The following is a 115,343-nucleotide window of genomic DNA, read 5'->3' on the forward strand; positions in this document are numbered from 1 at the left end:
CATTTGTTATTTCGGCGTACTCATTTGTTATTTCGGCGTACTCATTTGTTATTTCGGCGTACTCATTTGTTATTTCGGCATACTCATTTGTTATTTCGGCATACTCATTTGTTATTTCGGCATACTCATTTGTTATTTCGGCATACTCATTTGTTATTTCGGCATACTCATTTGTTATTTCGGCGTCTCCATAACGCAATACACTTGGGATAAGCCTTTTTCTCTCCCCCTGCCTCCCCTGCTTCCCCTGCTCAAGAACAGCCTACCTAGACAGATAAATTTCCTTAACTGAACCGTATTGCTCCATAACGCACCCTACAAAACTACTAGAATTGAAACCTATGCTGGTTATACTTGTGTGTACACCGTAGCCTCATAAAGGGGGGAAACTTAAAATCTTGCCCCCTCCCCAATACATCAGGGAGGGTTGGGGAGGGGTGATTCAAGGATTTTTGCAAGAGGTTTAATACCGTTCAATGTCCCTACTTTTAATTCTTGATGCACGGGTACAACACAGCCAGTTGTCCCTTCCGGCGTTTGCTTCTTCATTACAACATGGCTACCGGTTTGTCGAATTTGCTCAAAACCCAAACGCTCCAGTGCGCGAATTGCCTCCCTACTGGAGATTCGTGGCAACTTAGGCATAGGTAATTTCAATGCTGGTCATATATCTTGGAGATGTTTCAGGTAGAGAAAATTCCTCTAAGTAAAGCTGCGTTGCCTCTCTCAAGCTAGCAATTGCCTGTTCGATTGTTTCTCCTTGATCGACCGTACCAACTTCGGGACACTCAGCTATATACATATCTTCCTCTTTATAAATGAGGACTGCAAAGCTGCGAGTTTTCATCGTACTGTATCCTCAATCTTTTTTATAGCAAGCATAGCATCACCCTTTCTTTATAAAGATTGCTGCCATGAACACCCATCAGTGGAGCGATCGCGTCCAAAAAAACAGTTTATAACCCTGCCATAAGTGTTAAATGAGAGCATTTTTTAAGTCCCCAATCGCTGACTTCGACCACCCACTCAATTCGGAAATGTCTAAGACTCATTCGCTTCGAGGTTTTGTTTCATCTCTACACCGACGGCACGAGCAGCAGGATCTGAACTTTGTAGCAGTGTACTTGACACATTATGCTGCTCAATTTGGCTTCGGTTTTGACTAAGTTTGTACTTACCTGACAAACGTGTAACAGTTATTTCAAATCCCACAATGCCATTCATCAGACCTTCACGAAATCCGTCAGATAAACTGTGCCAATGCGATTTGTAGTCAGCTTCGTAGGTATCTATCATCTCGTTTATCATTTGGTTCATTGATTCTGGGGACTGATTGAGCATGATGACTTTGGGAATACCATAGGCGTGAACAGCAATATAGTTCCACGTTGGTACGCTCTCATGCTTTTCATATAAGGTAGGGGAAATGTAAGCGTGTGCCCCGGTGAAAATAACAAGTAACTCAGTGTCAAGGGCTTGCGATTGAGGATTTTGCTTTGCCAGATGACCAATTAATTTAACAGTATCCCCTTCCATTGCAATCACAAGAGGAACGTGTGAAGCATAAGGTACACCGTCTATGATCGATACCAACGTAGCGAAACTATTCGCTTTCATAAAGGCGATCAATTTATCAACATTATCTTCTTGAAAAACAGTTGGTCTATACATGGCGATTTAACCTTACTATCAACTATAAAAAAGTCTCGTTAACTCTCATGTGTATAGCAAATGGAGAATGCCTAATTATCATTGCTTCTCCTCTCAATTTGGCAAGCCCTCAACTCGCATCAAATCTAATTCGCGTTCAAATATTTCATCAATTGGCAACATTTGACCATCAACAGTCATAAATTTATGGTCTTTTGTTGCCCGAATTATTGAACCATCTTCCAAGCAATACTCAAATACCTCTTGTTGTCCGCGATCGTGCCACTGTGCCACAGGTTGCGTGTAAATATTTCCATTATCATCAATGCTGTACACAGTACATTCAATGCCTTTTTCTACAATTTCTCCAATCGGCATCAATCCATATTCTACTGTCAATATTTCCGTGTCATAGCTTAAACAATATTCAGCAAACTTCAACATTTGCTCAAATAATTCATCCGCAACTTTTTTCTGAACGCCATTTTTCGCTGCGCCATCCACGAATTTTTCTCGCTGCTTTTGCATCTCAGAAACTTTCTTTTTACCCATCGCCCGACGCAGTAAGTCAGCTTGTCCTAAAGAATATCCCGCCATATCCTGAGCAATTTTCATGATTTGCTCTTGATAGACCATAATTCCATAAGTTTCGTCTAATACTGATTCTAGAATTTGGTGTTGATAATCAATCTGTTCTCGACCATGTTTGCGGTTAATAAATTTAGGAATCAGTCCCGCATCTAGTGGCCCAGGTCGATAAAGCGCCAAAATAGAAGAAATATCTTCTATATTAGAAGGCTTCAAATCTCGCACTATCTGACGCATCCCAGAAGATTCTAACTGAAATATCCCTTCTAACTCACCTGCTTCTAATAATTCATAAGTTTTTTGTACATCTTTTGGCAAAGTGCTATGTTCGCCTTTAGCTAATATCCTCTGGGCTTTTCTTTCATCGCGAGGAATTTCATCAGGATCGACCCGATATCCTCTCGTTTCTTGAATTAAATCAACGGTCTTTTGAATCAGCGTCAGGTTCCGCAAACCCAGAAAATCCATTTTCAGTAAACCCATTGATTCCAGGTCTTCCATGAAATACTGGGTAATTACGGAACCGTCATTATTCTTCTGTAACGGCACAATTTCATCAAGTGGATCGGCAGAAATTACCACACCTGCGGCATGAACACCAAAAGTTTTGTTAGTTCCTTCAATTCGCATCGCCATATCAAGCCAATGGCGAACGTGCGGTTCTTTATCATATTTCTCTTTAAACTCTGGTTCTGGAGTTTGATCGGAAATCATCACCTTGAGTTTAGTTGGTTTCCCCCGTACCACAGGAATTAATTTCGCCATTTTATCAGCTTCCCCGTAAGGAATATTTAATACTCTGGCGACATCTTTCAAAACTGCTTTAGAAGTCAGACGGTTAAAAGTAATAATTTGGGCAACTCTATCCGCACCATATTTCTCAGTTACATAATCAATCACTTTATCCCGTTGTTCAATACAGAAATCCGTATCAATATCAGGCATGGATTTCCGTTCTGGATTCAAGAAACGCTCGAATAGTAACCCATGATGTACAGGGTCAATATTAGTAATTCGCATTGCATAAGCAACTAATGAACCAGCCGCAGAACCACGACCTGGCCCCACAGGAATATTATTATCTCTAGCAAATTTGATGTAATCCCATACAACTAAAAAGTATTTGGAAAAACCCATCTGCTGAATCATTTTCAGTTCGTATTCCAATCTTTCTTTATAGACGGAATCAACTTCTTGGCGAGATTTGCGATTTAACCGTTCTAAAAGTCCGCTCCATGCAACATCTTCGGCGTAAGTGTCAGCAGTATGACCGGAGGGAATGGGGGGTGTAGGAATCTGAGGCTCACCCATAATATGGTAAGGCTCGACTTTATCAGCGACTTCTCCAGTAGTGGCTACAGCTTCTGCAATTACATCATCCGGCAAATGGTCGCGAAATAGCTGCTGCATCTCCTCACCAGATTTGAGATATTCTGTGCCGCTATAACGCATCCGCTTATCTTCAATAATTAACTTGCCAGTTTGAATGCATAGCAAAGCATCGTGAGCTTCAACGTCAAAACAAGAAATAAAATGTGAATCATTAGTGGCAACAATTTTAATCCCTAATTCCCGCGCTATTTTGACAATTTCAACATTCACAATTCGGTCTTCTTGAGAGCCGTGATCTTGAATTTCTAAATAATAATCATCACCAAATACATCTTGATACCACTGAGCAACTTTCCGGGCTGCATCTGGTCTATTACTGAGAATTGCTTGGGGAATTTCTCCACCCAAACAAGCGCTGGTGACAATCAAGCCTTCATGATATTCTTTTAATAAATCTTTATTAATACAAGGTCGAGAAAAAATTCCTTTACCTTGAACACCTTTAAGGTGAGAAATTGTGGTTAATTTAACTAAATTTTTGTAACCTTTAGTATTTTTAGCTAAAACAACTTGATGATATTTGGGGCGGCGTTCTTGTTTTTCAATATCGCCGTTAATTACATACATTTCATTGCCGATAATCGGCTTAATATTTTGACTACGGCAGATTTTGATCAGTTCAACAGCTCCATACATGACACCATGATCGGTAAGGGCGATCGCTTTCATTCCCAGTGCGATCGCTCGATCCACCAACTCTGGAAGCTGACTTGCCCCATCAAGCAAACTATAGTCACTGTGAATATGTAGAGGAACAAAGGACATAAGCATCTCCAAGCACAAGCCAAGATATCTCTAGGGGCCTACCTTGTGGTATACCCTTTCGAGCCAGATTTTGCAAAGCAACGGAATCTTAGATTAACAGTTTTTAACCAAAATTAAAGCTGTTCTTTTTCGGGAATTATCACTATCATTAGTGTTGTTTTAATAGTTACAGCAATTAACCAGTATCTAGCCAATGAGTCAAACAGAGAGAACAACTTCGCCTGAAACCAAAGCTAGCCCTTGGTGGCAGCGTATCCCTCTCACGTTGCAAATTCTCATCGCCTTAGTAGTGGCAGTCAGTGTCGGAATTGCCCTTGGTGCGGGGAATCCCAATCCCAGCAACGCTGCTTTAATCAACAATTTAGCAATTCCGGCAGAATTGGTGCTAAAGGCTCTCCGCGCCTTGGCTACACCCCTGATTCTGGTAGCAGTGCTGCATACTTTGATGACTACCAATATCCCTGGAACAGCCGGACGGCGGCTGGCTGTGCTACTTTTAACCAACACTACTGTAGCTATTTTGGTGGGACTTTTGGTAGCCAATGTACTGCGTCCGGGGACTTGGGGCAATGTTAGCACCTCAACAAGTACGGCAATAACTCCTCAGAGTCTCGATCCTTGGGGAATACTCAAAGATGCTGTACCAGAAGCTGTCCTCAAGCCATTGGTTGATAATAATGTCATCCAGCTGATTGTGATTGCCCTGAGTTTTGGCATCGTCCTGCGGGGATTAAAATCTGAACAAATCGCCCAAGGCAAAAATGGATTCCAGCCGATAGAGGATGTCATCGGAATTTTATTTGAAGCGGTAGTCCGCATCCTCAACTGGGTAATTGCCTTAGTGCCGTTCGCAGTCTTTGGGATTGTAGCTAAAACTATTGCGATGCAGGGCTTTGCACCGTTTAAATCTTTGGGTGCATTTATCGTAGCCGTATTGTTAGCACTGGTATTACAAGCGTGCTACTACCTCACCAGAGTAAAATTTGGTTCTTGGGTACACCCGCTAAAATTCCTAGCTGGCGGTTCTGATGCCTTTTTGACAGCTTTCTCAACTTCTTCCTCAGCGGCGGCAATGCCCGTAACCTTTGAGGTTTTGCAAACAAAAGTCGGTTTAAGGGAATCTTCTGCTGCCTTGGGGTCATTAGTCGGGGCAAATTTCAATAATGATGGCACTGCCCTCTACGAAGCAATGTCTGCGTTGTATATTTCCCAACTGATTGGACAACATCTGAGTCTGACACAGCAGTTAGTTGTCATCCTTACCTCGATTTTTGCATCTGTTGGTGCGGCAAATATTCCCAATGCGGGGCTGGTAACAATGACACTAGTGTTCACTTCTGTCGGCTTACCTACCCAGTACATTGCTTTGCTAGTTACTGTAGACTGGTTTCTGGATCGCTGCCGCACCGCAATTAATGTTATGGGAGATATGACTGTCAGTGCTTTACTTGACGGCAAAAAGCCACGTTCTGTGGACGAGGCTTAATTTGCCAGCTTTTAGTTGAGTTCAGCAGTTTTTCAAATATCTAATGCTGTTGAGGCCCCTTGGCGTCACATTCTTTAGTCCAGCAACGTTCTAAAAGTTGCAGACGCCAGATCAATACAAAGCGTTGGGGATTCAATACTAATTTAGTGTCGCGACTAAATAAGGGCTGGTTCAGATACTGCCAAATAGGAAATTTAATTTTGGTGTGTTTTGGAGTCATAAAAACAACAAAAATAATATAAAAGTTTTGTCTAACAATTCCCTGATACTGTTTTTCTAGTTAAAGGCTACCCTGCGTTTTTGCAATTGTCTTTGTGGCAATTGCGGAATTTTGGCAAGTGAATTTATGTTATTTCCGCTTTAATACTGAAATTGCACGCACCATTTTTCTGATTCCCAGGACTTACGCACAGGTCACGGAAAATCAAACCACAGAGAACGCAGAGAACACAGAGGAATAAGAGTTAGAGAGGTTTTTTGCGTAAGTCCTAATTCCATAAAATTTCGCATTTCTAGGTAGGTTGATGCTGGATTAATTGTTTTAGCCTAACTAAATTGAAACAGGACTGACGCTTTCATTGCGTAAGTCCTGTTTCATAAGATTTGCGATTTTTGTCACCAAAGAGCTAGTTATACAGTAATTATTGTTTTTTAGCGTCACAAGACCTTCGATTTTGATACTAGACGATAGTGAAATTAGCGACAGTCAGCGTGGTAGTGTTAATGCCAGTCAAGGTTGCCAAAATTTCATCAGTAGCAGTTACTATAATCTTGTTACCAGCGAAACTTAGTTGATTGAAAGTCAGACCACCAGACAAGCCAATCAAGTCAGCACCTTTGCAGAAGTCGGTAATAGTATCACTGATATCACTCAAGCTTTGGTAAATAAATTGGTCATTACCGCTACCGCCAGTCAAAGTATCGTTACCTGTACCACCAACGAGAATGTCATCACCAGTACCACCGATGAGGTTATCGTTACCAGCACCACCGCGTAGCAGGTCATTGCCACTCTTGCCATTGATGCGGTCATCACCTCCCTGACCATTAATGACATCACTTGAATTGTCAAAACCATTGACATGATTGTTCAAGTCATTGAGAAAGGTGACTGTGTTTTTGTTGAAAATAGTGCTTTGAGTAGAGTTGGCATTGAAGACATCAAAGCTATCACTAATTTTGCTTTGCCCATTAAACAAGATATTGCCCACTGCTGATAGGTTATCTACTTTTTCCAGGGCAAAGTTTTGCAGGATAATTTTTTCACCAGTCACCCCTTCAAAAGCGATTTCCAGATTGTTACTATTTTCAGTGAGTAGGAGATTTCGGGCAGTTAAGCCTGAACCTTGGAATTTTAAGGTATCAACTTCGGCAACGATCGCTGCTGATAACTTTGAGCCTTTACCTATCCCACTAAAATCGGTAATGGTATCAACACCGTCACCTAAATTATAAACAAATTCATCTTTGCCTTTACCACCTGTGAGGATATCGCTACCAAGACCACCAGATAACAGATCGTTGCCATTACCGCCATCGATGTAGTCATCACCAGGAGTGCCATGAAGTACATCGTTGCCATTGCCACCAAATAGGCGATCGCCTATTTGGATAGTAACACTAGCAGCATCAGTGAGTTGGCGATCGCTGATGGTGTAGTCGAAACTAGCCGCACCAATAAAACCGGTAGTTGGGGTAAACAAGATAAAGTCATCTGCCGAGTTATTGGGAGTTCCATTATTTTTGAGTACGGCAGTACCGTTGGTAATACCACTGATACCAGTGATGCTTAAAGTATCACCATCAATATCTATATCATTAACTAGAATGGTGCTGGTAAGAATTTTGATGCTGGTGTTTTTCTTGGTAGTAGCTGTGTCTGCAACTGCAACTGGAGGATGATTAGGAGCCTTAGTCGTTGCAAAGCCAAAGATGACGTAGCTTTGACCCTTGCCAAATAAGCTCTGGTCATTTTTCCTGTTGGCATTTGGCGCTCCGATAATTAAGTCGTCAAAGCCGTCGCCGTTGATGTCTCCGGCATAGCTAACGGAGCTACCTGATTTGTCTAACTCTTTGATCCCATTGATCGCGAAGCCGTTGCTGCCGTTTAGATCGGAGAGGTTCAGTCTGACACCAAAGCCACTGCTATTGCCAAACACTATATAGCTCTCCCCGGCAGTAAAATGACCATTGGGGTCGGCAAATATTGCCCCGATAATCAGATCGTCGAAGCCATCACCGTTGAAGTCTCCTGCACTGCTGACTGAGCCGCCTGCTCCGTCATATTCATCGATGCCATCGATCGCAAAACCATTGCTGCCGTCCAAAGACGAGAGGTTAAAGTTGGCTGCAAAATTGCTCTTGCCAAACAGTACGTAACTCTCCCCAGCCTCGAACTTGCTTTCAGTGCTGTCGGGGGAGGCACTAGATGCTCCAAGAATTAGGTCATCAAAGCCATCACCGTTGACATCTCCTGCATTGCTGACAGATATGACTGGGCCGTTGATTACAAAACCGTTGCTGCCGTTGAGGGTGGAGAGGTTAAGGCTGGCTCCAAAACCACCGCTCTTGCCAAACACCACATAGCTCTTGGCAGTTTGTGTGTTGATAATCAGGTCGTCGAAGCCGTCGCAGTTGACGTCTCCAGCATTGCTGACGGAATAGCCTAAGAATTCACCCATCTTCATGCCGTTGATTACAAAGCCGTTGCTGCCGTTGAGAGTGGAGAGGTTAAGGCTGGCTCCAAAGCCACTGCTCTTGCCAAACACTACGTAGCTCTCCCCAGCAAGAACTTGACCGTTGGGATCGGTATAAGGTTTCCCAATAATCAGGTCGTCGAAGCCGTCACCATTGATGTCTCCTGCACTGCTAACGAAGTCGTTCAAGTAGCCAGATCCAACAATGCTGTTGATAATGCCGTTGATTACAAAGCCGTTGCTGCCGTTGAGGGAAGAGAGGTTAAGGCTGGCTCCAAAGCCACTGTTGCTGCCAAACACCACATAGTTCTCCCCGTGAGTCGTTTCCCCGATAATCAGGTCATCGAAGCCATCACCATTGACGTCTCCTGCATTGCTGACGGAGAAACCTGAACGGCTATACTTATCAGTGCCATTGAGCGCAAAGCCATTGCTGCCATTGAGAGTGGAGAGGTTGAGGTTGGCTTCAAAGCCACTGCTTTTACCAAACACCACGTAGCTCTGCCCAGCATTGTACAGTCCGTTGGGGTCGGCTAAAAGTGCTCCGATAATCACGTCGTCGAAGCCGTCGCCGTTGACATCTCCTGCATTGCTGACGGAGGAGCCTGATGTGTCTTCTTCATCGATACCGTTGATTACAAAGCCGTTTTTGCCGTTGAGGTCAGATAGGTTAAAAACTGCTGAATTAGGTGCCATTGATGTTGTTTTAATTTTTAAATTTTGAATTGCTTCTCATCCTACCGTTACCACCCGCCGAATTTCGTCGCTGCGAAATCCGATCGCCATTGGACGACGTACCCCCAAAAGTGCTACCACGTCGTACAATTCCAGTACCACCCCTTCTATTCGCAGGGAATGGACAATATCACCGCTTTTCAGGTCAATCACTAGTAACCCACAGCGAGGCTCAACGTTTTTCTGATATAATTTCTCGTCCAAAGCCAAGCCGCTAAAGGTCTTGTTATGCCTGGGTTGAGAAATTCCTACTACTGCAAAGTTGCCATAAAATGCACAACCGCGCAGATATCCCGGACAGAAGGCGACTGGTTCAAACACTCTGCGCTTTAAGTCGGCAAAGCCAAACTCTCCTGTGCCTGAGTTGAGTAGCCAGAGTTTTTCCTGATGCCAGCGTGGGGAGTGGGGCATAGAAAGCCCCCGCAAGACGATTTCATTGCTTTCTACATCAATGACACAGCCCCCACTGAACCGATGCTCTCGCCAGCCTTCGGCTACGTCCGATTGGCTAACAGCAGTAACGTATTTGGGTTTTTCTTGCTGCATTGCTAACCCATTCAGGTGACATCTATCCTCTGCCGCTAGTTTGCTAATAAAATTTGGTTGCCATAGAGGAACGAAACTGTGGGTTTCGCTGACTGTTCCCAAACAACTAAATAAAGTATTGATAAATAATAGCTTTTGTGAGTTTAAATCCTTCTCTTCTGCTTTACTCAAAGCGATATCGTGAATATCTAAATCTCCTGTCACATAACTCATCTGGGGCAAATAGAGAGCATCGTAGCCTTGGTGGTTTTCTCCAGGTTGGATAATGTTTTCAAATCGCCACAGTTGGTACAGGGAACTCATGTAGAGGCTGTTACCATTGGCATACAACCCCATGCACCGCTCAAAGCTACGTTCAAATACAGACAATTTGCCGTTTGGTTGCAAGCCGATGAAAAATAACTTCCCCGCTTGATAGGTAGTGAAGGACAAACTAAGGTTTTGCTCATATAGCCAAGCGGTAAACTGGCGAGAAGCGTTGATTTCTAAAGATGGTTTGTCAACGTTGCTGTCACTGGAATTCACTTGGTTTAGACTCCTTGATAACTCTGGGGTTTAGGCGATGAAAATTTCGTTGTAGGGCAGAAAAAACCTTTGACTCGATGCTCTTACTATTGGACATAAGCTGCGTCAGCTGCACTGAGCGATCGCTGTTGATACAGTTGTTATACCGATTCTGTATGAAGATGCGCTAAACCATAAGTACAAGAAAGAAAAACGAACCGCATTCGCGTTAGCGTCTCCCCTTGGGAGAAGGACGCATTCGCGTAGCGTCTCGTTAGAGAAGGACACAAAGAAAGAAGTTAAAATTTGGCGCAGCCTCACAAAGAAATGGTATTAGTACAGTTTTGTGTAAAAGCGTAGCGTTTTTAATATAGAAGAACCCATTGGTATTGTAAGGAAACACATTAACAATGCAAGGGAAAACATTCGCATTGTCAAAGGACGCATTAACAATGCAAGGGGAAGCATTCGCATTGCAAAGTATTGCCAATGCTTGAATCTACTCTGCATATAGACAAAAAAATGGGATAGGCATCTTGCCTATCCCACAAAAAAAGATAATTTTTGTCAAAAGCGGTTTCGTTAGGTTAAACTTCTCATTATTTAATAATGAGTGCCCGTTTTCCGATGGTTGATGGCAGTAACAGCATCAGGCTTAAGTAATTTCCCTTCGTCCACAGTTGCATACACAACCCAATGATCGCCACATTCCAGGCGTTGGTTGACTGAGCATTCCAAATATGCTAAAGCATCGGTAAAGACGGTACAGCCGTTATCTGCAACTGCTGTACTAAAGTTGGCAAATCGATCTTCCCCAGGCGCGAAAGATTTACGGAAATGCTTCATGTAGTCTTGATGATTGCCTTCAGGTAGAATATTTAAGGCAAACTTACCGCCTGGATACATCAAAGATTCGATCGCTCGGTCTTTAGCGATCGCCACAGTTAGTCCGGGTGGGTTAAAAGTGGCTTGAGATACCCAAGCGCCTAACATTGCGGTAGACACTTCTCCTTGTCTAGCTGTCACCACACAGACGGAACCAACAATCCGACCAACTGCCTGTTCCACTGGGGTAGCAGCTTGTTGTGGTACGCGTACCTTTTTAGCCTTTTTCAGTGCTTGGGCAAAGTCTGTACCTAGTTCTTCACAGTATTTGAGAGTGACATCATCAGGTTTAAACTTCACCTTCAGGGTGTCAAAACCGAAGCGATATCCAGAATCTCGAAGTTTACCTTCGATTAAGTCAAAGGCTTCGCCACTCCAGCCATAAGAACCAAAGACCCCAGCTAGTTTGCTGTTGTCACCGCTTGAGATCACAATCCCTAAAGCAGTATGAATGGGAGTTGGCGCATGACCACCGATGGTAGGAGAACCAATGATAAAACCCTCTGACTGTGCTAGGTTGATGCGAATTTCATCAGGGGTAGCAAATTCGCAGTTAATCGATTTGACTGCGACTCCACCTTTAGTCAATCCGAGAGCGATCGCTTGTGCTAAAGTCGCTGTATTTCCGTAAGCTGAAGCGTAAAGTAGGGCAACGGAAATCTCGCGATCGTTGTGAGAACGGCTCCACTCTCCATAAGCTTTGGTAAGTTCAATTAAGCCGGTGCGTACTAAAGGCCCATGACCCACAGCATACATTCTTACCTGCAAATCTGATATTTTCTCCAAAGCTGCTTGCACATGAGGAGTTTGGGGAGCCATCAGGCAGTTAAAGTAGTAACGCTGGTCTTCTTTGAGCGCTTCCCAGTTATCATCAAACACTTCATCACCACAGAGATGAGTTGCAAATAACTTATCTGTGTAGAGAATTTGGGTTTGCTGATCGTAGGTACAAAGTCCTTCCGGCCAACGTGGACTAGGAATGGGGAAGAATTTTAAAACATGACCCTTGCCTAAATCGAGAGTTTCTTTCCCCCGCATCACCAAGACGTTCAAATCTTGCTCTAGGAAAGCTGCACGCAAATTGTTCGCACCGGGAAGAGAACAGACAAAAGTTACCTGTGGTGCCAGTTCTAAAATTGCTTTGAGGGTTGCAACTCGATTAGGACTAAAATGACCCAGGATGATATAATCCAAACTTTGTAAATCTAAAGTCTGCCGTAATGCCTCTAAATAAATTTCGGTAAAGCTTTCTGGCGGTGGATCAATAAGTGCGGTTTTATCAGCTTCAATTAAATAGCAATTGGAGGTAGTACCTCTTTCAAGTGCGTATTCAATTTCAAACCGCAGACGTGACCAACTACGTGCTCTGATAGCTTTAGTATTTGTAGCAATTGGTAAAACTTGTACGTCGCGTGGCTTGGAATTGGTCATAGCTGTTAAAAGTTGGGGAACAGAGACTAGGGACTGGGGACTGGGGAATGGGGAATGGGGAATGGGGAATGGGGAATGGGGAATGGGGAATGGGGAATGGGGAATGGGGAATGGGGAATGGGGAATGGGGAATGGGGAATGGGGACTGGGACAAGAAGAACAACTTCTATTTTCTACCTACTGTTTTTTCCCAATCCCTAATCCCCAATACCCAATCCCTAGTACCCAATCTTTAGTAGTAATTACCTACTTTGCGATGGCGAACGGCTGTCAATCCATCGTTTTTGGAAACACGACCTTCTTGGACGGTGCAGTATAAAATCCAGTGGTCGCTGCATTCCATGCTGGTCTGTATTTCACATTCCATGTATGCCAAAGCATCAGTTAGAATCGGCGAACCGTTTTTCGCGGTTTGAGTTTTTACTCCCGCAAAGCGGTCAGCACCAGGATGCAAGCGCTTGAGGAAGTGTTTCTTGAGTTCTTGATAATTGCCTTCTTCCAAAACGTTGAGGACGAAGCGATCGCCTATTTGCATTAAGGAATCAATGGCGCGGTCTTTAGCAACGGCTATTGTTAATCCTAAGGGTTGCAAACTCGCTTGCGTTACCCAGGATGCCAGCATGGCACTTGAGGCATTATCTTTTTTAGCGGTGACTATATACAGTCCACTACTAATCCGACCCAGCGCCTTTTCCATGTCGACGTCGAGGGACTTGATTTGCTTGATGTTGCGATCGCGCACCAGCAATTGTCCGATGTCTTTACCCGCTTCTTCACACAACTGGAATGTAGATGCAGTGGGAGCCTCTTTAATCCGAATGGGTGGGAAAGCTTCTTTGATGCCAGAGTCGAGAAATTTTCTGCGGAGTGTATCAATGGGTTCATCATCCCCACCGTAACATTCAAACAGCCCAACAAGTTGTTTGTTCTTAGCGACAGCTAGCACCGAACTGATACTAGCTTGGGCAGCGGCGGAAGTAGTTGGCGGCATACCAATAATGATGCCTGCTGCTCTCCCAGCTAGTTCTTGAATTTCTTGGCTCTGGGCAGTACTCAGATCCAGAACTTCTACCCCAACCCCAGTTTTCAGTATACCTTCGGCAATTGCGTGACCAAGGCGCTCACCATACCCATATTCTGAGACAAAAAACAAGCCAACTGTGGTTTCTGCTTTAGCTTGTCTTTGGCTCCAATTTTCGTAGCACCCAGTTAGAACATCTAGATGGTGGTGTAATAATGGGCCGTGACCATTGGCGATAATATTAATCTTTCCGAGATCGCCCATCCGCTTCATGGCATTTACCAAAGAACGAGCGTTAGGGCCCATCAAACAGTCGTAGTAAAATCTAAAGTCAGCTTCGATCGCTTCTAAATCTTCGTCAAAGGTGCGATCGTCACAAAAGTGCATCCCAAAAGCATCACAGGTGTAAAGAATTTGGGTTTTGCGGTCAAAGCTAAAGATTGTATCCGGCCAGTGCAGGTTAGGCGCACTCACGAATTCCATTTCGTGTCCTTTGCCGATATCGATGCGATCGCCAGTTTTCACAACCCGCTTCGAGAAAGGATCGTGCACTAAGCCTTCCAAAAACTGAAGCGCAACTTTTGAGGCTAAAACGGTGGCTCTAGGAGCTAACTGGAGGACATCTTCTACTAAACCGCTATGGTCTGGCTCTGTGTGGCTGACAATTATGTAATCAATTGTTTTGGGGTTGACAAGACCTTTAAGAGTCTCTAAATACAGATCGCGAAACTTCTGGTGAGAAGTATCAATTAAAACTGTTTGTTCGCCCCTAATTAGATATGAATTGTAGGTTGTACCGTTTTGCAGTCCGAATTCGATATCAAAGCGATCGCGATCCCAATCAAGAGAGCGAATCGCCGTTGTGTTAGGGGCAATTTCTACAGTTTGTATAGTTAACCGATGTTGAACGTTCTCTGCGTGGGCGTAGCCGGTCGTAGACATCGCTACCATTATTCGTCTCCGAGCGCAAATTAACAGGTTTTTATTCTGCCCCCATTGTCTCTATTATTTTTATTTGAAGTTGTAATGAATATCAGTTTTTGAGAATTTTGACTTGTATCAATTATTGCTGTTTTTTAGCAAAAAATATGACTCAAAAATATACTAAATATTAATTAATTTCTAAGTTTCACTGAGTACTTATTTTTGCTATTTATCTGGTTTTATCTTAATTCAAAAATATCATAGCAATTATATTTTTTAACTAGATAAGCATAATTCAAATAATATTAAGTTACTGGCCGATCTACCAAATTTAAGTTAATTTTAATATTTAATGCTGCCAAATAATATACTTAGGAAATAGAAAAAATTATGTTTTTTAGGTACTTCCTTAAGTAGGAAAGGTAGGAAAAGTAGGAAAAGTAGGAAAGGTAGGAAAAGTAGGAAAAGTAGGAAAGGTAGGAAAAACCTTGTCAAGCTTACAAAAAGCATCCAATAAGCTGTTAACATTAGCTTATTCAATGGATATTGAATATATTCTTGTCTTAATCAAAAATCTGGTGGTATAGAATATAAAGTTTATGTAAAGTTGACAAAACAGATATTTTTTTGGAGATAGTCAAGGCAAATTTCCAGAGACTAGTTGAATAAAAAGGAACTAGGCTTGTATATATTTTTCCGCTCATCTAAATGGAAACTAGCATCAAAAGAATTTTTAAAGTTTCGATAAACCTCTGTAAGCATAGGAATAATTTCAGGAATTTAATGATACAGTCCTTTATTATCGACTTTAAACATTAATCAAGACAACGCTAACAAATTCTTCTGGTCATAGCTATAAGCTACAGCTTCAGGCTATTGGATAAATTTGCCTATATAGGTTAATGGTGTCATATCGATGTGCCTAACTTTTTATAAAAATCAATTCTTGATGAGAAATTGCAAACTTTGATAGTGTTCTCAAGCAAATATTTATCGCGTAGTAGCTTTATAGACGCTGACATCCTTAATACTTATAGTTCAGCTTTTTAGAATGTATTATGAAATACCTAAATAATTCAGTATACAGACGTAAATAGATACAAAAATTGATTGTGTAAAAGGTTATTGTTTATGGGATGCCGATTAAAAGTGTTTCTCACAGAAGAAGAAAAGCTGACTTTAGAAGAATTAAGAAAAGCTAAAGATGTTCCTCAACGTACTAAGGATCGTGCTCAAGTTTTACTGCTGAATACTCGCGGCTTAAAAAATGAGCAAATTGCAAAAGGCTTGAACTGGGCGACTTCAACAGTGCGCCAAACCCTTCATCGCTGGGAAAAGATGGGTTTAGCAGGTTTATGGGATGCTCCTGGTCGAGGAGGAAAACCCCGATATTCAGAATCAGATTTGGTTTATCTCGAAAATTGTTTAGCTCAAGAGTCAGAGACTTATAACTCTAAACAATTAGCAAAAAAACTCGCATCTGAGCGTCAAGTAAACTTGAGTGCAGACCGACTACGACGGGTATTGAAAAAAAGGGGAAGGAGGTTTGGAAGCGCACGCACCCAAACCCAGAAACAGCATAAGTAGGTGGGCGTAAATAATTATCGTTAGGATAAGGCAGGGAGCAGGGAGCAGGGAGCAGGGAGCAGGGAGCAGGGAGCAGGGGGCAGGGGGCAGGGGGCAGGGGGGAAAAGGGTTTGAGCCTTATTTACTTTTCTTCACACAGTTCGGTTTTATTCTGCCCATTTACTTAATTAGCTGATTAAATCATCTTGGACTCGAATCACTTGTTTCGTTTGGGCAGCGATCGCTAGATTGTAGTTGATAATCAAGATTATCTTCTTGACAAGTTCTGCTTTGTGCAGAGATAGTACTTGTTGCGTTTCTTTTTGTTACTTGGGCTTGGGCGCTGTTGAGGTCTACACGCTTTTAGTTTAAGGTTTGCCGAGAAACTTGTAGAGACACTTTAGCACAGCAAAGTAACAGTCCAGTTTCGCCTTTTTACCAAAAATTTTGGGCTTAACTCAACGGTATTGCTATATTAGTCGTTGAACTCAAGTTAGCTGTGCATTATAGAAAATTCTGATGAGAGTTTCCCAAAAAACAAAGCCCACTTACACATCACAGTATCAAGTGGACTTGTTAACTATTTTTAGTGGATCCGAGCAGAGTCGAACTGCTGTCCAAATTGGGTATTGACCCCCCGCTCATTCACAGGTTTAGCCTTTCTAACCCTCAAGGCGGGAATCGTTCATTATCCCGAACGTAGGATGCTCTGATTTGATCTTAGCCAGCAAGCCAACCAGAGAACGCTTGCTAGAGCATCCGTTGGGGTTTGGTCTTCAGTCCTTAACGGAGTCAAACTAAAGACGCTCGAACCTATAAGAGGTGTTTAGGCTGCTACTAGAGCATCCTTCCGAGCAAAGTTAACGATGTTATTCGCATTTACTTTTTGTTTGAGCCTTTGATTTCCGAGAGGAGACTCACTCTCGACCTGAATCACAGAGCAGCGTTCGCCAACCTGTCGAAACCGTGACGGACCCATGCGCTATACATATTATAGTTTATTATTAGGGAAATGTGTCACAGGATGACAAAGAAATATGGATGGCGTTGCTGATTCATAGGATGATTTTTGGCTCACGCAAAGGCGCAAAACCTCAAAGAATATACTTTTAGCATTGGTCAAAAATCTCAATTCATCCCGCAAATATGCAACGCCAGAAATATTAAACTCTCATTACCCAAGCTTAACTGTCATGAGTCAGACTACAAGCAGAGTTCGCTGGACAATTCAAGATGTTGCAGCATTACCCGATAACGAATGGATTCGTTATGAGATTATCGATGGAGAATTGTTTGTGACGCGATCGCCCCACCATAAACATCAGCACGTGATTGGATGTATCTTTTCAATGCTAAACACTTGGTCTATAGATAGTGGTTTGGGAGAACCCTCCATTATGCCAGGACTGATTTTTTCGGACTCTGATAATGTAGCTCCCGATGTGGTGTGGGTAAGTTATGAACGCTTGGCTCAAATTCAAGACGAAGCGGGGCATTTTCACGGAGCGCCGGAACTGGTAGTGGAAGTGCTGTCCCAAGGAAAAGCCAATGAAGACCGCGATCGATTAGCTAAGTTGAAATTGTATTCGGTTCAGGGAGTCAAGGAGTATTGGATTGTCGATCGCATCGCTCAAAGAATTGAAGTTTATCGACGGGACAATGCTCAGTTAAAACTGGTTACGACATTGCTAGTAGATGATGTGATTACATGGCCATTGCTGCCTAACTTTGCCTGTAAAGTAGCACGTCTTTTTGTGTCACGAGGTTAGGGGCGGTCGTCATTACGTAGGCGCAAGTTTTTCCATAGGATAAGCAGCGATCGCTACTATTACAGTTCATTGAAAGCGACGGGAAACTCCATCCCAAGAGTGGGTGGAGAGGGATAGCCGCCCCACCGCTTGGGGCATAGGGCATAGACCCTCTACCTAGACAATAATAATTTTAGTTTTCTACTTTTTCTAAAATCCCTTGTGCATTAGAGTAAGTAGCTTTGTAGGCAAGTTTGCCGTCTGGGAGCAGATGAAAACGCTCTCCATCTCCAGGTGTGCAAATTTTTAAATTGCTCCTACGATCAAAATTACTAACGTCAAACTCGTAATCATCACTGCTGACTTGTTGTAGAGAAATTTCGCCATAACAGGGAACGTCAGGAACGCTGATATAACCACATTTCTCCTTTAAGCTACAATTTCGCTGAATCTCAAGATTAATGCGAAACGACTTTCCTGAAGGCTCTTTGGCTACACCCGACCATTTCCCCAAAAACGCATTCGATACTCGTAGCGGTGAGGGCGAAGGAAATGTTGGAACGGGAGTAGATCCAGAGGATGGAGGTACTGAAGGAGAAGATGATGGACTAGATGATGTTTTGTTTGATCCTGTATTAGTTACTATCGTATTAGTTATAGTAAATATGCCGCTAATTACCGCTACTGCAATAGTAGCGATCGCAGCCCACGCTTCTTTGCTAATACCTTGCTGTTTCTCAGATTCTTTTTCTGGATCGGTCATATAGGATTTGTTGTTTTTGGAAGAACTACTAGAACCAGCTGCCAATAAGCAAACGCCTTGAACAGTGGGTAGGTTGAGTTAAACACACGAGAAATCTTTGATACTAAATGGAAAATTTTATTTAAAGCGACAACTATGTATTACAATCATTTTTTAAATGAGATTTTGGGAGAGTTTTCGCTCTCTGCGATGCTGTAACCACCAACTGGAGGCGATCGCATTCTCGCACAACCAGTATTTGACCCTAAAGTCGCTCAGTCCTTAAGTTTGGCAATCTTTTACTTTAAATTAAAAATTTCTTTATACATTCATGTCTATGTAGTTAAATTTTTGCATCAAATCACCAAAATTTTCAGAGAACTCAATAATCTACTCATCGTCCACGTCTGCGAATATAGATTCTAAATCATGATAACCACTAACTAGGCGCACAATCACAACGCTATCTTCAAAAACTCGATAAAAAATAATGTAGCCATCCAACGGTATTCCTCTCAACCTGGGGTCAAACTTGGCGTAACTTCGTCCTATATTTGGGAATTGAGCTATATTTTGACATTTCTTATTAAATTTTCGAATGAAAAACTCCATCCCCTTGTGGGTGGAGTTTTTGGGCATGGGGAATGAAGAATGGGGCATAGGGAAGAATTACCTGTTTGGCCAATGCCCAATGCCCAAAGTTGGCGGGCGGCTATCCCTCTCCACCCACTCTTGGGTGGAGTTTCCCGCCAACTTCCTAAGTTAGGGCTTCAGCACCACCCACAACCTCAAGGAGTTCTTGAGTAATTGCTGCTTGTCGGGCTTTGTTGTAAGACAGTGTGAGGTTATTAATCAATTCACCCGCATTTTCACTGGCATTACTCATGGCTGTCATCCGTGCAGCTAGTTCACTAGCTGCAGATTCTTGCAGCGCCCGCAATAGCTGGTTACTCAGATACAGGGGCAACAGAGAATCAAGAATCTGCACTGGATCTTGCTCGAAAATCATGTCAGGAGCCAACGTGCGGACTTCTTTAGTCACTTTCTCCCGTTCGACTTCAAATTTACCGCCACGGGTTGTCAAGCGGAAAACTTCATCATCGGCTGCTTCTAGTCCTTGCGGATCGAGTGGCAGTAGGGTTTGTATCACAGGACGGGAGCTAACCAAGGAAAGGAATCTGGTATAGATTAATTCAATACGGTCTACTTCTTCCGAAAGGAACAAGGAAAGTAGTTGATCGGCAATCTGATTGGCTTCAGCTGCGGTGGGAATTTGCTCTAAGCCGCTGTAGGTAGCATCGATGGGCTGATTGCGGCGTTGAAAGTACTGTGTAGCTTTGCGTCCGACGAGTACAAATTGATAGTCTAAACCTTCTGCCTTGATTTCTTTGGCGCGGTTTTCTGCACGACGGATAACGTTATTGTTGTAGCCGCCGCATAAACCGCGATCGCCTGAAATTACCAACAGCCCGACTGACTTAACTTGCCGTTTTTTCAGCAGTGGCAGGTTTGCTTCTTCAAAGCGCAGACGGCTTTGTAAACCATATAATACTTGTGCCAAGCGATCGGCAAAGGGGCGAGTTGCTAGCACTTGTTCTTGCGCCCGACGTACTCTAGCAGCAGCTACGAGACGCATGGCTTCTGTGATTTTTTTGGTGTTTTTGACCGACTGAATGCGATCGCGTATTGCTTTTAAATTGGCCATATTTTTTTCCTTAGTAGTTAGTCATTTGTCCTTTGTTATTAGTCAGTAGTCATTAGTTCTGTACCAATGACCCTTCGGGTTCGCCAGTTGCTTATGGGGGAAACCCCCAAGACCGCACTGGCTCACCAATGACCAATGACTAATGACTAATTACGCTGTAGCTTTGAAGGTCTTCTTGTATTCGGTAAGCGCTTCCTTCAAGGCAGTTTCTTCTGCGTCACCTAGTGCTTTAGATGCTTGTACTCCTTGGGCATACTGGGTTTTCCCAGTCTTTAAGAATTCACGTAGACCAGCGGTGAAGGTAGTTACTTGATTTACAGGTACATCATCTAAATAACCATTAATCCCAGCATACAAAATTGCCACTTGCTCGTATACCGAGAGTGGGGAATTTTGTGGCTGCTTGAGGAGTTCGCGCAACCGTTGACCCCGTGCCAACTGGTCTTGAGTGGCTTTATCTAAGTCAGAAGCAAATTGTGCGAAGGCTTGCAGGTCGTCAAATTGGGCTAGTTCCAATTTAATCTTACCGGCAACTTTTTTCATTGCTTTAGTTTGAGCCGCAGAACCCACGCGGGATACTGAAATACCGGGGTTTACAGCCGGACGGATACCAGCGTTAAACAAGTCAGAAGACAAGAATATCTGACCATCGGTAATAGAAATTACGTTGGTGGGGATGTATGCTGAAACGTCACCAGCTTGGGTTTCGATAATTGGTAGGGCAGTCATACTGCCTTTACCTAATTCGTCACTCAGCTTTGCGGCTCTTTCTAACAAACGGGAGTGGATGTAGAATACATCTCCGGGGTACGCTTCGCGTCCGGGTGGACGACGTAGCAGTAGGGACATTTGGCGATAAGCTTGGGCTTGCTTGGAGAGGTCATCATAAATTACCAGGGTAGCTTTGCCTTTGTACATGAAGTACTCAGCAATAGTTGCGCCTGTGTAGGGAGCGAGGTATTGCAGGGTAGCTGGTTCACTGGCACTAGCGGCGACGACGATGGTGTAATCCATCGCGCCTTTTTCTTGCAATGTTTGCACCACGTTAGCAACTGTGGAAGCCTTTTGACCGATCGCAACGTAGACACAAATTACATCTTCTTCTTTCTGGTTGATGATGGTGTCGATCGCGATCGCAGTTTTACCAGTTTGGCGATCGCCAATAATCAATTCCCGTTGACCGCGACCAATAGGAATCATTGAGTCAATAGCTGTGATACCCGTTTGCATGGGTTCGTGTACAGACCGACGGGCAATGATACCGGGTGCTGGAGATTCAATCAAACGGCTTTCTGAGGACTTGATGTCTCCCTTACCATCGATAGGACGACCCAAGGAATCTACAACTCGTCCAATTAAGGCTTCTCCTACTGGTATCTGGGCAATTCTACCAGTGGCAGTTACAGAACTACCTTCTTGAATTTCCAGCCCTTCACCCATCAGCACCGCACCCACGTTGTCTTCTTCTAAGTTTTGGGCGATGCCAATTGTGCCATCTTCAAATTCCAAAAGTTCCCCAGACATAGCCTTTTCCAGACCATAAATCCGGGCAATACCATCACCAACTTGGAGAACAGTACCAACGTTAGCAACTTTGACCTCTTGATCGTATTGCTCGATTTGTTGTTGGATAATGCTGCTAATTTCGTCAGGTCTAATTGATATACTCATGTGTCTATCTTTTTTGCTTTCGAGACGGAAGTAAAAGGGACTGTGGATTAGGGACTGGGGATTAGGGATTGGGGATTAGGGATGGAAAGAATTTATGACTATAATCTTTTTCCTAGTCCCCAGTACCCAGCCCCCAGTCCCCAGTCCCAATTTTCTAGCTATTAGTTAAGCGCAATGAAAGGCGGCGCAACTGACCCCGGATACTAGCGTCAATTACCTGCGAACCTACTTTAATGATTACACCGCCAATTAACTCGCTGTCTACCCTGGTTTCTAGTTCTACCTGACGAGCATTCGAGATGGCGATGACCTTTTGGATGATTGCTTGCTGTTGAGCTTCTGTGAGGGGAACGGCTGAAATTACTTCCGCTAATACGGTTTGATTCAGCTGCCGCAACAGCGCCAGATACTGTTGAAAAATCTCTTCCAAAAATGCAATCCGCCGTTTATCTACCAGTACCAGCAAAAAATTGCGTAAGTAGGGATTAGAGCCTTCACCGAGTATTTGTTTGATGAGAGCTTTTTTGTTCTCAGACTGAATAAACGGGTTGCTGAAGAAGTTGTGTAGCTGTTTGTCTGCTTTGAGCAGTCCCAGGAAAGTACGCGCATCTTCCCCGAATTCTTCTGTCAAATTTTTGGATTGAGCTATTGACAAAAGTGCCTGTGCGTAAGGTTGGGCTACTTCGACTGCCGCTACCTGACTTGTCATACATTGCCTCCCAGTTGTGCGATGCTGCGGTCAATTAAACCTTGTTGAGCATCGTCGGCAATCCCGCTTTTGAGTTGCGATTCGACTTTTTGCAATGCTAGTGTAGCTACCCGTTGCCGCAGTTGAGCGATCGCTCGATCAGTTTCGGTGTTTAAATCTGCTGCTGCTGTTTGTTTCAAGCGTTCTACGTCTTGCACTGCCTTCGCTAACAAGGCTTCTTTCGTCTTTTGGGCGTTTTCTGTGGCAGATTGGCGGATGCGTTCTGCTTCTGCCTGAGATTGCTTCAACTGCTCTTGCGCTTGGGAAAGGGCAGTCTTTGCCTCTTTTAAGCGCCCTTCTGCTTCCTGAATTGCGGTGGCAATATTAGATTGTCGCTCGTTCAGGATATTGCTTAAAACTTTACGTCCGAAGTAGAATAGTATGCCAATCAGAATCGCTAGATTAATCAGATTGGTTTCAAAAATGTCTAGGTTTAGACCGAAACCACCTTCTGCTGCGCCTTCTGCCAATTCAGAGTGAACAGCGTTCGCTTCTGCGGCAAGTAATAAGAATGTCCCCATGATACCCATTTACAAGTGCGCTGTTCGCTTGCTAATACGTTGTATTTTCCCGAAGGTAAATTAAGTATCTTTCCCGAAGGAAATTTAAGTATCTTTCCCGAAGGAAATTTAAGTATCTTTTCCCAGAAGGGGAAAAAGTGCCTTTTTCGACACTTAATTAAGCGCTCTGGACAAGGGGCCAGTTGCGCGTATGCTTTCACGGAACCAGTCTAGTTAGTTTATCTAACTGGAGTTGGCCCCAATAGTTTTTCTAGAATCTGCCTGCTTAAAGCATCAACTTGTTGCTCTAAGGTGCGAAAAGCTTCCTGCTTTTGTTGTTCTATTTCAACAGCAGCTTGTTCTCGTTGAGTCTGAGCTTCCTTTTGGGCCTCAGCTATTTTCTCGGCAGTAATTTTCTTAGCTTCGAGTTGAGCTGCTTCTACAGTCGCTTGCGATTGTTTGCGAGCGTCTGCGAGTTGCTGCTCATATTCGGTAGCCAAGCGCTCGGCTTTAGCCAAGCTCTCCCGCGCTTCCAAGGTATTCGTTCGGATATAATTATCGCGATCGTCTAGTACCTTGGTCAGTGGCTTATAGAAAATTGCATTTAACAAAGCTGCTAGTAGCAGGAATTGCAATGCCATGAAGGGCAAGGTAGCATCGAAATCAAACATTTGTCTCCTCTTTGGCTGGAGTAGCAGTTTTCGTGGCTAGCAACATCATCCAACCTTTCATATTTTAGAGACCCATAGCCAATAAGGGTCAACTGAACATTAGAACTTATTAAGATACCCAAAACATTTCGATTGTAGAGGCGTGATAATTCACGTCTCCACACTCACAAAAACTTTAAGGTATTAACCGAAGGGATTAGCAAACAGCAATACCAGGGCAATTACTAGACCATAGATAGTCAAGGATTCCATGAATGCCAAGGTTAATAGCAGAGTGCCGCGAATTTTTCCTTCTGCTTCAGGTTGACGAGCAATACCTTCTACTGCTTGTCCAGCAGCGTTTCCTTGACCGATACCAGGGCCAATTGCAGCTAAACCAATCGCTAAAGCAGCAGCGAGAACTGAAGCAGCCTGAACTAATGGATCCATGTTGATTTTCCTTGCTTTGATTACAAAACTAACAGACATTACGTTAACAATTAGAAACGTGGTTTTCACGCTGCACATGAGTTCTTTCGATCGCGCTTTGCGATGTTTTGAGCGAAAATGCTCTGGGAACTGTGCTATCAACTGAGAAGTTTAATGCTCCTCATGTTCTTCTCCACCATGTCCCTCCATTGCCTCATGAATGTATGCTCCGGCTAGGGTGGCAAAAACTAGGGCTTGAATGGCACTGGTAAATAAACCCAAGGCCATTACAGGCAGAGGTACAAATAGAGGAACTAGCAGCACCAATACCGCTACTACCAATTCATCCGCCAAAATATTACCAAATAGACGGAAGCTTAGGGAGAGGGGCTTGGTGAAATCTTCTAAAATTGCGATCGGCAACAAAACAGGTGTTGGCTCTATATATTTCTTAAAGTAGCCTAAACCCCGTTTGCTAAAACCTGCGTAAAAGTACGCTAAGGAAGTTAGTAGTGCCAATGCAACAGTCGTATTGATGTCATTGGTGGGAGCTGCCAATTCGCCCGAAGGTAGCTTGATGAGCTTCCAGGGAATTAGCGCACCTGACCAGTTCGACACGAAAATAAACAAGAACAATGTGCCAATAAATGGCACCCAAGGGCGGTACTCTTTCTCACCAAGTTGGTTTTTGGCTAAATCGCGAATAAATTCTAGGGCGTATTCCATCAAATTTTGGATGCCCTTGGGAATTCTTTGTGCGTTGCGAGTAGCAGCTATTGAAGCCACTACTAGAATACTAATCACAAACCATGAGGTGAGAAAAACTTGCCCATGAATTTTAAGATTGCCCAACTGCCAGTAGAAATGATGACCTACTTCTAATTCGGCGAGGGGAAAAGAATTAAAGGCGTTTAAGACACTAAGCATTTGCATTCTTCAAGCATTTTCCCCAACGAGCGAGGATGGGATTACTATCTTTGTGAGCCTGACTTTTTAAGAATCAGGAATGAACGCAATTTGCACCATATAGACGAGGAGCGTAGCTTTGTAAGTTAGAAATCCCAGAAAAATGGGGAGAATCTGTAGCTCACGCCATTGACTTGCTACAATCATCACTCCCATAAACAGAGCAAAACGAGTTTTGCTCAGACTGGTTTTTTCACTACCAAGCTGCTCAACATCTCTAGCCAACATTTTTAAGTAAACCACACCTGTACACGCCCCAATTAAATAATTTAGGGCAATGTTTAAGGAATAAAAAATCCACACAGAGATAAAAATAACCCCCGTCAAGACAAGCGTGATTACCAACAATCGCTGGAAGAGTTGATAGAACTCTTGCATGGAGTTACCTGATTCTGTGTCTTCAGAACCAGTTTTAGCATCTTGTTGCGTTGTCGGAGTGGGCGCAATTGATTCGTCAGACAAGCTCACGGGACTTGAAACCAGTACAGTTAAATATGATGACTGCACATTCAGTCAGCTGAATCATATCACGATGCGGTAACAATACTTTAGGAAAAAACAATTAACTTCTTGTCAACATTCAGAGAGTAAGTACCGACAGACTAAAGCCTACAGCACTTTTACCAAGTTCGCCAAGGTGTACTTGGTGAAAAAGTAAGGGTTTTATCGAATATTCATAAGTAGAGGGCAGGCAAGATGCCCGCCCCACAAGAGTCTTGGGTTGAATATACCTCTCGATTAAATTATCTTGGCAGTCCGCAGACCGAACAGCAAACCTACAGATAAGCCAAAGAATAAACCCAAGAAGACGACATAAGATACAATTGCAAACATTTATTGCTCTCCAGAATACTTCCTAAATCTATTGAATCATTAGTTGTTGGGTATTGGGCATGGGGCATTAGGCATGGGGGTAGAGGAGAAATACTTACTGCAACTTCTCCCCCTGCTTCCCTGGTTCTTACCAATTCCCAATCCCCAATTCCCTATGCCCATTTCCTAGATTGCGATACAATACAGCCCACGGGCGCTTGTTTGGGGTTGGGCAATGACTTCTGTAATTAATGTAAATCTACCAGAGCAGTCTTATGAGATTGCGATCGCACCTTCAAGTTTAGATCAACTGGGTCAACAGATGGACAGTCTGAAACTGGGCAAGAAGGTATTGCTGGTTTCTAATCCGACGATTTTTAAGCATTTTGGGGAAAGAGCAATTACATCCCTGACATCTGCTGGATTTGAAGTTGCTAGCTGCACTCTACCACCTGGTGAACGCTACAAAACCCTCAATTCCATCCAAAAACTCTACGATATCGCCTTGGAAAACCGCCTAGAACGTTCTTCTACTATGGTAGCTTTAGGCGGAGGTGTAATTGGCGATATGACTGGCTTTGCGGCTGCAACTTGGCTACGCGGTATTAATGTTGTCCAAGTACCTACCTCTTTGTTGGCGATGGTAGATTCGGCAATTGGCGGTAAAACTGGCGTGAATCATCCCCACGGTAAAAACTTAATTGGGGCATTCCATCAACCGCGCTTGGTTTTGATTGACCCAGATGTGTTAAAAACTCTACCTATGCGTGAGTTTCGGGCAGGGATGGCAGAAGTGATTAAGTACGGTGTGATTTGGGATGCCGAATTGTTTACCCAGTTGGAAGCAAGTAAACGCCTTGACCAACTCCGCTATGTCAAACCGGATCTAGTATCTAACATATTAACACGCTCTTGTCAAGCTAAAGCTGATGTTGTTGGCAAAGATGAAAAAGAAGGCGGATTACGCGCAATTCTTAACTATGGTCATACCATCGGTCACGCAGTGGAAAGTTTGACTGGTTATCGTTTAGTGAATCACGGTGAAGCGGTGGCTATTGGTATGGTAGCAGCCGGTCAAATTGCTGTGGATTTGGGACTGTGGCAAAAGGAAGACACAGAACGTCAAAATGCTTTAATTCAAAAAGCGGGTTTACCTACTCAGTTACCAGATGGGGTAGATATTGAAGCAATTATTGAGGCGTTGCAGTTAGATAAAAAAGTCCAAGCCGGGAAGGTGCGGTTTGTTTTACCAACAGAGATTGGTGTAGTAACAATTACCGATGAAGTGCTATCGGATATTATTCGGCAAGTGTTGCGAGGAATTTAAACAATTTGAAAAAGAATTCAGGAGTCAGAATAAAAGTTAGTTGCTCCGTCCTTCAATTACGAATTAATGAGCCATGATACTCCAAGCCATGAACAAGTTGCTTGAGAACTTATGTGGTTAATTCAGATGGTAACTGGTTTTACACTGCGCTATACTAATAATAGTTTAATTGCTTAATTCATCCATTTTTAGGAGGTAATTACCAAGCGAATAAGTATGCTTTGTTTATAATCAGACCAACACAATATGGTTTGAGCCTGCATTTACGCAACAGATGTATTAATCATGTTAAATCTAATATTTACTAGATGTATAAAAATAAAACCATTGGTGGTTTCAACAGCTTTTTTAATAGCTGTACAGACTTCTGCCAATGCGGAACAAGCAGTTCCTAGTTTGACGCCAGCACAAGCTCAACATTTATCCCGTGACTTGGTTCCATATAATTCTCAAGACTTTTTTAGACAAGGAAAAAATTCAATTGAGAGAGAAATTCAAATTCTTAATCAAAGGCAACAGCGCCCAATTAAACCTATTCTTAAGATGGATTTAGTACCGCAAAGCAAAAAACCACATACTCAGCAAAAATCTCAACGTTTTATCTAAGTAAGAATCATCACCCTTTTACGGCTCTTTCTTGTCCTGTTAATTCTTAAGCTGTAGCACATAACCTACATCTCCAGGCATCAGAATTACTATGTTCTGTTTTTGGATAACAGAGGTTTTGTATTGCCAATAAACTTTGCAATATAAATTTACAATTTCAATCGTCTAGCAAACTCATCAACGCTTGAATTTCAAGGTCTTGCTCTTGCGGCTCTGATAATTGAGACTGTAGCTTTAATAATTGACTCTGCAATTCTTCTGCTACATGAAGCATCTCAGACTCTTGTGCAATTTTTAGCTGATTTTCTTTAATTTTGATTTGTTTAAGCAAGTTATTTTCAACATGAATTGAGTTGTAATGTTGAGCAATCATAGCTTTACATTTATTATCAATCTATTGAGTGCAATTAAATTTTCCACCTATGTATTATTCCATACTTTTGTCATTTTTTAAATATGTCGATAATTTAATCTTGATGTTTATAGTTTTTAGCCCGTTCTATTCTTCTCAAAATTTTGGGAATATTGAATTACAGCAGTTTTCATGTATTTGAACCACATCTGTCGTAAGGGCACAGCATTGCTGTGCCCCTATCGCGTGGTCTATTTACCTGAAAATAGCTGTAAGGACTTCCAGTGAAAAAACATCCCATGTAGGGGCGTACATCTGTGCATTGGTGTTAACTTAAGCTGAAATCTCCTGAATGCATGAGTTTTGCCCTTATACCATTTCACTTTAAGGTTGATACATTTAGGTAAGCAGAGGGGGAGAGGAGAAAAAAAACGGAGGTGAATTCATGGGGCGATCGCACTTGGAGAGGTCTGTTGTCTCCATAATATAAATACAGGGCGTGTGATAATTAGAGGTTTTATGTCCCTAACTCTTGAAGACTTGGAAAAAATGCAGCAACAACATCCTGACTTTCGTATGGAACTAGTCAAGGGTAATATTATTGTTTCAAGCCCATCAGGATACGAATCAGATGAAGTTGCAGCTGAAATGGTAGCCCAGTTACGTAACTGGGTTAGACCGCGCAAACTGGGACGAACAGCAGCTTCTAGCGCCAGTTTCAGATTGCCCAATTCAGATTTGCGCGCACCAGATGCCTCATTTGTTTTAGCCGAACGCTTGCGTCGCAGTCCCAAGTCTTTTGCTCAATTGGCTCCCGATTTGACTGTAGAGGTGAAGTCTCCTAGCGACAATTTAGAGGATCTGAGAGCCAAAATTCAAGAATTTCTGAGTTTGGGAACTAAGGTAGGAATTTTGCTCAATCCAGATGAGCGGATTGTTGAAGTTTACAACTTTGGACAAGAGGCAATAATACTTCGTGATGGGGATATTTTAACAGTTCCCGAACTGCTCCCAGGATGGGAAGTACCAATTGCAGATTTGTGGCCTTTAGAGTTTGACTAGGATAGTGGTAAAAGACCCTACAGACATAGATGGATGGAACTAGAAGTTTATGCGATCGCTTTCAGTACAGATGGCAAAACTTTGATTAGTGGCGGTAAGGATAAAATTATCAATATTTGGCAACTACCATAGTGATTTAGTCTCTCATCAACTGAGGGACGGTAGAATATACCTAATTTTCGTAGCTTCAAAAGCCAAACTATGACGATGTATTCCACACTTCAACGTGCATTTACTAACCGCCGCGTCCTGAAAGTGATTAGCGGTTTGAATAACTTCGACGCCGCTAGCGTTGCTGCTACTGTCAAAGCTGCTGAATTTGGCGGTGCTACTTTTGTCGATATTGCCGCCGATCCAGCTTTAGTCCAGCTAGCTAAAAGTTTGACAAATCTACCAATTTGTGTGTCAGCAGTAGAGCCAGATAAATTTGTGCAAGCAGTGGCAGCTGGTGCTAATTTAATTGAAATCGGGAATTTCGATTCCTTCTATGCTCAAGGACGCCGTTTTGAAGCTCTAAAAGTGCTAGCACTGACTAAGCAAACTCGCGCTCTCCTCCCAGAAATCACCCTATCTGTCACCGTTCCTCACATCCTGGAACTAGATCGACAGGTACAGCTAGCAGAAGAACTGGTGAAAGCTGGAGCAGATATTATCCAAACTGAAGGCGGTACTAGCAGTAACCCAGTTCACCCCGGAACTTTAGGATTAATTGAAAAAGCTGCTCCCACCTTGGCAGCAGCTTTTGAGATTTCGCGTGTGGTGTCAGTGCCAGTATTGTGTGCATCAGGCATTTCTAGCGTTACTGCACCGTTAGCGATCGCGGCTGGTGCTGCTGGTGTTGGTGTTGGTTCCGCCATCAACCAACTCAATAGCGAAGTCGCAATGATTGCCGCTGTGCGTGGCTTAGTAGAAGCCTTAGCGACTGCAAGAGTGCTGACTGAGAAGTAAGAAATAGGGAGTGAAGGAGGGAAGAGGACAAGGGGAAAGACTTGTTGTAAGTTCTAACTTTTGTCACTTTGTCCCCTTGTCTCCCCTGCTCCCTGCTCCCTGCTCCCTGCTCCCTTTGCCCCTCTGCCCCTCCACTTCCCTCACCCCAAACAATCCTTCAACGCATAAATCACCTGGTCTTGCTGCTGTTGTGTTAGTTCTGGGAACATAGGCAAGGATATAACCTCATGGCAAGCTTGCTCTGCTATTGGTAAGTCCCCAATTTCATAGCCTAGACTTTGATAAACTGGCTGCAAATGTAAAGGGTGGGGGTAGTAAATCATTGAACTTACGCCCTGTTCTTGCAATTGACTACGCACCCAATCTCGGTATTTGGCGCTAGCACCATTGCGCCCTTCGCCGGATATGCGAATAGTGTATTGATTCCATACCCCCATACCCCCAGGTAATTCTTGGGGTGGGACAATCCCCGGAACTTGGCTAAGGTACTGGTAGTAATAATTGGCGATATCTCGGCGGCGATCGTTCCAAATATCTAAATAACGGAGCTTAATCTGCAAAATGGCTGCTTGGAGAGCATCCAATCGGCTATTTACACCTATTTCTTCGTGTAAATATCGAATCTTACTACCATGATCTCGTAGGATTCGCAGTTTAGTGGCGATCGCTGGATCGTTAGTCGTTATTGCTCCGCCATCGCCGCAACCACCAAGATTTTTGGTAGGGTAGAAACTAAAGCAACCAATATGTCCAATGCTTCCTACTTTTTGATCGGCCCAAATCGCACCTGTAGACTGAGCGCAATCTTCAATTATTGACAAATTGTGAGACTGAGCGATCGCCATTAATGATGTCATATCCACGGGTTGTCCAAATAGGTGAACCGGGATAATCGCTTTAGTGTTGGGTGTAATCGCCGCTGCGACTTGCTCCACATCCAAATTAAACGTAGTTGCGTCAATATCAACGAAAACAGGCTTTGCACCCACGGCGCTAATTACTTCAGATGTCGCAATAAAGGTAAAAGGCGTTGTAATCACTTCATCGCCTGCACCAATGTCCAAGACTCGTAACGCTAAGTAGAGCGCATCAGTACCAGAATTACAAGCCACACATTCAGTAACAGTATTATAAGCGGCAAACTGTTGCTCAAAGCCTTCGACTAAGGGGCCGCCGATATAGCGACCAGAAGCTAAAACCTCTAAGACAGCTGCACTTACTTCTGCTTCGATGGCGGTGTATTGCTGCTTGATATCAAAGGCAGGGATGGGATTTACACTTTGGATCATGAGTTCTCATTTTATCGGGAGATACAAAGGATGCACTTCGACAGTCAATTTTTGCTGATTGAATTGTTAATCAAAGAGAAGCTACTAAAAGACTATCGCCCAAGATACGCATCTATTAGGGTTTTTACTTAAATTGTGGTGCGGCAAATTACCGCACATTTAATTTACAGATAGTAGGCATACTAGGTGTTTGCCATGTTAGTGTCATACCATTTGGAATTTTGAATTGATGAAAGTGATATATATCAACCAAGATCCAACACATCTGGTCAAAGTTCCAGGTGTGTGTGCTGCTTTGAGAAGAAAATACCAAGAGATAGAGAACCCATGCAGAATCTGATCGAGCTGGATTTCAGGGATTTAGCTATTGGTGTGGGATTGATGGCGATCGCCATTGGTTTATCTGCCTGGGAAAAATTAGGATTAGAGTTTAACCTAGCCCTTGCTACTGGGAGAACCATCTTACAACTTCTTGTATTGGGATACATTTTAGATTTCATCTTGGCTTTAGACAATGCTTGGGCAGTTTTGGCGCTATTAGCAATAATGCTGACAATTACGGCGATTGTCGCACGAAATCGCATCAGCCAAAAAATTCCTCATCTGTTGCCTTTGGTGTGGGGTGCAATTTTAATTAGTACCGCCGTGACAGTGTTTTACATCAACTTCTCGATCGTTCAACCAGAAAGATGGTACGAACCACAGTATATAATTCCCCTAGCAGGGATAGTCTTAGGTAATGCTACCAATGCAGCTGCGATCGCAGGCGATCGCCTTGTCAGCACCATTAATTCCAGCCATCTCGAAATAGAAACCCATTTAAGCTTAGGTGCAACTCCAGAGCAAGCAGTTAGCCAGTATCGTAAAGACGCCATCAAAGCCGGATTGATTCCTACTCTCAATCAAATGATACTCATAGGTATGGTCGCAATACCAGGAATTACCACCGGACAGTTATTAGCTGGTGTCAAACCTCTAGATGCTGTCTCCTACGAAATTTTAATTATGTTTATGGTTGCTTTTGCTAACTTGTTGACAACAGTTTTAGTCACGAAAGGGTTGTGTCGTCAATTTTTTAATTCTGCCGCGCAGTTGGTCAGGTGAAGAATGCTGTTAGCAGTATCGGGGCGTTGAGCCAGTGCTGAGTAGGGTAAAGGGATTAATCATTGGTGTCAACTTAACGCTAAACCCGCTTGGTGAAAACATTTTGCCCTCACCCCCAGCCCCTGTCCCAAGAGAGAGGGGAGCTAGACATTCAATTCCCCTTCTCCCAAGGGAGAAGGGGTTAGGGGATGAGGGCGTGAGGGATTTACAAAACGCCTGTCTGATATAGTTTTCGGCTGAAGTTGACACGTATGAGCATTGCTGTGCCCCTACCGCGTGGTCTATTTACCTGAAAATAGCTGTAAGTTGACACCAATGATAGCTAGCTGTGCGCCCCTACAAAGTCTTTACACAATTGAAATATGAAAATATTTTGGAAACGCATCTATCCTATGGAGTATTTTATGCAAAGCATAAATAAATATTTATATGGTTATTTAAAAATAATGTAATTTCAGTATTCAAATCTGACGCTGTAAAGCTGAGAACTCAACGCATTGCTGTCTATTGGAGGTAACAAAACCAAAAGAGGAATGTCATCATTAGTAGATGTACCTTTGGGTAGGGATGTCAAGTAGGTGAAATATTTATTAATATTATTAATAGATAGTAAATGTAAATTCAGGGTCAGGAATCCGAAAAAATTCCTAATGGCAGGTATTTAGCATCAATCACCAGATTCTTCACCAACGGAACAGAAGATTATGAAAGATCAAAAACGATCGGACTCTAAAGAATTCGTCGGAAATCTCAAGAATGGGATTTGGCTATTTGGCCTGTCATCCTGGGTATTTGGCATTACCGATCGCAGTATTGCTTCATTTGCAGATGGCTATCTATCTGCTTTGGATTTGACGCAACTATTTACAGCGGCTACATTCTTTGTGGCGTGGCTATTTTTGAAACCGACATCCAGAGTGTAAGTTAAGCAACTGATTAGTATCCAGTCACTCATGACGCTAGTCCGATCGAGATTTAGAAAGTTATCTATCAGATGCCATAAGGGGTGCGCCACAAAATGTATAAATTATTTTGCATCGATCGCAATCAAGGTAATTTGTAAAATCTCCGAATTACCCTGATTTCGAGTTCTTACGGGAAGATAATCAGGATCTATAGCAAGTTCGTGCAACCTCTGTGCCAGCATTTGGGCACGTTGTTCCGGCGTTAGTAATTTGATTTTGGTGTATCTAAAAAAATTTTTCTAATTTTCCGGAATTGATTATGCTCAGGTGGTAGTCTCTATTAGATTAGCGATTTATACTGAAACTCTATAACGAACCTCCGGGGAATATAACCCCATTACGGATTAAAAGCCCGGTCTTCATGGCCGGGCTTTTGCCAATAAATTAAAAAATTGGGGTAACTCTGGAAAATCCCAGAATTACCCCAATTTTTAAAAGTTACGAGCTAAAAATTGTTTTTCACTCATCACTTCTGATTAAATTAGGCAAATGCAGCGGTTGTCACATCGTTGTTCGAGAGAATTTCTTGCAACTCTTCAGCGTCTACTGTTTCTTTATCAACCAGCATTTGCGCTAGCTGATCTAGAATGTGGCGGTTGCCCACTAACACTTCTTTAGCGCGTGTATAGGCTACATCTACAAGTTTACGGACTTCTTCATCAATGGCAGCGGCTGTTTCTTCAGAGAAATCGCGCTCTGACATAATATCCCGTCCGAGGAACATATTACCTTGTTGACGACCAAGGGCAACAGGGCCTAAGCGATCGCTCATCCCAAATCGGGTAATCATCTGACGAGCAACACGGGCTACTTGTTGGAGGTCATTAGAAGCACCAGTGGTAACTTCTTCTTCACCAAAGATTAATTCTTCAGCAATTCGACCACCCAAAGCCACAGCCATCTGATTTTCCAGATAAGCGCGGCTGTATAAACCTGTGTCCATCCGGTCTTCGCTGGGGGTAAACCAAGTTAAACCACCTGCGCGACCGCGAGGAATGATACTAATCTTCTGCACTGGGTCATAATCTGGCATCAAAGCACCAACTAAAGCGTGACCAGCTTCGTGATATGCCACCAAGGTTTTGCGCTTTTCGCTCATTACCCGGTCTTTCTTCTCTGGCCCAGCTAATACGCGATCGATCGCGTCGTTGATTTCATCCATCGAAATTTCAGTCAAATTCCGGCGTGCTGCCAGAATTGCGGCTTCATTCAATAGGTTGGATAAATCAGCGCCAGTAAATCCAGGGGTACGGCGGGCAATTTTATCCAAATCCACATCTTTTGCCAAGGTCTTGCCACGGGCGTGTACCTTGAGGATTTCGCTGCGTCCGGCATAATCGGGACGGTCTACCACAACTTGACGGTCAAAGCGACCAGGACGCAATAGGGCTGCATCTAGAACATCAGGACGGTTGGTAGCGGCAATAATGATGATGCCAGTGTTACCTTCAAAGCCATCCATTTCTGTAAGCAACTGGTTGAGCGTTTGTTCCCGCTCATCGTTACCACCACCTAAACCTGCACCTCGTTGACGACCTACAGCGTCAATTTCATCGATGAAGACGATACAAGGAGCATTGGTCTTAGCTTGTTCAAATAAATCGCGGACGCGGGATGCACCCACACCTACGAACATTTCCACAAATTCTGAACCGGAGATCGAGAAGAAGGGTACACCGGCTTCACCAGCTACCGCACGAGCTAGGAGGGTTTTACCTGTACCAGGAGGGCCAACTAACAACACACCTTTAGGAATTTTTGCACCAACTGCAGTAAAGCGATCGGCGTTTTTCAGAAAGTCTACGACTTCATTTAATTCCAACTTGGCTTGGTCAATACCAGCGACATCGCCAAATGTCACCTGAGTTTGTGGTTCCATTTGCACTCTGGCTTTGGATTTGCCAAAGTTCATCGCTTGACTACCTGGGCCACTTTGAGCGCGACGTAGTAAGAAGAATAAGCCAACCAAAAGCAATACAGGGAAAAATAAGCTGCTCAGTGCCTTAAACCAAAATCCTTCGTCGGTTTGGGGCAAAACAGAAATATCAACGCCTTTAGAAGTCAGAGTATTGATCAAGTCTGGATCGTTGACTAAGGTAACAATCCGTTTAGCTGGGTCATATTTAGGTGTAACCAGTGCTGTAGAGCGATCTGCACTCAAACTGACTTTTTCTACTCTGCCTTGCTGAACTTCTTGAATAAAGCGACTGTATCGCCATGTCTCTCTGCTTTGGGGTTGTTTGTCAAAAAATGCTGTTCCCAGCGCAATTACGACAATAAACAGCAGCGCGTACAGCCCTGCATTTCTCCATCTTTTATTCACTAAGGTCTATCCTCCGGTATTTTTCGCACCATCGCCTAGCATCTGCGATCGCAAAGGTGATTATTAAGAATTATGTTAACTTATCTTAAGATATAACAAATTTGGCGTGGATGTCATGCTAAAAAAAGCTCCCTTATTAGCTGAAAACTATGATGGTAGGGATTACATTGTAGCGACCCTGAAGGCAGATGAACGGTATGAATGGGAATAATTTCTACCACACTATTAGTGTAGGCGATCGCTTCAAATCTCTGGACTAACTCAAGGCTCCAAGTTTCTTCTCGCACTGGCTGGTGGTGGTTTTGCAACCAGTTTACAAGTTGCGATCGCACAATTCCCGGCAAAATACCTGCCTTTATTGGCGGCGTCCACCAACTGCGATCGCACCATCCCCAAAGGTTGCCTGTACTGGTTTCTAGCCAATTTCCTTGAACATCGACTAATATTGCTTCTTGAGCATCTAAGCTAGTTTTTGCCAACCAAGCACTCAAATAGTTTCCAGTTTTATGAGAGGGGAGAGAGCGAGAAAATTTAGGACTAGCAACGGCACACACAACACCAGTATTTTGTTTTTCTGTCAAATCTTGCGGTAAGAATCTACCAGTTATCCATTCCCGTCCATCGGGAAAGATGGTAATTCTGAGAACCGGGAAGTGTAGGAGAAGAATTTGAGCGCCTTGACGTAGACGATTCCAATCAGGTTGCTGCCAACCAAAAGTTTGTAGTGAGAAAAGTAAGCGATTGCAGTGTGCTTGCCAATTAGTTAAATTACTATCTAGGGAGTTCTCATAAACCCGCAATGTTGTAAAAACAGTTGCCCCATAAAGTAAACCCGGATCGTTAATGTTTAATTCTAGGGTTTGAGAGTGAATTAATTTACCGTCATACCAAAAAATATTATTTGTCACAACCAAAGTGCTTATCGCTACAACTCCATTGAAAAGTGATGACTTGTAATACTCATACGCTGCATGAGATAAAACCTGTGGGCTGAAAATCGCTGAACACCAGAATCCAGACTCAGGTGTTTACAGTCATGATTTCTGGCATATTCAATTAGCTACTGAAATAACTGTTGGCCATAGCTATGCGTAGGCGTAGCCCGCCGTAGGCATCGCTGCAACTCATCAACAACTAAATCATCAATGTATAAAAACTTTCCCGACGCTAAACAATTATAAATACGAAATCCAGCGATCGCTACAGCTTGCTTTTCACTTCTAAAAATACAAGTTGATATCCTTCTTTCATTTGATATCGAACTTGTTCTACAAACTCAGTCTGCTCAAGGTGAGGGCGCAACTGAGAGATAACAGGAAAACACCCTAATATTTGAAAGCTAGATTCTGCCAATTGTATTGACATAAGTATTACTTTACTCAATCATACGTGATAAATTTGAAAAAATTGGGTGAATATAATTCTCTACAAAACTTGCAACAACCCGTTATGAATAATAATTTAATCTTTAGGAGGAAATATAATTTTATAAGTACCTTCAGGAGTTGTAACTATTTTTCCTCCCAAAGCTTCGATTTCCTTAATTGCGCGTTTCTGAGTTCTCTCATCGGCATGATTATTTAAAACCATTGACCATGTAGAAATCTGAGCGTATTTACTGTTAGGATTTCGACTCAGAAATTCAACGGTTCTTTGGGAAGTATTAGCTATAAGCTGACTCTCTGGATCTGAAAATTTACTTGCCCAGTTTGCCGCCGTTGCAAAAGACTGTTGGGCAGCTTGAGCGTTGCCTAAAAATAATAACTCATCAACTCCTTTATAACGCCATATATAATAAGACTTTTCGGGAACTGAGGGAGATAGTGATTTTAAGCCTTTCTCTGATAGTGCGATCGCACGTTCTGGCATACCAGCATACAATGAAGTACTGATCGAAAGACTGCGATACGCTGCTAAAAATCGCGGATCGCGTCCTAGAATAACTTCAAAATATTCTGGACTTAAACTGTAACCTGTTTTATCCCGAATTTCATTATCTCCAAAATATTGAAGAAAATTGAGATAAACCAAATCTGCGATGAAGTTATTATAACCAAAGCTAGGCGTTTTTTCGAGAAAATTCAGACGGATATTTTCAGATTTTATTTCTTTTTTTAGAGTTTTTAAAGAGGCAGATTCTTTTCTATTTATTAGTTTTTGCAATTGAGGGAATTGAATCAAGCCAACTCCTAAAATACACATACAAATTACAATAGGTGTAGCAAAAGCTTGACGAGATAACAACATATTTTCCTTGTCTTTATCATTATAGTCATATTATTATATACATAGTGTTATGAGAAAAGTCAGCCCTACTTGTGCGTCTACGCTTTGCTAGACAAAATAAAAAACAGGTTGACTAAAATAAGTTATTATCAGTATAAAATCATACCCAGTATTTGTTTTTTCTGAGATATACTTTATATTTTTTTGTTTATAAGTAATATCTAATTTCTATAGATTGGAACGAAACGCCCAAAAACTAATTAATTAAATAAATCTTTCAGAATCAAAGCCACTTAAAACAGCAAAGAAACCTTACCGCATTGGTAGACTCATTGCAAACCGTGGCTCCAAAATCTAACATGGTATTATTCTTTTCTAAGATAAATTGGACTTTAGGAAAGCCATAACTTTTTTTAGTAAAAATTTCTGAAATTATTAAGTTGTTTTGACTTTAGTTACTTTTTTTGAGTAAAAGCCTTAAAAATTTTGACATAACCTAAAATTGTATCTTGCTTTATATTTAAATCTGTCTGTAACCTCTAAAACGTCATGATGAATAACATTTTTAACGAAGCCACAGAAATTAATGGTCAAGCCATAGAAAATGGCGAAAGCAATAGTCAATCTAGCAAACCAAGTAGTGAATTTAAAATAAAAGTTAAGAAGCTGAATACTAAAGCAGAAGGATTCAATATTGATGACATTATTGATGCTATTCAAACAGCAATAGTTGAAGTTGTCGAGCTAGAAATTACCACTTGGGTTCCAGAATCATCTACTCAGTTAGAACAACCACAAGGGCAGCAAGTTGCTCAAGCAGGTAATCGAATGCACACTATAATTAATCTAATTGATGGTGATATAACTAATGAGATTGGTAGTCAATTTGTTGGTAGTGGTCCATATACAGAACTTCGCGGATTCCATCTAACTCAAATCAAAGAAAGTCGGGAAATTATGCAAAAAAACATTGAAAGTTTGCAGAAGTTGTATGGATTTTTTATAGAAATTATGAAATCTCGTAAAACTTCACAACAATCGCTATCCCGTCCCCAGTAGTTGAGATTTATTAATTGATATTAACCCAAAAATACCTACAGAATATGAGCTTGTCCCTACCTGTAGGTTAATTTGCTTTAGAGAAATCAAGGAAATTATTACTATGCCTAACAAAATTCAAGAGCAAGCCAAAGATTTGCTAGAGAAACTAGTCTCATCTGTACATGGATTAGTCGATGATATTACAGCTTTAGAAGTAAATACTATGGTTGTGGAGCAAATTACTGGCGCAAAGTTTAATGCTTGGCAAGCGTATGAAGAGATTTATTCAATAAATGACAAAGACTACTTTGATGCCAAAGGAATTCCAAATCCAGACAATTTCCTAGAACCAGAAAAAACTCAAGCTCAAGAGCTACGCAAGCGTTATACAAGTCTATTTTCGCAACTTGAAAGAGAATATTTTTACATTCTCCTTGAACAAAGTACTGATACTAGTGAGCCAGACTCCAGGATAATACAATATCAGGAGCGTCTAAAATATCAGGTGGAACATAAAGCAAATATTGTTCCAGACGATCCGGTATATATAAAGCTAGCTCGACCAATATTGCCTGCTCCAACCCCTGTTGCAGAGATAGAAGATAATAATCAAAAAAATTTGCAGCAAAGGTGGCAAGAGATTGAAGAACTTTTGAATAATGATAAATTTATTCGCACCCTGCGGAAAATGTCTGAACTTAAAGCTGCACTTAATGGTAGTAACATTACCAACGTAGATATTGATATTATTTATGCTCAAACTGTTATGCAGTTAGATGGAGATATTATCAGCCGTTACCATAAAAAGTTATTTCAATTATCTGAAGGAGATAGAGATTTAATCCTAAAAATACATAATGAAGGGGTAGTTGCTGGAGAGAAACAGTGGCGTGGCACACTAGATTTTCTGATTGGTATTGTACAAAATATCGCAAAATTATCCCGACAATGAACGCTGATAAAACACATACAGATAATGAAGGTGATGTTCAACTCTCTTTCTTTGTGCAAATGCCTCAAGGCACTCCTATTGAACTTGAAATTAAGGTTGAGCCAGGACAGTATGCTTTTTATCTAAATAAGACAGTTTTAAAACAAATTGAGGAAGCGCGAAAAATAGGCTGCTCTCTGTACATCCCGCCAAAATTAATAGCTTATCTTTTGTACTACAACTGCTTTAGTGATAATACTGTACAATACCAGAAACTAGTAGTTGCTCAAAAACATTTTAAAGTTTTTAAAATTTTTGACGACACTTTTATAGTAAGTTTTATCAAATTAGTTTGGAGTAAATCATTACAAAATAAATCAATCTTACAGTACGGACTTACTTTTAATTTGTATTATAGAGAAGATACATCAGCTTTATATTTGTGGAAAGAAAAAGATATTATTTTACAAAGTAATGTCTTATTTTATGGCGACATAATTCACAAAATCAGGAATGATTTTATCCAAAATCCTCGGTGTTTAAATATTGTTTATGTGCATTATTGGCTTATTGAACAAATACTAAGCTATCTTCGGACTAAATTAAATCTATTAGCTTGGGAGCTAGCTTCGCTGTTCCCTGCTGCTTTTTTCGCTTGGAAATTACATTTAGCACTTTCATTATCAGTACTTATTGGGCTAGTAGCATCTTTTGTTTTTGCTACTATTCGCTATTGGCTTGTTAATCAACTTCCCCAAAGGACTTCTATTAGTTATCAATATCGAAATTGGCTGGCGTGGGGACTAACTTGTGTCACTTCTAGTATTTTTATTTTTACTCCCGCTGATTTCTTATTTTTGCTGTTTTTGTCACTAATTGGACCGCTATTACAATGGTTTTTTAGTTTTATAGTAGGGCAAATTGGTAAACTCTTTATGCGTTGGTTACTAGCTTGATCGGGTGTGAGGCATTGAAAAAAATATTTTTTCGTGAAATACTGTTTTAAGAAAAAGATTAGGGTAGCTAAGATATTCAAACAATGTTACCCAAATTAAATCAGACTTTCTAATTACGTTTCAACAGCTGCCAACATTGTTGAGCGATCGCCCAATCTTCTTGAGTATGAATAACTAATATCCGTACTAATGAATCGGGTGTAGCAATATCCTCATCCACAGGTTGCTGTTGATTTTTCTCAAGGTCTATTTTCAGTCCGATAAATCCAAAAGCTTCACAGGCGGCTTGGCGAATTTGTGGAGAGTGTTCACCCACACCTGCTGTAAACACTAAAGTATCTAATCCCCCCAAACTAGTAAGCATTGCGCCGATACCAGAACGCAAGCGATGCACGTAGATATCCCATGCCAGTTGAGCGCGGGAATTACCTTGAGCAATCGCTTCTCTCACTTCACGCACATCGCTAGATACACCTGAAATTCCCTTTAACCCAGAAGCTTTATTTAACAACTCATCCAACTTTTCGATAGAGTAATTGCAGTGTCGCAACAGATAAATCAGAATCCCCGGATCGACTGAACCAGAACGACTACCCATCATCAATCCTTCTAAGGGGGTGAATCCCATAGTGGTATCAATACTGCGACCGTTTTTAATCGCCGCTAAAGAGCAACCATTACCCAGATGGCAGATAATTAACCGCTCAGATGCAACATCTCGACCGAGAATTTGGACGGCACGTTCAGAACAGTATTGATGACTGATACCATGAAACCCGTAGCGACGAATACCTTGCTCTACCCACTCGTAGGGGCCGGGATAGATTGCTGCTGCATCGGGTAAAGTGGCATGAAATCCGGTATCAAAGACTGCTACTTGGGTAACATCTTTTAAGATTTTTTCAATTGCTTCTATGCCTTCCAAAGCAACTGGATTATGTTCGGGAGCCAGGTTAGATAGACCAGCGATCGCCTTTTTGACATCCTCCGTAATTAGCACACTATCTCGATAATCCTCTCCACCATGTACTATTCGATGCCCCACCACATCGATTTCTGACAAGCGATCGATTACCTTGGTAGCATCACGATCGAGTTTATTGAGCATATAAGTGAGGTGCGCCTGTGGAGAATCACCAGAGATTGATTTTTGCAGCGTTCCACCCGTAGCAGTTTTCACCTCAATTTCTGCCACACCCCGATCTTGAGTCCAGTTGATTTTCCCGAACCAAAGGGGTTGGGGTGCTTGGGTGGGCAGAGCTTCATCTGCAATTTCATACAGACAACTCTTTTGGCTGCTCGATCCGGCATTCAGTACCAATATCTTCATAGTGACAACAGAAAAACATGACCTCTTTTGATCGTGTCACTAAATCTCACTTTATGCTTAGTACAGTTTTGCGTAAAAGCGTAGCGTTTTTAATGTAAGCCAACGCATTGGCATTGCAGGGTATTGCCTTTCTTTAATTCGCTATGAATTAATGAAATGCTGTACTTAGTTTTCTCAAAGACGGATAAGGGTTTTAAGAGTATGCAAGAAAAGAAACCCCCTATTGAAATCGTTATACTAACTGTGGGAGGCTGTTTATCTATCCAGCCAGATTCCATAATTGTGTTTTTTTATAGCTTGTTGCACTATGTCCTTCTTCAAAACCCCGCTAATTGGTTTAAAAGCTGACTCATTTCGTCATCCATTAGACCTGGAAGCTACCAGAGCGCTCAAGCAGATACCAGGCATAGATATGTTAGTGCGAAATTGGCTCGGCCCAATGGCAGAGCAGGTTTTCTATGTGGAAAATATTGCCTCCAGCATTCTGGTGGGTGAAAAGCAACTACCCGATTTATACAAGCTGTTGTTAGATGCTTGTAAAATCCTGGATATAGATCCTCCCCAGTTGTACGTCCGGCAACATCCGGCTCCCAACGCCTATACTTTTGCTGTGCGGGGTAAGCAACCTTTTGTTGTGCTACACACTTCCCTGATTGATATTCTTACACCAGAGGAAATACAGGCAGTAATCGCCCATGAGTTAGGGCATCTCAAGTGTGACCATAGCGTTTACTTAACACCTCTAAATTTATTAATATTAGCTGCAGCGATTGTGCCCAATGTCGGAACCTTCGTTGCTCAAGCCATACAAGCGCAACTTTTAGAATGGGTACGTTGTGCTGAGTTTACCTGCGATCGCGCCGCATTACTAGCAACCCAAGACCCGAAAGTTGTCATGTCCGTGTTGATGAAGTTGGCAGGTGGTTCTCCCTCCTTAGCCCCCCAACTGAATCTCGATGCCTTTGTTGCTCAAGCCCGCGCTTACGATGACATCAGCAAGACAGAATTGGGTGAAATGGTCAAAGCTGCCCGTACAGCTCAATTAACCCATCCAGTGCCAGTACTACGGGCGCGAGAAATTGACCGTTGGGCAAGCAGCACAGAATATCAAACTCTGTTGCAAAGTCATGGATTGAAGTCTACTAATAATGAAGTTGCACCTAAAGGTGGATGGCGCAATTGGTAGAGCTACTCTTCATAATTGCTTTTTCGCGACATTAGCACAAAAGTTTTAATAGATCGTTAGAAGCGATCGCACATTGGCGATCGCTTCCCCTGTTAATCGAAAAACGCAAACTTTCCCTACACTAAATATACCTTTTGTCAACTAGAAGCTTTTAAAGCTGCTTCTGCTTGGGAATGTAATAACAAACCGTATTCCAAGCCCTCCACCACCGCTTGATAGGAAGCCGCCAAAATATTAGTAGAAACTCCTACTGTCGTCCAGCGTTGACGACCATTGCCTGATTCTACCAACACACGGGTTTTTGCCGCAGTGCCCGTATGTCCATTGAGAATCCGTACTTTGTAATCTGTCAAATCAAAGGTTGCAATTTGGGGATAAAAGTTCACCAAAGCTTTGCGTAAAGCTGCATCCAAAGCGGCAACGGGCCCGTTACCTTCCGCCACTTCCAAAATGTTTTTCCCGTCAACAGCGACTTTGACTGTAGCTAAGGCATTGCTAGTTTCTTTCCCCTCAATCAAATCACAGTGGACTTGAAAACCTTTGACTTCAAAAAACTTCTGGCGATCTCCCAAAGCTTCGTGCATCAACAGTACAAAACTGGCCTCTGCGGCTTCAAATTGAAATCCTTCGCTCTCCAAATCTTTGAGGCGCTGGAGAATTTCCCTAGCCTCTGCCTTTTGCCGATCCAATTCAATGCCAAAACTGCGGGCTTTGGCTAAAACATTGCTCAGTCCAGACTGTTCCGAAATCACGATGCGGCGACGATTCCCGACTTGTTCCGGCTGAATGTGTTCGTAAGTTAGGGGATTACGTTCCACTGCTGATACATGAATACCGCCCTTGTGGGCAAAAGCCGAACGTCCCACAAAGGGAGCGTGTTCATCTGGCGCGAGGTTGACCACCTCACTCACAAAACGACTAGCTTCTGTAAGTTGTGTAAGCTGGTCTTCTGTGATACAACTGTAACCCGCCTTCAGTTGTAAATTGGGAATTAACGAACAGAGGTTAGCATTACCGCAACGTTCACCGTAACCATTAATTGTGCCCTGTACCATCTTTGCTCCTGCCATCACGGCGGCTATTGCGTTAGCAACCGCCATTTCCGAATCGTTATGAGTATGAATTCCAATTTGAGGGATTGTCCTTTGTCCTATGTCCTTTGTCATTGGTTCTTGACAAATGATTAATGACAAATGACTAATGACATCTTGAACAATTTGGCTAATTTCATGGGGTAAAGTGCCACCATTGGTATCACAGAGGACTAGCCATTCCGCACCAGATGCGATCGCAGCCTCTAATGTCTGTAAAGCATAATCTCGATTGTGCTTATAGCCATCAAACCAATGTTCGGCATCGTAGATAATCCGGCGACTCTGAGAACGGAGGTACTCAATTGTGTCGCGAATCATCGCCAAATTTTCTTCTAATGTTGTCTTGAGTCCTGTGGTCACGTGTAAATCCCAAGACTTGCCAAAAATTGTTACCCAGCGAGTTCCCGCAGCCAAAATATCCTGTAACATCGGTTCGGTCGCGGCAGTGGAGTTGGGGCGTCGAGTCGAACAAAAAGCCACAATTTCAGCCTGTTTAAGCGGATCTTCTTGGAGTTGCCAGAAAAATTGTACATCCTTGGGATTAGCACCAGGCCAACCGCCTTCAATAAAGGGAATTCCCAGTCGATCGAGTCTACGGGCAATGCGTAACTTATCTTCTATCGATACAGATAGACCCTCGCGCTGAGTGCCATCCCGTAATGTAGTGTCATAGAGCCAAAGTTGAGGTGAGGAATTTGTGGTCATAAAACTGGGACCGACGAGACAACTTTCGAGGCAATGTGTCAATATACAACAAAAAGCCAGTTTGGCAATTTAAAAATGCCTAAAGTACTAGCTGAAGGTAAAACAATTGATTGCGAGCATGGAAGCAATCTCCGCAAGATTTTGCTGCAAAATAGTATTCACCTCTACAATGACGGTGCTAAGGTGATAAACTGTCGGGGCATTGGCAGTTGTGGAACCTGCGCGGTTAAGGTAGAGGGCGAAGTATCAGCAGCGAATTGGCGCGATCGAGCACGGCGTTCGCTTCCTCCCCATTCTCCTACAACAGACTTACGTTTAGCTTGTCAAACTCAGGTTTTAGGCGATGTGAAAGTGACAAAGTTTGATGGATTTTGGGGACAAGGTTCTCGAATAGTGTGGACACCAAAAGGTTAAAAAGGAGTTAAGACAAGATGGGTAGATGGACACCCTTAATTTTAATGGCTGGAGGTTTAGCCATTCTGCTTGGTACATTACTAGGCATCAACTTTCCGATGGGCGTACAAACTGCTAACGCTCCCAGTGATAAGAAATCAGAAGTCCTGCCAGCTAATATCAATGTTAATAGCAGTGCTGGCAGCAAGAATGATGATGCAACACAAGGAAACGAAACAACTCAAACAAACGAAAATAGGCGCGGTATTGTAGCCCCAAGACCTGACAACAGGAGTAACGTTGCCCAGAATTCTGCCGATGACTCAACTGACAATACAACAGATGGCAATACAGATTCTTCAGAAACAAACACACCATCCAGCGATACAAATCAAGGCAACGAACCAATTCGCGCCTTGTGGTAACGAGCAGATCCGTCTTCAGACCCGTCTTTAGTTACAAGTTATAAGTTATAAGTTATGAGTTATTAGTTATGAGTTATTAGTTATGTACTAATGATAAATGGCTAATGATAGATGACTAATGACTAATGACTAATGATTAGTGAGACTGTGATTATTGGTGGCGGCGTTATTGGTTTAGCGATCGCCATTGAACTAAAATTGCGCGGGACAAACGTCACCGTGTTTTGTCGTGACTTCCAGGCTGCCGCTACCCACGCCGCCGCTGGGATGTTGGCACCAGATGCGGAAAACATCGCTAATGAGGCAATGCGTTCCTTGTGTTGGCGATCGCGTGCTTTATATCCTGATTGGACGCGCAAATTAGAAGAACTGACCGGCTTAAATACTGGCTACCGTCCCTGTGGTATTCTCGCACCCGTCTTTGAAGAGGCAGGGGGAGCAGGGGGAGCAGGGGAGCAGAGGAGCAGAGGGGAAAGTCTTTCCTCCTCTCCCTCATCCCCGGCTTACTGGTTAAACAAAGAGGCAATTCATCAATATCAGCCAGGATTGGGAGCAGAGGTAGTTGGTGGCTGGTGGTATCCTGAAGATGCACAAGTTGATAATAAAGCTCTAGCTCACGTATTGCGGACGGCAGCTGAGTCTGTTGGTGTTGAACTCAAAGACGGTATTATAGTAGAAGCATTTTTACAGCAGCAAGGACAAGTGGTTGGTGTGCAAACCAACGCTGGAATAATTCGCACCGCGCACTATGTTTTAGCTTCAGGTGCTTGGTCAAATGAATTGTTACCGCTACCTGTGCTACCCAGAAAAGGACAAATGCTGAGTGTGCGGATACCAGAAGTTTCGCCGGAATTGCCCTTAAAGCGGGTTTTGTTTGGGCAGGATATTTACATTGTACCAAGACGCGATCGCCTCGTTATTGGCGCAACAAGTGAAGACGTTGGCTTTATCCCCAACAACACCCCAGAAGGTATTCAAAAATTACTACAAGCTGCTATCCGGCTGTATCCCCAATTAAAGCATTATCCCATCCAGGAATTTTGGTGGGGATTTCGCCCAACTACCCCTGATGAATTGCCCATCCTGGGCACTAGCCACTGTCAAAATTTAACCTTTGCTACGGGTCATTACCGCAACGGAATTCTACTTGCGCCCGTAACAGCCGCTTTGATTGCCGATTTAATTTTAGAACAAAAGTCTGACCCCCTACTTGCTGATTTTCACTATTCGCGCTTCCAGTCCAAGTCATCTACCTCCACCCCCATGCTGACTCACTCTGCCAATTTCTCCAACGGGCATAATACCACCCCACTTCCTAACGCGATTAATCACGTCTCTACCGACTCCCCACTGATTATCGCTGGCAAAACCTTCCAATCTCGCTTGATGACGGGAACTGGAAAGTATCGCAGCATTGAGGAAATGCAGCAAAGCGTTGCCGCCAGCGATTGCCAAATTGTCACTGTAGCAGTACGACGGGTACAAACCAAGGCTCCTGGACATGAAGGTTTAGCTGAAGCCTTGGATTGGACGAAAATCTGGATGTTACCCAATACCGCAGGTTGTCAAACTGCTGAAGAGGCAATTCGGGTAGCGCGTTTAGGGCGAGAAATGGCGAAATTGTTAGGGCAGGAAGATAATAACTTTGTAAAGTTAGAAGTAATACCCGACCTTAAGTATTTACTCCCAGACCCGATTGGAACACTGCAAGCAGCAGAACAACTAGTTAAAGAAGGCTTTGCAGTATTGCCCTATATCAACGCTGACCCTATGTTAGCCAAGCGCTTAGAAGAGGTAGGTTGTGCTACAGTCATGCCTTTGGCATCGCCAATTGGTTCGGGACAAGGGCTGAAAACAACTGCCAATATCCAAATTATCATCGAAAATGCAGGTGTGCCAGTGGTGGTAGATGCTGGTATTGGTTCACCCTCAGAAGCCGCCCAGGCAATGGAATTGGGAGCAGATGCCTTGTTGATTAATAGTGCGATCGCTCTTTCTCCAAAACCAGCAGCAATGGCTCGTGCCATGAATTTAGCAACAGTCGCCGGTCGTCTAGCATACCTTGCTGGCAGAATGCCTATTAAAGATTACGCCAGTCCTAGTTCACCTCTAACTGGGACGATTACCAGTTAAGGAATAGGGCATAGGGCATAGAGCATAGGGAAATAAGCAATGCCCAATGCCCAATGACAAATGACAAATGACAAATGACAAATGTAACGATTTATCTAGCAGTTTAAGACCAGATTTAGCATTTATGTAACATTAAATTAACGATAAAGATAAAGGAATTCATTCATGCCCTATACCAATGAAGAAGGCGGTCTTCTGAATAATTTTGCCAGAGAACCAAAGGTTTATCAAGCAGAACCTCTAACGGAAGGGCAAAAGCGAACTTATATCCTACTAGGAATTGCCGCTACAGCTTTGGTTGCCGGCTTGATTTTAGTCGCCTTCTTTGTTTCTAAGAGCAGCTGATCGTAAAACATTTTAAGAAAACTTCATCTTATTTATAGTTTTTCAGGTTCCGATTTTAAGAGGGGCCTGCTTTTTTATTTTTTGTTAAAATTGAACTGGGAATGAAAGTATATAATTATACTTTATTATTCCTACTATAATTGAAGGCTCAATATATCCACAGCTGCACAACATCTACTTATTAAAATTCATTTTTATTATGAGTTTGGCCCACTTGAATGCACCCAGAAAGGTGATATCTACTATGTTTTGGCTCTTTAGCCGCTATGAGCGTGAATGATACTGCACACAACAATAATTCTACTTGGAATCGGCAAGTATACCACCGCCTGAAACTTGTCTTAAGTCTTGGCTTACGACGACAAATTCTTTTAGCAATATGTGATGATTTATACTTAAGAAATCAGGTAGCAGCCCGTTTGCATTCTACATTGGCTTATCCTGTTGGACAGGTGTTATATCAATCATCAAATGCTCAAGAAAATAGCACTCCAGCTTATCCGCGATTAGTCACGTTGCGTTTGAATTTAAACGATCCTAATCCCCTAATCCAGATTAATCAATGGCTGACTAATTATCCACCGCCAATTGTTGGGGCATCAAAAGATACTCCTGGAAGACCTTTTCCAGTACCAGCATTTCAGATTGTCGGCGTGGAGCATCTTACGAAGCAACCAGTTGCGACACAGCGTTTATTTTTGCACTATCTCCGCTTAAGCGAACAATATTTCTCTACACAAGAATCCAGCCGATTCCTAGAATCTAATTTGCTGTTGTGGATACCACGTCCTTGGTTATCGGCTATCAAGCAATCAGCACCACAGTTTTGGCGTTGTCGTACTGGCGTATTTATGTTTGCTGGAGAACCCACACCAGCAACTCAGAATTTGGGCTATCCAGAAAGTTTTTCTAGTTCTAGAAGCTTTGATTTAGGGAATATTGAGCAGTCGATTCTAGATGAATCAGTTAACCAAGCAGAACTCAGAACCGCAGCCACCGAGTTAAAGTTTGATAATAATTCTGATTTCCCAGTAGAGATACAAGGGAATCGCGTACACAAAACTGAGGAAGTTTTACCATCAACAGCGGATTTATTGAAGGCTACGCCACAACAACAGGAATCTACAAATCGGTCTGGTAGTGGAAGTAATAATCAATCGCTGTCGTCTTTATCTCATATTAGCAATGAGTTAACGGAGCTAGTAATAGCAACAATAAATACAAGTATTGCTCAAAATACAGAGGATTCCTTACAACCACAGCAGATTTTATTGGAGATTGAAGAATTACACGAAAAGCAAGTTTCAGAGGAGATACTGGCAGAGGCTTATCATCGCTTGGGTACTTTATACCGTCTTCGCATTGAGCAAGGAGAGGCAACTTTAGAAAACCTGATGGTAGCAATTATTGCCTATCAGGAGGCAATTAGTTATGACGAAAGCTCACCGCAACTCCCAGATATCTTGAATGATTTGGGTACACTTTACTGGATGCTATACCGCACACCACCCAATTCTGAAGAGGGACAAACTTATATAGAGCAGGCAATAGAATTTTATCAGTTGGCGTTAAAGATGATTTCGCCCCAGACACATTCGGAAACTTACGCTCGCGTACAAAATAATTTAGGGACAGCTTATGGTGATTTAGCTCGTTTCTCTCACCCATCTGAAAATTGGCAGCAAGCAATTTTCGCTTACAGTGAAGCACTCAGCCACCGTACAGCTGATATGGATTCATTAAAGTATGCGGCTTGCCAAAATAATTTGGGTACTGCCTACTGGCACTTAGGGCAATACAATCAACCAATTGTGCATTTAAAGAAAGCGATCGCAGCTTACAATGAAGCGCTTGCACACTACAACCCTGAAGAGGAACCGCTGAAGTATGGCATGATTCAAAACAATATCGGTACTGCGTGTTGGAATCTGGCACAATACGAACAACCTGCCCAAAATCTCCAGTTAGCGATAGATGTTTATAGCGAAGCTCTTAAGTATCGCACTCCAGCTAATGTTCCCAGTGCCTGCGCCGCTACACAAAATAATCTGGGTACTGCCTACTGGCATCTAGCAAACCTATCTGAAACTACTCAAGAGGCACGGCAAAAATATCTGCAACTATGTATCAGCGCTTACGAAGAAGCTATAGCTTTGGCTCACTCACTTAGCGGTACTTCTTTAAGTTTTGATTTGCTTGCCTCTCACAATAACCTGGGACTAGCACATTATCAGCTAGTAATAGATAAGTCTTTTAATGGCGACAAAGCGACACGCTCTCAACACTTAGAAGTAGCATTAGATAACCATTTGCAAGCCTTAAACGGATTAAGTAAACAATTAGAGGCTTATCAAACAACCTTCGCTTATGTGGTGAAAACTATTCGTACTTTTCATAATGAATTAGGCATACAGGGGCAAAATCTGGCTTTATCTAAAGTTCCTAGCCAGTTGTTGCCAGAGATTTTGTCAAAATTATGAATCACATTTCTCTCCATAGTGCGGGGAATGTCAAAAAACTGTAACTTGATATCAGCTTGACAATTTTTGACAAGTCAAGTAAGGTAGCGATGTCTACGACGGGCTACGCCTACGCAATTACTAGACTTCTTGCATAAATCAAAAAAAGAACCCCACTTTGCCTTTGACTTACGTCAAAGTCTCCACTCTTGCTAGGGATGGCGTGTTAGGGAACTTTTTGCAAAAGGTTTACTGTTTTACTCATTACAAAGTAATGAAATATTTTTACAATTCATAAATTTAACTTCATAAATATAAATTATTCATGAAATTATTCTGAAATACACATAAATTTTTTATACAAAAAACAATAAGATATTGGCGGATTTTGCGTAAATTTACTAAGGTAGACTGAAGACTTACTTGAAAGAAGCTCCAGAATGATAATTAAGACCTAAAATTATGAAACTAAGTTTTGTTTTGGCTACTGCTATATCTAGTTTTTTTGTTAGTTCGACCACAGGATTTGCTTTTTCTGGTCAAGCACAAGCTCTAACTTTTTCTGGCATTTCTAGTGCTACATGGGGAAATCCTACTCCAGGAAGCACCGATACTAATCCCATATATACAGGTGTGGGAAGTAACACATTTACTTGGGGTAAAGCTAATTCGTCGTCAGGACTTCCAAATAAACTAACCTCTTATGGAACTTCATTTTCTGCGGACATTAACTCTGTATTCAAAATAGCTGATTTAACTTACTTTAATGGAAAGATAGGCACCGATACAGGCATTGGATTTGTACCTTTAAATCTCAATGTATCTTTCAGCCCACCTGTGGAAACCAGCCAAGTTTTTGACTTCAACTTGCGTTTAGTAAATACACTTAACGACCCAAATGATCCTGAAAAGAGTGCAGACTTAGTATTTTTAGATACAAATTTGAGTAATCGCAGTTTCACTTTCGGAAGTAATAAATATACCCTTGAGTTAACCGGTTTTAATCTAGACGGTCGCCAGATAAGTATTAAGGCTCTTGAAGAAGCTACAACTACAACAGCTATTTATGCAAAAATCAAAACTATACCCGAACCCGCGCCACTGGCGGGTTTATCCTTGCTAGGGATATACCTGATATCTCGTAAAAATTCTTGGAAAAAAAATACTAAGAGCCTATAAATATGACTTATTCAGAACCGTAGCACTACTAGGTCTCCAGATTATTTTTCATCAGATGTCTAATTTATAGAAATAGGCAATAGAGAATAGGAAACAGAGAAAAAGATAGATAGGTACTGAGTCTTGTTCAAAAATTAAATAGGAGTCCTAATATAGTAATCCGATTTGATTTTTGAACTTATACCAATTCAAAAAAAATCAAAAATTTTGACGATAAAAATGTAGAGACACGACAAATCGCGTCTCTACAAAGGTTTACCCGTTTTTTGATAGACGCGATGAATTGCGTCTTTATGCAGGGTTAGGTTGGGTTCGGCTTTGAAGTAGCTGGATAATTGCAGCTTTTTCTAAGATTCCAATTAGGACGCCATTCTCACGAATCACGGGAAGCACAGATAGCTTTTGTTGTTCGAGTAGCTGCATGACTTCCAGCAGAGGTTGATCTGATTGGACTGTGGTAGATTCGGTAATTGGTCGCATGACTTCTTTGACTTGAGTTTCTGACCACAGTGCTGTTGGGATGGTTCGCAAATTATCAACAGCGATCGCACCTACTAATTGTCCATCATCATCAGTCACTAAGAACCGATGCCAGTTTTGTCCACTTATAACTCGTTCATCGGCAAACTCTCTCAGAGTAAGATTAGCAGATACAATCGGGCTGTCATGAGTTACAACATCTTCAGCTGTCAAACCTGTGAGTTTTTCTTGCACTCTGGCAAATTGAGCCGAATTACCAGCATTTTGCAACAAGAAGAAGCCGATTAACAAATTCCAGAAGTTACCTGAGTTGCCAAATAATAGTAGAGGAAGTACACCTGAAAGAATTGCTACCCAACCAAAGATTTGTCCAACTCGACTCGCAAAGGTTACACCTTTATAAGGATTACCTGTAACCTTCCAAACAATTGATTTCAGTATATTCCCTCCATCTAAGGGCAAGCCAGGAATCAGGTTAAATAGGGCTAATGCTAAATTAACAGAAGCTAGAACGCCAAGAATTGCAGCTAACGGCCCTGATGCAGCAGTAGTAACACCAATAGCTGTAACGATGCCACATAGTATTAAGCTTACTATTGGCCCAGCGATCGCTACCCAGAAAGCTTCACCTGGGGTTTTCGATTCTTTTTCTAAGCTTGCTAAACCGCCAAATATAAACAGCGTAATGGATTTGACATCAATTCCCTGACGAATCGCAACGAAACTGTGGCCTAATTCATGGGCGACGACAGAGGCAAATAACATTAGCGCTGTCATCAATCCTAGTAGCAAAGCTAATCCCGCAGACAATTGGGGAAATTGCACCGCCAGTCCACTGCTATAGCTCCAAGTTACTAAACCCAGAACTAAAAACCATGACGGATGGATATAGAAGGGAATTCCGAAGAGATTACCAACGCGAATTGTGCCATTCATGTCGCTCACCTTTGATTTCAGCTTCGAGAGGTTTGGTTTCGTCCTTCTCGATGTTTTTATTGTAACGAAAGGTTAAGAGATTTTAATCTTGATGGCGGTAGTGGTGTCCGTCTGTAAAGGTGCGGTTATTGGGAACATCTCAATTTAGGAGGCAAGAGGAACCTTGGATCGCGTCGATAATGAATAGTCCACCATGCAGGATCGTTGAACTAGGCAATCCCAATCTTTAATAACTGAGCAATCAAGCAGAGGTTAAAGACGATTTACAGCTATTTTCAGGTAAATAGACCACGTGGTAGGGGCACAGCAATGCTCATACGTGTCAACTTCAGCCGAAAACTATATCAGACAGGCGTTTTGTAAATCCCTCACGCCCTCATCCCCTAACCCCTTCTCCCAAGGGAGAAGGGGAATTGAATGTCTAGCTCCCCTCTCTCTTGGGAGAGGGGCTGGGGGTGAGGGCAAAATGTTTTCACCAAGCGGGTTTAGCGTTAAGTTGACACCAATGAGCAATGCTGTGCCCTTACGACAGATGTGGTTCAAATACATGAAAACTGCTGTAAGTCGTATAAAAACAGATTTGTATCCAACGTGTGGGAACACGTTCAATTTCCGAATCTGTGGTTATGTCAGACTGCCTATTTTACGTTTAAACCAAGTGTCCCCGCAGCATATAACATCGCTTTGTTGACTAACTCAGCCCCCGCTTTTTCGGGTGAACCGACATCGAATGGAGGGGCTGGATCGTACTCCATTAATAGTTGAGCGATCTTGGCGGCTTCCTCACCACACAGCACTTTAGCGATCGTTAGACCAAAATCAATGCCTGCCGTAACCCCCCCACCAGTCATGCGATTTCGGTCAATCACAACTCGCTCCGTTCCGACCTCAACGCCCAACGTTGCGAGTTGTTCGCGCATCATCCAGTGAGTCGCCGCTCGATAGCCTTGTAGCAGTCCTGCCTTCGCTAAAAACTCAGACCCGCCGCATACAGAGGTGATGAATTTTGCTGTGCTCCCCTGTTTTTGGAAAAACTCAAGCACTTCTGGATCGTTTACTACTGCACTCTGTCCTAAACCGCCGCCGACGCAGATCACGTCTAAGGGTGGGCAATTTTCAAAGGTGGTATCGGGCAAAATCATCATTCCGTCATCAGTTTTGATCGGGTCTAACGCTTTCCAGATGCGGTGGATCTGGACACCAGGAAGCGAATTAAAAACTGTCTGGGGTCCCACAATATCAAGTGCCGTCATGCCAGGATAAAGTACCAAGCCAATAATATGTTTTTGTGAGTAAGTCATGAATCAATCTCCTGATGACAGTTGCTATGAAATCTATCCTTATACCTAAAAGAATTGAAAGTTAAGGATTTAGTCTTAGTTGTGGTTGGGAAATACAATGCGAGATGTCCGATGCACTAAGGTTGTAGAAATAGAGAATAAGGAAAAGCCGATGAGTGGATGGAAGACTGCTAAAGGAAAAGAGGTCTTCAAGTGAATTGTGATAAATTGCAGTCCTAGCAGCACTGGCAAACTTACTGTAAGGTTTTGGACTCTTCGAGGAAAGGGAATCAAAAACACCCATATCAACAAAATTAGTGAGAGTCCGCCATATCCTCGCACGAGCCAAATATGGAGATTCCACCAATCAGAGTTGTAAAAGTAAGCCAGTCCAACACTGAATATTTGGATTATTAAACAGAGATTGAAAAGCACTGCTGCGATCAAAAAACTGATTTGAATCCAGCGCCCGGATATCTGTGTGTCATCAATGCCAGAATTTACAGTCATCTGAAGTAATTCCAAAAATCAAACAAATTAGTCATTGGTCATTGGTCATTGGTCATTGGTCATTGATAAAGAGTTTTTTGGTACATACCTCACAATAGAGTGGGCGAAAAAACTAAGGACTAAGGACTAATAACTAATGACTCCGCGAAGCGGTTTGGTGTGACTAAAGCTAAGATAGGTCTGGTTGCGATACTGCGCCTAGACCTCGAAAGGGTACAATTTGCCAATCATGATTGCCTTAAAAGCTCTATTTCATGCAATTGCTCAAGCTAAAGATGAACAGACTTTGCGATCGCACATATCCGCACAAATGAGTGAGTATTTTTCAGCTACACGATGCGGGCTATTTTTCTTTGCTCAAATTTCTCTAGTTGACAGCAAGCTCCAAAAAGCACTGCAAATTGCCTTATCACCTCAACACAATCCAGTTGCACGCTACTTGCTAGAACACCATGCCCCTGTTCATGAAGCTTTGTTAGTAGAACCGAAAACATGGAAATTGATTTGTCCTCGTGCCGATCACTGGCACGTCATGGCAGGGCCAATTGTCAGCAATGGCCAGTTAGTAGGCGTGGTAGGTTTTACCCGTCAGCAAGGAATGCCTGCATTTGATTCACAAAATCTTACAGATTTGAGTGCGCTTTGTCTGCATATTTCTACTTGGGTGGCAATGGCGAGATTACAACAACCACTATTACAGACAAAGCGTTTAACGCCTCGTGAAATGCAAATTGCTGACTTGGTGGCTCAAGGACAAACCAATGCAGAAATTAGTGCTGAACTTTGGATTACTGAAAATTCTGTTAAGCAAGCCTTAAAAAGGATGTTTCGCAAGCTTGAGGTTTCATCTCGTGCTCACATGGTTGCAAAGCTTTCTATAGTTTCAAAATAGGTATTGCTGAATCAAGAGATGATTTTTGTGGGGTGGGCATCCTGCCATTGATGTCAAGTATCGATATATTTCCTTGCGATGTAATACACGAACAAAGGTAATCATATTTTCGTCTTCGGCAAAACCAATTCGATAATCACCAACTCGGATACGGTAGTAATTTCCATCTGCCTTAAGTTTTTTGATGTTGCTGATATTCAAAAGACTTTCAGCAGTTTCCCCTTCTTGTATTACATTTTTAATTTTCAGGAGCAAGTCCTTATCTCGAATCTTACCAAGATCCTTTTCAAAGCTTTTTCTGAACTCAACTTTCACGATTTCGGCTCCAAAAGTTGAAAGATGGAGTCGCGGTTAACCAGGTCAGTTGTTTCACCTTCAGCGATCGCTCTTTCCATTGCTATGTCTTCAATGATTTCTGCAAAAAATTCAGAGACTTCTTCACGGTTATCACGAATCAATTCGACGATCGCGCTTTTCAAGATTTCTTTAAGTTGTTCTGGGTTTAGTGTAATCTCAGACATTATGCCTCCATTAAATTAAGTTGAATTTGATCAATTAATGCCAACCGCTTAAAGTTGCTGGTTTATCCAAATCGTCGCTTTCTCTTCATACTACTCAATCGCCTGTTCTACTCCTGTTTTAGCAATTCAACTCAAACGGTCGAAAAATCAATATTTTCGTAAAGTTCTGAAATTTGAATTTTAAACTCAAAGGTACTCAAAGAAAGGGTAACAGTTGGGTCGTCGTATTCTGAAAATAGCCACTGATGAGCGGCTGTTTTGACATGATGCTCAACGTGTGTACGGTATTGATCAATCAGCAGATATTCTCGGAAGGTGGAAATTGTACGATAGGCAACAAATTTCTCACCGCGATCATAGTTTTGGGTCGACTTAGACAACACTTCAGCGATAAAGCAGGGGTTCATCACAGTATCTTTGCGTCCAGTTTGAAGTTCTAAGGGTTTGGGCAGAACCATTACGTCGGGATAGGTATATAGGATGACACTTGGAATCCAAAGTCGTTGATCGGCATAGAAAGTCCGGTAGTCTTTGCCTTTTAGGGCAGATTTAAGCAAAATATACAAGTTTCCAGCAATATCGTTGTGGTTGGGTGTTCCACCAGTTATTGGAATAATTTCTCCATCGCAATATTCGCTGCGTATTTCTGAGGCGATTTCAAGTTCTAAATACTCATCAATGGTGTACTGTTTGATCTCAGGTTGAGCAATCATGTCAGTTCTACCTCCAAGGCTTCAAGTTGTTGGTTTATCCAAGTTGTGGCTGTCGCTTCATCGGTTGCGATCGCCCGTTCTACTCCTGTTTTAGCAATTTCCAGCAGTTGTTTGGATTTTAGTTCAGCTTGATGAAAATCCTCGACTTTTGATTTAATTAAAATTCCAAGTTCTTGCATTTTACTTTCAGCAAAAATTGGGATGCTCAACTTTCTCAAAGCTCCAAGGCTTAAAAATGGATTAATTTGTCCAGTAGATGCTTTTTCAATCAGTAGTTTTCCTAGCTGAGAATTGAGAAATCCTACTAAATAGTAAGGATTAAACCCAAATTTGGGGCGTAACAATGCTACATCTTGATTAATGTTGATGAATTGATTTAAGTTTTCAACAACTGCTGCATTTCCGACTTTCCCTTTGATTGTTATCAAAATATCTCCATTGTTAAAATGTGTTCGTTTTAATTCGGTTTGATGATGAGATATTAAAATACGTTTTTGCGTTTCATAATTTATTTTGAAATCATGAATATGTTCGGCAGTTAAAAACTTTACATCTCCAATACTCAAATCATGTCTTAAAGGAGTGTGACCATTGGTGATATCGATTAAAATATCTTCAAGATGAATAATTTCTATAGGATTCAGACTATTGATTTTTTCTACAGCTTGATCGTACTTCGGTTTATAGTGTTCAGAATCAAGACGACCGGAGGACAAGAACGACTTAGCAAAGCTCTTGACGGCAACGGTTTCTTCCGTGGGTTGCCAGTCTTTCAAGCCAAGCTCCGACAACAGCAAATCCTCAGCTTGTTGATAGAAATCAGATGATCTACTTTTTAGAGCATGAGCAGTTTCAATCAATTTCCTAATTCCTGCTTGAAACTTCTGATCTAAGTTGGGAATTAAAATCGATTTGACTTGAAGTAAGTTTAGTAAAGGCTGAACATTACCAGTAGAAAGCCGCTCAGTTTGAGATCTTCCATAGTATGAATTTAGGAAAGTAGATATAAAATAAGGAGAAAAATTATAGTCTATATCTTTGATAGTAGCCACATTTCTATCTGTGTTCCCAGTAAATTCTTCATAGATGACGCTGGCATTTCCAACTGTTCCAACTATTGACATCAAGATATTCCCAACTTTGACGGAAGACCTGAGATTCTTTTTGTGTAGCTTCTCTGAACAATATTGTATGTCGGATAAATCTAGGCAGTTGTCTTTAACATTCTGTCCAGACAAATAAATTATTCCGCTGCATTCATCTAAATCTGGTGATCCATGTTCTCCGTCTGTAACAGTGGCAAATTCATTTATCTTTTTGAAAACTTTTTTGCGAATTATTTTGTCTGATTCTATAAAATGCTTGTAATAGTATTCAGAATCAATTCTGAAATAGATATTGTTATCTAAAACATCGTTCCAGCTTAATTCTGTTGCTTCCAGCCCATCCATCAACCGCTGATACCTCACAGCATCAAACGGCATAACAGATGGGCTGGGTTCAAAAAAACTGAAGTTCTCCTTTTTGGCAAACTCAATAAAGGCTTCAGCAATGCCGTCTTCCGTCAGCCCTTCGTGGTTATACAGGTCATGATCCACCACCAAATGACCGTGTTCATCTTGCAAAAAATCGCCTTCTACCCCAACGACTCGTTGCACCGGAGAAGGCGGCATCAAGTCGCTGAGTTCATCATCGGGTGGTGCAGCCGTAGACGATGAAATCTTGCGCCAAATCTTGTCTCCAGAGTTATCCTTCCCCGACTTTCGCATTGTGGCAAAAAAGATGTTGTAGTCATCCTGTCGGGGGCAGAGTGCGCCTGCTTTGGGGTCGTCGTTCCATTTCTGCACAAACAGCACTGAGGTTTTTGTGCCTGTGTGCGGCTTAAAGGTGTTGCCATGTAGCCCCACTACTGAAAGAATCCGGCAGCGTTCTGCAATAAAATCTCGAATGTTCTTATCGGAAGAGTTGTTAAAGCGTCCTTGAGGAAGCACGATCGCCATTCTACCCCCCGGTTTCAAAAAGTCCAGGTTGCGCTCAATAAACAAAATGTCGCGCCCTACTTTACTTTGCCACTTGCCATCCGGCTTTTTCGCTAGGTCATAGCGGGCAATCATGCGCGGTTCTTTGATATCCCCTGCAAAGGGCGGATTCGCCATCAACACATCAAACTGAAACTCTCGATAGTCCTTGCTGCCTTTCGGTCGCAGCTTTTTCAGCCGTTTGAACCCCTCATGGTAAATGTCATCCCAATCATCTTGCTCGGTGACTTCATCCCACAGTTCATAGTCCAGCGTGTTCAGGTGCAACACATTCGTCTGCCCATCCCCCGCAATCAGGTTCAGCGTCCGCGCCACCCGCACCGCCTTTTCATCAAAGTCGATAGCAAACACCTTGTCTTCCACATACTCTTTGCACCGGGGCGGTTTATCTTCCAGCGAAAACAAATGACTTGCTGACAATCCCTCATCATCTAAAATCTGCCGCCACACATGAAAAATCGTATGCACCGGAAACCCCGATGACCCCGCAGCCGTGTCGATCATGTACTCATCCTCTTGCGGGTTCAGCATTTTCACGCACAGATCAATTACATAGCGCGGCGTAAAAAACTGTCCCTTTTCGCCCTTGCTGCTCTGGTTGATCAAATACTCAAAGGCTTCATCGATCACATCCAAGTTGGAGTTAAACAGCTTCACATTTTCCAACGACGACACACAGACCGATAGGTGAGACGGCGTGAGGCTAATTTTGGCATCCTCGCTAAACACCCCTTCCCACTTCTTCTTGGCTTTGTCGAAGAGATCCTGAATCTTCGTTTTTAGTGCGGCTTCCGTCTGTCCCGTATTGCGAAATTCCAGAGAACGGGTCGATCGGCGGTTGCCCTGCCCGGAATACCACTCATCATAGAGCTTGGTGAAAATCAGCTTAAACAGTTCCTCAAAGACATCCACCCCAGCATTTGCTAGCACCTCATCTTCCATTTCTTCGATCAAGGTCTTGAGAGATTTATTCTCCTTCACCAACTTGTCATTGGCGATCAGGTCTTCCAGGGTGAACTTGATCTGGAGAATATCCGCCAGGGTTTGATTCGCATTGGGCAGCCCCGGAATGTCTTCAAAATAATTGGGGTCTTTACGCTGGTAGTAGGAAATTTGATCGCCATTCGTCCAGACCGCGATCGGCGCACCCGTGGCATTGCAGTAAGAGCGAAGCTGGTCTTTCCCATCCTTCAGCTTTGGCTTCTTTAGCTCCACGATCGTGTAAACCGTGTTGGGACGGTCTTTGTCCATGACCACGATGTCTGCCCGTTTCACCTCTCGCCCAAAGTTCACCCCATACTCAACCTGAATGCGACCGAGGGGATAGTGGAAGCGATCGCTCAAAACCCGTAAATATAGTTGCCGAATTGACTCCTCTGGCGTTAGCTTAATCGCCTTTTGGCGCACCAAACAAACCGTATAAGGAACCTCCCCGTTTTTGGTCGCCTTGAGAGTAATGGTCTGCTCTAACTGCTCAATTTCAGCGATCGTAAACTGCGACAGCTTGTAATTTGAGTCCTTGAGGATATCGGCTAATTTCATCAGGGGCTATCAGGTTGACTCTAAGGGCTTCTTCGTCATAAGAGTTTAGCGCCATTGTAGTCACTGCCTGATAAATTTCCTTAATTCTTTAATGGCGATCGCTTATTGAGGAGCCTTGTCTAACTGGTATCTTGAAAATGGCTAAATTCAATAAACCTGGTATATTCTTGCTGAACAGATCACCCTGATTCTATTTGATCTGTGCGATCGCAGTTTCCTAGAGGACTAGCCTCGCCTTTTACTACTGCGAATTTGCCAATGGATTCTAATGCAATACGGTTCGGTTAACGTGTTTATTCCTCGAAGATCCCCCCAACCCCCCTTAAAAAGGCTTGCTCACAACCCTCTTTTACCCCCTTTTTAAGGGGGTCGCCGTAGGCGGGGGGATCTTAACCGAACTGTATTGGATTCTAATGCGGCTAAACCCAGACAATTTTTGTGTGGAAGCGGGGCTTCCACACAAAAAGAATCTCAATCTAAGTACGTAGTGGTTTGCAAGTATTTGGGTGGCCGCCGAGATAGGTGCAAAATGGCACACATTGTAATGGTTTAGGCATCCACTTATACTGCAATTGTCTCCATCTGCTGAGAGGTTTTCTGCAACATCGGGGTAATTAGATCGGCAGGCACAGGACAACTGAAGTAGTAACCCTGACCTTCATCACATCCTTGCATTTTCAGGTAGTCAAGCTGTTCTTGGGTTTCCACACCCTCTGCTGTGATGTTCAACCGCAGGCTTTTTGCCAGGGCAATAATCGCATTGGTGACGGCAGCACTATCAGGATTGGACGTGACATCCTGTACAAATGACCGATCGATCTTGAGCATATTCACAGGAAAGCGCTTCAAGTAATTAAGGGAGGAATAACCAGTACCGAAGTCATCTAAAGCCAACCATATACCCAGTTCTCGTAATTGTTTTAAGGTTTTAACCGATCGCTCCATATCAGCCATCAAGAAGCTTTCTGTCACTTCCAATTCCAGGTAAGATACTTGGAGTTCAGTTTCCTTAAGAATTTGACTGACGACCTCAACCAGATTCGGTAGTTCAAACTGTCGAGCTGACAGATTTACAGATATCCGAATTGGATTAAATCCAGCAATCTGCCAAGCACGGTTTTGGGCACAAGCAGTTCGTAAGACCCATTCACCAATTGGTAGGATCAAACCATTGGCTTCTGCAATGGGAATAAACTTTGCTGGAGAAACCAAACCTAATGTAGGATGCTGCCAGCGAACCAACGCTTCCATAGCTGTAATTTGTCCGCTATGTAAATCAATCAGAGGTTGATAATAAACTAGCAGTTCATTGCGCTCAAGCGCTCCGCGTAATTCGTTTTCTAAAGTTATTCGCTCCTGCAACTGAGCATTAATTTCCGGTGAATAGAATTGGTATTTGCTACGCCCTTGCCGCTTCGCTTGGTATAGTGCTATATGAGCCTGTTGCAAAAGTTGATCGACGCTATTACGCTCATTTATTCCATTAATTGTGATGCCGATGCTGGCGGTGATATGAATTAAGTTCCCTTCTATAGAAAAGGGTTTGCTCAGGGTGCTTAACAGCATCTGAGATAGCTTAATCACACTTTCAAAAGAAACAATGTCTATGCGGGCAATGGCAAATTCATCTCCACTCAAATGGGCAAGAATATCTGTTTGTACCATGCAGGGTGATAACCTCTGAGCAACTGCTCTTAACAACAAATTTATTGTTTGATGCTCCAACCCATGACTCATAGCAGTGAAATCATCAATACCTAGTAAAAAGACGGCTACAAAGCGCTGGGTGTTTTCAGGTTGAGATAAAATCTGATAGAGGCGATCGCAAAATAAATCACGATTGGGCAATCCAGTTAGATCGTCATAATTACTGATGTAATGAATTAACTCATCTAATTTGTGAAGAGTTTGTGAGGTATCCGCCATCAATGTACCGGCTTCATCAGCAAATTCTGTGGGCAATTCAGGTAGGGTTTTGGTGTTTAGATAATTTTGCAATACCGCAGATGTCAAAATAACCGGTTTGAGGAGGTGGTGTAGGGCGTAGAGGGTGGCGGCTGTACCCGCTAAGGTAGCCAACAGAGCAATAAGCATAACTCGAATCGCCATCTCCAAGGAATAGGAGTTTGAGATGACGAAACTCAAGAGTAAGCTAAGAAGTGGTATGTGAGTACCCAAAAATGCCACCAACATGATTTTAGCGGTGTAACTTTTTTTGAGCAATGGAAAACTAGCTAGAAACGAGTATAGATAGAGCTTGTCATTGAGCTTCATAAATTCTGTTCGATAGTTAGTAAATTAGTTCCGAGCTATTCTGACAAAAGGGTATTTTTGATTGACAATTCAGTGCAATTAGCTTTCATGGAACCCAACCCTGATAAGGTCATATATTATGTTTCCCAATATGGGTTTCTATTTGATATGTATAACGATAAAGTTTCTGTAAAGCTTATTTCTAAACAATTACATAATAAATACCTAAATTAGGTTTATTATTAGTTTGTCTTCAAGTGATATAAAAACAAAAAATATACAACAGAATTCATAATTTAGGAGTAAAACACATTTTCTATCTGGCTAACAGACGAATCGTTGTGTAACTCACTTTTCTTGATAATCTGTTGTATAATTTTCTGATTTTATTGTTAAAAAATAATTTTTTTAACTAGCGGTAGAGACGCAAATAACGCAAAGAGAATGAAAATAGATTTTCACGAATGCTTTAAAATTGCTATCTTTTGTAAAAGATTTAACCTGAAAAGAGTAGATTTGTAACTTGCTCTAATACCTTTAATGCTGTTAATGAACCTCGAATCAAGCGAGTAGCAGCAAGTGGTTGTCGAAGCATGGCGATCGCTAACAAAAACGGGTTTAGAGAACCATCAGAGTTAATTGCTGGTGTGAGATCGGGGATATTATGCTGACAATCGTCGCTGACTACTCGCAGCATTGCCACAGACACCCCAGCCGCATTGAAAAATTCTAAAGCGGTAAATCCTTCCATATCAACAACATCAGCCGCCAAAGTCTCACCTAAACGGCGTTTTTCGGGCGCAGACCAAATTACGCGATCGCTTGTCAGTGACTTGACCAAAGATACTTTTTCTGATACGGAAGAGTGCAATTGTGCTACAAAAGTGCGATCGCATTCTTGCTGTTTCCCCTGATAAACACAATCTTGATACAGCACAATATCACCAACTGTGTAGCGATCGCTCAAGCTGCCACATATACCCATAATCAGCACTCTGGATTTTGGAGTCAGAAATTCTCCTTGTTGCAGGTATTTGAGTAAAGGCTTCATTCCAACAGGTATGGCTACTACCGTTGGGATGGAGGTAGTAATGCCGCTTAATCCGCGACACACAGCTTTATATTCTGCTCCCTGAGGCACCAGAATTGTGTTGATGGGCAAAAAATTAGACACTAGTCTCAATAGTTTCAAGTTTGCATTTGGGTATTAACTCAAGGGTGCGGAGGGCGATGTCTACGATGGTCTACGCCTACGCAGTTTGTAAAATAGGATCGCTCACCGTCGCTGCCTAACCACTAACTACTTTTCCGGTTTGCCGCTGTGTATCCAAAGCTTTCTCCCAGAAGGGAATACTGCATAGGAAACTCAAGGCTGTATGTCCAAATCTGTCTATCGAAGATTCTCAGGCTCGTATTCCCTGTAGCTTTCCATAAAGCTTTGGCAGAATAATTCCTTATGTTCAACAGAACCAAGTTTGATCTTTGAAGTTTCCTTTTGCATTCAAGATTGGGTCATATCTGAGTGACAATAAGTAATATTGCTGTTTAAGAGGCAGGAGGCAGGAGGAAAGAAGTATGATTGAAAACTTTTATTATGAGTATAGAGCCGCAATTTAAAAAGAAGAATTGTATGAGATAGACAGCGCAAAAGACAAAAGAAGCCATTACGGTCTGTGCCTCCTGCCTCCTGCCTCCTGCCTCCTGCCTCCTACCTCCTGCCTCCTGCCTCCTGCCTCCTGCCTTCTGCCTTCTCTTGTAACCAAAATTCGCAAACCGAAGATGATTGCTGTAGCATGACTAAATAATTGTGTCACCCACACGATAATTTTCCAAGATGGTAAAGTTTCATAACTCCAAATCCGCACGAGAACTCTTCAATATTTCCAAATTGGCGATTCAATTTTCGTGGCTGACGGTGAGTTTTTGGATTGCCGTAACGGTAGCTGGTGTTCTAGCTTTCAGTTCCCTTAAGTATGCCTTGTTTCCAGATATTACCTTTCCAGTGGTGGTTGTAAATGCTACAGCTCCCCTGACAACTGCCCTGGATACAGAAGCGAAGCTCACCAAACCCCTAGAAGAACGCCTCCGCTCCCTTGAAGGACTGGAGGTTATCCGCTCATCCACCTATCCTAGTCAAACTGCTGTTAGCCTCTCTTTTGTCGTTGGGACGAATTTAGAAACATCGACCAAAAAGGTTGAAACTGCCCTGAAGCAGTTGAATCTACCTCAAGGAGGAACTTCTAAAATTATTCCTCTGAATCTAAACGAGTCAGCCGCCATTAGTTATGCCATAGAGAGTCCCACGCGGAATCTCAAAGATTTGACGAAGTTAGCGCAAGATGAGATTGTTAGTGCGATCGCTAAACTACCAGGAGTCCTAAAAGTCTCATTACTAGGCGCTGCTACGGCAACTCCTCCGGTAAATCCAGCGAATGCGAGTGCAACGGTTCCCCAAGGTGGGGCGACATTAGTCCGGTTTAATGGTGAAGATGCGCTTGCATTTCAGGTAATCAAACGCGGTAGTGCTAACACCTTGGAAGTTGTGAGTCGGGTTGAGAAAGAAGTTCAAAGGCTACGCTCTACCCTCAAGGATGTTAACCTCACCTTAGCTGCCACTCAAGCAGAATATATCCGCCAAGCCACCCAGTCAACAATCGATGCCTTGCTGGAAGCAGTCTTGTTGTCGATAGTGGTAATTTTTCCTTTTTTATGGAATTGGCGGGCAACTCTCATTTCTGCCTTGGCGATTCCCACATCTTTGTTGGCGACATTTATCGTCATGGCGATTTTCGGCTTCAACCTGGAAACAATCACCCTGCTGGCTTTAGCTTTGGTGATTGGTAGCATTGTTGATGATGCGATCGTCGATGTGGAAAACATCATGCGACACGTTGAAGATGGAGAAACTCCTCGCCAAGCAGCGCTTTTAGCTACAAATGAGATTGGGTTGACAGTTACCGCCGCCACTTTAACAGCAGTAGCAGTTTTTTTACCCATAGGTTTGATGGGTGGGGTAATCGGTCAGTTCTTCAAGCCCTTCGGCATCACTGTATCCGCCGCGATGCTTGCTTCTATGCTAGTTGCTCGGACTTTATCTCCAGTTCTGGCTATCTACTGGTTAAAACCTAAATCATCCCTCTCCCCGCGTCGGGAAGCAAAAATCTGGGTAGCGTTTACCCAATCTTACAAAAACTTGCTGAGTTGGTCTTTAAATCACCGGAAGATAGTTATCGGGTTAGCTGCACTCAGTTTCATTGCAGGAATAGCACTGATTCCACTAATTCCTAAAGGGTTTATTCCCAAACTTGATCGCGGCGAATTTAATATTGCTTATACGGCTCCTTTGCCGAGTATTCCTAGTGGAGCAGGGGAGCAGGCGAGCAGAGGAGCAGGGCAACAAGGGATAAATCCCAGTCCCCAGTCCCCAGTCCCCAGTCCCCAATCCCCAATTCCCAATCCCTTGAACGATTCTCTTGAGGTTGCGAAGAAATTAGAAAATGTAGTCAGAAAATCACCGGCAGTTGAAACGGTATTTACCACTGTTGGTTCTCGTGAGGGTGAACCAAATAAAGGAACACTATATGTAAAGTTAAAGAAAAACCGCACAATCACAACCGCTGAACTACAGGATCAGTTGCGCTCCTCCTTACCTGTTCTTTCTGGGGTAACTACTAGTGTTGAAGATATTCAATTTGTCGATTCTGGCGGTCAAAAACCCCTGCAAATAGCATTGCAAGGTGATAATCTCCAAGCTTTGAGCAAAGCAGTCAAAGCAATTAAAGAAAGGATTCAAAGGCTACCGGGATTCGCTGATGTTACAGTTACAGGTGAAACAAATCCACAGGGCACGGTTTTTCAAATCGAGCGTCTGAATAATCAGCGCGTAGCCTACATCAGTGCTAATCTTGGCAATAATCTGTCTTTGGGTGATGCCACCGACAAAGTAGTAGCTGAAGCAAACGCGGTGTTACCATCTAATGTTTCTTTAAATTTAGGGGGAGACTCTGCTAACCAAAGTAAGGTTTTTAGCAGTTTCGGCAGTACTTTAGCTCTATCTGCCCTATGTATTGTTGTGGTACTAATTTTACTATTCAAAAGCTGGGTAGACCCTCTAGTTATTGGTGTCTCTTTGCCTTTAGCACTAGTGGGGGCGATGTTGGCGCTACTAATCACCAAGAGCGACTTTGGCATGATCTCATTGATCGGTTTCGTCTTTTTGCTGGGGCTGGCAAATAAAAATGCCATTTTGCTTGTAGATTACATTAATCAGTTACGCAACGCTGGCTTAGAGCGCACCGAGGCGATCCTTAATACCGGACTAGTGCGCCTCAGACCAATTATGATGACCACAGCTTCCACTATTTTAGGGATGCTACCGATCGCTTTAGGTTTGGGTGCTGGTTCGGAATTGCGATCGCCTATGGCTGTAGCGATCGCAGGTGGACTAGTAACTTCAACTATCCTCAGTTTGATTGTTGTGCCAGTAGTCTATACCATTTTGGATGATTGGTTTCCCCGATTTGAGAAGAGGGGGGGAAGTTGATGCAGGTTTTTGTCACGGGGGGTACGGGTTTTATTGGTGCCCATTTGGTACGGTTGTTGCTGCAACAGGGATATGCAGTCAAAGTACTGGTACGCCATAGCAGCAATTTGGAGAATTTACGCGGTTTAGAGGTGGAAATTGTCAAAGGCGATTTGAACGATCCAAATCTTTGGCAACAGATAGAAGGTTGTCAATACCTATTTCATGTCGCAGCCCATTATTCCCTCTGGCAAACAGACCGGGAGTTACTGCACCGTCACAATGTCCTGGGTACACGCAATGTGTTGGCAGCAGCTCGCAAGGCTAACATTGAGCGCACCGTCTACACGAGTTCAGTGGCAGCGATTGGGGTAGGATCGTCAGGGGAAGTTGTCGATGAAACACATCAGAGTCCCTTAGAAAAGTTGGTGGGTAACTACAAAAAGTCTAAGTTTCTGGCTGAACAAGAAGCTATACAAGCTGCTGCTAAAGGTCAGGAGGTAGTTATAGTCAATCCCACCAGCCCCATTGGCTCGTTGGATATCAAACCTACCCCGACGGGTGATATAATACTGCGGTTTTTACGACGGCAAATGCCTTTTTACTTGGATACTGGTCTAAATTTTATCGATGTGCAAGATGTGGCGTGGGGGCATTTACTAGCTTTGCAGCGGGGTAAATCAGGCGATCGCTATATCTTAGGTCATCAAAACCTCAGTCTCAAAGAACTACTCGAACAACTCGCCGATATCACAGGTCTGAGGGCACCTCAACAAAGAGTACCCGCTTGGTTGCCCCTGAGTGTTGCCTGGGTTGATGAAAAAATTCTCGCACCATTAGGGAAATCGCCCTCAGTGCCATTGGATGGCGTTCGGATGGCGAAACAACCGATGTATTACAATGCTGCCAAGGCTGTACGAGAATTGGGTCTACCCCAATCTTCGCTAAACGCCGCACTCAAAGATGCTGTGGATTGGTTTGTTGCTCAGGGATATGTCAACCCCTTTGGGGAATTCAAAATTCAAAATTCAAAATTCAAAATTGAAGACCCCACAGATAAATCTTGGGGTTGAGAAAGTGGTGTATTTATCTTTAAAAGAGGAGCGATCGCAACAATGGCAGTTAATATACAACAAGCTATAGATATTGGGAAGTATCTTGTTACACAGCGGTTGAAAGGACGTAAACGCTTCCCTCTAGTTTTGATGTTGGAACCTCTTTTTCGGTGTAATCTCGCTTGTACTGGTTGTGGTAAAATCCAACATCCGAAGGAAATATTAAAGCAAAATCTCACCCCAGAACAGTGTTTTGCCGCAGTCGAAGAGTGCGGCGCACCAGTTGTCTCAATTCCTGGAGGAGAACCTCTGCTGCATCCCCAGATTGATCGGATTGTCCAGGGATTAATTGAGCGCAAGAAATATATTTACTTGTGTACCAATGGTTTGTTGTTAGAAAAGAGCCTAGATAAGTTTCAACCTTCCCCTTACCTGACTTTCAGCGTGCATTTAGATGGAATGCGTGAATTACACGATCGCTGCGTCGATCGCAAAGGTGTTTTTGATATTGCTGTCAAAGCCATTCGTGCCGCTAAAGCTAAAGGTTTTCGTGTCACCACTAACACCACTATCTTTGAAGGTACTGAACCTAGAGATATGCAAGAGTTCTTCAACTTTCTGGAAACACTAAATACCGACGGGATGATGATTTCTCCCGGTTACAGTTACGAGTGGGCACCAGATCAAGATCATTTTCTCCACCGCGAACAAACCCGCGCCCTCTTTAGAGAAATTCTGGCTCCATACAAAAGTGGTGAAAAAAACTGGAACTTCAATCACAATCCGTTGTTTCTAGATTTTCTCACTGGCGAGAAGGACTACGAATGCACACCTTGGGGTAGCCCTAGTTATAGCGTTTTCGGTTGGCAAAAACCTTGCTATCTGCTGAATGAAGGTTATTACTCTACCTTCAAAGAATTACTCGCACAAACTGACTGGAGTCAATACGGCCAGAAGAGTGGTAATCCCAAGTGTGCCGATTGTATGGTTCACTGCGGCTACGAACCCACCGCCGCAATGGATGCAATGCAACCACAAAATATGGCGCGTGCCCTTGGCAGTGTGTTTGGCAGGAATTAGCAAGTAGTAAATGCTACATACTAAAGGGTGCGATGCCTACGCACCCTTTAAGGATTATGATTGCACTGGAATGTGCCCAACAATACGCGATAAGAGTTAAAGGAGGATGCTTATTTAGAGATATTGCGATACTTCCCTCAGCCAAATCCGATCCCCAAGCATTCAAGCGCGTTATTGCCTTTGTCCAAAATAAATTTGGGTAATTTTACATAATATATAACTACAAAGTGACAGTAAATGCTACACGTATGTCCCTCCACGGAGCAGCGATCGGCTCGTAAACTAAACAGATACATAAATATAAAGTTATGTAAACAAATTTCACAAACATAACAATAATTTGTAATAAATAATGATACGGCAGCATTGTATAAAGAGAACTTGGAAGTAAAAAACAACATCTTAATCAGGTTTTCCAGTCATTCACAGAAGTTTGAAGTTTTTTAACAAAAGTTTTAATCTGAAAGCCTGGAGATCGTAAACTTATTTCTTGGGTGTCTGTTTTAAACCTTTCGTAACTCGTCAGGCAGTGCTGACATCAAAAATCAACTGAACCATTCAGTTTTGAGTCCAATTATTCTTAACCAAGCAAATTAGGAGATTTAACGCAATGGTTTTAGATGCATTTGCAAAAGTAGTTTCCCAAGCTGATACACGTGGAGAATACCTCACCGATGCACAATTAGATGCATTGAGCGAAATGGTCAAAGATGGTAACAAGCGTACAGATGCCGTGAACCGTATTACCAGCAATGCATCTGCTCTTGTTGCTGCTGCGGCTCGTGATTTGTGGGCAGAACAACCCCAATTGATCACTCCTGGTGGTAATGCTTACACCAGCCGTCGTGCAGCTGCTTGCATCAGAGACTTGGACATCATTCTTCGCTATATCACCTACGCTATTTTTGCTGGCGATTCCAGCGTACTAGATGACCGTGCCCTCAATGGTTTGCGGGAAACCTATTTAGCATTGGGAACTCCAGGAGCATCAGTTGCTGTTGGTATTCAAAAGCTGAAACAAGCTTCGCTGGCCATTGTCAACGATCCAAATAACATCACCAGAGGAGATTGCAGCGCTCTGTCATCTGAAATAGCTAGCTATTTCGATCGTGCTGCTGCTGCTGTGGCTTAAGCCAAGCATTGCTGATGTTGAGTAAATAATTGTCCATAGGACAAAACAAAATTTCAAGCATAAAGTTTGTGAAAGGGAAATAGCAAAATGTCAAAAACACCTCTAACGGAAGCAATTTCATCGGCTGATTCTCAAGGTCGCTATCTCAGCAGCACTGAAATTCAAGTTGCTTTTGGTCGCTTCCGCCAAGCCCCAGCTAGCTTACAAGCAGCAAAAGCATTGAGCGCCAATGCTCAACGCTTGACCGAAGGTGCAGCTCAAGCGGTGTATAACAAGTACCCTTACACCACTCAACAACAAGGCCCCAACTTCGCGGCTGATGCACGCGGCAAAGGCAAGTGTGTACGTGATGTAGGCTACTACTTGCGGATTATCACATACGCTTTAGTTGTTGGTGGCACAGGCCCCTTGGATGATTTCTTGATTTCTGGCTTGGCTGAAATCAACCGGACTTTTGAACTGTCTCCTAGCTGGTACATTGAAGCTCTCAAGTACATCAAAGCTAACCACGGTCTAAGCGGCGATCCAGGTGTTGAAGCAAATTCCTACATCGACTATGTAATCAATACTCTAAGCTAGAGTGTTTCTTTAGCCCGGAGAGGAAATCAGCTCTTATGACAAGTAAGTTCTATGAGTTGTTTACCTCTCCGGGCAGTTTTTTAAGAAAAGCTAGCTGAAAACCCTGGAGAAAGAGGAACGTAGTTCTGTATTTTTTGCTTTAGAACAGGATGAAAGCTACCGACGTAGCACGGTACTTGCTACAACTTTAAGAAAGTTTGCAATTCAGTGCCTCTTTTAAGCTACCGTCAATTGGCACAATATTTTTATCAGTACAAGATTTCAAAACCTACCCTCGGACTGGGGGAAAGTATACGCCCGAAATAACGTAAGGAGATATCACTACGTCCTTGTGGCAAATGTGGTAGAGGCAGCGAGCGCAATCTTCTTCCTTGACGCTAGCGCAAGTTAGCGAGTCTGCGTCCACTACAGGGAAGTAAGCTACGTACAGTATCTGGCAGAAAACGTCTAGAGGTTTCTCCCCCATCAGGGACTGCCAAACGCGTAGGGTGAGCCTGGGAACCTGTGGAAACAGGATATTAAGACACCAATGTCTTAAAAATCACCTTATTTTAGGTAAGGTGAGTGTAAATTTCAAAAAGACTGTTAAAAGACTAGAAAAAATTTTCTAAAAAATTTTCAGTTTTGCAGTTAAAACTGAGGAGGTTTAAAGATGGCAGCTTTGGGACAAGCAGCAAGATTAGGGATTGGAGCGTTTGAAAATTCAGCGCCAGTAGAACTACGTCCAGATAGAACAGAGGCGGATGTGGCAGTGGTAATCAGGGCGGCTTACCGTCAGGTTTTGGGTAATGCATATCTACTAGAAGGAGATCGTCTAGAGAGTGCAGAATCACTGTTGCAGCAAGGTGAAATCACCGTTAGGGGATTTGTGTTAGCGATCGCTCAATCAGAACTCTATCGGGATAAGTTTTTCCACTCCAACTCCCAAACTCGGTTTATCGAGTTGAATTATAAGCATTTATTGGGGCGTGCCCCGGAAGATGAGTCAGAGATTTCGTACCATGTTGAGCTTTACAACTCACAAGGTTACGAAGCTGAGATTAATTCCTACATTGACTCATTAGAATATCAAGAGAGTTTTGGTGAAAATATTGTGCCCTACTACAGAGGCTTTAAAAGCCAAGTAGGGCAGAAAAACGTTGGCTATAGCCGACTGTTCCAACTGTATCGGGGTTATGCCAATAGCGATCGCGCTCAAGGACAAAAACAAGGACGGCTAACCTGGGAAGTGGCTAAAAATCTAGCTTCACCCATTTACCCAGTCTCTGCCGGAGCCTTAACAGGTCTCTCAACAGGTGGTCGCGGCGAAACATACCGGATCAGAGTGCTACAAGCAGCTTCCCCATACTCAGCTGTAGTACGGCGCAGTACTGCGGAATTGATCGTACCCTACGAGCAACTTTCTAGCAAATTGCAGCAGTTGAATCGTAAGGGCAGTAAGGTTATTAGCATTACAGCCGTATAAATAGGGACTGGGGACTGGGGACTAGGGACTAGGAGTTGGGGACTAAGAGGAGAAAGGGGATAACCAATACCCAATACCCAGTACCCAATTCCCGATCCCTAATCCCCAGTCCCCAATTATTAATTACAAAGGGAAAATTACCAATGGCTATTACAACAGCAGCTTCCCGTCTGGGAACAGAACCTTTTACCGATCAGTCTCCTGTGGAATTGCGTCCGAATGCAACCAAAGAAGACATTGAGAGAGTAATTGCTGCCGTCTATCGTCAAGTCTTGGGCAACAACTACATATTGGCATCTGACCGCCTGACAAGTGCTGAATCTATCCTGCGCGATAGAAAAAATACAGTACAAGAGTTTGTGCGTCAAGTAGCTAAATCAGAACTATACAAATCGAAGTTTTTCTACGACAACTTCCAAACTCGTGTCATCGAACTGAACTACAAACATTTGTTGGGTCGTGCCCCTTATGATGAGTCTGATGTCGTCTATCACTTAGACTTGTATCAAACCAAGGGATATGAAGCCGACATTGATTCTTATATCGATTCTCCAGAGTATCAATCTAACTTTGGTGAAAATATAGTGCCTTACTATCGCGGCTTTGAAACCCAAACAGGACAAAAAACTGTCGGATTTAGCCGGATATTCCAACTTTATCGCGGCTATGCCAGTAGCGATACCTCCCAACTTAAAGGCAAATCCTCCCGCCTTGCTAGCGAACTAGGTCGCAATAGTGCATCCGTCGTTGTTCCTCCCTCTGGTGCTTCCTCAGGCTTTTCATACGTTGCTTCTGAAAAAGGCGTTACCCCCAACAGTACTTTTGGTGGTGCGGGAACCTTTGGTAAAGAAGGCAGACTTTACCGCATTGAAGTGGCAGGTGTTTTTGGAGCTGGGTATCCCAGCACACGCCGCGTCAATCAAGCGGTGGTTATACCTTATGAAGAACTATCTAGTTACTTCCAGAGAGTGTTAAAACAAGGTGGTAAAATAGCTAGTGTGAAACCTCTTTAGTGTCAATAGTCATTAGTCAATAGTCATTATTAAGGACAAACGACTAATGACGATCTAGAATTAGGAATTAATTTTATGATTGGAGCAATTAGTAGTACAACAACGAATAGTCGCTACTTTCGGTATGAAGTAGTGGGTCTGCGCCAAATCGAAGAAACTGAAAAAACCAACTATCCTATTCGTTCTAGTGCCACTGTGTTTTTCACAGTACCTGAGAACCGGATGAATCAAGAGATGCAGCGAATTACTCGCTTGGGTGGCAAAATAGTCAGCATTCAGCCATTGAATGCTGTACCTCAAACAAATAGCCAACAAAGCGCTTCTCCTTCTTCATAAATGAATTCTAGTCCGCAGAAATTTGAAGATTTATCACCAACAGGTAACTCTGGCGATGGTGAATCTTTAACAGTAGAGCAAGCGATCGCTAATCTTGAGAGTGCAGATTTAGGTCTGCGCTTTTATGCTGCCTGGTGGTTGGGTAGGTTTCGGATATGTGAAGCAGCTGCCGTTACAGGATTGATTAGAGCGTTAGAGGATGAAGCCGACAGAACACCAGAAGGCGGGTATCCTCTGCGACGGAACGCAGCTAGGGCTTTAGGGAAACTTGGCGATCGTCAGGCAGTCTCACCTTTAATTGCGTGTTTAGACTGCTCAGATTTTTATGTCCGGGAAGCAGCGGTACAATCCTTAGAAATGCTGGGCGATCCGATTTGTATTCCCGCCCTGAGTGAGCGATTACAAGTAGGTTTGCAGGGAGAGCAGCTGATATCAAAACAGCCTGATTTATCTCAACCCTACGAGGCCATTTTAGAAGCCTTGGGAGCCTTGATGGCGACTGAGTGCATCCCTTTGGTAAAACCATTTTTAGAGCATCCAATTGAATTGGTGCAATATGCTGCTGCACGAGCGATGTATCAATTAACCCAAGAACCAGTTTATGGAGAACGGTTAGTAAAAGCTCTGGCAGGAGATAAATTGCAATTGCGTCGAGCAGTTTTAGCAGACTTGGGAGCGATTGGCTATCTAGCCGCAGCAGATGCGATCGCCGAAACTCTTGCCGAAAATAGCTTGAAGTTAATTTCTCTGAAAGGATTACTAGAACATCAAGTTAATCACACAGCAACAAACACTTTGTCAGCAGGTGCGATTAAAGTGATAAATTTGATGGACTCGCTGTTGTAGTCATAATTTTCCAGGAATTAGTTGTTATTAATACGTTTAAAGCAAATGTTTAGCACAGATAAACCCCCAACCCAACTGCAAAATCAGGGCTAGGGGGTTTATGTATGATGTCAACTACGGAGGACTTAAGCTACAATTGGCAGATCCTTAATGACTCATGAAAAATTATTATGAACAACAGTGACCTTGCCCAAATATTAATCCGTGCTGTGGAAGAAGCAGACTCCTCGGATCGCTTATTAGACGCAGTTCAGGAGTTAGCGGCAGCTGGTATCGAGGAATCTGTTCCCACTCTGATTGCAGCTTTGGGCTACAACAATCCAGGGGCAGCAGTGGCGGCAGTAGATGGACTAATTGCGATCGGGGAAGCCGCAGTACCGTCACTATTGGAACTAATTGATGACTATAACTACAGTGCTAGAGCCTGGGCGATTCGTGCCTTAGCGGGAATTGGCGATATTCGGGCGCTGGATACCTTGTTAGAGGCAGCAAAAAACGATTTTTCCTTAAGTGTGCGGCGAGCAGCTGCCAGGGGATTAGGCACTTTGCGCTGGCATCAAGTACCTTCTGAGAAAGTGGAATCTGTTCAAATTCAGGTATTAGAGGCGTTATTACTAATTTCTCAAGATCCAGAATGGGTAGTACGCTATGCAGCAGTGACGAGTTTAGAAACACTAGCCATTACCATAGCAACCACTTTACCCGAGCAAGCGTTGCGGATTACAAATCAACTTCAGCAAATGCTTGATACCGATGCCGATGTGGGAGTTCGCACCCGTGTAAAGTTTGCACAGCAAAAAATTCAGCCGCAACAACATCAAGAAGTTTTTGCACCGAAAAGAAAGCTAGAAGATACTGAAGTGTCTGAAATACCTCATCGTGGTGGTGGCAGACGGTAAATCACCAAACACCAACCGCGCTTGCGGTATGGTGTTACAGCAGTTTGCAACAAGCGTGAGGTACAAAACCGAGGACTCAAAAATTAAATTATTCTTCTCCCTCCAGCATAACTGCCTCCTGCCTCCTGTCTCAAAACTAGTGACTTTGTACTTCATCCAAACGAAAACTGCTGTATATCTGCCAATTCATCGGGGATAGCCTTCAGAACTCCGTAGTTGTATTGGTGCTTACATTCGCTTCTTTGATGGGAAGTCCTGGTTTCCATTTCCAAGACCCAAATCTTTCTGATGTGACGTGTACCTCTTAGCTTGGTTTTTGTAAAACTAATCAGATGATAAAGATTGAATTTCTGCCTGGATATTACCACGAGCAGATGGTTCGGCGAACTCTGACATTAAAGGCGTAAAATAAATACGCGATCGCTTTAAAAATCGTTCTAAATTCTGCTGACGACCTGTGATATAGTCTGCCTCTGCTACCCAGGCATATTCCTGACGAATGGCATGGGCGTATTCTTGATAATCAACTGGGTTAGTAGCCAAAATCGCTAAATCTGCGTCAACTAAGACTTGGCTATCATAGTCATTTCCCGCAGCTTGATGCTCTTTAGTGTTCAGAATCAGACGGGTGACAGTAATTATAGTACTTTCTGAAATATCCAAATTACTCAGCAACTCAAAAGCATAGTCTGCACTTCGTTCTTCATTATCTTTAGCTTCAGTGTCATACACTACATCGTGAAACCAGGCAGCTAGTTGAACAGCAGCTAGGTTATTGGTGTAGCCTTGCAAAATCTGAATTGTGCTGAGGACGCGATCAATATGTTTCAGTGTATGGTAATAACGACCAGGGGTAGAATAAGCTTCAACCAAGAGATTGAAGACTTTCTCAGCCGCTACCTGATCAACGCCAAAGGGTTGGAGTGTGTGTTGCCAGTTATAAAATAAAATATCCATAAAGTTTTCTGTAGGCATAGAGGCAGTATACCCATTCTGAGTATTGGAAAAAATAAGTACATGCTGTTAAAACAGCAGTAGAAGACTTCAAGTAAAATCTCACCTTCTAACTTTGCTCAAAGAAAGAGGGGAAAAATTTTCCTCCCCTTATTTGCAGGGAAGGGTTAAAAGTGAGTTCACGCGAATATATTTATAAGTTATAAATCAAGTTATAAATCAATGAAACTTTGGACGCCCAATCAACATCTGGACAGACAAAAAAATTTGGGAGACTTTCGGCGATCGCGTTGGTTGGAGAAAAGACGAAAACTGGATGCGTTACAATTACATCACTTGTGGCTTCACAGCCCCAATAGTTAAGGAGGCAGGAGGACGTTCGCGTAGCGTCTCGAAGAGAAGGCAGTTCTTGCTGGAGGGAATCCCCATAAATAAATTTAGGGGATTTAACAATTGAGCGCTGTATTTTTTGGCGCCTACTCGCTGAAATACATTTTTTTACCTTTTTTCATAAATAAATTTACTTGCTCTGAAACCCTCGCTTGCAGAGGGAAAATAAATTCTTTCCTCCTGCCTCCAGCAAGAACTGCCCTCTGCCTTCTTTGGTCACTTTCCAAGGATTTTAACCTTTATCGGAAGTTCTGTAGAGTTTGGATTTAGGTTCTCTTCTTTCATGTTAAAGTTGGGAAAGTGCAAAAAAAGCTAAGTTTTTTAACCAATCTTCATTCAATCATATTCAACAATACTTCTTCAAGAGGTTTACAGACTCGCATTGGTCACTTTACTAACACCACTGTAATACTTACTGTCTTACATCGTGTTTAAATATCCTCCACGCAATAAAGTAACTATCCTACGTTCTAAATATGGTGACAGCTAAATGAAAGCGTCAAAATAGAAGACACAGGCTTTGTACAAAAAGCCTTGCCTTGATTAACGGAGTTTATTATCAGTGGTATTACAAGTACAGACAAGCACCTACGAAGCTAAAACCCAAGAAATTGCTAAACAACTTCTAGCAGCAACGCAGGAAAATCGTTCATTTTTTTCTTCCCTGCGGGATCAAATGCGTTGGGATGATAAATTACTAGCTTGGGCGATGAGTAATCCTGGGTTGCGGGTACAACTATTTCGCTTTATAGATACGCTACCTGCTTTGCACAGTAAATCAGAAATTGCCTCACATTTACAAGAATATTTAGGCGATGAATCTGTAGAATTACCGGCAGCTTTGAAGGGAATGCTAAACTTTGCAAACCCCGACTCGATGCCAGGACAAGTTGCTGCGACAACCGTTGGTACTGCGGTTGAGACTCTTGCTCATAAATATATTTCTGGGGAAAATATTAAACAAGTCATCAAAACAGTTGAACGACTGCGAAAAGAAAAAATGGCTTTCACTATCGATTTACTGGGTGAAGCCGTAATTACCGAAGCGGAAGCGCAGTCTTATCTAGAACGCTATCTAGAATTAATCCAACAATTGGTGGAAGCATCAAAGAATTGGGCAGCTATCCCGGCGATTGATGAGGCTGATGGCGAAGCAATTCCAAAAGTTCAGGTTTCTGTGAAGTTAACGGCGTTTTATTCGCAATTTGACCCATTAGATGCTAAAGGTAGTGAGGAGCGAGTTAGCGATCGCATTCGTATTCTCTTACGTCGTGCTAAAGAATTAGGTGCAGCTGTCCATTTTGATATGGAACAGTATGCCTATAAAGATATAACTCTCAGCATCTTGAAAAAACTGTTACTAGAAGAAGAGTTTCGGCAACGCACAGATATTGGCATGACAATTCAGGCATATCTGCGTGATAGCGAACAAGATACTGAAGACCTAATTTCTTGGTTGAAACAGCGCGGTTATCCCTTGACAATCCGTTTGGTGAAAGGTGCATATTGGGATCAGGAAACTATTAAAGCAGCGCAAAAGCATTGGCTACAGCCAGTTTACAACGACAAAGCCGCAACCGATGCTAACTTTGAAACCATCACTCAGTTATTGCTAGAAAATCATCAATATGTGTATTCTGCCATTGGTAGCCATAATGTGCGATCGCACTCTCGCGCCATTGCCATAGCTGAAAGTTTAAATGTCCCCCGTCGTCGCTTTGAATTACAAGTCCTCTACGGCATGGGTGATAAAATTGCAAAAGCTTTGGTTGATAAGGGTTATCGAGTCAGAGTTTACTGTCCCTACGGTGAATTATTACCTGGAATGGCGTATTTAATTCGCCGATTGTTAGAAAATACAGCTAATAGTTCTTTTTTACGGCAAAATCTCGAAAATCGACCAATTGAAGAATTATTAGCAGCGCCGATTGTCAAAGAAGAAAAAAACTCTTTAACTCCTAACTCCTCACTCCTAACTCCTCACTCTCATTTCCTCGGTGCTGCTGATACCGATTACGCTGAGGAAGAGGTGAGAATGAAAGCGGCGCAAGCTTTTCAAAGCGTTCGTCAACAACTTGGTAAAACTTATTTACCGCTAATTAATGGCGAGTATGTTAATCCACCAGAATTTGTTGATTCTCTCAATCCTTCTAATTTTAGTGAGGTAGTTGGTAAAGTTGGATTGATTAGCGTTGAACAAGCAGAACAGGCGATGCAAGCTGCGAAAGCGGCGTTTCCTGGGTGGAAGAAAACACCAGCTAAACAACGCGCTGATATTTTGCGGAAAGCGGGTGATTTGATGGAAGAACGCCGCGCTGAACTTTCAGTTTGGATAGTTTTGGAAGTTGGGAAACCAGTTAAAGAAGCTGATGGAGAGGTTTCGGAAGCGATAGACTTTTGTCGTTACTACGCTGATGAGATAGAACGGTTAGACAAAGGTGTTAATTACGACATACCTGGTGAAACTAATCATTATATTTACCAGCCACGGGGGATTGCTGTAGTAATTTCTCCCTGGAATTTTCCGCTAGCGATCGCTTGTGGAATGACTGTTGCAGCTTTAGTTTCAGGTAATTGCACTCTCCTCAAACCTGCTGAAACATCTTCTGTGATTGCCGCCAAACTCACAGAAATCTTAGTAGATGCTGGTTTTCCCAAAGGTGTATTTCAATACGTACCTGGCAAAGGTTCGCAAGTCGGCGCTCATTTGGTAAATCATCCAGATACTCATGTAATTGCTTTTACGGGTTCCCAGGAAGTAGGTTGTAGAATTTACGCAGAAGCGGCAATTTTGAAACCCGAACAGAAGCACATGAAACGGGTGATTGCTGAAATGGGTGGCAAGAATGCCATTATTGTCGATGAAAGTGCAGATTTAGACCAAGCGGTTGTCGGGGTAGTGCAATCGGCATTTGGTTACAGTGGACAAAAATGTTCGGCTGCTTCCAGAGTGATTGTGCTGGAACCGATTTATGAAGCCTTTGTGCAGCGATTGGTGGAAGCGACAAAATCCTTGAACATTGGGGAAGCAGAGTTACCGAGTACCCAAGTTGGACCGGTGATTGATGCTAATGCCCGCGATCGCATCCGCGAGTATATTGAGAAGGGTAAGGCAGAAGCAGAAGTGGCGTTGGAATTATCAGCACCCGAACAAGGATATTTTATCGGGCCAGTTATCTTTAGTGAAGTATCACCAAATGCGGTAATTTCCCAGCAAGAAATTTTTGGCCCTGTGCTGGCGGTAATTCGGGTGAAAGATTTCCAGGAAGCCTTAGTAGTCGCCAACGGTACAAATTACGCCTTAACTGGCGGACTTTATTCTAGAACACCTTCGCACATTCAGCAGGCGCAGACAGAATTTGAAGTCGGGAATTTGTATATTAATCGCAATATTACTGGAGCGATCGTTGGACGGCAACCCTTTGGTGGATTCAAACTTTCTGGAGTAGGTTCTAAAGCAGGCGGCCCTGATTACTTACTGCAATTTTTAGAACCACGCGCGGTGACAGAAAATATTCAGCGTCAAGGTTTTGCACCAATTGAAGGAGCAGATTAAACCAACGTGAATTCTAAGGCTCATATAGTGTCCGTCTAATTAGGACAATCAAAACACCTCTCCCTGATTTTACTGCGTAATATCATGTCCAGTTAATTAGTTATAATTCCCGTAATCTATGCAGAAACCGGAAAACCCTCTTTCCCCCAGCTAAGAGCCCCCAGCAAGAACTGCGGTCTTAATGATAAGTCTTTCACCGGACATGATATAAAACCCTCCCTCCCCAACTCGGAGAGGGACAGGCTTGCACTTTCGGTCAAAGCAGGGAGAGGTGCATCAAACTCACATTAAACTACAATAGGTAGTAACATCAAAGAGAGTTTAATGAGTAATTTAGTTATAAAAGTTGCTGAATTACCTAAAGATTTTCCGGCAATTCAAGCAATTAGAAAATCAGTTTTTCAAGAAGAACAAGGGGTAGATCCCGCTTTAGAATTTGATGGCAAAGATGAAATATCCGATCATCTAATTGCTTATTTAAATATGGAAGTTGTGGGTACTGCCAGAATCAGATATTTAGATAATAAAACTGCCAAAATAGAAAGGTTAGCTGTTTTATCAGCAGTTAGAGGGCAAGGTATTGGTAAGAAAATTATGGAAAATGCCCTACAGGTGATAGCTAACCAAAATATTCCAGAAGTAGTGATTCATGCTCAAGAATATGTGAAAGATTTATACAAAAAACTCGATTTTGTAGAAGAAGGAGAAATTTTTGAAGAAGCCAGTATCCTCCATGTGAAAATGAGAAAAACATTTATATAGTCAAAGTAAAAATCTCTAGTAAATCTTTCACGAATTGTTCGTATAAAAATGTATTTTTATGAGCAATTAACTAAAATATTTCATTAGAATTGACTCTAGCTGGACTATGCGAATTGGCTTAACCAGGTAGTCATTAAGACTACCTGGTAGCGTGGCAATTTCCTCCTCTAAAGGTTCGCTAAAGGTCATCATTACAATCGGTAAATGTTTCCGATAAGGCTCTTGTCTAAGAATATTCAGCAAATTCCAGATATGAACATCCTTTACTAACTGGAAATCAAAAAAAACTAAATCTGGTTGGAAGCTTTGTACCTGTTTTAAAAAGTCGTTACCATTATCTATCCACTTGACTTCGTAGCCAGTTGTGTGGAGATAATCTTGCAACACTGTTGCTGTATTTTCCTCTTGTTCTACAAGCAAAATAGTTTTATTTGTGGAGATGACTGGAGAAGATGAGAACAAGGAGGACGAGGTAAAATTTGCTTCCTCATCTATCTCATTTGTCTCATGTTCCTCATCTTCCTCATTTCCCGGATGCTCTGGATTTGGTAGAAACAGAGTGAACTGACTGCCCTTTCCTAAAGTTGATGTAAAGGTCACATCTCCACCATGTAAACGCGCTAATTTCCGCGTCAAGGCTAAACCCAAACCAGTGCCTTCATACTGCCGATTTAACCGACTGTCAAGTTGTTTAAACGGTTCAAATAGCAATTGAAACTGACTTGAGTCTATACCAATGCCAGTATCTGAAACTGTAAACGTTATCCCTTGGGGTACTTTTTTGACTACTAACGATACTTCACCTGCTGGGGTGAATTTAATGGCATTGGTGAGCAAGTTGAGTAGCATTTGCTTGATGCGCCGCTCATCAGCAATACAAATATCCGCTTCTAGATCAATTTTATGTGTGAGTTGCAATCCCTTTTCTGAGGCGCGATCGCGCACTGTCCAGATGGCATAATTACATATATCTGCCACCGACAAAGATGATAGTAACAGTTCCTCTTTACCTGCTTCTACTTTAGATAAGTCAAGAATATCGTTAATCACTGCCAGCAGGTGTTCGCCACTACTATATATACAACTTACATATTCGTTCTGCTTTTCATTCAGAGAGCCAACTATTTCTTGTTGCAGTAATTGTGACAAACCCATAATCGCATTCAGAGGTGTCCGCAACTCATGGCTCATGGTTGCCAAAAACTCACTTTTTGCCCGACTGGCAGCTTCTGCTGCTTCTTGAGAGGCACGTAGTTTCAACTCTGTTTGCTTACGTTCAGTAATATCCTCAATCATCGCTAGAAAAAACTCAGGTTTACCATTGCTGCCTGGTATAACAGAAACAGAGATATGAGTCCAAACTAAGCTACCATTTTGATGCTGGCAGCGTCTTTCTATCTCAATACGATGTCTTTCGACAAGCTGTTTCTGATGTTTGGAGGGTTGTAAACCGTCCCTGGAAGTTCTCTTTAAGTCTGTGCGAATTCCTGACATCAGTTGTTTGTAAAGTTTTAAATCCTCCCTTTCTATGGAAATGTAATCTGTAAAGCACTTGCCGTATAATTCTTCTCGGCTGTATCCTAAAATCTCGCACAATGCCAGATTAGTATCGACTATCTGCCCTTTCATATCTATAAGTCCAATGCCGATAGAGGAACGCTCAAAAATCGCCCGAAATTGTGCCTCACTCTGTCGCAGTGCTTCCTGTACGACGTTTCGCTCGCTCGCTTCTATAGCCAGCGTCACAAAATCTGCAATTGAGCCAGCAAAACTCTCTTCTTCTAAAGTCCATTGGCGACCTTCGCCTATGTGTTCGTGACACACTACGCCTACCAAATGACCCTCTAGCCAAATTGGTGCATCTAGTATAGATGTGATGCCCAAAACTGAAAGATAAGACTCGGATAATTCTTGGGTTCTGGTATCGTTTCTAGCATCATCTGCGGCAATGGTACGTTCCTCTTCTAAAGCTTGGAAATAAGCAGGAAAATTTGTTTTTAAAAGCGAGTTACCAAAGGTATGCTCCTTAGTCCTGACATCATACAAATTAATGCATTCAATTTTTGAACGTTCTTCATTATATAACCATACCCCCACTCGCTCTACTAACAGCGTCTGAGCAGCAGTTTCTGTGATTTCCCTCAACACCGCATTGAGATTACCTTGCTGAAATGTCTTGCTTCTTGCCAGTTGCACCAGCGTCTGGCTTTGTTTTCGCCGACTATTTTCTCTGATTCGTAAAGCCTCTTGGGCCTGGTTGTGCTCTGTAATATCTCTAGCTGACACGACCTGCATTAGTTGCCCTCAAGAAGAAATAATTTGGACTTACAGTTCTGCGTAAAAAGTAGAACTGTCTTTGTATAACTACAATTACTTAATATGCTTTTTCATAACCGGAAAGTATAATTTTTCTAATCAAATTTTATAATTCTGGCTAATGAGTTTTAAGCTAGATTTTGCTCATTACTTCTATTACTTCATACCAGTGATTTTTGCCAGGGGATAATTAGCATTTCAAGTAATTTCACTATCAAGTAATTCTACTATCAAGTAGTATAAGTAGTATAGTATTTTTAATTTGGGACTGGGGAATATTAAAGACTCTTCCCAATACCCAATCTCCAGTTCAACTTCTAGCTTAGTACTGACTAGCAAAATAAATACCCTTGATTCTCCTAGAGAAAGATACCTAATGACTCAAATTCTGCCAAACTTAAGGTAACGGCAGCTTTTGCAAAGGTGGAGCAGATGACAGATAGTGATGTGAGAATTGTTTCTCTGATTCCTAGTGGAACAGAGATTTTAGCGACACTAGGATTGGTTAATGCTATTGTAGGGCGATCGCACGAATGCGATTACCCTCCAGAAATCCTCAATCGCCCCATTTGTACACAAGCACGTTTAAACAGTGATGCCTCCAGCAGCCAAATTCACGACGAAGTGAACAGTTTATTGCAATCTGCTCTTAGTATTTATGAAATCAAAACAGATGTTTTAGAGCAATTGCAGCCTACCCACATTCTTACTCAAGACCAGTGCGATGTTTGTGCTGTCAGTTTACACGATGTTGAAAAGGCAGTTGCTACACTCATTGACAGTAAACCTCAGATTATTTCTTTACAACCCAATATTCTCCAGGATGTTTGGGCTGACATTGAGCGAGTCGGCAACACCTTTGGCGTAGACTCGGTAAAAGTCTTAGAAAATTTAGAAGCTCGCGTCAAAATTTGTCAGCAAAGAATCCAAGGACTTTCTTTAAATGAACTCCCTACTGTCGCCTGTATCGAGTGGCCCGATCCTTTGATGGTCGCCGCCAATTGGATTCCTGAATTAGTTAACTTAGCAGGAGGACAGTCTCTATTTTGCGCTACAGGTCAGCCTTCTCCAATCTTGCCGTGGGAAACACTTTTAACAACTAATCCCGATGTAATTGTTTTTATGCCTTGTGGCTTTGATTTAAATCGCACTCGCCAAGAAGCCAATTTATTAACTCAACGTCCAGAGTGGCAAAAACTACACGCTACCGAAGCTGGTAGAGTATACATTACTGATGGCAATTCTTACTTCAATCGTCCAGGGCCGCGACTGGTAGATTCTCTAGAAATTTTGGCAGAAATTTTGCATCCAGAAATTTTTCAATACGGCTACAAAGGAACTGGTTGGGAACTTTTGTAAAGAAGAATTCAGAATTTAGGAGTTAGAATTCAGTATGAATTCGAGTCCGATGGTTGTTAAGCTTGTCGTTCGCGCAGGGTCTCGTAGAGAAGTACTGAGTGACATTGGTTTAAAGCCTTGGTGGGTTCCAATTTCTCACGAAGAGTAATTCTGATTCCTGGATTCTGGATTCTGAATTCTTCTTTACGGTGTTTGTTCAGAATCTGCCGATGGTTCATTGTTAAATAACAGCAGGCGTGCAGCAAGAATGGCAAATCCGACAGCTGCGATCGCTTTTAAAACGCGTGTAGGTAATAATTCGGCTACTGCACCCCCTGCTAACGATCCCAACAGGCTTGTCAACAGCAATGCGCCTGCTGCACCGAAAAATACTGCACGTGGAGAATTAGAACGTCCTGAAAGTGCGATCGCTGCTAGCTGACTTTTGTCACCCAATTCTGATAAAAAAACTGTAATAAAGCTCAGTCCTAATAGATGCCAATCCATATAATTAAGGGGGAAAAGGGGCAGGGGCAGGGGGAAATTAAGAACTCCTAACTCTTAACTTCTAACTAACCTTGGAATATATCCCAAAACAGCATTAGAGAAATTACCAATAACATCACGCCTGCTGATTTTTCTACAGTTTTCGGGCTGAGTCGGTTGGCTATCCAACTACCTAAAAGTACACCTAATAAACTGGTGGTTATCAGCGCAGCCGCAGATCCGAGAAATACCACCCACGGCGAATGAGATTGTGCACTCATTAAGAGAGTGGATAGCTGAGTTTTATCTCCAATTTCTGCTAGAAAAATGGTTACAAAAGTCGTACCAAAAACTACTAGCGCTGATTGCTGCTTTTGAGGACTATCGGCAATTACAGGCTGAACTGACGAAGCGATCGCAGGAGTTAAGTTAAAATCATTGCTGTCTTCCAGTTCTAGCTCGATCTCAGTCTGAGATATGCCAGAAATCTCTAAAGGTACAGAGTCAAGTTTCACAAGCAGTAGTTTTGGTTGCTAGGGTATTTTCATATTTCTATCATTTTCTCAGATTTTTGTCATAAATTGCAACCCACACAAAAAAAGGAGGTTGGGTGTCAAAGGCCAACAGCTTTGTCAAAGCGTAGTATTTCTAAACTGCGATCGCCATAAACTCCTTCTATTTGCTGGCGACAGCAGTCAATAGCAAAATCGTTGACTTCTTCTGGTTCAACCCCATACATATCTTGAAATACTTCTGATTCCACACGGCAGAAACGCGGACGATTGGGGTAGATGCGACATTCTCGCCTGGTATGGTCGAAATTAACGCACCATCCCCCTTCGCCTACCATGCTGAGGTAGAGTTCTAGTTCTGGTGGTGAAAGGTACTCTTCTAAGTCTGGACGCTCTGCTGGATCGAGATTACAGCAGGCTCCACATTGCTTTACACATTGCCAAGTTGACATTTTGAATTAGGGATTAGGAAGTGGGGAGCAGGGAGAAGGGAGCAGGAAGCAAGGGGAAAATTCCTCTCCTCTCACCCTTCGCCCTGCCCCTCTGCCTCTTCTGCCCAATTCCCCTATTTTACGTTTTTATGTCTTTTCTTATAATTTTGTTAAGTAAATTAAATCTAATAGTCCATAGCCATATATGATCGATTTCGGGTTTTCTAATTTAAGTTATTGAATTTTTTAAGACTATTGGGAGGAGAAAAGGAAAAATGTTTGACGCTTTGTTTAACGCTTTTACCAGTATCAATTGGGAAGTTATTTTCCAATTGCTGTCCGTAGCGCTAATTGTAATTGCTGGCCCAGTGGTAATCTTTTTGCTGGCATTTCGCAACGGCAACCTATAAGAGTACTGAGTGCTGACTAAGGAGTTAACAGTTAAGAGTTAGGAGTGAGAAGTTAATTAAGAATTCATAACTCATAACTCATAACTCAGCACTCAGTACTGATAACGCCTGAAGGGCAGCTTGGATAATATTGTCATACTGTGGTTGAGAAATATCAACTTCTTTAGCATTTTGACGATTAGTGCCCAGCAAACCAATTATATGTCCTGGCTGGATAGCTAAGACTTTGCCTTCAGAATTTCTAATTCTTAATTCTGCTTTAATACCATTTTTATAGAAACCACAAGTATATTGTCGCTGGTTGTACTCAAATGTGGTGCTTGACTGGATAGATGGTGAAGCAAAAAATTGTTGAATCTGAATTGGCAGTCTGACTCCTATTAACTCTAGCTCGATGGTGGTGTTACCGTTAAAGTAATTTTCTCGCAGTTTATAAGCGATATCCACTCGCGATGGTAGGTGGAAATAGTCGCCCCAACGCCAAGCGATCGCTTTGATTTTATACTGCTGATTATCAATAGTTTGAGCAATTGTGAGTTTGATGTGACCCTTACCAACGATTTTTTGCTCAACCACTTGGACATTAGATGTCCAGAAAACTGGATCGGGGTTGTCCATACCACAGGGATGTAGAGCATTAAGCTGTTGATAAAGCTGCTGATTGAGATGATTGAGGTTGATTTCTGCATCAATTTTGAGCAGAGGCTTGAGATGTTGGGGTTCAAGACACTGATTAGCAAACTCAATCAAACGCGATCGCAACACTTGTAAATTCTCTGCTGGTAGAGAGAATCCCCCGGCTGCTTTGTGTCCGCCAAATTTCCCAAGTAAATCGTGACAATATTCCAAAGCTTCAAACACATGAAACTCTGGAATTGAGCGTGCTGAACCGCGTATATGTCCCTCATCTTCATAAGTCCCGATAAACACGGGAACACCATAGCGTTCCACCAAGCGAGAGGCGACAATGCCAATAACACCATGATGCCAATTAGGTTGAACAACAATTAATACACGGTCATCTTGTAGAGAGGTAACAAATTCTGTCTCTACATAAGCGATCGCTTCTTGTTCAATTTGCTCACACATCTCCTGACGAGAAACGTTGACTTGTTCGCACTGCATTGCTCTTTCCAGCGCCACTCCCATATCATCTGTAGTCAGCAATTCAATTACAGTCTGGGGATTACCAATCCGACCAATAGCATTAATTCGCGGCCCCAGGCGGAACCCAATATCTTCAGGCTTGAGCGATTTGGGGCTGGGGACTGGGGACTGGAGACTGGGGACTGGGGATGGAAGCTTTTCCTTATCTCCCCTTGCTCCTTCATCTCCCCTCGCCTGCACTCCACCTACCTGAATTAACGCCTGCACCCCAGCTAAATTGGATTTGGGTAAATGCTGTAAACCGCGTTTCACCCAGCGGCGATTTACGCCAGTTAGGGGGGCTAAATCTGCGATCGTTCCCAGTGTAAATAGGGCTAGCATCGGTTGGATCAAGCCCTTAGTCTGACCTAGCTGTTGTGCTAGAGAAACTGCCAAGATGTAGGCAACACCAACACCAGCAACACCCCGATAAGGTGAGGATTCAGCTATTAGTTTGGGGTTAAGGATAGCGTTAGCTGGCGGTAATTTTTGGGGGATATCGTGGTGATCGGTGATAATAACTGCAAGACCAAGTTCTCTAGCTCTCGCAACTGGTTCAAACGCAGAGATACCATTATCGACAGTCAGAATTAATCCCACACCTTCGCTGTGGAATTCTTCAACTATGCGTTTATTAATACCATAACCTTCGTGCATTCGGCTAGGAATAGCATAATCTACTTGTGCGCCTAAAGTGCGGAGACTACGCAAAAGTAGAGCAGTGCTGGTCATTCCATCAGCATCGTAGTCACCACAAATAGCAATTTTTGTTTGAGAAGCGATCGCATTTTGCAACAATTCCAAACTAATTGCCAAATCTGGGAAATCTTCTAACGGCGAAGGCAAAATTAAAGACTCTGGAGCTAAAAATGCTTGTATCTGTTCTGGTGTTTCCATACCCCGATTAATCAACAACTGGCTGACAATCGGGGAAATATTTGTCAAAAACGCCAGATTTTGGGCAAATTCTGGTTTTTGTGGATAAATCTGCCAGCGCTGATTGGGTAAGCGCCTGCGAGGCTTTGATACTTCAGATACAGCTCGGTCTAGCACAATAAAAGTTAGGAGTTTTCAGTTATGAGTGTTGAATTGAAAGTTGTTTCTTAACTCATAACTAATAACATTAATTTGCGATCTAAAACACGTTTATTTTACCATCATCCATAATATACAACGAGCGATCGCCCGGAGAGCGCAAAGTCGGACGCAGTTCCAGCCGCAATGTGCCAAAGTTAGGTTTTGAGACAATTGCTTGTAGTGATAAACCTGTTTCGCTCCAAAATATCAGAGATGTATTTGGCTCCGTACCCTCTATTTGTTCTAAACTTAATTTCTGCCCTGGACTCAAGGATATTGCATCAGTCCCAGAGGGTTTTTGAATTTTAATCAGGTTGGGTGTGCTATTTATAACTTCAACTCGGATGTGTTGCCCAGGTGTAAACTGAATTGTATGCGACCCACACTTAGAAGCACAAGTTTTAGCTAAAGTAGCGCTGGGATTATTGATTGATGCCACTAAAACGGTAGCTGCAACTAAAGCAAATGACAGATGCTTAAACATAATACACAGTATAAGTACTAAACTGAAATATTACTTCAATTTAGTACTATCAAGCCTCAGCATATTTTCCAGAATTAAGCTGAGGAGATTATCTTAACAGTGACAGATGATACTGGGGATATTTGCGATCGCTACAAGTAAGTGGGCAGAATAAAAGCGAACTATGTGAAGAAAAGTAAATAAGGCTCAAACCCTTTTTCTCCCTGCTCCCTGCCCCCACCAAGAACTGCCTTATCCTAACGAGAATTATTTACGCCCACCTACTTACTCGTTAGACTGGTGTAAGCCTCAAGAAAGAATTAGGAATCAGGAACACAGAAGCGAACCATGCACATCCTATCCCTTCACTATCCCGATGACTTACTCATTACCTCCGGCAAATCACCCCAAGCATTAGAAGCAGAACTTACATTTTTGCTTGCAGTCAAACTATTTGAGCTACGCCGACTATCTCTTGGTAAAGCCGCCGCCTTTTGTAGTATGAACAAACCCCAGTTCATGTACGAACTAGGACGTTTGCAAATCCCAGTTGTCAACCTAGATGATGACCAAATTGCTGACGAATTGCGTGATGATTAACTCTGTAATTGTTGCCGATAGCAGCCCCCTCATTTCCTTGTCAATTATCGCGCAACTGGAACTTCTACCCCAACTGTATCAGCGAATATTACTTCCCCCAGCCGTATGGGATGAAGTAACAGTCCAAGGTGTAGGTCTACCTGGTTCACAAGCCGTCAGTCAACTAACTTGGCTGGAAATTCAAACCCCTGAAGCCCTGATATTAGAACCATTATCAATCCTAGTTGATCGTGGAGAAGCTCAAGCTATTGCATTGGCTCAGTCCACTCCAGATAGTACGGTACTTTTGGATAATGCTCAAGCACGACGGGTTGCAGAACGCTTAGGATATTCGCCGGATAGGTACTCTTGGTATTTTGCGTAAGGCGAAAAAAGCAGGCTTGATTGTTGAGATTAAAGTATATATTGAGCAGCTACGCACTAATGGTATTTATATCCGACCTAGCCTCATTAATGCAGTGCTACGAGATGTCGGAGAAATAGACTAATTACGGGTTTAGATAATTTATCAGTTGCTTTGGTATCAGGCTCTAGCAAAGTTTTTGAGTGTTTTGCAGCACTATAATCCAAAAGACCTCTCCCTGGTTTTACTATACAAAACCGTCTTTCTCCGGTGTGAGAGGTACAGGCTTGAACTAAAGTTCAAGACAGGAAGAGGTTTATGAATTACGAATTACGAATCTAACCGAAGCGTCCACTGATATAATCCTCAGCTTCTTTAGTTTGAGGAGAACTGAACATTTGCGCTGTCGGATTAAACTCAACTAATTTTCCGCGACGTTTGCCATGCTCGTCAATTTCTGTATTGAAGAAAGCTGTGAAGTCTGCAACTCTGGAAGCTTGCTGCATATTGTGTGTCACCATAATGATGGTGTATTGTTCCTTGAGTTCTAAGCAGAGTTCTTCTACTTGGCGGCTAGAAATTGGGTCGAGAGCAGAACATGGTTCATCCATTAATAATACATCGGGCTTCATCGCGATCGCACGGGCTATACAAAGTCGTTGCTGTTGTCCGCCAGATAATGCAGTTCCCTTCTCTTTGAGCTTATCCTTAACTTCATCCCAGATAGCAGCACGTCTGAGGGAATCTTCCACCAATTCATCGATGTTACCTTTGTAACCATTAGCACGCGGCCCAAAGGAAATATTTTCGTATATTGACTTGGGGAAAGGATTCGGTCTTTGAAAAACCATTCCGACTTGGCGGCGTAATTTTACAGAATTTATCTTCGGATCGTAAATATTGCGATCGCGATAATTCAGTCTACCCTCAACCTTAGCACCAGGAATTAAATCATTCATCCGGTTGAAGCAACGCAGTAAGGTACTTTTACCACATCCTGAAGGCCCAATAAAAGCAATAATTTGTTTTTCAGGAATCTTTAGATAGACATCTAAAAGTGCCAGAAATCCTCCATAGTAAACCTTCACACCTTCAACATTAAAGACGCTATTTTCATGGTCTATTGTGGCACTATCTAATTTACTTCTACTATTGCTATAAGTCATTTTGCGTATCTCCTAATAACCGTGAATGTATCCAATTAGATATTTAATTACCTAACTTATTGAGAAGCGTTGCCTGATATAAATCGCTACACCATTTAAAAGTAAAATCAAGACTAACAACGCAATAATTGTCGCTGCTGCTGCACTAGCAAAACCCGGTTCAGGACGAGTGATATAACTATAGATTTGAATGGGTAATGCCATAAATCTCTGAAACAAACCAGGGTTAAAGGTGAGAAAACCCACAGCACCGACAACAATTAGAGACGCTGCATCACCAATAGCGCGGGATACAGAGATAATCACCCCTGTCAGAATACCGGGAATAGCATAAGGTAAAACGTGATTGCTGATAGTTCGCCATTTGGTGACACCTAAGCCATAGGAAGCATTTCTCAGGGAATCCGGGACGGCGCGAATTGCTTCTCTAGCTGTCACAATAATTACTGGTAAAGACAACAAAGATAAAGTCAATGCACCAGAAATCAAAGCGGGGCCAAACCCAAGCAAATAATTGAAAACTCCTAAACCCAGCAATCCATAGACAATAGAAGGCACTCCTGCCAGATTACTGATATTAATCTCAATAATCGCTGTCCACCAAGCTTTAGGTGCATACTCTTCTAGATATAAAGCTGCTCCAACACCAATAGGGACAGTCACTAAAATTACAACAGTTCCTAAAAGAACGCTGCTGATAATCGCAGGACGAATACCACCTTGTTCAGGAAAACGAGAAGGGGTTTCTGTGAGAAAGCCAGGTGATAAAAATCTACCTAATCCATCTCGAAAAATATCAAAAAGTAGCAACGCTAGGACAAATAAACCAATCAGCAATCCTAACAAAAAAAGGACTTCAAATACTTTACCTAATGTCTCCCTACTCTCAACATTATCGGTAAATTCTGCCGCAGAATCTAGAGAATCATCTTGTTGATAACTTGTAGCCATACTTAATTAATCGTATTTTTCTTTAAAGCGATTAGCAACCCAATAGCTAACAATATTCAAAGCTAGCGTAAGTATAAATAGAACAGCGCCTACAGCATATAATGTCTTGAAATTGAGACTACCACGCGGACTATCTCCACCAGAAATTTGCGCCATGTAAGCTGTCATGGTTTCTACTGATTCCATGAAGTTCACAGTTAGTCTTGGTTGTTGTCCGGCGGCGATGAGGACAGTCATTGTTTCACCCACAGCGCGAGAAATACCCAAAATAATCGACGCTATGATTCCAGAAAGTGCGGCTGGTAGAACTACTTTAAAAATGGTTTCCAGTTTAGTGATACCTAAAGCATAAGCTCCTTCTCGCAAAGAACGCGGAACTGCTCGAATAGCATCTAAACTGATGGAACCAACTGTAGGAGTAATCATTACCCCCATCATTAACCCCGCACTCAAAGCGTTAAATATTTCCAGAGGCATAAGATTCCGCAGCAATGGTGTGAGGAACAACAGCGCAAAGTAACCATATACTACTGTGGGTATTCCTGCCAAAAGTTCCACTGCTGGACGTAAAACTGCTGCGACTTTGGGTTGAGCATATTCACTCAAATAAATGGCAGAAGATAAACCCAAAGGAATAGCAACTGCCATAGCAATAGCTGTAGTCAAGAAAGTGCCATTAATCAAAGGCCAAACGCCAAAATGTTTATTCGCAAATAGAGGTGTCCATTTAGTATCAAGAAAGAATTGGGCAAAAGAGACTTCTTGGAAAAAACTGAATGTCTCCTGAAAGATAATTACGACAATACCAAAGGTAGTCAAAACCGAAACTAAAGCACAAGCAAATAAAATTGCTGCAACAATCTTTTCTGATATATTTTCAGATGGATTTTTATCCAGTGACTGTCTGGATAATAGATAAGGATCGTCTTGATAATTAGTATTCTGCATAAACAGTTAATTTTTGACTACAATCAAACTACAATGACTCAGGCTTTATTTAAATAAAGTTTGTGATTGGTTCACCCGGTTTTGCTTTTTTAAACTTTGTCCCAGTTTCACCAGTAGCAAATTTTCGTTTTACCTTGACATAAGCTTCATCAGGTAGTGCCACATAACCAACACTATCTACCCACTTCCAAGAATTTTCTAGATAAAAATCTACAAATTCTTTTACTGCTGGCTTAGTATCTAAGGATTTTTTACTGATATAGATGAAGAGAGGACGAGACAAAGGTGTATAGATATTTTTAATCACATTATCTACTGGAACTGGTTTTTCGCACTTTCCTGTAGGACTTTCGACAGCAACTAGATTCAGTTTTTCTTGATTTTGAATATAGTAAGATATCCCTACATAACCCAAAGCTGTTGCATCACCTGAGACTCCTTGTACGAGAAGGTTTTGATTTTGAGTGGCAGTGTAGTCTGTACGGCCATTCTTGGCTTTGCCAGTCACAGCTTGAGTCATATAATCGAATGTTCCCGTATCAGAAGATGGAGCATATAACTTCAGATTTTCGTTAGGAAACTTGGGATTAACTTGATTCCATTTCAATATTTTGCCGTCTGATTTGCCACCCCAAATCTTACCTAGTTCCTTAATGGTTAGACATTTAGCAAAGTTATTTTGACGGTTAGCAATCACGGCGATACCATCTAAAGCTACAGGCAACTCGACAAATTTAATATTCTTACTTTGACATTTTTTGATTTCTTCATCTCTAATGGTGCGAGAAGCACCAGCTATATCAATATCGCCATTACAAAATTTACTAAAACCACCACCAGTACCACTTGAGGCAACGCTTACTTTAGCTTCAGGTTTGAATTTACCGTATTCTTCTGCAACTGCTAAAGAAATAGGAAAACCCACGGCTGCACCATCAATACTTACCTGGCTTTTCTTTTCTTCACTACTGCTACAAGCAGTCATAGTAGTGGCAATAATCATTATAAATGTAACGATAAAGCTATCCTTAAATCTGCTACGAACGCTCATAAATTATCAATTTTGTAAAGTTACTGAAGAATTCCTTATGCTTGGCTATCTGCTAGTAGATAACACTGAGCAAAAAATCTAGACATCATGCTTTGCTGGCAGCTTGAACTTTGTCAAAAATTGCCCCATTTCCAAAAAACTTTTTCTGGATAATATCCCAGCCACCTAAATCTTGAGATGTAAATAAAGTTTTAATTGGCGGATGTTGTGATGCTACTTCTTGGGTGACAGTGGGGTTAACAGGACGATATTGTAATTTAGCAAATTCTCGTTGAGCTTCTGTAGAGTAAAGAAAATCAACAAATGCTTGTGCAACTTCTCTAGTACCGTGTTTTTCAACGTTTTTATCAACTACAGCTACAGGATTATCAATGGAAATATTGACTTGGGGTACAATATAAGGTAATTTATTTCCACTTTTCCCTGCTAATATTACTTCATTCTCGTAGTTTATTAAGACATCACCCTGATTTTTTTGAAAAAATAAATCACTAGCTTCACGAGCATCTTTCGTCAGAATAGGAGTATTTTTATAAACTTTGGTGACATAATCTAAGGCTGTGGCTTCGTCACCCCCATTGAGAGTAACCGAACCCCAAAAAGCTAAGAATTCCCAGATAGCAATACCAGAAGTTTTTGGGTTAGCCGCAATCACTTTCACGCCATCTTTTGCCAAGTCTGCCCAAGTCTTGATATCTTTGGGATTGCCTTCGCGAGTGACGATCGCAGCAACCGATCTACTAACAATACCATTTCTCGGTGCTTTGGTTTCCCAACCTGATTTAATCAAACTTGCTTGCTGAATTTTGCTGATATCGAGGGGAAGTGCCAAATGTACTATATCTGCTTCTTGCGAACCGGCAATGACGGCAGCCGCTTGAGCGCCAGAACCACCATAACTTGGCTCAAATGTGACATTTTGATTGTGTTCTTGCTTCCATTTTGCGATAAACTTGGGAATGATCTGGTCATGAGCGGCTTTGGTGACAGAGAAAGATACGAGTTTTAACTTAACATCATTTTTGCTAGCTGAACTGCTTCCCGAACAGGAAGCAACCGCTATACTCAAAAAAATACTTATAAGAAACAGACTTACAAAGTTTTGTATACTATGTCCATTCAACCAAGTTTTGATCGCGTGTTGATACGATAGTTGCATAGTCCGCAAGGTTCTCATGGCATAAGCCTGTATCCCCTCACTTAGGAATTTACTTAATTGTGTTGGTTGTTGCGACTTGCTCATTGGAATCACCCCTAAATCTACGGTATTTCTACATGGATACCGTGATTATGAGAATTATAGGGTATATAGAATAATATTTATCATCTAGATTATTTTTTTTTGACTAAGTGAGCAATGTATCATCAAAAGTAGCAAATAAATCTGATTTACCAAGGCATTTCAAAAAACGAGTTTTTCTACTGGCCAGCAAAACAATCCAGATGCTTACATAATATTTGCTAAAAAATATGTTATGAGTAATACAAAACAGTAGTGGAAACTCGATTTTCTTTTAACACTTGGGAATTGACTCATATCTCAACTGCGACTCGTTGAATACCAACAAAGTCCAGTTAATCCTGCTGTTCTTACTCAAATTCTAAACAAAGTTCAATCGCTTCTCTAATACGCTCCATTAACTCATCTAAAGTTTGGGCTTGCGTATGACAACCAGGAAGATTTGGAACAGAAGCAACAAAGTAGCCATCTGCATCTCGTTCGAGAATTACATTAAATTCTCGCTTCATCATTCTTACTTTCTGACTTTATACTATATTGATTATTCTCTCATTATTAAAAGAGCGATCGCCCCTTCAGTGAAAAAATATAATATCGATTAAATAGCGTAAGTCGATAACCTTTGCTTGGATTGTTTGCGTCATAACTTTTGGGGAATGGAGTATAGCAAATTAATTGGCTTTATCCTACTCATTAGTTGCTGTTTCTAGCCAAACTTCCACATCATCTGCTAGCAATTTTTGGGCTGCATCCATCATTGAGGTTGCAATGTCTTTAAGGTCTTCGCGATTGTTCAAGTAAGTTTTCAACGCTTCCATTGGGTCAATGCTGCTACTCGCACTCAATTCAGGAATCCGGGGTCTGGCTAATTGACTGACTAATTCTGCCTGAATGGTGTAGGTATGAGCGGGACTTAAAGCAGTATGTAGAGAGGAACTGTCAATTAAATCCATCTGTTCGGAGCGGAGTTTGTAAATTAGCCGCACTACAGCATCTTGAATATCATACTTAGCGATCGCTTTCATTAAAACCGCTTGCGGCTCATCTGCTTTTGAGACATCCACTTCAATGGTGCGGAAAGTCCGAACTGTCAAAGGACAAAATTCCCATTCAGCCCTCCCCCGCTCTAGTTCCAGCATTACATAACCTTTGTCTTCTTTTTCTTCACTAAAATCTACCCGCTCAATACTCCCTGGATAAATCACCGGCGGGTTGTTGGATTTATTCAGATTTTGGTGGCGGTGGACGTGTCCCAACGCTACATAATCAAAACAAGGTCGCGTCAGCAAAGATAGGGGTAGAGTAAAGCCTTTACCTACTGCCAAAAAGCGTTCTGCACCCAAGGTCGCATTGTCAGCCATCAAGTGAGCCAAAAGGATAGTAGGGACATTGGGGTCAAGGCGGCGAATTTCCCCTTCTATAACAACTCGCAGACGTTCCGTTAATAGTTGGTTGACTTCCGCCAAAGACAAACCTTCAGTCTCTTGGCGAGTCATCAAAGTCGAACGAGTCAGCCAAGGCAGGGTAATTACTTGCACTTTGCCATTGCGGGTTTGGATGCAGTGCGTAGTTAATGCATCACCGACAACAAACCCTGGCACTCCCAAAGTGCGGTAAATATTTAAACTCGCCCCTCCCTGTCCTTGGGAATGTTGGTCGTGGTTGCCTACCAACAGCACTGTTGGAATATTGGCATCCATGAGACGGCGAAATTGGCTGGCAAAAGCTTGCTGTACATAAGGCGGTGGTGTCGCATCCGGGAAAGCATCGCCACCAAATATCACCATATCGACGGCATCTGTCAGCGCTCGATCAATACATATAGATAAGGTATTGACAAAATCCTCCAATCGTGTATTTAATCCAGTGGCAGGATTAATTCGTCCGTGGGAGAAGCCGCTTCCCATGTGGATGTCGGAGAGGTGAAGAATTTTAATCATACATATCTTAATTTAACTAGATGAGGTTAAATTACCACGCCAATCATACTATTGCTTACAGCAGTCTGCGTTTTAATAAACCATAGCTTAGAAGCTTTACATATAACGTCGCTAAAATTGAGATTTTTAAAAGTGTCGTCTACTTGAATAATAATCGCTGTGTCTGCAATTTGTAACAAATGATGATTTTTATAATACATATTACTTACAATAAAAGTATTAAAACACAAGCTTAGTCTTGTCGATCACTACCAATTCAAACCGAATGAGTATCTCGGACACTCAGGCAATCCAAGAAAAAATCAATATTTGGAAGAAAAGACTTGCTGGCGACTCCAACAGTAATCCTTTACTTGATTTTCGCAAAAATAAAAAACCAGTAATTGATATTCTTACAACCTCTTCAGTTTTATATAAAAATTTTGTAGCAGAAGAACCCAATCCATTTCCTTTTAGTCAACTCACAAGCAAGCAGAGTGATACTGACCGGATCAGGCTATTAGATGAACTTCGTAAAGGTGCGAAATCAAGTTTGGAGGAGAAGGGTTTTAATAGTCTCTTTCTAATTTTTGGTACTTTAACATGGTTTGACCCCGAAAAACCCCAGGAAAAGTATGTTTCTCCAATGCTGCTTGTTCCTGTAAAATTGGAAAAAAAGGGCAGAAAGTCGCCAGAGTTCACACTCTACTCTACTGATGATGATATTTCTGTTAACTTTATTTTAGTCAACAAGTTACGTGAAGATTTTAATATTGTACTGCCTGAGAGCGATCGCGTTCCAAAATTGAGTTATGAGAGTTTTTTTGATGCTGTTCGTGGTGCGATCGCTAAACAACCTGACTGGCAAGTAGAAGAAACAGCACACATTACTTTGTTCCAGGATGCAAAAGCAGCAATGATTAAAGACTTGGAACAAAATCAAGAGAAGATAGCTAATCATCCTATCTTGAAAGAACTAGCCATAAAACGAACACCTGATAATGTCAATAAGCTCCCCATTCCTCAAGAGCAAGAACTTGAGAAAATAGACCCCTCATCAATTTATCAAATATGTGACGCAGACTCCAGCCAGCAAGTAGTTATAGAAGCTGTAAAGGCAGGACTTAGCTGTGTAGTGCAGGGGCCTCCTGGTACAGGAAAAAGCCAAACTATTGTTAACATCATCACTGAGTTAATCGGCAAAAATAAGAAAGTGCTTGTAGTTGCCGAAAAGCAAACTGCTCTAGAAGTCGTCTTTGACAGGCTTAAAAAAAGTAAGTTGGAAGATGTTTGTCTAAATTTACACCACCAAGTCACAACAAAAGCAAAAGATTTCTTCAATCAACTAGACCAAACTCTCACTCAGCTTTCAGAAAGAAACGAAGCACAACAGCAAGATTGGGATACATTCTTTAAACCTTTACGTGACTATCAGCAAGTTCTCAATGATCATGTAGTAGGTTTACATAAACGGGAGCAACCATTAAATAAATCTGCTTTTGACCTGTATGGCGAAATTCTCAGGTTAGAACGAAAAGAAACTCCTGTGCTAGAGTTTAATCTTGATAATCTAGACGATTGGTCAGAAACCAGATTATTGGAAGCAAAAATACCACTGGAAAAACTTGGTCAATTCGAGGCTATATTTCGGGGAAGGCAAAAAACGATATGGTCAAATAGTCCACTAAAATCTGAATCTTGGTCGTCTGATATCAATAATTATTTACGTCGTAATATTGACAATCTCAGTCAAGGAATAAAACTTGCTCAGGATACTGTATGTTCATTGACGCAACTGCTAAAAATAACAGAACCACTCGAAACATTGTATGATTTGGAACTGTTACAACCAGCAGTAGCTCATATCTTTGATGCTCCATCAGGAATTGAAACTTGGTCTGTTTCAACAAATTTAGTTGATTTGAGACAGTTGTATTCTGATTTAGAAAAAGAGATTAGAAACTATCAATCTATTAATTCTACACTAAATGCTAAGTATGCTCGCGAATTTTTAACTTTTGATTTGTTAGAACTTAGGAGACTTTTTGCAAGAAGATTTACAGGTATCTTTCGCTTCATTCAACCAGCTTATTGGCAATGGCGTAATGCTAAGAGGCGCGAACGTCAACGTCTCATAGCTCTACGGCAAGACCAAAATAGAGTTTCTGAGCAAAAATTAATTGCAGATATTGAAGAAGCAATTGAGCGCCAAAATATTTTAAGTATATTAAAAGACCCACAATATCAAACTCGTACAGCTTTTGGTTCTTCATTTGATGAAGAAATGACGGATTTACTAGGTATTGAGCGAGGTCTTGAATGGTTGGAAATAGTAAATCAACAGCGCAAATTAGATAAAGAGACAATAGCCGCAGTTATTGCTTCAAGAGAGCGCTATCAGGAGCTAAGAACATTTTTAGAAAATTTGGAATCATCCTTAAATCAGATTAAAGAAGGCTTTAAATTCTTAAGAGACAACTTTCCTCAAGAACGAGTAACAGCATTAGGTATATTGGAAAAAACACCCTTAAAGGAAATTGAAAATTTCCGACAACAAGCCCACAATGAGATTGATTTATTCCAACAGTGGTTGGACTATCAACAAATTGTACGTCAATTAGAAGCCATTGGAACCAAAGATTTTTTATCTAAGCTACGAGATTCAGACATTCAACCAAATGATTGGTTTTCAGTTTTACAAAAAGGTGTGTATGAAAATTGGCTACGACACATATATTCTGATAATTCAGAGTTGCGAAACTTTAACCAGGATTTCCACGAGCAGAAAATAAATGAATTCTCGGAACAAGATAAACAACAGTATGAAGTTGCAATAGAACGTTTGAGACAACTCCATGCCAAACGTTGGCAAGATTGGTTAACACAGCCAGAAGCAGTGGAACAAGTGAAGTCTCTTAAACAAGAAAGTAAAAAGCAAAGGGGACAACAAAAAATTCGTCAATTTATCAAAAATGCGCCTCAACTTGTTACTACCCTCAAGCCGTGTTGGTTAATGAGTCCTTTAGGGGTTAGTCAATATATAGATGCTGACGCAGTGGAGTTTGATGTTGTTATTTTTGACGAAGCTTCTCAAGTTCGTACTGAAAATGCAGTATCTTCTATTATGCGAGCAAAACAGCTAATTGTTGTTGGAGATAACCAACAGCTACCGCCAACCTCTTACTTTGAAAGTACAGCCTCCGATGATAGCAACGATGAAGAAGAAGTTTATGAAAATTTACTTGATGAGTGTTCCCCTTTATCAATTATGAAAGAATTTACTTTGAGGTGGCACTACCGCAGCCAAGATGAGAGCCTCATTGCCTTTTCAAACCAAAAATTTTATAATTCAAAACTCATTTCTTTCCCCAACCCTGTGAAAGATGTTAGCCGAGGTGTGCATTTCCATTTCGTTGAAGGAGGAATATATAACCGTGGTGGTAAGCGCAAAGACAATATCCGTGAAGCGGAGGAAATTGCAAAGCTAATAGTGCAGCATTTTCAGCGACACCCTAAGCAAACTTTGGGTATTATTACCTCAAGTAAACAACAGGCAAAAGCCATCTGGGAGCAAGTTAACTATATCAGCGTTCAGCATCCAGAAATAGAAGAATTTTGTCAAGATAACTCAGACAAGTTCTTTATCAAACCAATCGATGAGGTTCAAGGTGATGAACGAGATGTGATTTTCCTAAGCTTTGGCTTTGGTTTTGATAACGAAAAACGGGATAAGTTAAATCACAACTTTGGTTACTTTAGTAAAATTCAACAGGATTTAGGAAGACGAAGATTAAACGTTGCAATAACTCGCGCTAAATGTAAGTTTGTTTTAGTCGCCTCAATTAAAGCAGAAAATTTTGACGCGGAAAAAGGTCAACAAGCTGCATTACTTAAAGAGTATTTTGCATACGCTCAAAGTTGCGGTCAAAAACTAGATGAAAAGCTTGCTGATGAGATATCTCACTCAGATTTACACTTTGAATATGACATCTATCAGGTTCTAACAGAAAGGGGGTATGCAGTTAAAAAACGGGTAGGTCGTTCAGCTTACCCGATTGATATAGTGTTGATAGATAACCTCAAGCCAGAAACAGAGGAGTATTTTTTAGGCATTGTATGTGATGGAGCAACGTATCGTGACTATCCTACAGCACGCGATCGCGATCGCCTTCGCCAAGAAGTTCTAGAAAAATTAGGCTGGCGCATTTACAGAATTTGGTCTCGTGAATGGAATCGCAATAGAGATGGTCAAATAAAACAGCTAATAGAGCATATAGAGAATCTACGCAATCCGAAATAAATACAGTTGCTAGTGTAGCTTTATAAACAGAGATTTAAATAAAACTTGGATTGTCTATGGTAGTAGCACTAATTGAAGAACTGTTAACTAAAGTTCAACAGTTGCAATTAATCATGATTGCGGTTTCTACTGGAGAGTTGAAAATTCATGAAAAAGAGAAACAGTATACACTACTTTATAAAAATATTGCTGACCTGATGGAATCTCTTGAAGAGGAAGGGGTTTACATCGAAAATCCTAATAACTTTAAATCTCTTTCAGATTGGCGCGATCGCTGGTCATCTTTAAAAAGTGGATATGCTTCAAAAGCAGGATATATTCACGACCTATACACTAGCGTTTTCAATCAAATTGATATTATTTCGTGCCAGCATTATATCAAAGATAAATCTCAAGAAGAATTAGTTGACGAGTGGCAAATATCACGATTTGAATATCTGATAGCAAAGATTAAACAGTTAAAGTTAACCATGCTTTCGGTAGCTACTCAAGGACAGCCTGTTGAACTAGTTAAGTCTGAAGATGAGGGCTATAAAAAGCTTTATTGGGAGGTCAGATTACAAATAAGTATCCTTCGAGAGATAGGTATAAATACTCCAAATTCCAATCAATTTCAATCTCTTTGGCAATGGTATAATTACTGGTCATTTGAGCTAGATAATTCCAAAGCTGTACGGGAAGAATATATCGATAATCTATATGAAACTTTGCTTAAAACAATTGAGAAAGCCTTAAAAAAACACTATCTCCAAAAAACTTCACTAGAAGAGTTTCTTCAGGATTTGAAGCGTCGATTTAATCAGACCACTTATACCCAAGTTACTACAGATTCTATAATCCTAACCCCAATTTTAAGTAAAAATGTGCAAACATATAATCTGAAATTAGATGACATATTTCAGCAACAAACATCGAAACCTGTCGCTGATTCATTCTCTGTCCCAGCTACGCAAACTGTTGATAATTCGTTATTTGCAACTGAAAGTTATAGCTCAATTTGGACAAATGAGAAATTCATGAACCCGGAAATATTTTTAGAGCAAAATGATGTTGTATGTTTAGAGGAGAGTCTAGAAAAATTCTTTGCTACGAGGTTTGATAATGCAAGTAGTTGGAGAAGTGTATTTAGCTCATCTGGTGTTGAAGAATCGTTTATTAGACCTCTAATTTTTATTAGTAATCCTGTAGAATTCAGCAACAGAGTAGTAGCAAAATTTAAAGATTATAAAGTCTCTAATCAGCTAGTATATCATCACCCAATGGTGAAATTCTTACAGTATCTACTCAATCGAAAAGGAAGTTATGAGTTGGAAGACCAAGATATCGAATTATTCAGTAAATTAGCTGAACGAGGTCAGGAAAACTTTAACGCCTTAAAAGCTCGTAACACTATTTGTAGAATCGAATCACCCAAAGGAACAGGTATTGGTACAGGAGTATTGGTAGGTAAAAATCTATTACTAACCTGCAATCACATTTTCAGCAAAACTCAAGTTAGACAAGCTTGGGTACGTTTTAGCTACAATACTGACAGTCATCAGTTAGACAAAGATTTATTTGAACTAGATATGACTTTTGTCAGTTCTGATAATCGCCCTGACTACGCTTTAGTCAAAATAAAAGATAATCGCCAACAACAAATAGCTATTTGTAGCAATGAAACATTAGATAGCGGTCAAGATGTTCGTATTATCCATCATCCCCAAGGAAATCCAGTGATAATTTCCGACCTTGGACAAATTACACAAGTAGGAGAAGATTACATTGACCATAATCTAAAAACTGATGACGGTTCCTCTGGCGCACCAATTTTTAATCGTCAATGGGAATTGATTGCAATTCATCAAGGAAATCCCGGTCTAGGACGTACTGTAACTCCAGGTTTAACAGGAGGTATTCCCATTCGTGCTATTTGGAATCAGATTTCACCGCATTTAGGTTGATGTAAGAGAGGAATAATTTCATGAGATTTATCCAGAGTTTATCTGAAATTTTCAGCCGTGAGGCTCCAAAATATAAAACTTTTTCTCTACCAAAACACCGAGTTGATGAAGACTACGATGAAAAGACCATTTTTGCAGGTGAAGCCTATTGTCGTATCTGGCTAGTGGAGATGCGCTTGGCTAAAGATGTAGAATGGTTCAAGAAAAGATATCCGGTGGTTCATAGTGCTGTCCGCTTCAATCACGGTGGAAAAACCGTAATAATTCCCTATCTGGCTGCACCTGGACAACTAGAAAAATCAATTGCAGATAATCTGGATAAAGTCATTCAATGCAATTATCCTCTTACATCTTTATTTCCCTTCAATGATGGATTAGTCGAGTTACAAACAGGCTTATTTAGCATAGCTAATAATGACTCCATCGGGAAATTTATTAAAACTGTAGGCAGATTTTCTGAATTGCTACCTGTGCCGGAATTATCAAGTGTTATAAAGCTAGCAGAACCAATATATCGGGGTATTGAAGATTTACTTGATATTGGTGATCGTCGGTTAGAACTAGGCTACCAGCAAACATTTTCTGAAGCTGATGGAGGTGGTAGTAATTCCCTGAAAGCAGGTTATTTTGCTGCAATTTTAGCGCAGCATAACAAGATAAACAGCGATAATCTTTGTATTGTCAAGGATAGCCTCTGTCTTGGTTCACCTGGAACAACCAAAACTTTTAAGCGTGATGGTAAACCCCTAGAAGGCTATAGCTATATGCTGTTTCGTATAGAAAAGCGCACCGCTCAAGATTGGGAATCCTTAACCAGCATTAAAGAATTGGTTGATAAAGCCCAAGAGGCTGTGCTTGATGGAAAATATGAAGTAGTTAAAACAATATTTTTGCCTGCTATTAAGGCTGCAATTTACCACAGTCCTGATGTTACAAAAGCTGACCGTAAACAAATGGTGGTGAAAATTGAGGATTTCTTACGGGAGTTGGGCTTACAGGCTGTAAAAGTGCAAAAGCGATCACTTTATTCAATTATGCAGCGACCTCTGTCACAGATTGACGCAGCGACAGAAGCTGAATTAGCTTTACTAGAGCAGCTTTTCCAGGAAAATAGTCAATAAACTAGTCTCTAAATTTGTTGTGTAACACTGTTATCTAACCAACCGCAGAGGCGCAGAGTAAGCAGAGAAGGAGAGAGTAGGGGGAAATTCTTCTTTTCTTCTATTCCCTACTCTCCAATCCTACTCCCCACTTCCACTTAAATATGAATTCCGCATTCTGTTTTATCACTTCCCCGCCAGCGTCCGGCGCGTTCGTCTTCGCCTTCACCTACTTTAGTGGTAATGGGTTGGTCGCCTATGCTGGGATAACCTTGGTCGTGGAGGGGGTTGTAGATGACTCCGTGTTCAGCCACGTAAACCCAGCTGTCTTGGCGTGTCCAGGTAGCTATAGGATTTACTTTCAGCCGACCTTTACCATCTAATTCAAATATGGGCATATTCGCACGGGTTACTGCTTGGTCGCGGCGGCGTCCGGTAATCCAAGCAACGCTGTTGAGTTCGTCTAAACCCCGTAATAATGGTTCAATTTTTGTAATGTGGTGGAATTGGGCAATATCCTTGTCCCAGAGTTTGTCGCCGTATTTGGCTTCAAAGGCTTCGCGAGTGTCTACATCTGGAGTTTTGTAAGTTTGCAAATCCAGGTTGTAAATTTGTATGGCTTTGGCTACTAATTCTAGGCTTTGTGGGAAGTGGTGCAAGGTATCGAGAAAAATCACAGGAACGGGATGCTTCAGTTCACTGTAAAGAATATGGGTAATTATCATGTCATCCACGTTAAAGGCGCTTGTTTGCACCAGTCCCGTTGGAATATTCTCTATAGACCATGCCAGTATTTCTTTGGGAGTGGCAGTTTCAAATTGCTCATTTAATTTTTCTAAGTCAAAAGCGATCGCTTGGTTTCTAGACGCCGTGGAGACTGTCATGATAATTTTCTGTTCAAATATTTTTACCTTGATTAAGATCGATCTTACTCCATTAAGACGCCTATTCCGCTCGGATATAAGGTAATTATTTTGTGCGGAAATTACTACATTTTGGGAATGGGGAATGGGACAACAAAATAACCAGATTAAATACTTAATATAAATTATACAGAAGTGTAAATAATAGTATTTATTAAGAAAATTTACGGTAATTTAAGTTTTACATTACTTTTATAGATATTTATACTGATTTTGATATGGTTAAGGAACTATTAATAAAAGGGATTTTACTTAAATGAACAATTCAAAATTCAGCAATCCATTAGGCCAATCTATAATTATGGGCGCTTTAATGATGTTAACCAGCGTTGGGGTTATTACAATCATGAACTTTTTCTAAGATCATGATTTCTCATTTTAGCAATAAGACTTCATATAGTCCCGCTCAAAACTGAGTGGGACTTTTACTTTTTTCATCCAGATCAATCAGTGTGTATTAATTTTCTGCTGTGACTTGCGGCAGAGAAGAATTCTGAAGCCGTGTTTTTACGCAGTTTTGCAGTCAAAGAATTTAAAATAGGGATGCGATCGCTATTTACCTTACTTCTAGTGCTCGACTGGCGCTTTCGCTCCTGCACCGCCTTTACCCAGAAATAGCAACAGAGGTAATGAGCAAAGAAACCCTATCCCTACCACTCGAAAGCAATCTGCGTAAGACAAAACCGCAGCTTGAATATCTACTGTTTGACTTAATAATGCTAGTGCTTGTTGTTGAGCCGTTGTCGCATCCATGCCTTGACCTTGGAGTGCCCCATTGAGTGCATCGAGGCGCTGACTGGTTTCTGGATCGTAAGGACTAAGTTTTGCTAATAGGATGGCTCGATGAAAAGCTTCTCGTCGGTCAAGCAAAGTGGTGAGTAGAGCAATGCCAATGCTACCACCCAGTTGTCGGGTGAGGTTGTAGAAACCAGAGCCGGCAGAAATATCCTGTTTGGGTAGCGGGCCTAAAACTGCCAAACTCAAAGGGAGAAACATCAACACGGTAACAGCCCCACGCCATACCAATGGCCAAAATAAATCATCTATGCCAGTTTGTGGGGTAATTGCTGCTAGTTGAAACATCACTCCAGACGATCCAACAGCGCCCATTGCAATTAAAAATCGGGCATCAATTTTACTAGACAGTTTGCCTAATAAAACCATAACGATCGCAGACGCTAAAGCACCAGGCGCTAACAATAGTCCTGTCTGCGTTGCCGTAAAGTGCAGCACACTCTGAGCAAATATCGGCACAGCAAAGAGTGTGCCATAAAGCCCCATACCCACCACTGCTGAGAGAACGCTTCCGGCAGCTAAAGAACGGTGACGCAAAACTCTCAAATCCACAGCAGGGTGATCTGTTTTCACTTCTCGCCAAATAAACAACCCCAAACCGATAATACTAGCGATCGCTAACGTGGTGATGAAATTGGAGGAAAACCAGTCCTCTTTTTCTCCTTCCTCTAACAAAGTTTGCATACAGCCAATAGCAATAACTAAAAACCCGATCCCGAACCAATCGACGGTTTGGCTTTTTGTCTTGCTTTTATCTTTGTCTTTGGGCAAAAACATGAAAGACATCGCCACTGCAACGATCCCGAAGGGAATATTAACAAAGAAAATCCACCGCCAGCCTAAACCATCTACCAAAAATCCTCCCAAAGTTGGGCCGATGGCTGGGCCAGCAATTACACCTACCCCAAAAACTGCCTGTGCTAAACCTTGTTCAGCAGGTGGAAAAGTCTCGAACAAAATTGTTTGGGCTTTAGCTAGCAATCCGCCACCACACAAACCTTGAAGAATTCGAGAAAAAACTAGCATCGGCAGATTAAATGCCAAACCGCATAAAACCGAGGACAGGGTAAAGCCAATCAACGAGAAGATAAAGTAGGTTTTGCGCCCAAAGTAATCTCCTAGCCATGCAGATAAGGGAATTAAAACAACATTTGCGATCGCATATCCAGTTACCACCCAACCTACTTCACTGACAGTTGCACCCAAACTAGCCTGTATATCTGTCAGGGCAACGTTAACAATACTAGTATCAATTACTTCTAATATCGCACCAAGGGAAGCCGTGAAAGCGATCGCCCACTTCAATGGGCCGTGGACATAACCAAATTCGTCAAAACTAGAACCTTTAATGTTGGTAGCCATTATTTAGCACAAATAATATTTGGGAGATGTCAAGCAATGTCAAAGCTTTGCTACGCTTACGCCAAAGCTAAAATTAAGTATTGTATATATACGCTACGGTAGCGTATCATATAAAAATGGTCAAGAGAGTTTTTCCGCAAATGTGGCAGAAATACTTATGCTAAAGATGGATGGTCATTGCTGCTGTTTTAGTGCATCAGAATTGGGTTATAAGGCTTATTTGTTTCTCAGATAGAGCAAATGGCCAAGAAGATATTGCTTGGGGATGATATTTTTATGAGTAAGCAAATCAACATCACTTCTGGACGCCCACGCAGCATCCACGCCGACCAAGCGATTTTGCAAGCGACCTTAGACTTGCTTGCAGAGGTAGGATATGAAAGCATGAGTATAGAAGCGATCGCTGCTCGTGCTGGAGTTGGTAAAACAACCATCTATCGGCGTTACACTTCCAAAGAAGAACTAGTTGCAGACGCGATAGAAAGTCTCAGAGATGATTTAGCGATCCCCGATAGTGGCAGCTTTTGGGGAGACATGGATATCCTGATTAAGAATGCCGCCAAAAAAATAGATAGTCCCCTTGGTCGTCAGACACTTGCCTTGATCGTTAGTACAGCGTCCAGCAATCCCCAGTTTGCCGAGGTTTACTGGACAAAATATACAAAACTTCGACGTGAAGCCTTTTCTAAAATACTTGAGCGTGCCAAGTATAGAGGTGAAATTCACAAGGATGCAGACTTAGACCTAATTATCGACCTTGTAAGCGGTTCACTATATTATGCATTAATCTTCAAACCCACAACCGAGCCAGTAGAAGCATATATGCGCCGCACCATGAATCTTCTCCTCAAAGGTATTGGGAATGGGGCATAGGGCATGGGGCATGGGGCATGGGAACAAGACTAACCCTCTTCTATCACTTTGGGGAAAGAAAAATAAATGTAGGTTGGGTTGAACAAAGTGAAACCCAACTTTTCTAAGGTCTTTGGGTGTTGGGTTTCGTTCCTCAACCCAACCTACATCTAAATTGATAAAAGTCATAAGAAATAAGGGTTTTAGATTTTTATCTACCGATAGTGATTAAAGAGGGCTAAGATAAGGCTTTCTTAGATCAGAACTTTACAGGGACAACGAGAATAACCAATGCCCAATACAACTCTTGAAGAGGCTGCGCCAACGGCTTCTCTACGAGACGCACTCGCGTTCGCTCAGTACAAGTGCCCAATGCCCAATTCCCAATGCCCAATTCCAACTTGTTAGCAAAATAACTTTTCATCATAGGTCATAAATGAGATGATGGAGAAATTAGAGAAAAAGGTGAACAATTGTTATTTTTCTCCTTCCGCTTCTGGTTGCAGAATAGCATCACAGTATTGAATGAGGGTTGTCAAGCGATCGCTAATCGTTTGAAGTCTCGTTTGTACAGTAGATGCCTGCCGCGCTCCTTGGAAAAACATCACATCTATTTCCAACAGGCGCAATTGCTTGCTCATCTCCGTTTGATAAGACTGCACTCGCCAATTTTCATCAGCCAAAGGCACAATCTGTTGCCCGAAAAATTGCTGCAACGTGGCTACACGCTGCCGCAGTTCTGGCGCAGCGATTTGGGTAGTTGTGGCATCGGAGCGTAATTGCTCTAACAAAGTTACGAATGCCAGATATTTCTCACGGTTTAAAGACATCCAGTGCTAATTAAGATAGTATTAATGTCAAGTAATTTTTCTTCTACAATAAACTTTCTTAAAGATTTATCAGCACTAAAAGCCTCAAATCGTGATTTGAGGCTTTGTTTGCCATCAATGGATTTTCTTTCTTTAACGATCCTTGAAACTCAAACTGGATGACTACCAGACCCTCCTGCGTCGCTCTACGCTACGCTATGCCGTTGGCGTTCGCGTTAGCGTCTCTGAAAGAGAAGAGAAGGCTTTACGCTGCGCTATTGCAATTGGAGAATCATCCTTACACTGCTTTTTCCACCCGTCTTTGGGTAACAGTATCTTTTCAGGGCGATGCTGCTAGTTTTATTTATCATTCACTTATCTACCGATCCTTTCTAAACCCAATCGTATGAGCAGTATAGCGATAAATTCATCAGTTGACCTTGCCATCCCCGAATGGTTAAAAAAATGTTTGAAGGAGTCATCGACAAGTAGCGGCGCAGGGGAAGATGACAGAAAGCATAATGATGCCGTCTTAATTGGTCGGGCATTTGAATTTGCTTACCAACTGCATGAAGGTCAATACCGCAAATCGGGAGAACCATACATTGCTCATCCCATTGCTGTGGCTGAATTGCTGCGTGACTTGGGAGGCAGTGCTGCTATGATAGCAGCTGGATTTCTCCATGATGTCGTCGAAGATACAGAAGTTACAAGTCAAGAAATAGAAGAGCGCTTTGGCCCAGAAGTGCGACAATTGGTCGAAGGTGTCACTAAGCTTTCTAAGATAAATTTCACTAGCAAAACCGAAAGCCAAGCCGAAAACTTCCGGCGGATGTTTTTGGCAATGGCGCAAGATATTCGGGTAATTGTGGTGAAATTGGCAGATCGTTTGCATAATATGCGAACTTTACAATACATGTCAGAGGCCAGCCGCCGACGCAGTGCCCAAGAAACGCGAGATATCTTTGCACCTTTAGCTAATCGCTTGGGGATTTGGCGGATTAAATGGGAACTTGAAGATTTGGCTTTTAAGTATTTAGAACCGGAAGCTTTTCGCCAAATGCAGGAGCATGTTTCCGAAAAACGGACAGCACGAGAAGAGAAATTAGCCAAAGCTACAGACATTTTGCGGGAACGTTTGCAGCAAGCTGGAATCCACTTTCAGGATCTTAGCGGTCGCCCCAAGCACCTTTATAGCATTTACCAAAAAATGCACCGCCAGCAAAAGGAATTTCATGAAATTTACGATTTGGCAGCGCTGCGGATTATTGTTGAAACCAATGAAGAATGCTATCGGGCGTTGGCGGTAGTTCATGATGCTTTTCGCCCAATTCCTGGGAGATTTAAGGACTATATTGGACTGCCAAAGCCTAACCGTTACCAGTCGTTGCATACTGGGGTGATTGGATTAACTGGTCGTCCTTTAGAGGTGCAAATTCGGACAATCGAAATGCATCATATCGCCGAGTATGGAATTGCCGCCCATTGGAAGTACAAAGAAACTGGAGGTTCTAGTATTAGCCATTTGACAGGGACGGATGACAAGTTTACTTGGCTGCGGCAACTGCTGGAATGGCAAACCGATCTCAAGGATGCACAAGAATATCTTGATAGCGTCAAAGATAATCTATTTGAAGATGATGTCTATGTCTTCACCCCTAAGGGAGATGTTGTTCCTTTAAGCCCCGGTTCTAGCACTGTAGATTTTGCTTATCGCATTCATACCGAAGTCGGAAACCACTGTTCAGGGGCGCGGGTGAATGGGCGAATGGTGCCACTGTCAACGCGGCTGCAAAATGGCGATATTGTAGAGGTTCTCACCCAAAAAAACTGCCATCCGAGTTTAGATTGGTTGAACTTTGTCAGAACTTCGGCGGCGAAATATCGAATAAAACAATGGTACAAGCGATCGCGCCGGGAAGAAAATGTCGCACGTGGACGGGAGTTGTTAGAAAAGGAACTTGGCAAAACTGGTTTTGATAGTTTGCTGAAGTCAGATGCGATGCAGATTGTCGCCGAAAAGTGTAACTATCACAGCGTAGAAGATTTACTCGCTGGTTTGGGTTACGGAGAGATTACCTTGAACTTAGTGCTAAATCGCTGGCGAGAAGTAGCGAAGGGACAACAACCAGTTTCCACTGTGTCGCCATTTATCCCCAAAGAAGCAGCAACATCAAAAGCTTTGCGAGATGCACCTCCAACTACCTCACGTTCCACTGATTCGCCAATTTTTGGGGTGGAAGGTTTGGTGTATTATTTAGCTGGGTGTTGTGCCCCGATTCCTGGCGAACCAATTATTGGTGTGGTAACGCGAGGTCGGGGAATTTCAATTCATCGCCAAGGCTGCCATAATCTAGAAGCTGTGGAGTATGAACGCTTAGTACCAGTTAGGTGGAACCCAAGCGCTGAAAATAGTGGTCGTCCGCATACGTATCCAATAGATGTTCAAATTGAAGCTCTGGATCGCGTCGGGGTGCTAAAGGATATTTTGTCACGGTTAAGCGATCAAGGGATTAACGTCCGTCATGCCCAGGTAAAAACCTCCACTGGTCAACCGGCATTGATCGACTTAGGAATAGATATACGCGATCGCTCTCAACTAGAGCAAGTGTTCGTCCAAATTAAGAAAATGAGCGACATTTTGAATATCCGCCGCGTTGGTCAAATTGACGAGTAGATGTGCCAATTGTAGGTGCGTTAACGCAGTGTAACGCACCAGTTTAAGTTGCGATTTTACTCTCAAGTTTTGAATTTTAGGAAAGCGACAGTCATACCTGAACGATTGCTTCTAATGGCAAAATTACTGTAAATGTAGACCCTTTTCCTAACCGTGAATCTACTTTAATTTCACCATCCATTAACTGAACCAATCGAGAAACTATTGCTAAACCTAATCCTGTACCATCAGAACTTTGCACTTGGGGAGAAGTTACTTCCCGAAAATAGGGATTGAAAATTTGTGCTTGAGCATCTGAAGAAATACCAATACCACTATCAATAACGGAGATAGCCCACTGCTGTTGAGATATCGTCCAGCACTGCAAATAAATTGAACCAGATTCTGTGTAGCGAATTGCGTTACTCAGCAGATTTGTCAGAATTTGCTGAAGCCGAAGAGGATCTGTGATAACTTGACTTGGGGCGCGTTCGCATTCAACAATCAAGGATAATTCTTTCGCACGCGCTAGTGGCTCAATTATCTCTAAAACAAAGTTGATTAAACTACGCACATCGGTTAAAGTCGGCTGCAATTTCATCTGTCCAGCATCATAGCGCGAAATTTCCAGAGTATCGTTAATTAACCGCACAAGAAGTCTACCACTCTTGAGAACTCGCTCAATACTTTCAAGATTTGCATAGGTGTCTTTGAGTTCTGATTGCTGACGCTGCTGGCGCAGAAATAAGTCTGCGTAACCGATAATTGAAGTGAGGGGCGTTTTCAGTTCATGAGCCAAATGAGACAGACTATCTTTATTAGCGCGAACCAAACGAGTTAGCTCTTGGTTAGTCAACCGCAACTGACTTTGAAGTTGTTTAAGCTCTTGTAATCGTCCTTGAGTATAACTGTTAAAGCAACGGGCGATCGCTTCATCAATTACTGTATCAATCAGGCGAACAGCCCTTAGCACATCTTGTGCAGATCCCTGTAATAAATCTTCTTCTAAAAACGAAAAAATTACAAACCGGAGTAAACGATACTCTCGCGCAATTTCCTCTGGTTCAAATCCCTGTTGGGCGCGAAGTGTGCCGTGTTCTAAACTTGCATCTACTACTGTCTGCAAATCGCTCGTTTCAGATTCAGAAAGTACTGTTGCTAATGCTTTCAAAACACTCGGTAAGCTATCCTTTACAGCTTTGAAAGTAAGCTCATTAGTAGCTTTAATTTGTTCATCTTGGTAAACCGCTTCTACCCATTGATCGAGAATGGCATCACTTTTTGCAATTAGAGTCTGACTAAAATCCATTTTTTGCCTAACCAAACACAGTCAGTGCGAAGCCCTTCGCGCTAGAGCTAGCTTAGTGCATTTGATGTCAAGTTCGCAACTAATAGAAGATAGAGGTTAGGGAAAAGACAGCTTATTGTTGAACTAATTACTTCAGCTTAGTTACTTTCTGGAAATAAATTTTAGCTCGATGCAAAGAAAATAAATTTAAAGACCCTACAATTGCTAAAAAATCCAATACATATCGCTTTGTAAGATAAAGATAAATAAATTATTTGTGGTTTCATCTCAAAAAAATATATATATTTTTACAGTCTCTCCGACCGATGTAGTATATATCTTAATAATGATGGATGATTAATATTGATTAGTGTGTCTATTAGTTCCAATCCCCATGCAACAGTTATTTCCCGGAGAGGTATTCGCCAACACTGCGGATTTTGACACTGGTATTCGCCAACTGTTACCGCGATACGATGAGATGTTGGAGGTAATTACCCGTTGTTTACCTTCCACAAGTCGGCGTATTTTAGAATTAGGCTGTGGTACAGGCGAACTTAGTCTCAAGATACTCAACCGCTTTCCAAACGCCCAAGTAATTGCCTTAGATTACTCACCTAGAA

At 42.1% G+C, this 115,343-nt stretch carries 104 protein-coding genes and 1 other RNA gene (1 of these 105 running past the window's edge); 47 read left to right on the plus strand and 58 right to left on the minus strand.

Features of this window, described 5'->3' with window-relative positions:
- The 5 genes from V7K41_RS10355 to V7K41_RS10375 form a co-directional block, all read right to left on the minus strand.
- Positions 1 to 199: hypothetical protein (locus tag V7K41_RS10355; protein ID WP_334847791.1), on the minus strand; the 199-nt coding region annotated here is incomplete at its 3' end.
- Between the two features lie 218 nt (positions 200 to 417).
- Complete coding sequence (locus V7K41_RS10360; protein WP_334847793.1) at positions 418 to 645, minus strand: type II toxin-antitoxin system HicA family toxin; 228 nt, start codon at positions 643 to 645, stop codon at positions 418 to 420.
- Positions 638 to 847 carry a type II toxin-antitoxin system HicB family antitoxin gene (locus V7K41_RS10365; RefSeq protein WP_334847794.1) on the minus strand — a complete coding sequence of 70 codons (210 nt, stop codon included), beginning with the start codon at positions 845 to 847 and terminating at the stop codon, positions 638 to 640. Before V7K41_RS10365 ends, V7K41_RS10360 begins: the two co-directional genes overlap by 8 nt.
- Positions 848 to 1,041: 194 nt before the next feature.
- Positions 1,042 to 1,671: an FMN-binding negative transcriptional regulator gene (locus V7K41_RS10370; protein ID WP_334847795.1), complete on the minus strand. Its 630-nt coding sequence runs from the start codon at positions 1,669 to 1,671 to the stop codon at positions 1,042 to 1,044.
- Between the two features lie 93 nt (positions 1,672 to 1,764).
- Positions 1,765 to 4,395: a DNA polymerase III subunit alpha gene (locus V7K41_RS10375; RefSeq protein WP_334847797.1), complete on the minus strand. Its 2,631-nt coding sequence runs from the start codon at positions 4,393 to 4,395 to the stop codon at positions 1,765 to 1,767.
- 193 nt (positions 4,396 to 4,588) lie between these two features.
- Between V7K41_RS10375 and V7K41_RS10380 the strand changes: the two genes are divergently transcribed.
- Positions 4,589 to 5,881 (plus strand): dicarboxylate/amino acid:cation symporter, encoded by a 1,293-nt coding sequence (locus V7K41_RS10380; protein WP_334847799.1) that lies wholly within the window; start codon positions 4,589 to 4,591, stop codon positions 5,879 to 5,881.
- Positions 5,882 to 5,921: 40 nt separating this feature from the next.
- On the opposite strand, the gene V7K41_RS10385 is transcribed toward V7K41_RS10380, so the two are convergent.
- The 4 genes from V7K41_RS10385 to V7K41_RS10400 form a co-directional block, all read right to left on the minus strand.
- Positions 5,922 to 6,101 carry a hypothetical protein gene (locus V7K41_RS10385; protein WP_334839362.1) on the minus strand — a complete coding sequence of 60 codons (180 nt, stop codon included), beginning with the start codon at positions 6,099 to 6,101 and terminating at the stop codon, positions 5,922 to 5,924.
- A 460-nt stretch (positions 6,102 to 6,561) separates the two neighbouring features.
- A complete protein-coding gene (locus V7K41_RS10390) occupies positions 6,562 to 9,273 on the minus strand; it encodes an Ig-like domain-containing protein (protein WP_334847800.1) in 2,712 nt (903 codons plus the stop codon).
- Positions 9,274 to 9,309: 36 nt separating this feature from the next.
- Entirely contained in the window at positions 9,310 to 10,383 is a 1,074-nt protein-coding gene (locus V7K41_RS10395) for a TIGR03032 family protein (RefSeq protein ID WP_334847802.1), read from the minus strand.
- Between the two features lie 582 nt (positions 10,384 to 10,965).
- Positions 10,966 to 12,678, minus strand: coding sequence for a diflavin flavoprotein (locus V7K41_RS10400; protein WP_334847804.1), 1,713 nt, complete (start codon positions 12,676 to 12,678; stop codon positions 10,966 to 10,968).
- 54 nt (positions 12,679 to 12,732) lie between these two features.
- Between V7K41_RS10400 and V7K41_RS10405 the strand changes: the two genes are divergently transcribed.
- The gene (locus tag V7K41_RS10405; RefSeq protein ID WP_334847805.1) at positions 12,733 to 12,879 is read left to right on the plus strand and encodes a hypothetical protein; all 147 of its coding nucleotides are present in this window, start codon (positions 12,733 to 12,735) and stop codon (positions 12,877 to 12,879) included.
- Between the two features lie 31 nt (positions 12,880 to 12,910).
- On the opposite strand, the gene V7K41_RS10410 is transcribed toward V7K41_RS10405, so the two are convergent.
- On the minus strand, positions 12,911 to 14,650 hold the full coding sequence (locus tag V7K41_RS10410) for a diflavin flavoprotein (protein ID WP_334847807.1): 1,740 nt from the start codon (positions 14,648 to 14,650) through the stop codon (positions 12,911 to 12,913).
- 1,104 nt (positions 14,651 to 15,754) lie between these two features.
- Between V7K41_RS10410 and V7K41_RS10415 the strand changes: the two genes are divergently transcribed.
- Positions 15,755 to 16,210: a helix-turn-helix domain-containing protein gene (locus tag V7K41_RS10415; protein ID WP_334847808.1), complete on the plus strand. Its 456-nt coding sequence runs from the start codon at positions 15,755 to 15,757 to the stop codon at positions 16,208 to 16,210.
- A gap of 566 nt (positions 16,211 to 16,776) precedes the next feature.
- Here the strand turns inward: V7K41_RS10415 and ssrA are convergent.
- Positions 16,777 to 17,166, minus strand: a transfer-messenger RNA (tmRNA) gene (ssrA, locus tag V7K41_RS10420).
- A gap of 216 nt (positions 17,167 to 17,382) precedes the next feature.
- On the opposite strand from ssrA, the gene V7K41_RS10425 reads away from it, so the two are divergent.
- Entirely contained in the window at positions 17,383 to 17,958 is a 576-nt protein-coding gene (locus V7K41_RS10425) for a Uma2 family endonuclease (protein WP_334847810.1), read from the plus strand.
- Between the two features lie 172 nt (positions 17,959 to 18,130).
- On the opposite strand, the gene V7K41_RS10430 is transcribed toward V7K41_RS10425, so the two are convergent.
- Positions 18,131 to 18,700 carry a hypothetical protein gene (locus V7K41_RS10430; RefSeq protein ID WP_334847812.1) on the minus strand — a complete coding sequence of 190 codons (570 nt, stop codon included), beginning with the start codon at positions 18,698 to 18,700 and terminating at the stop codon, positions 18,131 to 18,133.
- Positions 18,701 to 19,069: 369 nt separating this feature from the next.
- Positions 19,070 to 19,339, minus strand: a complete 270-nt coding sequence (locus V7K41_RS10435) for a type II toxin-antitoxin system RelE/ParE family toxin (protein WP_334847814.1) — start codon at positions 19,337 to 19,339, stop codon at positions 19,070 to 19,072.
- Between V7K41_RS10435 and V7K41_RS10440 the strand changes: the two genes are divergently transcribed.
- A complete protein-coding gene (locus V7K41_RS10440; RefSeq protein ID WP_334848014.1) occupies positions 19,278 to 19,445 on the plus strand; it encodes a hypothetical protein in 168 nt (55 codons plus the stop codon). The genes V7K41_RS10435 and V7K41_RS10440 overlap by 62 nt on opposite strands.
- On the opposite strand, the gene V7K41_RS10445 is transcribed toward V7K41_RS10440, so the two are convergent.
- The 9 genes from V7K41_RS10445 to petL all read right to left on the minus strand — a co-directional run bounded on the left by V7K41_RS10445 (position 19,437) and on the right by petL (position 26,182).
- Positions 19,437 to 20,384, minus strand: a complete 948-nt coding sequence (locus tag V7K41_RS10445; protein WP_334847816.1) for a F0F1 ATP synthase subunit gamma — start codon at positions 20,382 to 20,384, stop codon at positions 19,437 to 19,439. The two genes, V7K41_RS10440 and V7K41_RS10445, sit on opposite strands and share 9 nt — an antisense overlap.
- 150 nt (positions 20,385 to 20,534) lie before the next feature.
- A complete protein-coding gene (gene atpA / locus V7K41_RS10450) occupies positions 20,535 to 22,055 on the minus strand; it encodes a F0F1 ATP synthase subunit alpha (protein ID WP_334847818.1) in 1,521 nt (506 codons plus the stop codon).
- Positions 22,056 to 22,209: 154 nt separating this feature from the next.
- Entirely contained in the window at positions 22,210 to 22,764 is a 555-nt protein-coding gene (gene atpH, locus V7K41_RS10455; RefSeq protein ID WP_334847820.1) for an ATP synthase F1 subunit delta, read from the minus strand.
- Positions 22,761 to 23,333 (minus strand): F0F1 ATP synthase subunit B, encoded by a 573-nt coding sequence (locus tag V7K41_RS10460; protein ID WP_292781176.1) that lies wholly within the window; start codon positions 23,331 to 23,333, stop codon positions 22,761 to 22,763. Before V7K41_RS10460 ends, atpH begins: the two co-directional genes overlap by 4 nt.
- Before the next feature lie 209 nt (positions 23,334 to 23,542).
- Positions 23,543 to 23,974 carry a F0F1 ATP synthase subunit B' gene (locus tag V7K41_RS10465; RefSeq protein WP_104907880.1) on the minus strand — a complete coding sequence of 144 codons (432 nt, stop codon included), beginning with the start codon at positions 23,972 to 23,974 and terminating at the stop codon, positions 23,543 to 23,545.
- A gap of 183 nt (positions 23,975 to 24,157) precedes the next feature.
- Positions 24,158 to 24,403, minus strand: coding sequence for an ATP synthase F0 subunit C (gene atpE / locus V7K41_RS10470; RefSeq protein ID WP_012411162.1), 246 nt, complete (start codon positions 24,401 to 24,403; stop codon positions 24,158 to 24,160).
- Positions 24,404 to 24,553: 150 nt separating this feature from the next.
- On the minus strand, positions 24,554 to 25,315 hold the full coding sequence (gene atpB, locus V7K41_RS10475; RefSeq protein WP_012411161.1) for a F0F1 ATP synthase subunit A: 762 nt from the start codon (positions 25,313 to 25,315) through the stop codon (positions 24,554 to 24,556).
- A gap of 60 nt (positions 25,316 to 25,375) precedes the next feature.
- Positions 25,376 to 25,816 carry an ATP synthase subunit I gene (locus tag V7K41_RS10480; protein WP_334847821.1) on the minus strand — a complete coding sequence of 147 codons (441 nt, stop codon included), beginning with the start codon at positions 25,814 to 25,816 and terminating at the stop codon, positions 25,376 to 25,378.
- 270 nt (positions 25,817 to 26,086) lie between these two features.
- Positions 26,087 to 26,182 carry a cytochrome b6-f complex subunit PetL gene (petL, locus tag V7K41_RS10485; protein WP_084227316.1) on the minus strand — a complete coding sequence of 32 codons (96 nt, stop codon included), beginning with the start codon at positions 26,180 to 26,182 and terminating at the stop codon, positions 26,087 to 26,089.
- A 214-nt stretch (positions 26,183 to 26,396) separates the two neighbouring features.
- Here petL and aroB point away from each other — a divergent pair, with 214 nt between their 5' ends.
- On the plus strand, positions 26,397 to 27,488 hold the full coding sequence (gene aroB / locus V7K41_RS10490) for a 3-dehydroquinate synthase (protein WP_334847823.1): 1,092 nt from the start codon (positions 26,397 to 26,399) through the stop codon (positions 27,486 to 27,488).
- A 285-nt stretch (positions 27,489 to 27,773) separates the two neighbouring features.
- Positions 27,774 to 28,094 carry a hypothetical protein gene (locus V7K41_RS10495; RefSeq protein ID WP_334847825.1) on the plus strand — a complete coding sequence of 107 codons (321 nt, stop codon included), beginning with the start codon at positions 27,774 to 27,776 and terminating at the stop codon, positions 28,092 to 28,094.
- Between the two features lie 157 nt (positions 28,095 to 28,251).
- Here the strand turns inward: V7K41_RS10495 and V7K41_RS10500 are convergent, their stop codons facing one another.
- The gene (locus V7K41_RS10500; RefSeq protein WP_322729165.1) at positions 28,252 to 28,467 is read right to left on the minus strand and encodes a hypothetical protein; all 216 of its coding nucleotides are present in this window, start codon (positions 28,465 to 28,467) and stop codon (positions 28,252 to 28,254) included.
- Positions 28,468 to 28,965: 498 nt separating this feature from the next.
- Here V7K41_RS10500 and V7K41_RS10505 point away from each other — a divergent pair, with 498 nt between their 5' ends.
- The 3 genes from V7K41_RS10505 to V7K41_RS10515 all read left to right on the plus strand — a co-directional run bounded on the left by V7K41_RS10505 (position 28,966) and on the right by V7K41_RS10515 (position 30,456).
- Positions 28,966 to 29,508, plus strand: a complete 543-nt coding sequence (locus V7K41_RS10505) for a Uma2 family endonuclease (RefSeq protein ID WP_334847828.1) — start codon at positions 28,966 to 28,968, stop codon at positions 29,506 to 29,508.
- Between the two features lie 33 nt (positions 29,509 to 29,541).
- Positions 29,542 to 29,640, plus strand: coding sequence for a hypothetical protein (locus V7K41_RS10510; RefSeq protein WP_334847830.1), 99 nt, complete (start codon positions 29,542 to 29,544; stop codon positions 29,638 to 29,640).
- 69 nt (positions 29,641 to 29,709) lie between these two features.
- Positions 29,710 to 30,456: a DUF561 domain-containing protein gene (locus V7K41_RS10515; RefSeq protein ID WP_334847832.1), complete on the plus strand. Its 747-nt coding sequence runs from the start codon at positions 29,710 to 29,712 to the stop codon at positions 30,454 to 30,456.
- 140 nt (positions 30,457 to 30,596) lie between these two features.
- On the opposite strand, the gene V7K41_RS10520 is transcribed toward V7K41_RS10515, so the two are convergent.
- On the minus strand, positions 30,597 to 31,745 hold the full coding sequence (locus V7K41_RS10520) for a DegT/DnrJ/EryC1/StrS family aminotransferase (protein ID WP_334847833.1): 1,149 nt from the start codon (positions 31,743 to 31,745) through the stop codon (positions 30,597 to 30,599).
- A gap of 327 nt (positions 31,746 to 32,072) precedes the next feature.
- On the opposite strand from V7K41_RS10520, the gene V7K41_RS10525 reads away from it, so the two are divergent.
- Together V7K41_RS10525 and V7K41_RS10530 are read left to right on the plus strand one after the other, a co-directional pair.
- The gene (locus V7K41_RS10525; RefSeq protein WP_334847835.1) at positions 32,073 to 32,849 is read left to right on the plus strand and encodes an ABC transporter permease; all 777 of its coding nucleotides are present in this window, start codon (positions 32,073 to 32,075) and stop codon (positions 32,847 to 32,849) included.
- Between the two features lie 704 nt (positions 32,850 to 33,553).
- Positions 33,554 to 33,772: a hypothetical protein gene (locus V7K41_RS10530; RefSeq protein WP_094350008.1), complete on the plus strand. Its 219-nt coding sequence runs from the start codon at positions 33,554 to 33,556 to the stop codon at positions 33,770 to 33,772.
- A gap of 523 nt (positions 33,773 to 34,295) precedes the next feature.
- On the opposite strand, the gene ftsH3 is transcribed toward V7K41_RS10530, so the two are convergent.
- The 4 genes from ftsH3 to V7K41_RS10550 form a co-directional block, all read right to left on the minus strand.
- A complete protein-coding gene (gene ftsH3, locus V7K41_RS10535) occupies positions 34,296 to 36,137 on the minus strand; it encodes an ATP-dependent zinc metalloprotease FtsH3 (RefSeq protein WP_322659564.1) in 1,842 nt (613 codons plus the stop codon).
- 113 nt (positions 36,138 to 36,250) lie between these two features.
- Positions 36,251 to 37,045 carry an aminotransferase class IV gene (locus V7K41_RS10540; protein ID WP_334847839.1) on the minus strand — a complete coding sequence of 265 codons (795 nt, stop codon included), beginning with the start codon at positions 37,043 to 37,045 and terminating at the stop codon, positions 36,251 to 36,253.
- A gap of 292 nt (positions 37,046 to 37,337) precedes the next feature.
- Complete coding sequence (locus tag V7K41_RS10545; protein WP_334847841.1) at positions 37,338 to 37,502, minus strand: hypothetical protein; 165 nt, start codon at positions 37,500 to 37,502, stop codon at positions 37,338 to 37,340.
- 96 nt (positions 37,503 to 37,598) lie between these two features.
- Positions 37,599 to 38,384 (minus strand): hypothetical protein, encoded by a 786-nt coding sequence (locus V7K41_RS10550; RefSeq protein ID WP_334847842.1) that lies wholly within the window; start codon positions 38,382 to 38,384, stop codon positions 37,599 to 37,601.
- A gap of 528 nt (positions 38,385 to 38,912) precedes the next feature.
- On the opposite strand from V7K41_RS10550, the gene V7K41_RS10555 reads away from it, so the two are divergent.
- From V7K41_RS10555 to V7K41_RS10565, 3 genes are all read left to right on the plus strand, one after another.
- The gene (locus tag V7K41_RS10555) at positions 38,913 to 39,422 is read left to right on the plus strand and encodes a hypothetical protein (protein ID WP_334847843.1); all 510 of its coding nucleotides are present in this window, start codon (positions 38,913 to 38,915) and stop codon (positions 39,420 to 39,422) included.
- Positions 39,423 to 39,525: 103 nt separating this feature from the next.
- Positions 39,526 to 40,356 (plus strand): hypothetical protein, encoded by an 831-nt coding sequence (locus V7K41_RS10560; RefSeq protein ID WP_334847845.1) that lies wholly within the window; start codon positions 39,526 to 39,528, stop codon positions 40,354 to 40,356.
- Positions 40,353 to 41,291 carry a hypothetical protein gene (locus tag V7K41_RS10565; RefSeq protein ID WP_334847847.1) on the plus strand — a complete coding sequence of 313 codons (939 nt, stop codon included), beginning with the start codon at positions 40,353 to 40,355 and terminating at the stop codon, positions 41,289 to 41,291. The genes V7K41_RS10560 and V7K41_RS10565 overlap by 4 nt, the downstream gene beginning before the upstream one ends.
- A gap of 109 nt (positions 41,292 to 41,400) precedes the next feature.
- On the opposite strand, the gene V7K41_RS10570 is transcribed toward V7K41_RS10565, so the two are convergent.
- The gene (locus V7K41_RS10570; RefSeq protein ID WP_334847848.1) at positions 41,401 to 42,621 is read right to left on the minus strand and encodes an acetate kinase; all 1,221 of its coding nucleotides are present in this window, start codon (positions 42,619 to 42,621) and stop codon (positions 41,401 to 41,403) included.
- 307 nt (positions 42,622 to 42,928) lie between these two features.
- Between V7K41_RS10570 and V7K41_RS10575 the strand changes: the two genes are divergently transcribed.
- Entirely contained in the window at positions 42,929 to 43,807 is an 879-nt protein-coding gene (locus V7K41_RS10575) for a M48 family metallopeptidase (protein WP_334847850.1), read from the plus strand.
- Positions 43,808 to 43,944: 137 nt separating this feature from the next.
- Here V7K41_RS10575 and cimA read toward each other — a convergent pair whose 3' ends face one another.
- Positions 43,945 to 45,606 (minus strand): citramalate synthase, encoded by a 1,662-nt coding sequence (cimA, locus tag V7K41_RS10580; protein WP_334847851.1) that lies wholly within the window; start codon positions 45,604 to 45,606, stop codon positions 43,945 to 43,947.
- A gap of 75 nt (positions 45,607 to 45,681) precedes the next feature.
- Here cimA and V7K41_RS10585 point away from each other — a divergent pair, with 75 nt between their 5' ends.
- From V7K41_RS10585 to V7K41_RS10610, 6 genes are all read left to right on the plus strand, one after another.
- The gene (locus V7K41_RS10585; protein WP_334847853.1) at positions 45,682 to 46,020 is read left to right on the plus strand and encodes a 2Fe-2S iron-sulfur cluster-binding protein; all 339 of its coding nucleotides are present in this window, start codon (positions 45,682 to 45,684) and stop codon (positions 46,018 to 46,020) included.
- Positions 46,021 to 46,037: 17 nt separating this feature from the next.
- Positions 46,038 to 46,424, plus strand: a complete 387-nt coding sequence (locus tag V7K41_RS10590) for a hypothetical protein (protein WP_334847855.1) — start codon at positions 46,038 to 46,040, stop codon at positions 46,422 to 46,424.
- 132 nt (positions 46,425 to 46,556) lie between these two features.
- Positions 46,557 to 48,557 (plus strand): glycine oxidase ThiO, encoded by a 2,001-nt coding sequence (gene thiO / locus V7K41_RS10595; protein WP_334847857.1) that lies wholly within the window; start codon positions 46,557 to 46,559, stop codon positions 48,555 to 48,557.
- Positions 48,558 to 48,722: 165 nt separating this feature from the next.
- Complete coding sequence (psb34, locus tag V7K41_RS10600) at positions 48,723 to 48,902, plus strand: photosystem II assembly protein Psb34 (protein WP_292858262.1); 180 nt, start codon at positions 48,723 to 48,725, stop codon at positions 48,900 to 48,902.
- A gap of 266 nt (positions 48,903 to 49,168) precedes the next feature.
- Entirely contained in the window at positions 49,169 to 51,382 is a 2,214-nt protein-coding gene (locus V7K41_RS10605) for a tetratricopeptide repeat protein (RefSeq protein WP_334847859.1), read from the plus strand.
- A 441-nt stretch (positions 51,383 to 51,823) separates the two neighbouring features.
- The gene (locus V7K41_RS10610; protein ID WP_334847861.1) at positions 51,824 to 52,540 is read left to right on the plus strand and encodes a choice-of-anchor K domain-containing protein; all 717 of its coding nucleotides are present in this window, start codon (positions 51,824 to 51,826) and stop codon (positions 52,538 to 52,540) included.
- 291 nt (positions 52,541 to 52,831) lie between these two features.
- Here V7K41_RS10610 and V7K41_RS10615 read toward each other — a convergent pair whose 3' ends face one another.
- The 3 genes from V7K41_RS10615 to V7K41_RS10625 form a co-directional block, all read right to left on the minus strand.
- A complete protein-coding gene (locus V7K41_RS10615; RefSeq protein WP_334847862.1) occupies positions 52,832 to 53,956 on the minus strand; it encodes a site-2 protease family protein in 1,125 nt (374 codons plus the stop codon).
- A 638-nt stretch (positions 53,957 to 54,594) separates the two neighbouring features.
- Entirely contained in the window at positions 54,595 to 55,257 is a 663-nt protein-coding gene (locus tag V7K41_RS10620; RefSeq protein ID WP_334847864.1) for a DJ-1/PfpI family protein, read from the minus strand.
- Positions 55,258 to 55,332: 75 nt separating this feature from the next.
- Positions 55,333 to 55,746 (minus strand): DUF6220 domain-containing protein, encoded by a 414-nt coding sequence (locus V7K41_RS10625; protein WP_334847866.1) that lies wholly within the window; start codon positions 55,744 to 55,746, stop codon positions 55,333 to 55,335.
- Between the two features lie 229 nt (positions 55,747 to 55,975).
- Here V7K41_RS10625 and V7K41_RS10630 point away from each other — a divergent pair, with 229 nt between their 5' ends.
- The gene (locus V7K41_RS10630) at positions 55,976 to 56,638 is read left to right on the plus strand and encodes a LuxR C-terminal-related transcriptional regulator (protein ID WP_334847868.1); all 663 of its coding nucleotides are present in this window, start codon (positions 55,976 to 55,978) and stop codon (positions 56,636 to 56,638) included.
- Here V7K41_RS10630 and V7K41_RS10635 read toward each other — a convergent pair.
- The 6 genes from V7K41_RS10635 to V7K41_RS10660 form a co-directional block, all read right to left on the minus strand.
- Positions 56,630 to 56,953, minus strand: coding sequence for a type II toxin-antitoxin system RelE family toxin (locus V7K41_RS10635; RefSeq protein WP_334847870.1), 324 nt, complete (start codon positions 56,951 to 56,953; stop codon positions 56,630 to 56,632). The genes V7K41_RS10630 and V7K41_RS10635 overlap by 9 nt on opposite strands.
- Positions 56,950 to 57,159, minus strand: a complete 210-nt coding sequence (locus V7K41_RS10640) for a hypothetical protein (RefSeq protein ID WP_334847872.1) — start codon at positions 57,157 to 57,159, stop codon at positions 56,950 to 56,952. The genes V7K41_RS10635 and V7K41_RS10640 overlap by 4 nt, the downstream gene beginning before the upstream one ends.
- 131 nt (positions 57,160 to 57,290) lie before the next feature.
- Positions 57,291 to 57,872, minus strand: a complete 582-nt coding sequence (locus V7K41_RS10645; RefSeq protein ID WP_334847874.1) for a Uma2 family endonuclease — start codon at positions 57,870 to 57,872, stop codon at positions 57,291 to 57,293.
- Positions 57,869 to 61,438, minus strand: coding sequence for an N-6 DNA methylase (locus V7K41_RS10650; protein WP_334848008.1), 3,570 nt, complete (start codon positions 61,436 to 61,438; stop codon positions 57,869 to 57,871). Before V7K41_RS10650 ends, V7K41_RS10645 begins: the two co-directional genes overlap by 4 nt.
- A 576-nt stretch (positions 61,439 to 62,014) precedes the next feature.
- Complete coding sequence (locus V7K41_RS10655) at positions 62,015 to 63,727, minus strand: putative bifunctional diguanylate cyclase/phosphodiesterase (RefSeq protein ID WP_334847876.1); 1,713 nt, start codon at positions 63,725 to 63,727, stop codon at positions 62,015 to 62,017.
- 475 nt (positions 63,728 to 64,202) lie between these two features.
- Positions 64,203 to 64,880, minus strand: coding sequence for a 5'-methylthioadenosine/S-adenosylhomocysteine nucleosidase family protein (locus V7K41_RS10660; protein WP_334847878.1), 678 nt, complete (start codon positions 64,878 to 64,880; stop codon positions 64,203 to 64,205).
- A gap of 660 nt (positions 64,881 to 65,540) precedes the next feature.
- Here V7K41_RS10660 and V7K41_RS10665 point away from each other — a divergent pair.
- From V7K41_RS10665 to V7K41_RS10710, 10 genes are all read left to right on the plus strand, one after another.
- Positions 65,541 to 68,249 carry an efflux RND transporter permease subunit gene (locus V7K41_RS10665; RefSeq protein WP_334847880.1) on the plus strand — a complete coding sequence of 903 codons (2,709 nt, stop codon included), beginning with the start codon at positions 65,541 to 65,543 and terminating at the stop codon, positions 68,247 to 68,249.
- Positions 68,249 to 69,301, plus strand: coding sequence for a hopanoid-associated sugar epimerase (gene hpnA, locus V7K41_RS10670; RefSeq protein ID WP_334847882.1), 1,053 nt, complete (start codon positions 68,249 to 68,251; stop codon positions 69,299 to 69,301). Before V7K41_RS10665 ends, hpnA begins: the two co-directional genes overlap by 1 nt.
- Before the next feature lie 42 nt (positions 69,302 to 69,343).
- Positions 69,344 to 70,363: an adenosyl-hopene transferase HpnH gene (hpnH, locus tag V7K41_RS10675; protein ID WP_334847884.1), complete on the plus strand. Its 1,020-nt coding sequence runs from the start codon at positions 69,344 to 69,346 to the stop codon at positions 70,361 to 70,363.
- A 610-nt stretch (positions 70,364 to 70,973) separates the two neighbouring features.
- Complete coding sequence (locus V7K41_RS10680) at positions 70,974 to 71,495, plus strand: phycocyanin subunit beta (RefSeq protein ID WP_334847886.1); 522 nt, start codon at positions 70,974 to 70,976, stop codon at positions 71,493 to 71,495.
- An 87-nt stretch (positions 71,496 to 71,582) separates the two neighbouring features.
- Positions 71,583 to 72,074: a phycocyanin subunit alpha gene (cpcA, locus tag V7K41_RS10685; protein WP_334847888.1), complete on the plus strand. Its 492-nt coding sequence runs from the start codon at positions 71,583 to 71,585 to the stop codon at positions 72,072 to 72,074.
- Positions 72,075 to 72,726: 652 nt separating this feature from the next.
- Complete coding sequence (locus tag V7K41_RS10690) at positions 72,727 to 73,539, plus strand: phycobilisome linker polypeptide (protein ID WP_334847890.1); 813 nt, start codon at positions 72,727 to 72,729, stop codon at positions 73,537 to 73,539.
- Between the two features lie 143 nt (positions 73,540 to 73,682).
- Positions 73,683 to 74,552, plus strand: coding sequence for a phycobilisome linker polypeptide (locus tag V7K41_RS10695; protein ID WP_334847892.1), 870 nt, complete (start codon positions 73,683 to 73,685; stop codon positions 74,550 to 74,552).
- 75 nt (positions 74,553 to 74,627) lie between these two features.
- Complete coding sequence (locus tag V7K41_RS10700; RefSeq protein WP_334847894.1) at positions 74,628 to 74,888, plus strand: phycobilisome linker polypeptide; 261 nt, start codon at positions 74,628 to 74,630, stop codon at positions 74,886 to 74,888.
- Complete coding sequence (locus tag V7K41_RS10705) at positions 74,889 to 75,734, plus strand: HEAT repeat domain-containing protein (RefSeq protein WP_334847896.1); 846 nt, start codon at positions 74,889 to 74,891, stop codon at positions 75,732 to 75,734. It abuts the gene before it with no gap.
- Between the two features lie 170 nt (positions 75,735 to 75,904).
- Positions 75,905 to 76,633 carry a HEAT repeat domain-containing protein gene (locus V7K41_RS10710; protein WP_334847897.1) on the plus strand — a complete coding sequence of 243 codons (729 nt, stop codon included), beginning with the start codon at positions 75,905 to 75,907 and terminating at the stop codon, positions 76,631 to 76,633.
- A gap of 324 nt (positions 76,634 to 76,957) precedes the next feature.
- Here the strand turns inward: V7K41_RS10710 and V7K41_RS10715 are convergent, their stop codons facing one another.
- On the minus strand, positions 76,958 to 77,608 hold the full coding sequence (locus tag V7K41_RS10715) for an HD domain-containing protein (protein WP_334847899.1): 651 nt from the start codon (positions 77,606 to 77,608) through the stop codon (positions 76,958 to 76,960).
- A gap of 201 nt (positions 77,609 to 77,809) precedes the next feature.
- On the opposite strand from V7K41_RS10715, the gene V7K41_RS10720 reads away from it, so the two are divergent.
- The 3 genes from V7K41_RS10720 (at position 77,810) to V7K41_RS10730 (ending at position 82,295) form a co-directional block, all read left to right on the plus strand.
- A complete protein-coding gene (locus V7K41_RS10720; RefSeq protein WP_334847901.1) occupies positions 77,810 to 77,950 on the plus strand; it encodes a hypothetical protein in 141 nt (46 codons plus the stop codon).
- 589 nt (positions 77,951 to 78,539) lie between these two features.
- A complete protein-coding gene (gene pruA, locus V7K41_RS10725; protein ID WP_334847902.1) occupies positions 78,540 to 81,533 on the plus strand; it encodes an L-glutamate gamma-semialdehyde dehydrogenase in 2,994 nt (997 codons plus the stop codon).
- A 324-nt stretch (positions 81,534 to 81,857) separates the two neighbouring features.
- Positions 81,858 to 82,295, plus strand: coding sequence for a GNAT family N-acetyltransferase (locus V7K41_RS10730; RefSeq protein ID WP_334847903.1), 438 nt, complete (start codon positions 81,858 to 81,860; stop codon positions 82,293 to 82,295).
- Between the two features lie 66 nt (positions 82,296 to 82,361).
- Here V7K41_RS10730 and V7K41_RS10735 read toward each other — a convergent pair whose 3' ends face one another.
- Positions 82,362 to 84,590, minus strand: coding sequence for a hybrid sensor histidine kinase/response regulator (locus tag V7K41_RS10735; RefSeq protein WP_334847905.1), 2,229 nt, complete (start codon positions 84,588 to 84,590; stop codon positions 82,362 to 82,364).
- Between the two features lie 453 nt (positions 84,591 to 85,043).
- Between V7K41_RS10735 and V7K41_RS10740 the strand changes: the two genes are divergently transcribed.
- Positions 85,044 to 85,970, plus strand: a complete 927-nt coding sequence (locus tag V7K41_RS10740) for a cobalamin-binding protein (protein WP_334847907.1) — start codon at positions 85,044 to 85,046, stop codon at positions 85,968 to 85,970.
- Between the two features lie 183 nt (positions 85,971 to 86,153).
- Here V7K41_RS10740 and V7K41_RS10745 read toward each other — a convergent pair whose 3' ends face one another.
- From V7K41_RS10745 to V7K41_RS10755, 3 genes are all read right to left on the minus strand, one after another.
- Positions 86,154 to 86,456: a TMEM165/GDT1 family protein gene (locus tag V7K41_RS10745; protein ID WP_099100177.1), complete on the minus strand. Its 303-nt coding sequence runs from the start codon at positions 86,454 to 86,456 to the stop codon at positions 86,154 to 86,156.
- Between the two features lie 65 nt (positions 86,457 to 86,521).
- Positions 86,522 to 86,950: a TMEM165/GDT1 family protein gene (locus V7K41_RS10750; RefSeq protein ID WP_334847909.1), complete on the minus strand. Its 429-nt coding sequence runs from the start codon at positions 86,948 to 86,950 to the stop codon at positions 86,522 to 86,524.
- Between the two features lie 98 nt (positions 86,951 to 87,048).
- Positions 87,049 to 87,399, minus strand: coding sequence for a YkgJ family cysteine cluster protein (locus tag V7K41_RS10755; RefSeq protein ID WP_334847911.1), 351 nt, complete (start codon positions 87,397 to 87,399; stop codon positions 87,049 to 87,051).
- A 254-nt stretch (positions 87,400 to 87,653) separates the two neighbouring features.
- Here V7K41_RS10755 and psb30 point away from each other — a divergent pair, with 254 nt between their 5' ends.
- A complete protein-coding gene (gene psb30, locus V7K41_RS10760; RefSeq protein WP_194043179.1) occupies positions 87,654 to 87,788 on the plus strand; it encodes a photosystem II reaction center protein Ycf12/Psb30 in 135 nt (44 codons plus the stop codon).
- A gap of 78 nt (positions 87,789 to 87,866) precedes the next feature.
- Here psb30 and V7K41_RS10765 read toward each other — a convergent pair whose 3' ends face one another.
- Positions 87,867 to 89,987 carry a single-stranded-DNA-specific exonuclease RecJ gene (locus V7K41_RS10765; protein WP_334847917.1) on the minus strand — a complete coding sequence of 707 codons (2,121 nt, stop codon included), beginning with the start codon at positions 89,985 to 89,987 and terminating at the stop codon, positions 87,867 to 87,869.
- An 82-nt stretch (positions 89,988 to 90,069) separates the two neighbouring features.
- Complete coding sequence (locus V7K41_RS10770) at positions 90,070 to 90,495, minus strand: hypothetical protein (protein ID WP_334847918.1); 426 nt, start codon at positions 90,493 to 90,495, stop codon at positions 90,070 to 90,072.
- 327 nt (positions 90,496 to 90,822) lie between these two features.
- Between V7K41_RS10770 and V7K41_RS10775 the strand changes: the two genes are divergently transcribed.
- The 3 genes from V7K41_RS10775 to V7K41_RS10785 are packed head-to-tail and all read left to right on the plus strand — an operon-like array spanning position 90,823 to position 91,562.
- The gene (locus V7K41_RS10775) at positions 90,823 to 91,074 is read left to right on the plus strand and encodes a UPF0175 family protein (protein WP_334847920.1); all 252 of its coding nucleotides are present in this window, start codon (positions 90,823 to 90,825) and stop codon (positions 91,072 to 91,074) included.
- A complete protein-coding gene (locus tag V7K41_RS10780) occupies positions 91,067 to 91,438 on the plus strand; it encodes a hypothetical protein (protein WP_334847921.1) in 372 nt (123 codons plus the stop codon). The genes V7K41_RS10775 and V7K41_RS10780 overlap by 8 nt, the downstream gene beginning before the upstream one ends.
- Entirely contained in the window at positions 91,431 to 91,562 is a 132-nt protein-coding gene (locus tag V7K41_RS10785; RefSeq protein WP_334847923.1) for a DUF3368 domain-containing protein, read from the plus strand. Before V7K41_RS10780 ends, V7K41_RS10785 begins: the two co-directional genes overlap by 8 nt.
- Positions 91,563 to 91,755: 193 nt before the next feature.
- Here V7K41_RS10785 and pstB read toward each other — a convergent pair whose 3' ends face one another.
- From pstB to V7K41_RS10820, 7 genes are all read right to left on the minus strand, one after another.
- Positions 91,756 to 92,583 (minus strand): phosphate ABC transporter ATP-binding protein PstB, encoded by an 828-nt coding sequence (gene pstB, locus V7K41_RS10790; protein WP_334847925.1) that lies wholly within the window; start codon positions 92,581 to 92,583, stop codon positions 91,756 to 91,758.
- Between the two features lie 51 nt (positions 92,584 to 92,634).
- On the minus strand, positions 92,635 to 93,534 hold the full coding sequence (gene pstA / locus V7K41_RS10795) for a phosphate ABC transporter permease PstA (protein WP_334847927.1): 900 nt from the start codon (positions 93,532 to 93,534) through the stop codon (positions 92,635 to 92,637).
- A 6-nt stretch (positions 93,535 to 93,540) separates the two neighbouring features.
- The gene (gene pstC, locus V7K41_RS10800; RefSeq protein ID WP_334847929.1) at positions 93,541 to 94,482 is read right to left on the minus strand and encodes a phosphate ABC transporter permease subunit PstC; all 942 of its coding nucleotides are present in this window, start codon (positions 94,480 to 94,482) and stop codon (positions 93,541 to 93,543) included.
- Positions 94,483 to 94,531: 49 nt separating this feature from the next.
- The gene (locus V7K41_RS10805) at positions 94,532 to 95,533 is read right to left on the minus strand and encodes a PstS family phosphate ABC transporter substrate-binding protein (RefSeq protein ID WP_334847931.1); all 1,002 of its coding nucleotides are present in this window, start codon (positions 95,531 to 95,533) and stop codon (positions 94,532 to 94,534) included.
- Between the two features lie 85 nt (positions 95,534 to 95,618).
- Positions 95,619 to 96,776 (minus strand): sulfate ABC transporter substrate-binding protein, encoded by a 1,158-nt coding sequence (locus tag V7K41_RS10810; protein ID WP_334847932.1) that lies wholly within the window; start codon positions 96,774 to 96,776, stop codon positions 95,619 to 95,621.
- A 347-nt stretch (positions 96,777 to 97,123) separates the two neighbouring features.
- Positions 97,124 to 97,285: a type II toxin-antitoxin system HicB family antitoxin gene (locus V7K41_RS10815; RefSeq protein ID WP_442943164.1), complete on the minus strand. Its 162-nt coding sequence runs from the start codon at positions 97,283 to 97,285 to the stop codon at positions 97,124 to 97,126.
- 174 nt (positions 97,286 to 97,459) lie between these two features.
- Positions 97,460 to 98,713: an exonuclease SbcCD subunit D gene (locus V7K41_RS10820; protein ID WP_334847934.1), complete on the minus strand. Its 1,254-nt coding sequence runs from the start codon at positions 98,711 to 98,713 to the stop codon at positions 97,460 to 97,462.
- A gap of 265 nt (positions 98,714 to 98,978) precedes the next feature.
- Between V7K41_RS10820 and V7K41_RS10825 the strand changes: the two genes are divergently transcribed.
- Genes V7K41_RS10825 through V7K41_RS10835 form a run of 3 tightly spaced genes read left to right on the plus strand, consistent with a single transcriptional unit; the run spans position 98,979 to position 106,056 of the window.
- Positions 98,979 to 102,992, plus strand: a complete 4,014-nt coding sequence (locus tag V7K41_RS10825; protein ID WP_334847936.1) for a DUF4011 domain-containing protein — start codon at positions 98,979 to 98,981, stop codon at positions 102,990 to 102,992.
- A gap of 56 nt (positions 102,993 to 103,048) precedes the next feature.
- Positions 103,049 to 104,935 carry a trypsin-like peptidase domain-containing protein gene (locus V7K41_RS10830; protein ID WP_334847938.1) on the plus strand — a complete coding sequence of 629 codons (1,887 nt, stop codon included), beginning with the start codon at positions 103,049 to 103,051 and terminating at the stop codon, positions 104,933 to 104,935.
- Between the two features lie 20 nt (positions 104,936 to 104,955).
- Complete coding sequence (locus tag V7K41_RS10835; protein WP_334847940.1) at positions 104,956 to 106,056, plus strand: hypothetical protein; 1,101 nt, start codon at positions 104,956 to 104,958, stop codon at positions 106,054 to 106,056.
- A gap of 137 nt (positions 106,057 to 106,193) precedes the next feature.
- On the opposite strand, the gene cysH is transcribed toward V7K41_RS10835, so the two are convergent.
- Positions 106,194 to 106,919, minus strand: coding sequence for a phosphoadenosine phosphosulfate reductase (gene cysH, locus V7K41_RS10840; protein WP_334847942.1), 726 nt, complete (start codon positions 106,917 to 106,919; stop codon positions 106,194 to 106,196).
- A 606-nt stretch (positions 106,920 to 107,525) separates the two neighbouring features.
- Positions 107,526 to 109,115, minus strand: coding sequence for a DHA2 family efflux MFS transporter permease subunit (locus tag V7K41_RS10845; protein ID WP_334847944.1), 1,590 nt, complete (start codon positions 109,113 to 109,115; stop codon positions 107,526 to 107,528).
- Positions 109,116 to 109,391: 276 nt separating this feature from the next.
- Here V7K41_RS10845 and V7K41_RS10850 point away from each other — a divergent pair, with 276 nt between their 5' ends.
- Positions 109,392 to 109,988 carry a TetR/AcrR family transcriptional regulator gene (locus V7K41_RS10850; protein ID WP_334847946.1) on the plus strand — a complete coding sequence of 199 codons (597 nt, stop codon included), beginning with the start codon at positions 109,392 to 109,394 and terminating at the stop codon, positions 109,986 to 109,988.
- A gap of 238 nt (positions 109,989 to 110,226) precedes the next feature.
- Here V7K41_RS10850 and V7K41_RS10855 read toward each other — a convergent pair whose 3' ends face one another.
- Positions 110,227 to 110,394 (minus strand): hypothetical protein, encoded by a 168-nt coding sequence (locus V7K41_RS10855; protein WP_334847948.1) that lies wholly within the window; start codon positions 110,392 to 110,394, stop codon positions 110,227 to 110,229.
- A gap of 49 nt (positions 110,395 to 110,443) precedes the next feature.
- Positions 110,444 to 110,797: a heterocyst frequency control protein PatD gene (gene patD / locus V7K41_RS10860; RefSeq protein ID WP_334847950.1), complete on the minus strand. Its 354-nt coding sequence runs from the start codon at positions 110,795 to 110,797 to the stop codon at positions 110,444 to 110,446.
- Positions 110,798 to 111,182: 385 nt separating this feature from the next.
- Here patD and V7K41_RS10865 point away from each other — a divergent pair, with 385 nt between their 5' ends.
- Positions 111,183 to 113,453: a RelA/SpoT family protein gene (locus tag V7K41_RS10865; RefSeq protein WP_334847952.1), complete on the plus strand. Its 2,271-nt coding sequence runs from the start codon at positions 111,183 to 111,185 to the stop codon at positions 113,451 to 113,453.
- A 91-nt stretch (positions 113,454 to 113,544) separates the two neighbouring features.
- On the opposite strand, the gene V7K41_RS10870 is transcribed toward V7K41_RS10865, so the two are convergent.
- Positions 113,545 to 114,741, minus strand: a complete 1,197-nt coding sequence (locus V7K41_RS10870; protein ID WP_334847953.1) for a HAMP domain-containing sensor histidine kinase — start codon at positions 114,739 to 114,741, stop codon at positions 113,545 to 113,547.
- A gap of 373 nt (positions 114,742 to 115,114) precedes the next feature.
- Here V7K41_RS10870 and V7K41_RS10875 point away from each other — a divergent pair, with 373 nt between their 5' ends.
- Positions 115,115 to 115,343, plus strand: the 5' portion of a protein-coding gene (locus tag V7K41_RS10875; RefSeq protein ID WP_334847955.1) for a class I SAM-dependent methyltransferase. Its footprint extends 488 nt past the window's final position; the window shows 229 of its 717 coding nt (coding positions 1-229); the start codon lies at positions 115,115 to 115,117; its stop codon lies beyond the right edge, outside the window.

Origin of the sequence: Nostoc sp., from assembly GCF_036917415.1 — a bacterium.
Lineage (GTDB): Bacteria > Cyanobacteriota > Cyanobacteriia > Cyanobacteriales > Nostocaceae > Nostoc.

Coding starts and splice junctions, on each gene's coding strand:
- V7K41_RS10440 (WP_334848014.1), top strand. CDS start 19,278: ATGAAAAACTCCATCCCCTTGTGGGTGGAGTTTTTGGGCATGGGGAAT.
- V7K41_RS10550 (WP_334847842.1), bottom strand. CDS start 38,384: ATGTTGTTATCTCGTCAAGCTTTTGCTACACCTATTGTAATTTGTATG.
- V7K41_RS10665 (WP_334847880.1), top strand. CDS start 65,541: ATGGTAAAGTTTCATAACTCCAAATCCGCACGAGAACTCTTCAATATT.
- V7K41_RS10380 (WP_334847799.1), top strand. CDS start 4,589: ATGAGTCAAACAGAGAGAACAACTTCGCCTGAAACCAAAGCTAGCCCT.
- cpcA (WP_334847888.1), top strand. CDS start 71,583: ATGTCAAAAACACCTCTAACGGAAGCAATTTCATCGGCTGATTCTCAA.
- atpB (WP_012411161.1), bottom strand. CDS start 25,315: ATGCAAATGCTTAGTGTCTTAAACGCCTTTAATTCTTTTCCCCTCGCC.
- V7K41_RS10405 (WP_334847805.1), top strand. CDS start 12,733: ATGGGGAATGGGGAATGGGGAATGGGGAATGGGGAATGGGGAATGGGG.
- V7K41_RS10770 (WP_334847918.1), bottom strand. CDS start 90,495: ATGTTTAAGCATCTGTCATTTGCTTTAGTTGCAGCTACCGTTTTAGTG.
- V7K41_RS10710 (WP_334847897.1), top strand. CDS start 75,905: ATGAACAACAGTGACCTTGCCCAAATATTAATCCGTGCTGTGGAAGAA.
- V7K41_RS10695 (WP_334847892.1), top strand. CDS start 73,683: ATGGCTATTACAACAGCAGCTTCCCGTCTGGGAACAGAACCTTTTACC.
- V7K41_RS10610 (WP_334847861.1), top strand. CDS start 51,824: ATGAAACTAAGTTTTGTTTTGGCTACTGCTATATCTAGTTTTTTTGTT.
- V7K41_RS10615 (WP_334847862.1), bottom strand. CDS start 53,956: ATGAATGGCACAATTCGCGTTGGTAATCTCTTCGGAATTCCCTTCTAT.
- V7K41_RS10780 (WP_334847921.1), top strand. CDS start 91,067: ATGATTAACTCTGTAATTGTTGCCGATAGCAGCCCCCTCATTTCCTTG.
- atpA (WP_334847818.1), bottom strand. CDS start 22,055: ATGAGTATATCAATTAGACCTGACGAAATTAGCAGCATTATCCAACAA.
- V7K41_RS10620 (WP_334847864.1), bottom strand. CDS start 55,257: ATGACTTACTCACAAAAACATATTATTGGCTTGGTACTTTATCCTGGC.
- V7K41_RS10415 (WP_334847808.1), top strand. CDS start 15,755: ATGGGATGCCGATTAAAAGTGTTTCTCACAGAAGAAGAAAAGCTGACT.
- V7K41_RS10575 (WP_334847850.1), top strand. CDS start 42,929: ATGTCCTTCTTCAAAACCCCGCTAATTGGTTTAAAAGCTGACTCATTT.
- V7K41_RS10705 (WP_334847896.1), top strand. CDS start 74,889: ATGAATTCTAGTCCGCAGAAATTTGAAGATTTATCACCAACAGGTAAC.
- V7K41_RS10640 (WP_334847872.1), bottom strand. CDS start 57,159: ATGTCTGAGATTACACTAAACCCAGAACAACTTAAAGAAATCTTGAAA.
- V7K41_RS10445 (WP_334847816.1), bottom strand. CDS start 20,384: ATGGCCAATTTAAAAGCAATACGCGATCGCATTCAGTCGGTCAAAAAC.
- V7K41_RS10835 (WP_334847940.1), top strand. CDS start 104,956: ATGAGATTTATCCAGAGTTTATCTGAAATTTTCAGCCGTGAGGCTCCA.
- V7K41_RS10435 (WP_334847814.1), bottom strand. CDS start 19,339: ATGCCCCATTCTTCATTCCCCATGCCCAAAAACTCCACCCACAAGGGG.
- V7K41_RS10430 (WP_334847812.1), bottom strand. CDS start 18,700: ATGACCGATCCAGAAAAAGAATCTGAGAAACAGCAAGGTATTAGCAAA.
- V7K41_RS10745 (WP_099100177.1), bottom strand. CDS start 86,456: ATGGATTGGCATCTATTAGGACTGAGCTTTATTACAGTTTTTTTATCA.
- V7K41_RS10625 (WP_334847866.1), bottom strand. CDS start 55,746: ATGACTGTAAATTCTGGCATTGATGACACACAGATATCCGGGCGCTGG.
- V7K41_RS10520 (WP_334847833.1), bottom strand. CDS start 31,745: ATGATCCAAAGTGTAAATCCCATCCCTGCCTTTGATATCAAGCAGCAA.
- pstC (WP_334847929.1), bottom strand. CDS start 94,482: ATGCAGAATACTAATTATCAAGACGATCCTTATCTATTATCCAGACAG.
- pstB (WP_334847925.1), bottom strand. CDS start 92,583: ATGACTTATAGCAATAGTAGAAGTAAATTAGATAGTGCCACAATAGAC.
- V7K41_RS10730 (WP_334847903.1), top strand. CDS start 81,858: ATGAGTAATTTAGTTATAAAAGTTGCTGAATTACCTAAAGATTTTCCG.
- V7K41_RS10585 (WP_334847853.1), top strand. CDS start 45,682: ATGCCTAAAGTACTAGCTGAAGGTAAAACAATTGATTGCGAGCATGGA.
- V7K41_RS10510 (WP_334847830.1), top strand. CDS start 29,542: ATGGAACTAGAAGTTTATGCGATCGCTTTCAGTACAGATGGCAAAACT.
- V7K41_RS10400 (WP_334847804.1), bottom strand. CDS start 12,678: ATGACCAATTCCAAGCCACGCGACGTACAAGTTTTACCAATTGCTACA.
- V7K41_RS10820 (WP_334847934.1), bottom strand. CDS start 98,713: ATGATTAAAATTCTTCACCTCTCCGACATCCACATGGGAAGCGGCTTC.
- V7K41_RS10375 (WP_334847797.1), bottom strand. CDS start 4,395: ATGTCCTTTGTTCCTCTACATATTCACAGTGACTATAGTTTGCTTGAT.
- V7K41_RS10735 (WP_334847905.1), bottom strand. CDS start 84,590: ATGCAGGTCGTGTCAGCTAGAGATATTACAGAGCACAACCAGGCCCAA.
- aroB (WP_334847823.1), top strand. CDS start 26,397: ATGACTTCTGTAATTAATGTAAATCTACCAGAGCAGTCTTATGAGATT.
- V7K41_RS10515 (WP_334847832.1), top strand. CDS start 29,710: ATGACGATGTATTCCACACTTCAACGTGCATTTACTAACCGCCGCGTC.
- V7K41_RS10680 (WP_334847886.1), top strand. CDS start 70,974: ATGGTTTTAGATGCATTTGCAAAAGTAGTTTCCCAAGCTGATACACGT.
- cimA (WP_334847851.1), bottom strand. CDS start 45,606: ATGACCACAAATTCCTCACCTCAACTTTGGCTCTATGACACTACATTA.
- V7K41_RS10500 (WP_322729165.1), bottom strand. CDS start 28,467: ATGATTGCTCAACATTACAACTCAATTCATGTTGAAAATAACTTGCTT.
- psb30 (WP_194043179.1), top strand. CDS start 87,654: ATGTTTGACGCTTTGTTTAACGCTTTTACCAGTATCAATTGGGAAGTT.
- hpnH (WP_334847884.1), top strand. CDS start 69,344: ATGGCAGTTAATATACAACAAGCTATAGATATTGGGAAGTATCTTGTT.
- V7K41_RS10605 (WP_334847859.1), top strand. CDS start 49,169: ATGAGCGTGAATGATACTGCACACAACAATAATTCTACTTGGAATCGG.
- V7K41_RS10425 (WP_334847810.1), top strand. CDS start 17,383: ATGAGTCAGACTACAAGCAGAGTTCGCTGGACAATTCAAGATGTTGCA.
- V7K41_RS10805 (WP_334847931.1), bottom strand. CDS start 95,533: ATGAGCGTTCGTAGCAGATTTAAGGATAGCTTTATCGTTACATTTATA.
- V7K41_RS10850 (WP_334847946.1), top strand. CDS start 109,392: ATGAGTAAGCAAATCAACATCACTTCTGGACGCCCACGCAGCATCCAC.
- V7K41_RS10700 (WP_334847894.1), top strand. CDS start 74,628: ATGATTGGAGCAATTAGTAGTACAACAACGAATAGTCGCTACTTTCGG.
- V7K41_RS10715 (WP_334847899.1), bottom strand. CDS start 77,608: ATGCCTACAGAAAACTTTATGGATATTTTATTTTATAACTGGCAACAC.
- V7K41_RS10865 (WP_334847952.1), top strand. CDS start 111,183: ATGAGCAGTATAGCGATAAATTCATCAGTTGACCTTGCCATCCCCGAA.
- V7K41_RS10545 (WP_334847841.1), bottom strand. CDS start 37,502: ATGTCAATACAATTGGCAGAATCTAGCTTTCAAATATTAGGGTGTTTT.
- V7K41_RS10410 (WP_334847807.1), bottom strand. CDS start 14,650: ATGGTAGCGATGTCTACGACCGGCTACGCCCACGCAGAGAACGTTCAA.
- V7K41_RS10465 (WP_104907880.1), bottom strand. CDS start 23,974: ATGTTTGATTTCGATGCTACCTTGCCCTTCATGGCATTGCAATTCCTG.
- V7K41_RS10775 (WP_334847920.1), top strand. CDS start 90,823: ATGCACATCCTATCCCTTCACTATCCCGATGACTTACTCATTACCTCC.
- V7K41_RS10530 (WP_094350008.1), top strand. CDS start 33,554: ATGAAAGATCAAAAACGATCGGACTCTAAAGAATTCGTCGGAAATCTC.
- V7K41_RS10560 (WP_334847845.1), top strand. CDS start 39,526: ATGCCTAACAAAATTCAAGAGCAAGCCAAAGATTTGCTAGAGAAACTA.
- V7K41_RS10390 (WP_334847800.1), bottom strand. CDS start 9,273: ATGGCACCTAATTCAGCAGTTTTTAACCTATCTGACCTCAACGGCAAA.
- V7K41_RS10365 (WP_334847794.1), bottom strand. CDS start 847: ATGAAAACTCGCAGCTTTGCAGTCCTCATTTATAAAGAGGAAGATATG.
- thiO (WP_334847857.1), top strand. CDS start 46,557: ATGATTAGTGAGACTGTGATTATTGGTGGCGGCGTTATTGGTTTAGCG.
- V7K41_RS10655 (WP_334847876.1), bottom strand. CDS start 63,727: ATGAAGCTCAATGACAAGCTCTATCTATACTCGTTTCTAGCTAGTTTT.
- V7K41_RS10855 (WP_334847948.1), bottom strand. CDS start 110,394: ATGATGAAAAGTTATTTTGCTAACAAGTTGGAATTGGGCATTGGGAAT.
- patD (WP_334847950.1), bottom strand. CDS start 110,797: ATGTCTTTAAACCGTGAGAAATATCTGGCATTCGTAACTTTGTTAGAG.
- psb34 (WP_292858262.1), top strand. CDS start 48,723: ATGCCCTATACCAATGAAGAAGGCGGTCTTCTGAATAATTTTGCCAGA.
- V7K41_RS10630 (WP_334847868.1), top strand. CDS start 55,976: ATGATTGCCTTAAAAGCTCTATTTCATGCAATTGCTCAAGCTAAAGAT.
- V7K41_RS10570 (WP_334847848.1), bottom strand. CDS start 42,621: ATGAAGATATTGGTACTGAATGCCGGATCGAGCAGCCAAAAGAGTTGT.
- V7K41_RS10825 (WP_334847936.1), top strand. CDS start 98,979: ATGAGTATCTCGGACACTCAGGCAATCCAAGAAAAAATCAATATTTGG.
- atpE (WP_012411162.1), bottom strand. CDS start 24,403: ATGGATCCATTAGTTCAGGCTGCTTCAGTTCTCGCTGCTGCTTTAGCG.
- V7K41_RS10385 (WP_334839362.1), bottom strand. CDS start 6,101: ATGACTCCAAAACACACCAAAATTAAATTTCCTATTTGGCAGTATCTG.
- pstA (WP_334847927.1), bottom strand. CDS start 93,534: ATGGCTACAAGTTATCAACAAGATGATTCTCTAGATTCTGCGGCAGAA.
- V7K41_RS10555 (WP_334847843.1), top strand. CDS start 38,913: ATGATGAATAACATTTTTAACGAAGCCACAGAAATTAATGGTCAAGCC.
- atpH (WP_334847820.1), bottom strand. CDS start 22,764: ATGACAAGTCAGGTAGCGGCAGTCGAAGTAGCCCAACCTTACGCACAG.
- V7K41_RS10590 (WP_334847855.1), top strand. CDS start 46,038: ATGGGTAGATGGACACCCTTAATTTTAATGGCTGGAGGTTTAGCCATT.
- V7K41_RS10370 (WP_334847795.1), bottom strand. CDS start 1,671: ATGTATAGACCAACTGTTTTTCAAGAAGATAATGTTGATAAATTGATC.
- V7K41_RS10720 (WP_334847901.1), top strand. CDS start 77,810: ATGAAACTTTGGACGCCCAATCAACATCTGGACAGACAAAAAAATTTG.
- V7K41_RS10740 (WP_334847907.1), top strand. CDS start 85,044: ATGACAGATAGTGATGTGAGAATTGTTTCTCTGATTCCTAGTGGAACA.
- V7K41_RS10565 (WP_334847847.1), top strand. CDS start 40,353: ATGAACGCTGATAAAACACATACAGATAATGAAGGTGATGTTCAACTC.
- V7K41_RS10360 (WP_334847793.1), bottom strand. CDS start 645: ATGCCTAAGTTGCCACGAATCTCCAGTAGGGAGGCAATTCGCGCACTG.
- petL (WP_084227316.1), bottom strand. CDS start 26,182: ATGTTTGCAATTGTATCTTATGTCGTCTTCTTGGGTTTATTCTTTGGC.
- V7K41_RS10690 (WP_334847890.1), top strand. CDS start 72,727: ATGGCAGCTTTGGGACAAGCAGCAAGATTAGGGATTGGAGCGTTTGAA.
- cysH (WP_334847942.1), bottom strand. CDS start 106,919: ATGACAGTCTCCACGGCGTCTAGAAACCAAGCGATCGCTTTTGACTTA.
- V7K41_RS10755 (WP_334847911.1), bottom strand. CDS start 87,399: ATGTCAACTTGGCAATGTGTAAAGCAATGTGGAGCCTGCTGTAATCTC.
- V7K41_RS10460 (WP_292781176.1), bottom strand. CDS start 23,333: ATGGGTATCATGGGGACATTCTTATTACTTGCCGCAGAAGCGAACGCT.
- V7K41_RS10830 (WP_334847938.1), top strand. CDS start 103,049: ATGGTAGTAGCACTAATTGAAGAACTGTTAACTAAAGTTCAACAGTTG.
- hpnA (WP_334847882.1), top strand. CDS start 68,249: ATGCAGGTTTTTGTCACGGGGGGTACGGGTTTTATTGGTGCCCATTTG.
- V7K41_RS10870 (WP_334847953.1), bottom strand. CDS start 114,741: ATGGATTTTAGTCAGACTCTAATTGCAAAAAGTGATGCCATTCTCGAT.
- V7K41_RS10495 (WP_334847825.1), top strand. CDS start 27,774: ATGTTAAATCTAATATTTACTAGATGTATAAAAATAAAACCATTGGTG.
- V7K41_RS10810 (WP_334847932.1), bottom strand. CDS start 96,776: ATGAGCAAGTCGCAACAACCAACACAATTAAGTAAATTCCTAAGTGAG.
- V7K41_RS10525 (WP_334847835.1), top strand. CDS start 32,073: ATGCAGAATCTGATCGAGCTGGATTTCAGGGATTTAGCTATTGGTGTG.
- V7K41_RS10845 (WP_334847944.1), bottom strand. CDS start 109,115: ATGGCTACCAACATTAAAGGTTCTAGTTTTGACGAATTTGGTTATGTC.
- V7K41_RS10645 (WP_334847874.1), bottom strand. CDS start 57,872: ATGATTGCTCAACCTGAGATCAAACAGTACACCATTGATGAGTATTTA.
- V7K41_RS10815 (WP_442943164.1), bottom strand. CDS start 97,285: ATGATGAAGCGAGAATTTAATGTAATTCTCGAACGAGATGCAGATGGC.
- V7K41_RS10505 (WP_334847828.1), top strand. CDS start 28,966: ATGTCCCTAACTCTTGAAGACTTGGAAAAAATGCAGCAACAACATCCT.